The sequence below is a fragment of the Zoogloea sp. LCSB751 genome (assembly GCF_002028455.1).
Classification (GTDB): domain Bacteria; phylum Pseudomonadota; class Gammaproteobacteria; order Burkholderiales; family Rhodocyclaceae; genus Zoogloea.
In genome coordinates, this window is the sequence record NZ_MWUM01000001.1 from 1 (window position 1) to 110,009 (window position 110,009).

Annotated in this window: 109 protein-coding genes and 5 tRNA genes (1 of these 114 running past the window's edge); 73 read left to right on the plus strand and 41 right to left on the minus strand. The window is 66.2% G+C overall.

The annotated features are described in order from the left end of the window. Positions 1-218 precede the first annotated feature (218 nt). Positions 219-1,328, plus strand: a complete 1,110-nt coding sequence (gene wecB / locus B4920_RS00005; RefSeq protein WP_079432557.1) for a non-hydrolyzing UDP-N-acetylglucosamine 2-epimerase — start codon at positions 219-221, stop codon at positions 1,326-1,328. Between the two features lie 50 nt (positions 1,329-1,378). On the opposite strand, the gene B4920_RS00010 is transcribed toward wecB, so the two are convergent. From B4920_RS00010 to ftsY, 25 genes are all read right to left on the minus strand, one after another. Continuing rightward, a complete protein-coding gene (locus B4920_RS00010) occupies positions 1,379-2,152 on the minus strand; it encodes a hypothetical protein (RefSeq protein ID WP_079432558.1) in 774 nt (257 codons plus the stop codon). A gap of 10 nt (positions 2,153-2,162) precedes the next feature. Continuing rightward, positions 2,163-3,443, minus strand: coding sequence for a hypothetical protein (locus B4920_RS00015; protein ID WP_139379385.1), 1,281 nt, complete (start codon positions 3,441-3,443; stop codon positions 2,163-2,165). A 25-nt stretch (positions 3,444-3,468) separates the two neighbouring features. Further along, a complete protein-coding gene (locus B4920_RS00020; RefSeq protein ID WP_079432560.1) occupies positions 3,469-3,684 on the minus strand; it encodes a hypothetical protein in 216 nt (71 codons plus the stop codon). Between the two features lie 33 nt (positions 3,685-3,717). Continuing rightward, positions 3,718-5,115, minus strand: a complete 1,398-nt coding sequence (locus tag B4920_RS00025; RefSeq protein WP_079432561.1) for a hypothetical protein — start codon at positions 5,113-5,115, stop codon at positions 3,718-3,720. 11 nt (positions 5,116-5,126) lie between these two features. Next, positions 5,127-6,518, minus strand: coding sequence for a tail fiber domain-containing protein (locus B4920_RS28580; RefSeq protein ID WP_139379386.1), 1,392 nt, complete (start codon positions 6,516-6,518; stop codon positions 5,127-5,129). Beyond that, a complete protein-coding gene (locus B4920_RS28585) occupies positions 6,518-6,994 on the minus strand; it encodes a hypothetical protein (RefSeq protein ID WP_139379387.1) in 477 nt (158 codons plus the stop codon). The genes B4920_RS28580 and B4920_RS28585 overlap by 1 nt, the downstream gene beginning before the upstream one ends. Before the next feature lie 23 nt (positions 6,995-7,017). Further along, complete coding sequence (locus B4920_RS28590; RefSeq protein ID WP_139379388.1) at positions 7,018-8,892, minus strand: hypothetical protein; 1,875 nt, start codon at positions 8,890-8,892, stop codon at positions 7,018-7,020. Beyond that, the gene (locus B4920_RS00035) at positions 8,885-10,405 is read right to left on the minus strand and encodes a baseplate J/gp47 family protein (RefSeq protein ID WP_161493210.1); all 1,521 of its coding nucleotides are present in this window, start codon (positions 10,403-10,405) and stop codon (positions 8,885-8,887) included. Before B4920_RS00035 ends, B4920_RS28590 begins: the two co-directional genes overlap by 8 nt. Next, a complete protein-coding gene (locus B4920_RS00040) occupies positions 10,395-10,814 on the minus strand; it encodes a DUF2634 domain-containing protein (RefSeq protein ID WP_079432563.1) in 420 nt (139 codons plus the stop codon). Before B4920_RS00040 ends, B4920_RS00035 begins: the two co-directional genes overlap by 11 nt. A 14-nt stretch (positions 10,815-10,828) precedes the next feature. Then, positions 10,829-11,476: a hypothetical protein gene (locus B4920_RS00045; protein ID WP_079432564.1), complete on the minus strand. Its 648-nt coding sequence runs from the start codon at positions 11,474-11,476 to the stop codon at positions 10,829-10,831. A gap of 17 nt (positions 11,477-11,493) precedes the next feature. Next, on the minus strand, positions 11,494-12,132 hold the full coding sequence (locus B4920_RS00050; protein WP_079432565.1) for a phage baseplate assembly protein V: 639 nt from the start codon (positions 12,130-12,132) through the stop codon (positions 11,494-11,496). Between the two features lie 25 nt (positions 12,133-12,157). Then, positions 12,158-13,222: a peptidoglycan-binding domain-containing protein gene (locus tag B4920_RS00055; RefSeq protein WP_139379389.1), complete on the minus strand. Its 1,065-nt coding sequence runs from the start codon at positions 13,220-13,222 to the stop codon at positions 12,158-12,160. A gap of 5 nt (positions 13,223-13,227) precedes the next feature. Further along, positions 13,228-13,782: a hypothetical protein gene (locus B4920_RS28595; protein WP_139379390.1), complete on the minus strand. Its 555-nt coding sequence runs from the start codon at positions 13,780-13,782 to the stop codon at positions 13,228-13,230. Then, the gene (locus tag B4920_RS00060) at positions 13,779-14,660 is read right to left on the minus strand and encodes a DNA circularization N-terminal domain-containing protein (protein ID WP_079432567.1); all 882 of its coding nucleotides are present in this window, start codon (positions 14,658-14,660) and stop codon (positions 13,779-13,781) included. The genes B4920_RS28595 and B4920_RS00060 overlap by 4 nt, the downstream gene beginning before the upstream one ends. A gap of 2 nt (positions 14,661-14,662) precedes the next feature. Beyond that, positions 14,663-15,703 carry a hypothetical protein gene (locus B4920_RS00065; RefSeq protein ID WP_079432568.1) on the minus strand — a complete coding sequence of 347 codons (1,041 nt, stop codon included), beginning with the start codon at positions 15,701-15,703 and terminating at the stop codon, positions 14,663-14,665. Further along, positions 15,700-15,939 (minus strand): hypothetical protein, encoded by a 240-nt coding sequence (locus B4920_RS00070; protein WP_079432569.1) that lies wholly within the window; start codon positions 15,937-15,939, stop codon positions 15,700-15,702. The genes B4920_RS00065 and B4920_RS00070 overlap by 4 nt, the downstream gene beginning before the upstream one ends. A 965-nt stretch (positions 15,940-16,904) precedes the next feature. Further along, positions 16,905-17,744 (minus strand): hypothetical protein, encoded by an 840-nt coding sequence (locus B4920_RS00075; RefSeq protein ID WP_079432570.1) that lies wholly within the window; start codon positions 17,742-17,744, stop codon positions 16,905-16,907. Between the two features lie 4 nt (positions 17,745-17,748). Further along, on the minus strand, positions 17,749-18,141 hold the full coding sequence (locus B4920_RS00080) for a hypothetical protein (RefSeq protein ID WP_079432571.1): 393 nt from the start codon (positions 18,139-18,141) through the stop codon (positions 17,749-17,751). A 61-nt stretch (positions 18,142-18,202) separates the two neighbouring features. Continuing rightward, positions 18,203-19,633: a phage tail sheath subtilisin-like domain-containing protein gene (locus B4920_RS00085; protein ID WP_079432572.1), complete on the minus strand. Its 1,431-nt coding sequence runs from the start codon at positions 19,631-19,633 to the stop codon at positions 18,203-18,205. Between the two features lie 132 nt (positions 19,634-19,765). Continuing rightward, the gene (locus tag B4920_RS00090; protein WP_079432573.1) at positions 19,766-22,996 is read right to left on the minus strand and encodes a WD40 repeat domain-containing protein; all 3,231 of its coding nucleotides are present in this window, start codon (positions 22,994-22,996) and stop codon (positions 19,766-19,768) included. Beyond that, entirely contained in the window at positions 22,993-24,483 is a 1,491-nt protein-coding gene (locus tag B4920_RS00095; RefSeq protein ID WP_161493211.1) for a TIR domain-containing protein, read from the minus strand. The genes B4920_RS00090 and B4920_RS00095 overlap by 4 nt, the downstream gene beginning before the upstream one ends. Then, positions 24,480-25,325 (minus strand): formyltransferase family protein, encoded by an 846-nt coding sequence (locus B4920_RS00100; protein WP_161493212.1) that lies wholly within the window; start codon positions 25,323-25,325, stop codon positions 24,480-24,482. The genes B4920_RS00095 and B4920_RS00100 overlap by 4 nt, the downstream gene beginning before the upstream one ends. Position 25,326: 1 nt before the next feature. Then, entirely contained in the window at positions 25,327-26,364 is a 1,038-nt protein-coding gene (locus B4920_RS29395; protein ID WP_161493213.1) for an ABC transporter substrate-binding protein, read from the minus strand. Further along, positions 26,361-28,688 carry an MFS transporter gene (locus B4920_RS00110; RefSeq protein WP_079432576.1) on the minus strand — a complete coding sequence of 776 codons (2,328 nt, stop codon included), beginning with the start codon at positions 28,686-28,688 and terminating at the stop codon, positions 26,361-26,363. The genes B4920_RS29395 and B4920_RS00110 overlap by 4 nt, the downstream gene beginning before the upstream one ends. Before the next feature lie 122 nt (positions 28,689-28,810). Next, positions 28,811-29,926: a signal recognition particle-docking protein FtsY gene (gene ftsY, locus B4920_RS00115; protein ID WP_079432577.1), complete on the minus strand. Its 1,116-nt coding sequence runs from the start codon at positions 29,924-29,926 to the stop codon at positions 28,811-28,813. A gap of 159 nt (positions 29,927-30,085) precedes the next feature. Here ftsY and B4920_RS00120 point away from each other — a divergent pair, with 159 nt between their 5' ends. From B4920_RS00120 to B4920_RS00140, 5 genes are read left to right on the plus strand one after another with little or no spacing between them, the layout of a single operon-like run. Then, entirely contained in the window at positions 30,086-31,459 is a 1,374-nt protein-coding gene (locus B4920_RS00120; protein ID WP_254050800.1) for a pitrilysin family protein, read from the plus strand. Between the two features lie 28 nt (positions 31,460-31,487). Continuing rightward, positions 31,488-32,828 (plus strand): pitrilysin family protein, encoded by a 1,341-nt coding sequence (locus B4920_RS00125; RefSeq protein WP_079432578.1) that lies wholly within the window; start codon positions 31,488-31,490, stop codon positions 32,826-32,828. Beyond that, the gene (gene rsmD / locus B4920_RS00130) at positions 32,825-33,361 is read left to right on the plus strand and encodes a 16S rRNA (guanine(966)-N(2))-methyltransferase RsmD (protein ID WP_079432579.1); all 537 of its coding nucleotides are present in this window, start codon (positions 32,825-32,827) and stop codon (positions 33,359-33,361) included. The genes B4920_RS00125 and rsmD overlap by 4 nt, the downstream gene beginning before the upstream one ends. Before the next feature lie 38 nt (positions 33,362-33,399). Then, positions 33,400-33,888 carry a pantetheine-phosphate adenylyltransferase gene (coaD, locus tag B4920_RS00135; protein WP_079432580.1) on the plus strand — a complete coding sequence of 163 codons (489 nt, stop codon included), beginning with the start codon at positions 33,400-33,402 and terminating at the stop codon, positions 33,886-33,888. Between the two features lie 17 nt (positions 33,889-33,905). Then, a complete protein-coding gene (locus B4920_RS00140; protein WP_079432581.1) occupies positions 33,906-34,157 on the plus strand; it encodes a YfhL family 4Fe-4S dicluster ferredoxin in 252 nt (83 codons plus the stop codon). A 153-nt stretch (positions 34,158-34,310) separates the two neighbouring features. Here the strand turns inward: B4920_RS00140 and B4920_RS00145 are convergent, their stop codons facing one another. Together B4920_RS00145 and mutM are read right to left on the minus strand one after the other, a co-directional pair. Beyond that, the gene (locus B4920_RS00145) at positions 34,311-36,263 is read right to left on the minus strand and encodes a dynamin family protein (protein WP_079433097.1); all 1,953 of its coding nucleotides are present in this window, start codon (positions 36,261-36,263) and stop codon (positions 34,311-34,313) included. Between the two features lie 104 nt (positions 36,264-36,367). Next, a complete protein-coding gene (gene mutM, locus B4920_RS00150; RefSeq protein ID WP_079432582.1) occupies positions 36,368-37,177 on the minus strand; it encodes a bifunctional DNA-formamidopyrimidine glycosylase/DNA-(apurinic or apyrimidinic site) lyase in 810 nt (269 codons plus the stop codon). 172 nt (positions 37,178-37,349) lie between these two features. On the opposite strand from mutM, the gene B4920_RS00155 reads away from it, so the two are divergent. The 8 genes from B4920_RS00155 to B4920_RS00190 all read left to right on the plus strand — a co-directional run bounded on the left by B4920_RS00155 (position 37,350) and on the right by B4920_RS00190 (position 44,675). Further along, entirely contained in the window at positions 37,350-39,074 is a 1,725-nt protein-coding gene (locus B4920_RS00155) for a tetratricopeptide repeat protein (RefSeq protein ID WP_079432583.1), read from the plus strand. After that, positions 39,071-39,649 carry an outer membrane lipoprotein LolB gene (locus B4920_RS00160; RefSeq protein WP_079432584.1) on the plus strand — a complete coding sequence of 193 codons (579 nt, stop codon included), beginning with the start codon at positions 39,071-39,073 and terminating at the stop codon, positions 39,647-39,649. The genes B4920_RS00155 and B4920_RS00160 overlap by 4 nt, the downstream gene beginning before the upstream one ends. A gap of 1 nt (position 39,650) precedes the next feature. Continuing rightward, positions 39,651-40,511 carry a 4-(cytidine 5'-diphospho)-2-C-methyl-D-erythritol kinase gene (gene ispE, locus B4920_RS00165; protein WP_079432585.1) on the plus strand — a complete coding sequence of 287 codons (861 nt, stop codon included), beginning with the start codon at positions 39,651-39,653 and terminating at the stop codon, positions 40,509-40,511. A gap of 18 nt (positions 40,512-40,529) precedes the next feature. After that, positions 40,530-40,606, plus strand: a tRNA-Gln gene (locus B4920_RS00170). Positions 40,607-40,679: 73 nt separating this feature from the next. After that, on the plus strand, positions 40,680-41,630 hold the full coding sequence (locus B4920_RS00175; protein WP_079432586.1) for a ribose-phosphate pyrophosphokinase: 951 nt from the start codon (positions 40,680-40,682) through the stop codon (positions 41,628-41,630). 89 nt (positions 41,631-41,719) lie between these two features. Next, complete coding sequence (locus tag B4920_RS00180) at positions 41,720-42,319, plus strand: 50S ribosomal protein L25/general stress protein Ctc (RefSeq protein ID WP_079432587.1); 600 nt, start codon at positions 41,720-41,722, stop codon at positions 42,317-42,319. A 31-nt stretch (positions 42,320-42,350) separates the two neighbouring features. Beyond that, positions 42,351-42,950, plus strand: coding sequence for an aminoacyl-tRNA hydrolase (gene pth / locus B4920_RS00185; protein ID WP_079432588.1), 600 nt, complete (start codon positions 42,351-42,353; stop codon positions 42,948-42,950). Positions 42,951-43,052: 102 nt separating this feature from the next. Beyond that, the gene (locus tag B4920_RS00190) at positions 43,053-44,675 is read left to right on the plus strand and encodes a methyl-accepting chemotaxis protein (protein WP_079432589.1); all 1,623 of its coding nucleotides are present in this window, start codon (positions 43,053-43,055) and stop codon (positions 44,673-44,675) included. A 126-nt stretch (positions 44,676-44,801) separates the two neighbouring features. On the opposite strand, the gene B4920_RS00195 is transcribed toward B4920_RS00190, so the two are convergent. The 6 genes from B4920_RS00195 to B4920_RS30715 all read right to left on the minus strand — a co-directional run bounded on the left by B4920_RS00195 (position 44,802) and on the right by B4920_RS30715 (position 49,687). Continuing rightward, positions 44,802-45,758 carry a branched-chain amino acid ABC transporter permease gene (locus tag B4920_RS00195; RefSeq protein WP_254050801.1) on the minus strand — a complete coding sequence of 319 codons (957 nt, stop codon included), beginning with the start codon at positions 45,756-45,758 and terminating at the stop codon, positions 44,802-44,804. A gap of 22 nt (positions 45,759-45,780) precedes the next feature. Then, complete coding sequence (locus tag B4920_RS00200; protein WP_079432590.1) at positions 45,781-46,662, minus strand: branched-chain amino acid ABC transporter permease; 882 nt, start codon at positions 46,660-46,662, stop codon at positions 45,781-45,783. A 114-nt stretch (positions 46,663-46,776) separates the two neighbouring features. Next, positions 46,777-47,991 carry an ABC transporter substrate-binding protein gene (locus B4920_RS00205; protein ID WP_079432591.1) on the minus strand — a complete coding sequence of 405 codons (1,215 nt, stop codon included), beginning with the start codon at positions 47,989-47,991 and terminating at the stop codon, positions 46,777-46,779. Positions 47,992-48,026: 35 nt separating this feature from the next. Continuing rightward, entirely contained in the window at positions 48,027-48,749 is a 723-nt protein-coding gene (locus tag B4920_RS00210; protein ID WP_079432592.1) for an ABC transporter ATP-binding protein, read from the minus strand. A 15-nt stretch (positions 48,750-48,764) separates the two neighbouring features. Then, on the minus strand, positions 48,765-49,532 hold the full coding sequence (locus B4920_RS00215) for an ABC transporter ATP-binding protein (protein WP_079432593.1): 768 nt from the start codon (positions 49,530-49,532) through the stop codon (positions 48,765-48,767). 23 nt (positions 49,533-49,555) lie between these two features. Further along, positions 49,556-49,687: a hypothetical protein gene (locus B4920_RS30715; RefSeq protein WP_256376076.1), complete on the minus strand. Its 132-nt coding sequence runs from the start codon at positions 49,685-49,687 to the stop codon at positions 49,556-49,558. Between the two features lie 286 nt (positions 49,688-49,973). Between B4920_RS30715 and ilvD the strand changes: the two genes are divergently transcribed. After that, positions 49,974-51,815, plus strand: coding sequence for a dihydroxy-acid dehydratase (gene ilvD, locus B4920_RS00220; protein WP_079432594.1), 1,842 nt, complete (start codon positions 49,974-49,976; stop codon positions 51,813-51,815). Between the two features lie 136 nt (positions 51,816-51,951). On the opposite strand, the gene B4920_RS00225 is transcribed toward ilvD, so the two are convergent. Continuing rightward, positions 51,952-52,218 carry a hypothetical protein gene (locus B4920_RS00225; RefSeq protein ID WP_079432595.1) on the minus strand — a complete coding sequence of 89 codons (267 nt, stop codon included), beginning with the start codon at positions 52,216-52,218 and terminating at the stop codon, positions 51,952-51,954. 23 nt (positions 52,219-52,241) lie between these two features. Next, on the minus strand, positions 52,242-52,988 hold the full coding sequence (locus B4920_RS00230; protein WP_079432596.1) for a dinitrogenase iron-molybdenum cofactor biosynthesis protein: 747 nt from the start codon (positions 52,986-52,988) through the stop codon (positions 52,242-52,244). A 356-nt stretch (positions 52,989-53,344) separates the two neighbouring features. Between B4920_RS00230 and B4920_RS00235 the strand changes: the two genes are divergently transcribed. After that, complete coding sequence (locus B4920_RS00235; protein ID WP_079432597.1) at positions 53,345-53,620, plus strand: hypothetical protein; 276 nt, start codon at positions 53,345-53,347, stop codon at positions 53,618-53,620. A 21-nt stretch (positions 53,621-53,641) separates the two neighbouring features. On the opposite strand, the gene B4920_RS00240 is transcribed toward B4920_RS00235, so the two are convergent. Then, entirely contained in the window at positions 53,642-54,139 is a 498-nt protein-coding gene (locus B4920_RS00240) for a GNAT family N-acetyltransferase (protein ID WP_079432598.1), read from the minus strand. 284 nt (positions 54,140-54,423) lie between these two features. Here B4920_RS00240 and B4920_RS00245 point away from each other — a divergent pair, with 284 nt between their 5' ends. The 4 genes from B4920_RS00245 to B4920_RS00260 are packed head-to-tail and all read left to right on the plus strand — an operon-like array spanning position 54,424 to position 58,412. Then, the gene (locus B4920_RS00245) at positions 54,424-55,515 is read left to right on the plus strand and encodes a hydrogenase small subunit (RefSeq protein ID WP_079432599.1); all 1,092 of its coding nucleotides are present in this window, start codon (positions 54,424-54,426) and stop codon (positions 55,513-55,515) included. Then, positions 55,515-57,305: a nickel-dependent hydrogenase large subunit gene (locus B4920_RS00250; protein ID WP_079432600.1), complete on the plus strand. Its 1,791-nt coding sequence runs from the start codon at positions 55,515-55,517 to the stop codon at positions 57,303-57,305. Before B4920_RS00245 ends, B4920_RS00250 begins: the two co-directional genes overlap by 1 nt. A gap of 10 nt (positions 57,306-57,315) precedes the next feature. Further along, on the plus strand, positions 57,316-58,020 hold the full coding sequence (gene cybH / locus B4920_RS00255) for a Ni/Fe-hydrogenase, b-type cytochrome subunit (protein ID WP_079432601.1): 705 nt from the start codon (positions 57,316-57,318) through the stop codon (positions 58,018-58,020). A gap of 20 nt (positions 58,021-58,040) precedes the next feature. Beyond that, positions 58,041-58,412, plus strand: coding sequence for a HigA family addiction module antitoxin (locus B4920_RS00260; RefSeq protein ID WP_079432602.1), 372 nt, complete (start codon positions 58,041-58,043; stop codon positions 58,410-58,412). Here the strand turns inward: B4920_RS00260 and B4920_RS00265 are convergent. Beyond that, positions 58,384-59,751 carry a hypothetical protein gene (locus tag B4920_RS00265; RefSeq protein ID WP_139379392.1) on the minus strand — a complete coding sequence of 456 codons (1,368 nt, stop codon included), beginning with the start codon at positions 59,749-59,751 and terminating at the stop codon, positions 58,384-58,386. The two genes, B4920_RS00260 and B4920_RS00265, sit on opposite strands and share 29 nt — an antisense overlap. 77 nt (positions 59,752-59,828) lie before the next feature. Here B4920_RS00265 and B4920_RS00270 point away from each other — a divergent pair, with 77 nt between their 5' ends. The 19 genes from B4920_RS00270 (at position 59,829) to B4920_RS00360 (ending at position 77,034) form a co-directional block, all read left to right on the plus strand. Continuing rightward, positions 59,829-60,440 carry a HyaD/HybD family hydrogenase maturation endopeptidase gene (locus B4920_RS00270; RefSeq protein ID WP_079432604.1) on the plus strand — a complete coding sequence of 204 codons (612 nt, stop codon included), beginning with the start codon at positions 59,829-59,831 and terminating at the stop codon, positions 60,438-60,440. Positions 60,441-60,443: 3 nt separating this feature from the next. After that, positions 60,444-60,749, plus strand: coding sequence for a HypC/HybG/HupF family hydrogenase formation chaperone (locus tag B4920_RS00275; RefSeq protein ID WP_079432605.1), 306 nt, complete (start codon positions 60,444-60,446; stop codon positions 60,747-60,749). Beyond that, positions 60,746-61,198: a hypothetical protein gene (locus B4920_RS00280; RefSeq protein WP_079432606.1), complete on the plus strand. Its 453-nt coding sequence runs from the start codon at positions 60,746-60,748 to the stop codon at positions 61,196-61,198. The genes B4920_RS00275 and B4920_RS00280 overlap by 4 nt, the downstream gene beginning before the upstream one ends. Further along, the gene (locus B4920_RS00285) at positions 61,195-62,046 is read left to right on the plus strand and encodes a hydrogenase expression/formation protein (protein ID WP_079432607.1); all 852 of its coding nucleotides are present in this window, start codon (positions 61,195-61,197) and stop codon (positions 62,044-62,046) included. Before B4920_RS00280 ends, B4920_RS00285 begins: the two co-directional genes overlap by 4 nt. A 2-nt stretch (positions 62,047-62,048) precedes the next feature. Beyond that, positions 62,049-62,261 (plus strand): rubredoxin, encoded by a 213-nt coding sequence (locus B4920_RS00290; protein WP_079432608.1) that lies wholly within the window; start codon positions 62,049-62,051, stop codon positions 62,259-62,261. Continuing rightward, positions 62,254-62,745, plus strand: a complete 492-nt coding sequence (gene hybE / locus B4920_RS00295) for a [NiFe]-hydrogenase assembly chaperone HybE (protein WP_079432609.1) — start codon at positions 62,254-62,256, stop codon at positions 62,743-62,745. The genes B4920_RS00290 and hybE overlap by 8 nt, the downstream gene beginning before the upstream one ends. A gap of 16 nt (positions 62,746-62,761) precedes the next feature. After that, the gene (locus B4920_RS00300; RefSeq protein ID WP_079432610.1) at positions 62,762-63,601 is read left to right on the plus strand and encodes a hypothetical protein; all 840 of its coding nucleotides are present in this window, start codon (positions 62,762-62,764) and stop codon (positions 63,599-63,601) included. After that, positions 63,594-63,935: a hydrogenase maturation nickel metallochaperone HypA gene (gene hypA / locus B4920_RS00305; protein ID WP_079432611.1), complete on the plus strand. Its 342-nt coding sequence runs from the start codon at positions 63,594-63,596 to the stop codon at positions 63,933-63,935. The genes B4920_RS00300 and hypA overlap by 8 nt, the downstream gene beginning before the upstream one ends. 14 nt (positions 63,936-63,949) lie before the next feature. After that, on the plus strand, positions 63,950-65,002 hold the full coding sequence (gene hypB, locus B4920_RS00310; protein WP_079432612.1) for a hydrogenase nickel incorporation protein HypB: 1,053 nt from the start codon (positions 63,950-63,952) through the stop codon (positions 65,000-65,002). Positions 65,003-65,009: 7 nt separating this feature from the next. After that, entirely contained in the window at positions 65,010-67,385 is a 2,376-nt protein-coding gene (hypF, locus tag B4920_RS00315) for a carbamoyltransferase HypF (RefSeq protein ID WP_079432613.1), read from the plus strand. A 36-nt stretch (positions 67,386-67,421) separates the two neighbouring features. Beyond that, positions 67,422-67,664 carry a HypC/HybG/HupF family hydrogenase formation chaperone gene (locus tag B4920_RS00320; RefSeq protein WP_079432614.1) on the plus strand — a complete coding sequence of 81 codons (243 nt, stop codon included), beginning with the start codon at positions 67,422-67,424 and terminating at the stop codon, positions 67,662-67,664. Continuing rightward, entirely contained in the window at positions 67,661-68,800 is a 1,140-nt protein-coding gene (gene hypD / locus B4920_RS00325) for a hydrogenase formation protein HypD (protein ID WP_079432615.1), read from the plus strand. Before B4920_RS00320 ends, hypD begins: the two co-directional genes overlap by 4 nt. 160 nt (positions 68,801-68,960) lie before the next feature. Further along, complete coding sequence (locus B4920_RS00330) at positions 68,961-70,991, plus strand: methyl-accepting chemotaxis protein (protein WP_079432616.1); 2,031 nt, start codon at positions 68,961-68,963, stop codon at positions 70,989-70,991. Between the two features lie 97 nt (positions 70,992-71,088). Continuing rightward, complete coding sequence (locus tag B4920_RS00335; protein WP_079432617.1) at positions 71,089-71,445, plus strand: hypothetical protein; 357 nt, start codon at positions 71,089-71,091, stop codon at positions 71,443-71,445. Position 71,446: 1 nt separating this feature from the next. Beyond that, a complete protein-coding gene (gene hypE / locus B4920_RS00340) occupies positions 71,447-72,493 on the plus strand; it encodes a hydrogenase expression/formation protein HypE (protein ID WP_079432618.1) in 1,047 nt (348 codons plus the stop codon). 19 nt (positions 72,494-72,512) lie between these two features. Next, positions 72,513-72,815 carry an antibiotic biosynthesis monooxygenase gene (locus B4920_RS00345; RefSeq protein WP_079432619.1) on the plus strand — a complete coding sequence of 101 codons (303 nt, stop codon included), beginning with the start codon at positions 72,513-72,515 and terminating at the stop codon, positions 72,813-72,815. 3 nt (positions 72,816-72,818) lie between these two features. After that, entirely contained in the window at positions 72,819-74,549 is a 1,731-nt protein-coding gene (locus tag B4920_RS00350; RefSeq protein WP_079432620.1) for a hydrogenase maturation protein, read from the plus strand. After that, positions 74,546-76,042 (plus strand): sigma-54 dependent transcriptional regulator, encoded by a 1,497-nt coding sequence (locus B4920_RS00355; RefSeq protein ID WP_079432621.1) that lies wholly within the window; start codon positions 74,546-74,548, stop codon positions 76,040-76,042. The genes B4920_RS00350 and B4920_RS00355 overlap by 4 nt, the downstream gene beginning before the upstream one ends. Further along, entirely contained in the window at positions 76,039-77,034 is a 996-nt protein-coding gene (locus tag B4920_RS00360; RefSeq protein WP_079432622.1) for a HupU protein, read from the plus strand. Before B4920_RS00355 ends, B4920_RS00360 begins: the two co-directional genes overlap by 4 nt. A 12-nt stretch (positions 77,035-77,046) precedes the next feature. Here B4920_RS00360 and B4920_RS00365 read toward each other — a convergent pair whose 3' ends face one another. After that, on the minus strand, positions 77,047-77,511 hold the full coding sequence (locus B4920_RS00365; protein WP_079432623.1) for a DUF6249 domain-containing protein: 465 nt from the start codon (positions 77,509-77,511) through the stop codon (positions 77,047-77,049). Positions 77,512-77,649: 138 nt separating this feature from the next. Between B4920_RS00365 and B4920_RS00370 the strand changes: the two genes are divergently transcribed. The 3 genes from B4920_RS00370 (at position 77,650) to B4920_RS00380 (ending at position 80,249) form a co-directional block, all read left to right on the plus strand. Then, positions 77,650-78,255 carry an RNA polymerase sigma factor gene (locus tag B4920_RS00370; protein WP_161493214.1) on the plus strand — a complete coding sequence of 202 codons (606 nt, stop codon included), beginning with the start codon at positions 77,650-77,652 and terminating at the stop codon, positions 78,253-78,255. Positions 78,256-78,267: 12 nt separating this feature from the next. Then, the gene (locus B4920_RS00375) at positions 78,268-78,687 is read left to right on the plus strand and encodes a hypothetical protein (protein ID WP_079432625.1); all 420 of its coding nucleotides are present in this window, start codon (positions 78,268-78,270) and stop codon (positions 78,685-78,687) included. Positions 78,688-78,806: 119 nt separating this feature from the next. Further along, positions 78,807-80,249 carry a nickel-dependent hydrogenase large subunit gene (locus B4920_RS00380; RefSeq protein ID WP_079432626.1) on the plus strand — a complete coding sequence of 481 codons (1,443 nt, stop codon included), beginning with the start codon at positions 78,807-78,809 and terminating at the stop codon, positions 80,247-80,249. A 19-nt stretch (positions 80,250-80,268) separates the two neighbouring features. Here B4920_RS00380 and B4920_RS00385 read toward each other — a convergent pair whose 3' ends face one another. Beyond that, a complete protein-coding gene (locus tag B4920_RS00385) occupies positions 80,269-81,129 on the minus strand; it encodes an SH3 domain-containing protein (RefSeq protein ID WP_079432627.1) in 861 nt (286 codons plus the stop codon). A 216-nt stretch (positions 81,130-81,345) separates the two neighbouring features. On the opposite strand from B4920_RS00385, the gene B4920_RS00390 reads away from it, so the two are divergent. Continuing rightward, the gene (locus B4920_RS00390) at positions 81,346-82,380 is read left to right on the plus strand and encodes a hypothetical protein (protein ID WP_079432628.1); all 1,035 of its coding nucleotides are present in this window, start codon (positions 81,346-81,348) and stop codon (positions 82,378-82,380) included. A 9-nt stretch (positions 82,381-82,389) separates the two neighbouring features. Here the strand turns inward: B4920_RS00390 and B4920_RS00395 are convergent, their stop codons facing one another. Next, complete coding sequence (locus B4920_RS00395; RefSeq protein WP_079432629.1) at positions 82,390-82,827, minus strand: thioesterase family protein; 438 nt, start codon at positions 82,825-82,827, stop codon at positions 82,390-82,392. A gap of 129 nt (positions 82,828-82,956) precedes the next feature. Here B4920_RS00395 and nikR point away from each other — a divergent pair, with 129 nt between their 5' ends. The 5 genes from nikR (at position 82,957) to rhtB (ending at position 87,405) form a co-directional block, all read left to right on the plus strand. Continuing rightward, positions 82,957-83,445 carry a nickel-responsive transcriptional regulator NikR gene (gene nikR / locus B4920_RS00400; RefSeq protein ID WP_079432630.1) on the plus strand — a complete coding sequence of 163 codons (489 nt, stop codon included), beginning with the start codon at positions 82,957-82,959 and terminating at the stop codon, positions 83,443-83,445. Between the two features lie 2 nt (positions 83,446-83,447). Continuing rightward, complete coding sequence (locus B4920_RS00405) at positions 83,448-84,812, plus strand: sensor histidine kinase (protein WP_079432631.1); 1,365 nt, start codon at positions 83,448-83,450, stop codon at positions 84,810-84,812. 156 nt (positions 84,813-84,968) lie between these two features. Beyond that, a complete protein-coding gene (locus tag B4920_RS00410; RefSeq protein ID WP_079432632.1) occupies positions 84,969-85,793 on the plus strand; it encodes a nickel transporter in 825 nt (274 codons plus the stop codon). 271 nt (positions 85,794-86,064) lie between these two features. Beyond that, positions 86,065-86,781, plus strand: a complete 717-nt coding sequence (locus B4920_RS00415) for an energy transducer TonB (RefSeq protein WP_139379393.1) — start codon at positions 86,065-86,067, stop codon at positions 86,779-86,781. Positions 86,782-86,793: 12 nt separating this feature from the next. Next, positions 86,794-87,405, plus strand: coding sequence for a homoserine/homoserine lactone efflux protein (rhtB, locus tag B4920_RS00420; protein ID WP_079432634.1), 612 nt, complete (start codon positions 86,794-86,796; stop codon positions 87,403-87,405). A 7-nt stretch (positions 87,406-87,412) separates the two neighbouring features. Here rhtB and B4920_RS00425 read toward each other — a convergent pair whose 3' ends face one another. Beyond that, complete coding sequence (locus tag B4920_RS00425) at positions 87,413-88,228, minus strand: HDOD domain-containing protein (protein ID WP_079432635.1); 816 nt, start codon at positions 88,226-88,228, stop codon at positions 87,413-87,415. A gap of 114 nt (positions 88,229-88,342) precedes the next feature. Here B4920_RS00425 and B4920_RS00430 point away from each other — a divergent pair. The 25 genes from B4920_RS00430 to rpsC all read left to right on the plus strand — a co-directional run. Further along, a tRNA-Tyr gene (locus tag B4920_RS00430) sits at positions 88,343-88,427 on the plus strand. Positions 88,428-88,498: 71 nt separating this feature from the next. Then, positions 88,499-88,572 (plus strand) — tRNA-Gly (locus B4920_RS00435). Between the two features lie 15 nt (positions 88,573-88,587). Beyond that, a tRNA-Thr gene (locus B4920_RS00440) sits at positions 88,588-88,662 on the plus strand. 63 nt (positions 88,663-88,725) lie between these two features. Beyond that, a complete protein-coding gene (gene tuf / locus B4920_RS00445) occupies positions 88,726-89,916 on the plus strand; it encodes an elongation factor Tu (RefSeq protein WP_079432636.1) in 1,191 nt (396 codons plus the stop codon). 61 nt (positions 89,917-89,977) lie between these two features. Further along, positions 89,978-90,053: transfer RNA gene (locus B4920_RS00450), tRNA-Trp, on the plus strand. Positions 90,054-90,077: 24 nt separating this feature from the next. Next, entirely contained in the window at positions 90,078-90,431 is a 354-nt protein-coding gene (gene secE / locus B4920_RS00455; RefSeq protein WP_079432637.1) for a preprotein translocase subunit SecE, read from the plus strand. Continuing rightward, complete coding sequence (gene nusG / locus B4920_RS00460; protein ID WP_079432638.1) at positions 90,428-90,961, plus strand: transcription termination/antitermination protein NusG; 534 nt, start codon at positions 90,428-90,430, stop codon at positions 90,959-90,961. The genes secE and nusG overlap by 4 nt, the downstream gene beginning before the upstream one ends. 93 nt (positions 90,962-91,054) lie before the next feature. Next, the gene (gene rplK, locus B4920_RS00465; RefSeq protein ID WP_079432639.1) at positions 91,055-91,486 is read left to right on the plus strand and encodes a 50S ribosomal protein L11; all 432 of its coding nucleotides are present in this window, start codon (positions 91,055-91,057) and stop codon (positions 91,484-91,486) included. A 2-nt stretch (positions 91,487-91,488) separates the two neighbouring features. Beyond that, positions 91,489-92,190: a 50S ribosomal protein L1 gene (gene rplA, locus B4920_RS00470; protein ID WP_079432640.1), complete on the plus strand. Its 702-nt coding sequence runs from the start codon at positions 91,489-91,491 to the stop codon at positions 92,188-92,190. A 227-nt stretch (positions 92,191-92,417) separates the two neighbouring features. Beyond that, a complete protein-coding gene (rplJ, locus tag B4920_RS00475; RefSeq protein ID WP_079432641.1) occupies positions 92,418-92,918 on the plus strand; it encodes a 50S ribosomal protein L10 in 501 nt (166 codons plus the stop codon). Between the two features lie 50 nt (positions 92,919-92,968). Then, positions 92,969-93,346 (plus strand): 50S ribosomal protein L7/L12, encoded by a 378-nt coding sequence (gene rplL, locus B4920_RS00480; RefSeq protein ID WP_079432642.1) that lies wholly within the window; start codon positions 92,969-92,971, stop codon positions 93,344-93,346. Between the two features lie 195 nt (positions 93,347-93,541). After that, complete coding sequence (rpoB, locus tag B4920_RS00485; protein ID WP_079432643.1) at positions 93,542-97,672, plus strand: DNA-directed RNA polymerase subunit beta; 4,131 nt, start codon at positions 93,542-93,544, stop codon at positions 97,670-97,672. Between the two features lie 45 nt (positions 97,673-97,717). After that, the gene (rpoC, locus tag B4920_RS00490; protein WP_079432644.1) at positions 97,718-101,929 is read left to right on the plus strand and encodes a DNA-directed RNA polymerase subunit beta'; all 4,212 of its coding nucleotides are present in this window, start codon (positions 97,718-97,720) and stop codon (positions 101,927-101,929) included. 131 nt (positions 101,930-102,060) lie between these two features. Beyond that, on the plus strand, positions 102,061-102,438 hold the full coding sequence (gene rpsL, locus B4920_RS00495) for a 30S ribosomal protein S12 (RefSeq protein WP_079432645.1): 378 nt from the start codon (positions 102,061-102,063) through the stop codon (positions 102,436-102,438). A 33-nt stretch (positions 102,439-102,471) separates the two neighbouring features. Then, entirely contained in the window at positions 102,472-102,945 is a 474-nt protein-coding gene (gene rpsG, locus B4920_RS00500) for a 30S ribosomal protein S7 (RefSeq protein WP_079432646.1), read from the plus strand. 110 nt (positions 102,946-103,055) lie between these two features. After that, positions 103,056-105,152, plus strand: a complete 2,097-nt coding sequence (gene fusA, locus B4920_RS00505; protein ID WP_079432647.1) for an elongation factor G — start codon at positions 103,056-103,058, stop codon at positions 105,150-105,152. A gap of 28 nt (positions 105,153-105,180) precedes the next feature. Continuing rightward, positions 105,181-106,371, plus strand: a complete 1,191-nt coding sequence (tuf, locus tag B4920_RS00510; protein WP_079432636.1) for an elongation factor Tu — start codon at positions 105,181-105,183, stop codon at positions 106,369-106,371. Between the two features lie 56 nt (positions 106,372-106,427). Further along, complete coding sequence (gene rpsJ, locus B4920_RS00515; protein ID WP_079432648.1) at positions 106,428-106,739, plus strand: 30S ribosomal protein S10; 312 nt, start codon at positions 106,428-106,430, stop codon at positions 106,737-106,739. A gap of 116 nt (positions 106,740-106,855) precedes the next feature. Further along, entirely contained in the window at positions 106,856-107,500 is a 645-nt protein-coding gene (rplC, locus tag B4920_RS00520; RefSeq protein ID WP_079432649.1) for a 50S ribosomal protein L3, read from the plus strand. Between the two features lie 11 nt (positions 107,501-107,511). After that, on the plus strand, positions 107,512-108,132 hold the full coding sequence (gene rplD, locus B4920_RS00525) for a 50S ribosomal protein L4 (protein ID WP_079433099.1): 621 nt from the start codon (positions 107,512-107,514) through the stop codon (positions 108,130-108,132). Continuing rightward, positions 108,129-108,434 carry a 50S ribosomal protein L23 gene (gene rplW, locus B4920_RS00530; RefSeq protein ID WP_079432650.1) on the plus strand — a complete coding sequence of 102 codons (306 nt, stop codon included), beginning with the start codon at positions 108,129-108,131 and terminating at the stop codon, positions 108,432-108,434. The genes rplD and rplW overlap by 4 nt, the downstream gene beginning before the upstream one ends. A gap of 5 nt (positions 108,435-108,439) precedes the next feature. Then, entirely contained in the window at positions 108,440-109,267 is an 828-nt protein-coding gene (gene rplB / locus B4920_RS00535) for a 50S ribosomal protein L2 (RefSeq protein ID WP_079432651.1), read from the plus strand. A 10-nt stretch (positions 109,268-109,277) separates the two neighbouring features. Next, positions 109,278-109,553 (plus strand): 30S ribosomal protein S19, encoded by a 276-nt coding sequence (rpsS, locus tag B4920_RS00540; RefSeq protein ID WP_011767136.1) that lies wholly within the window; start codon positions 109,278-109,280, stop codon positions 109,551-109,553. A gap of 12 nt (positions 109,554-109,565) precedes the next feature. Further along, positions 109,566-109,895 carry a 50S ribosomal protein L22 gene (gene rplV / locus B4920_RS00545; RefSeq protein ID WP_079432652.1) on the plus strand — a complete coding sequence of 110 codons (330 nt, stop codon included), beginning with the start codon at positions 109,566-109,568 and terminating at the stop codon, positions 109,893-109,895. Positions 109,896-109,904: 9 nt separating this feature from the next. Beyond that, on the plus strand, positions 109,905-110,009 hold the 5' portion of the coding sequence (rpsC, locus tag B4920_RS00550; RefSeq protein ID WP_079432653.1) for a 30S ribosomal protein S3. It continues 720 nt past the right edge of the window; only the first 105 of its 825 coding nucleotides appear in the window; it begins with the start codon at positions 109,905-109,907; the stop codon falls past the right edge of the window.

Here is a 110,009-nt window from a genome sequence, read left to right on the forward strand (position 1 = left end):
GTCGCGTGGCCGCTGCACGAGCTGGACGGCCCGCCGCTGCTGTCGGCCAAGGATCAGGCCGGCAAGGCGCTGGCGGAATGCGAGACCTTCGACTGAGACTCGCCGCCGCCTTGGCGCATCGGGCGGACCCGCTGTCCGCCTGACAACTATTTCTTTGTTAGCCCCGCCGGGCGCGGGCGATAATGTGCCCTTGTCATCTTATGTCCGTGGAGTCCCGTATGTCCCGTTCGCTGATCTACCTCGTCGCCGGCGCGCGTCCCAACTTCATGAAGATCGCGCCGATCGTGCGGGCCCTGCAGGCCCGGGCTGACCGCTTCGAGTTCAAGATCGTCCACACCGGTCAGCACTACGACCGGGAGATGAGCGACGTGTTCTTCGACGAGCTGGGGATTCCCAAGCCCGACTATCACCTGGAAGCCGGCGGCGGCAGCCATGCCACCCAGACCGCCAAGATCATGGTGGCCTTCGAGGAGATCTGCCAGCAGGCGCGTCCCGATTGCGTGCTGGTGGTCGGCGACGTCAATTCCACGCTGGCCTGCTCCATCGACGCCAAGAAGCTCGACATCCCGGTGGCTCACGTGGAGGCCGGCCTGCGCAGCGGCGACATGCGCATGCCGGAGGAGATCAACCGCCTCGTCACCGACAGCATTTCCGACTGGTTCTTCTGTACCGAGCCGGCGGGTGTCGACAACCTGTTGAGGGAAGGCAAGGACCCGGCGGCAGTCTTCCATGTCGGCCATGTGATGGTGGACAACCTGCTGTTCCAGCGCGATAAGCTCGATGCGTCCGACAAGAGCGGCCTCGAAACCCAGGCGCTGAAGGCCCAGTACCCCCGCTATGGCGTGGTGACCCTGCACCGCCCGTCCAACGTGGATGACGAGGCCAACCTGCGCGGCATCGCCGGTGCGCTGAAGCAGATCGCCGTCGATCTGCCGCTGATCTTTCCGGTACATCCGCGGACCCGTGGCAACCTGGAAAAGTTCGGTCTCGACCTGGGGCCCAACGTGGTGCTCACCAAGCCCCAGTCCTACATGGAGTTCCTCAACCTGTGGAAGGACGCGGCGCTGATCATGACCGACAGCGGCGGCCTGCAGGAGGAAACCACCGCGCTGGGCGTGCCCTGCCTGACCCTGCGCGAGAACACAGAGCGCCCGGTGACCATCGATGAAGGCAGCAACGTGCTGGTCGGTACGGATCCGGTGCGCATCCTGGAAGAAGCGGCCAGGGTGCTGGCCGGCCACGGCAAGCAGGGGCGCCGTCCGCTGCTGTGGGACGGCAAGGCCGCCGAGCGCATCGTCGCTGAGCTCGATCGCCTGCTGCTGTCCTGAGCACCGTTCCATGGCGGCTCCGCACCGGGGGCCGCTGCCTGTACCCGCCCTCAGCCTGATTTCGAGGGCGTGTGCAGCTGGATCGCCACCTCGGCGATCCGTCCTTCTTCTTCCGGCGCACCCAGCGCCAGTTCCAGTTCCAGTTCCCCGCGCAGTCTGCAGCGGGCCACGCCCAGCAACCAGCCCGGCGCGGCCGGGTCGAAGCGGCGCTCGATGGCCGCCAGGCCGAGGCGGGGGCGGGTCAGGCGCAAGCCGAAGCTCGGCGGCACGCCCGTCAGGTCGATCACGTTGAGCGCTTCGAAGGTGGCCAGCACCGCCTGCAGACCTTTCGCCAGCAGGGTATCGATGACTTCTGCGTCCTTCGCCCACACCTGCAGCTCCAGATCGATGCGTCCTTCGCTGCGCTCCCGGTAACCGGCACTGCGTGTGCCGCGGGTGCGGGCGATGAGCTTGCCCGGCGGGGCGCGGAAGAAGCGCAGCGTGCGGCCGTCCAGCAGGTAGGCGTCGCCGGCGGCCAGGATCCGGCCCGGCGGGCTCTGTACCTCCATCAGTTCGCCGATGGCCTCGGCCGGCAGCGGGAAATCCAGCGGGTGCGCGGCATGGCTCGTCAGCGTTCCCTGCCAGCCCAGGCTGGCCGGGTCGCGGGTCGGCAGCGATCCGTCGTCGTCCGGTGCGCTGCGGGCCCGGCGCAGCCGGGTGGCGTGGATGGCGACGCGGCTGTCGCCCTGGGCAGGGGCGACGGCCGGGCCACCCTGCAGGTCCTGGGCGGCGCCCAAGGCTTCCCGCAACGCGGGCAGAAGAAGGTTTTCCAAGGCTCCCAGCATCGGATCGTCCTCAGGCGGCGGGGGTGTCGAGCACCCCGACCCGCAGTTGCAGCCAGGGGGAATCGCCCGGCGCCTCGAGCGGCAGCCAGGGGCCGCCTGCGCTCTGATGACGGCTGTCCGTCACCCGCGGCGGGCGGTCGGGATCGGCGTACCACAGCACTGCGCCTTCGCTCATCCGGCACACCAGCCACCACGTCCGGCCGGCGAGGGGCTGCGGCGTGGGGAGGCGCGCAGTCAGCCAGACAGGGGCGGCCGCCGCCGGTTCGGTCGTGACCAGCTCAAAATCCATGCTCAGCAAGGCCGTGTCCTGGGGGTGGGCGCCGTTTGCCAGGTGGATGCTCAATTGCCCCCGGTTGCGTGGGCCGAGGGCGCGCAGGCGGAGGGCAACGCTGGACAGTTCTCCGCTATCCACGGGGGCCAGCACGACGGCCGCGGTATGGCGCCCATCGCACAGACGGGCCAGGCCCGTGCTGGCCGCCCCCTCGGGCAGCCAGGCCAGCTCTCCGGGGCGCGGCGCATCCGGCGGGCCGACCGGCGGACCGGGCGGTGTCGGTGGCGGCGGCAGGGCTTCAAGTTCGGCTTCGAAATCGGACACGATGAATGCCTGCTGGCCGGCGCAACGGATTCGCAGCGGCAGGCTGGAGGCCTGAGGGTGGTCGTTGCGGTAGCGGTTGAGGGCCCGGACCAGGCCGCTCACTTCGGTAGGGGTGAGCGGCAGGGGGCCGTCGGGTGTGAAGAAGGGGGCTTCGTCGGCAATGGCCGCTGTCAGGCCGCAGGGCTGCTGGCTCAGGTGGATGCTGAACTGCTTGATCGCCAGTGGGCCGGGGACGAGGACGCCGGTGGCGGTGTCGCCGACTTTGCCTTCAACCAGCATCTCGGCATTCAGGCGGCTGGCGCTCTGGGGTGGAAAGCGCTGCTGGCTGCCGGTGGGCAGGGTGTCGAGGGGCATGACCGGCAACCAGCTGCCGCGGTTGAACAGCCGTGCCCGCAGGCCATTCCGGGGTGGGGGGCCATCGGCGACGACGGTGAGGCCGACGATGGCCCGCTCCTCGCCCCAGTCCGCCGTGGCCCAGCGCAAGGTGACGGTGGCGTTGCCATCCGGTGTCTTGTCGCCGGCGTCGCTCTGCAAGGCGGGCTGAACGGTCTGGACACTGCCGTCGGCCGCGGCCAGCCGCAGGCGTGCACTGGTCAGGCGGCGGCCGGGAGGCACGCCGACAGACAGCTCGATACCGTTGGCGGCCGTGAATTGCCGTCCCTTGGCCGGCTGGCCGTCGGGGCCGAGGAGCGTCACCGATGCGTCCATCGACGGCCGGCGTTCAGTTGGCGACCAGGCGTGGGCCGCTGGCATCGCTGCCCGGATCGGCGGCGACTTCGGCGGCAAGTACTTCTTCCAGCACCTGGATGGCGCCGCTGATGCGCAGCAGGGTGCTGCGCAGTTCGTCCTGCTTCTTCTGCAGGTCGCTCAAGACCTGCGTGCCGGCCTCGTATTCGTCACGGAGTTCGTGCAGGCGGGCTTCGAGATGGTTTTTCATGATGGTCTGCGGTGGTGAGTTGGCAGTAGTAAGTCAGCGGAGGAAGACGAAGATGTCGATGAGGCCCTGTTCGCCGTCGAAGGCGTCGAGGGCCTTGCCGATGGTGGTGCCGACGGGGGCCGCGTCGGCGCGCATGGCGTGGCCGGGCAGGCTGGCGCTGGTCAGCAGGTCGCCGCGACGGATCGGTCCGTTCTCGCCGCTGACCTTGCAGGGCACTCGGCCGGACAGGGCGACCGGGTATTCGCCGGGGCGCGGAATGCGGCGGGCCGGGTCGGCTCCCAGTAGCAGGCCGGGCTGCGACGACACTACGCCGAGGACCAGCGGGTCCTGGCCGCGGCGGCAGCGCAGCATGCCGCTGCCATCCGGATCGAGGCTGACCACGTCGCCGGCCTCCAGTTCTTCGGCGGTATCGAAGTTCTCGGCGAGGTCGCGGTTGCCGGTCTGCACGTTGTTGCGCGCCCAGATGGTGGCCTCGGCCTCGATGTCGTAGGTGTGGATGCCGCCGCCCCAGCCCGGCGTCTTGGGGGTCGGCGAGAAGCCGTGGGTGCCCAGGTTGCCGGCGATGAACACGTTGTCCCAGATCTTCACGACCCGCCCGAGCGGCCCGCCGGTGGACCGGCCGAGGATCATCAGTGCGTTGTAGTCGCCGCCGTCGTTCTCGAGTGCAGCGTAGCCGACATTGTTGCCGAAGCCGGTGTGGCGGTGCTTGGTTTCGGTGAAGTAGAGGTCGGAGCCGCCGGCGTGGATGGCGCCCCGAACGTCCAGGCGGGCGGCCGGCGCGCCGGTGCCGATCCCGACGCTGGCCTCGGTGATGGCGCACACCTTGCTGCCGAGGGTGGCGATGTTGCGCAGGTTGTTGCCATCGGCCTCGACGCGCAGAAAGCGGAATTCCTGTCCGTCGGCGTCCGGGTTCATGTGCAGGTTGACGCCGGCCTTGGCCGTGTCGATGCGCTTCCAGGCGCCGTCGTAGTAGGCGTTGGAGCCCAGGTTGGACCACGCTTCGCTGCGCCCGCCGGCATCGATGGCAGTCAGGTTGCCCAGTTGCAGGCGGCTGCTCGGCGGGCGCTCGCTGCCTATCGTCAGGCGATCGCTGATGGACAGGCTGCCCTTGATGGCGCCACCGCTGCGGCCGAGCGTGTTGCCGATGCTGGTGAGGATGTCGTTGATCTGGGTTGCCAGGTCGTGGGTGCTCAGCTTGAGGCTGCCGCGCACTTCCAGAGTCTGGACGGTGACGCTGGCGGCCGGGTCGATGCGGCTGCCGTCGATGGCCTTTTCGCGGATGCCTTCCCGCGGGATGGGGGCGCCGTTGCCGGTGCCATGATCGTGCTCGGCCAGGGCCTCGCGGGCGAGTACCTGGGCTTCGTTCCAGTCGTCGGCGCGGATGATGTCGCCGGCGCTGCGCTTGACGTAAGGATCGGGGCGTTCGGCCATGGGGGACTCCGTCAGTGGCGCTGCGGCAGGGCGTTGCGCAGGGCCTCGATCATGGCCTGCTGTTCCTTGACGGCCTGCACCAGCAGGGCCACCACCGCCGAGGTGTCGATACCCTTCCAGCCCTCGGGACCTTCGCTGACCGCCTGAGGTAGAACCGCTTCGACGTCCTGGGCGAGCAGGCCGAGCACCTCCCGCGAGGTGTCGCTCTTCCAGTTGAAACTGACGCCGCGCAGCTGGCTCAGTCGCGGCAGGGCCTCAGCGATCTCGTGGATGTTGCATTTCAGGCGTTGGTCAGACTGCTGGTACTGGCCCTGCATGGTCCACATCTTGGATGCTGCGAAACCACCCCAGTAGGCATTGTTGGCCACGTTCTTGAGTCGCAGCCAGTCGTCGTTGGCCTCATGGTCGCCGGTGCCGGACAGGCGCCACTTGTCGCCGAGGCGCAGCACGTCGGTCGTGAACACGCCATTGATGGTGTCGAAGTGCATGCGGATGCCGCGGGTGCTGTCGCGGACGTACAGGTTGTCGTCCACGTTGAGGTACACCTGCCCCTGCCAGCGGTAGAAGGTGCCGTCGTTATTCATGTGCTGGGCCACCTGATTGCTGACGTCGAGGCCGCAGGAGAAGGTGTTGCCATTGACGTCCAGCCGGTCCCACACGGAGACGCGGCGGCCGAGGCCGGCGCTGCTGTTGCCGACCAGCATCAGGGTCTTGTTGACCACGGTGTCGTTGCAGATCTCGGCGCCGTTCGTCGTGCTGTCGTACTTGCCGGTCCAGGATGACGACAAGCGCAGCGGATTGTTTGCCGGAAAGAAGTCCACGACCGGTGTCTCGGAGCCGTCGCCAGCCTTCGCCGAGTGCACCTGCAGGCGCAGCGCGCCGGCAGACACCAGGCTGACGGGGTGGGCGCTCCTGGTGCCGACGATCATGCCGGGCTCGGCGCCGAAAAAGCCGCCGGTGTGGCTCATCAGCCGGCTGTCGATGTCGCCGGCGCGGACCGACAGCTTGGCGTGCTGGGCGCCGACCACGTCAGCGACGCGGTTCCAGCCTTCGGCGTTTTCGGGGCTGTCGGTGCCGATGCCGAGGTCGCCGGCGGTGGTCAGGCGGGCGCCGGAGAAGCTGGCCAGGGCAGCACGGATGTCGGCGAGCTGGCTGGTGCCGGTCACCTTCAGAGGGCCGCTGACGGTGAGCTCCTTCAGGTTGAGTCTGATGTCCGGATCGATCTTGCTGGCGTCGATGGCCTTGTCCTGGATGCCGTCGCGGGGAATCTGGCGGGCAGCGTTGCCGGTGTGGTCGTGGGCGCGCAGTTCGGTGCGGGCCCGCACCTGCATCTCGTTCCAGTCGGCGGCGAGCATGATGTCGCCGGGATCCTTGCGGAGATAGGGGTCGGGTGTGTCGGCCATCAGAAGATCACCTCCCAGGTCAGCGTCATTTCGAGGTTGCCTGCCCGGTTGATGAGCGGGAAGGTCACGCGGTTGTAGAGCACCGGCTCGGCCCCTGGCAGGCTGATCAGGATGCCGGCTTCCTGCAGGGCCTGCGGGTCGGCGCTGCCGGAGGCCGGCAGCGTGGCGGTGACCCGGGCGGTGATGCGCGGCTGCCCGTCGTGGTCGGCCGGCGCGATGCTCGGGATGCTGGCCGGGGCGGAGTCGAGCGGGTCGCCGAGGGCGGTGTCGTCGAGGCTCACTTCGCCGCCCTGGCCGCCGACGGCGATGCGCAGTTCGGGCCCCTGGGCGGCGCCGGCAAACAGGCGGGCGAGCAGATTGCGGCCGGCGTTGGTGATCAGGTTGTCCACCCGGCGCCGCTCTACGACGCGGCCGCTGGCGTCGCGCAGTTCGATCGAGAGGCGGCCGGCGAGGCCGTGGCATTCCTTCATGGGCATCTTCTTCAACTCCTCGGGGCGATTTATCCCGCGTGGCTCCAGTCCAGGCGGGTAGTGTCGAATACCACCCGCATCGAAAAGCGTCCTTCGCCGGGCTCGTGCCGCTCCTGTGAGCCCAGGTCCAGGCCGGTGTGTAGTCCGCCGTCGGCGGGGGCGGCGTCTTCGGTCCATTGCTGGCCGGTGGTGATGGCAGCCAGCGCATCGCCGGGCTGCACGGCTTCGCGGCGGGGCGGCTCAGGAAAATCCACCATCGCCCGCACGCCGGCGGCGGTGGCGCGGGTGACGTCGCTGCGCAGCAGCTTGAGGACGCCGCGGGCTGCGGCTGCGGCGACCCAGTCCGTCTTGGGAATCCGCAGGCGGTAGCTGGCCGGTGGCCGCGACATCCAGTCGAGGCGAAGGGACAGGCGCGGCGCGTTGGCGGTGGTCTCCTCGCTGATGCTGCCGGTGTCGGTCTTGCTGAAGGATTCGAACAGGACGGACGCGTAGCGGGAATCGCTGTGGCTGATGGAACCGTCGAGCAGCGCGAAGCTGGTGCCGCCCACATCGTCGTGCCCGGCGAAGCGCGAGGTATGGACGGTGGTGCTGGCGTCGGCGAATTCGGCGTCGGGCTGGGCGAAGGTCAGCAGCATCCACTGGTTGCTGCCGTGCTGCAGCCGGGGGGTGAGCACCCGCTGGTCGAGCACGCCGCAACGCATGGCGCCGAGGGCCGACTGGGGATCGTCGAAGCGGTTGCCCCACAGGTAGAAGATGGAATTGCTGACGTCTTTTTCGGAGCCGTCCGGCCCGATCAGCAGTGCCTGCCCGGCCGGGTGGGCGCTCAGCCAGGCGTGGTGGCCGGGGGCGTCGAAGCCGTCGAAGGGGGCGGCCTCGGCGGGCGTGACGGCAGGAAAGAGCACCAGGGTTTCGTCCGGTTTGACGGTGCCTGCGTAGAGGGTGATCTCGCCGCTGTCGACGCTGCGGATGGCCGGGTAGGCGGCTGGTTGCCCGGTGATCTTGAGGCTCACCACCGGACGGTCCGGGTGCAGGCTCGTATTGTCGATGGCAAACGGACGGCGCAGGCGCGGCGCGCTTTCCGTGTGGCTGGCCGGCAGGCTGGGGTTCTCGGTGAGCCAGGCTTCGACGACGGCTCTGGCCTGGTTGGGGCAAGGGGTTCGAGCTTTGCCGTCGCAAGCACTGCAGCGCTTGCGGGTGCCCGGCGGCATGCCGAAGGCCAGGGTGCTGTCCTGCCGGCGTTGCAGGCGTGGGCAGGGCTCGGCACCCAGGTCGGCGATCGCCAGGGACAGCAGCGCCCGTGGGGTGGCCAGGCCGCCGGTGCGCACGCGGGCGGTGACCAGCAGGCGCTGGCGGTAGGTCTCGCCCGGCTCGGGATCGAGCACCGCCTGGAAGCGTGCCAGGTCTTCCGGCGCTGCGGGGGTGCTGGCGATGACGCTCAGGCTGTGATCGTCGCCGCCCAGGGTGAAGCTCAGGCCTGGGAAGAGGGCGCCGAGGGCTTCTGCCGGGTCGAGAGGCGGACGTCCGTTGCGCGTGCGCCGCCAGCCTTCGCCGATGAGCTCGGTCAGGGCCTCGTCCAGCGGTGCGCTATGGTCGAAGCGGATGTCCAGCCGGTCGGGGGCGGGCCTGTCGTAGCCGGCATGGTTGAGACGGGGAGGCAGGCGGCCGACCTGCAGTAGTTGACCGAGTTGCTCCACCGCGCTGGTGTCGTCCGCATCGCGCCGCTGGGCACTGGCCAGGCCGACCCAGCGGTCGTACTGGACGCGGGTCAGGGCATCGTCGAGGTGGGCCAGGCTGGCGGCCAGACCGCCGATGACGGCGCCCACCGCACTGTTGCCGGGCTGCGCCGCGTAGATGCGCGGCAGCAACTGCTGCAGGCGTTCGCGGCGCCGGCGCGGGTCAGACATCGCCCGTCTCCGCGCGCAGGGTGATGGTCCGCGGCATGGGCTGTTCCCGTGCGGCCACATGGGCTCGTCCGCTGGCGTCGTCGAGTTCTTCGGCGAGTCCGTCGCGTTCGTGGATGACGGTGATGCGCAGGCGCGCGATGGCGCTCTCGCCGGTAACCGCGGCGACCGCGTCGTGCAGGGCGGCGTAGGCGATCTCGGCTGGCGCATCTTCACCCGCCTGATGGGCGGCCTTGTCGAAGGTGTCCTTGAGGGCGTTGGTGACGCGCGCCTGCAGTCCGTTGACCGGCGTGCCGGCAACGAGGGTCAGGTTTGCATCCACCCATAGATTGAGCTTGGGCGGCTCGATGCTCAGGCGCAGCGGCAGCGCTTCGGGGTACAGGCCGATGCGTTCTCCGGGGCTGGCCAGCACGTCGCCATTGCCGAGCAGGGCGCGGTAGGCCACCGACTGGAGACCATTGCCGTCTTGCCACACGAAGGGTTCCAGCAGCGGGCGCTGGCCGGTCCGGCCGCAGCCGACCACCGCGTCGTGGCCGAGCAGCAGGGAGCGGACCTTGGCTTCGCGCACCGCCTCGCCAACCTTCAGCCTGCTGAAGTAGTCGGTGAGGGTGGTGACGAGCCGCTTCTCGATGTCCTTCTGTTCTTTTTCGGGAAGTTCGGCGTTGAGGGTCAGCGTTGCCGTGATCTGCACGAACACCGGGGTGGCTGGCCCACAGCGCAGCACGATGCCGGCCGGGCGCACGTCTTCCAGGCGGTTGCGCACCTCTTCGAGCAGATCGGCGGGAATGTCTTTGTCGCCGAGGATCACTTCCACCTCGCCGGGGCGGCCACCGGGATTTTCCATGACCTGCACTTCCTGGATGCCCAGGCTGCGGGCGGCCTGCTCCAGTGCCGAGACGGTGCCGGTGTTGGAGGATTGCACCAGCCGGCGGGCGCGGGCCCGCAGCTCCTCGTCGGTTTCTTCCCGCTGGCGGAGGACCAGATCGCCGGGATTGCCGACCGTGTCGATGCCGGCGATCGGCCGCGGCAGCGTGGCGAGGGTGTTGGCTTTGACTGTGTTGCCGCCGGGCTCGACCGCGCGGACACCGACCATCAGCTGGCGTTCGCCTTTGCCGAGCACCGCGTTGGCGGTGGTTGCAAAGAGGGGCACGTCGCGTCCGGCGACCAGGGTGCCGAGGGGGATATGGATGTCCTCCGGGGCCGGCTGGCCGCGGCCGAATAGGGCCGTGCCCTCCAGGTGGCCGCCGCACTGACGTTCGATGCCGAGCAGGGCGACGACGTTGTCGAGGGCCGGTCCGGCGGCGCTCTCCAGGTAGGCGTTGCGGTACACCGCGTCGAGCTGTTCGTAGCAGACCGCGAGCTCGCGGGCGAAGGCCTCGGCGAGGGTGCGCACCACGCTGCCTTCGTTGGCGTCGGTGAGGGCCACGCGGCCGCCCATGCCCGAGCCGATGTCGGCCAGCAGGGCGTCCACCACGCCGGCGAAGTCCTTCTTGATGAAGACCCGGTCAAGCGGCATCGATGCGTACCTCCACGCCGGCTTCCTGGCCGCCGATGGCACGCACCCGGGCGACCACGTCGACGCCATCGCGGCGGGCGTCATGGGGGGTGACGGCGACCTGCAGCACTTCCTCGACGCGCGGGTCGCGCAGCAGTTCCTGGCGCACGTAGCGGCGCAGCAGTTCGAGGTTGGGGCGGTCGAGGGGCTCGCCGATCAGGTCGCGGATGCGGCTGCCGTAGCGCGGGTGGGCGAGGCCGGCCAGCTCGCCGCGATCTACCAGCAGGCGCAGGGTCAGGGCCTGGACCAGGTTCTCGAGGCCGCTGACGGTTTCCAGGTCCTGCAGGCCGAGGGCCAGGTCGACGCCGGCTTCTCCACGGGAGAAGACCAGGCGCAGATCGGTGCCGAACAGGTCGGGGGCGGTCGCCATCGTCGTGGCCTCCTTTACATCAGTCGCCCGGGGCCGGCGCTGGTGCCGGGCGGGCAGGGAATCCCGGGCGAGACCAGGACCTGGGACGCGAACAGGGTGAGGGCCAGGTCCACGCTCTGGGCGAGGGCCTGGGCCAGCTTGGGGGCGTCTTCGCCGCGCAGGCCGTTCTGGCTGAGCAGGCCGTTGGCGAAGCCTTCCAGCGGGGACTGCAGCGGCACCGGCTGGAGCATGCCTGGCGCGGCGCTGACGAAACCGGCCACGGCGATGCCGGGCATCGCCATGCTCTGGGTGCAGAAAAGGTTGATGGCCTGGGCGACGGTGCCGGCGATGGTCTTGGCCAGTCCGTCCGCGTCCTCGCCACGCAGTCCTTGCCCTTGGCATTGGGCGCTGGCCAGTCCTTCCAGCTGAGATGCGCCGGGTCCGCCGGCCGGCGGTGGCATCAGCTTGCCCGGGCCGGCGGTGGCGCCGCTGCCGGTGATCGGGTCGGCCGCCACCGGGATGCCGGGCATCACCATGGCCTGGGCCAGGAACATCGTCAGCGCCTGGCCGGTGGTGTTGGCGATGGCGGTGGCGAGGCCGGGGATGTCTTCCCCCAGCAGGCCGGCGGCCTTGAGGAAGCCGTTGGCCGGGGATTCGATCTGGGCGGGCGTCGGGGCAGGCATGGTCGGGTCTCCTCGCTTCAGCCCTTGGCCTTGACAGTGCCGGAGGGCACCAGGGCCTTGCCGGTGTAGTAGCACTTGTGGGATTGCTCGGTGATCACGCCGGCGCCGTTCTTGCCCAGGTCCACGTTGCCGGATGCGTCGAGGGTGAAGTCGGTACATTTGATGGTGACCTTGCCCTTCACCTCGATGACCAGGTCGGCTTCGCCCTCCACTTCGATGTTGCCGTCCTTCTTCACCGTCACGACGGTCTTGCCGGCCGTGACGATGCAGGATTCGTCGGCATCGATCGCGAAGCTGCTGACGCCGTCGGCGGTGGCGAAGGCGTGCCATTCCTTCTCTTTGTGCAGCGGTGGATTGATCTTCTCGGAATACAGACGGCCGATGACGACGGCCCGGTTCGGGTCGCCGCCGACGTAGCTGAGCAGCACCAGGTCGCCGACCTGCGGCGGGCTGACCATGCCGACGTGGGGCGTGGCGATGGGGACCTTGCGCAGTTCGAGGCCGCCTTCGCGCAGCTGGACCGTGCATTCGTGGTTGTTGCCGTCGTCCTCCCCCGTGTGGGGGAAGACGCTGGTCACCACCGCCAGCTCGCCGAGGCGCAGGCTGCGCAGCTCGTCGCGGACCACCGCACGGATGATGTCGATCGGATCGCTCATGGCCGGATGTGCAGCGTTTGCCGGATCAGGCCGGGGCCTTCAGCGGATCGAAGCCTTTGGGCAGCGCATCGGCCTTGAAGCGCTTGGCCCGCTTGAGGTTCTTCGCGTCGTAGTCCAGGTGCAGCAGGCGGTTGAGGGTCGCATTGTCGAGTTTGCCTGTGACTGGCAGTTCGTTGAGCTGCTGGAAGCTGCGCAGGCGGCCGGCAAATTCGGGGCTGAAGAGCTTGCGGTCGGCTACGTTGGGCGTGGTGTAGCCGAGGGCCTCGAGGATCGCGTTGGCGTCCTGCACGTCACTGCCACTCTTGTCGGTGGAGAAGTCGAGCTCCCACACGGTTTCCACGTCGGGGGCCTCGCCGAACTTGCCGAGCGACTTGAGCGGCAGCTTGTCGGCGCTGGCTTCCCACAGGCGGCGGGCGCCGAGGCGGTTGATGTCGAGGGAGGACACGCTGGCGCCCTTGCCGAAATTCTGCAGCTTGAAGTTCTGGTCGAAGCCGAACTGCAGCAGGCGCAGCGTGCCGGTGTGGGCGAGGACCACGTGGCTCTCGGTGGCGGCGCCGAGCTTGACTTCGTCGAGCGGGGCCTGCTCGATGCCGAGCAGCTTGTAGAGGGAGGCGCCGATGACCTTCAGGTCGTCCGGCTCGGGCACCTTGTCGGCGATCTGGACGATCTTGTCGATGATGTTGGCCACGTCGGGGATCGGCGAGTCGGGGCTCGGGTCCTGGCCGACGGCCAGTTCGAGGGAGTTGATGAACTCCTTGCTGGTGGCGGTCTTGATGAATTCGGCGGAGACCTCGACGAGGGCCTTGGCGGCGTCGCCCTGGATCAGCAGGTCGTTGGCGTCGAGGGTGAAGCGCTGCAGGTAGGCCACCGCCAGCGTGAGCACGTCGAGGGCTTTCATGACGCCCTTGGCGATGGTGTCGTCGCGGAATTCGCGTACGCGCACGATGCGCACCCAGCGTGGGGCCTGCTCCTGGCGTTTGCTGTTCTCGAGGGCGACGCGTACCCCGTCGAGCAGGATGGCGACGGCGCGGAAGGGGTTGTCGGCGCGGCCGTCGGAGGCGGGCGCGGGAACGGGCGTGTTGTCGGGCATGGTGCTTATCCTCCAGAAAGAGCGGCGCCGGGTGTGGCGCTGGCGGGGGTGGTCGGGGGAGCAGGCGTCTTGAGGGCCTTGAGGGACTCGGAAAGATGGTCGAGGGCGGTGATCAGTCCGCGCCATTCCGCGGGGGCGAGCAGGGACACCGCGCCTTCGGCGATGTCCACGCCCATGTCGAGCACGCCGGATACCTGGCGTATCGGCCCCGATACCTGCCGCGCGGCGCCGGAGGCGTCGCCCAGGCCGATGCCGAGGCGGGCCAGCCAGTCGCCGGAGGCGTCGGCCGCGTCGCCGATTCCGCCGACAAAGGTCGGCACGCAACCGAGCAGGGCGGCCAGGGCGTCGGCGTCGAGGGCGGTGCGGCGCAGTGGTACGGCACCCGCGCGGATCTCGCCGAGCACCCGGCCGAGCGCGTCGACGCCCTGGACCAGTTGCGGTTGGGCGCCGAGATCGCGGGCGATGTTGGGAATCTCCCGGGCGGTCTTGGTCTCCAGCAGGGCGGCCAGCGCATGAACCAGGGCGGCGAGGTCGCGCACGATGTCGGCCGCGCTGCTCATTTCAGCCCACCCTTGACGATGCGGTCGAGCTCGGGCGGCAGCTTGAGGTCCTTGATGTCGCCGGCCAGGCGGCCAGCGGCGTCGAGGACCTTCTTGAGCTGGGTGAGGAATTCGAGGCCGCCGGAGAAGGCCTTCATCAGCGAACTGAATTTGGACGGGTCGAGCTGCTTCAGGAAGGCTGCGCCTTCCTGGACGTATTTGGACAGCATCGGTCCGAGGGCTCCGGCCTTGCCCAGCGCATCGAAGAAGCCGCTGGCCTTGCTCGGGTCGGCGGCGGCCAGGGTGTCGAGCACGCCGTTGAGCTGGCCCGCGTCCAGGCTGTCGAGTTTGCTGGCGACGGCATCGCCGAGGGCGTCCATGTCGAGGTTGTCGAGCAGGGCCGGCTGGGCGGCCAGGGCCGCCGACAGGGAGGCCGGGTCCTGCAGTACGCTGGCCGCCGCCAGGCTGCCGTCGCTCCACGCCGCGGCATCCGTGGCAACACCGCTGTTTACGTCGGCGAGGGCGGCGTCCCCGGCCTGGGGCGCTTCGATGTGCTCGCGCAGGCGCAGGCTGAAGCGGAAGCGGTCCCGGTAGCCGGCCACCTGGCGGACCTTGAAGTCCTCGATGACGACCTCGGTGAGGTCGGTGCCGACCACCAGGTCGGCGGCAAAGGACTGGGGTTCGGCCTTGGCATGGGCCTGGCGCAGGGTCTCGAGGGACGACAGGGCCTCTTCGCCGAGGAGCAGGCCGTCGATGAGGATGGTGACCGGCTCCCGCCCCAGGTCCTGGAACACGCTGCCCTGCTGTTCGGGTACCCGCTGTTCGACGAGGGTGCGCGCCTCCTCGGTGTGCAGGTCCTGCACGCCGGTGAGTTCGATCTTGCCGATGCGCACGCTCATGTTCAGAAACCCAGCCGGGTGATGGCACCGCGCTGGCGGTCCAGCAGGTGGCGGACGTGGCGGACGCGCAGCGTGCCGCCCTGGCCGAGCAGGCTGGCGGCGGCATGGTCGGCAGGCAGGCCGTCGATGGAAACGAGGTCGCCGGGCTGGACCTTGGGGGCGGCGAACACTTCCAGGCTACCGCTCAGCAGGCGGGCCGCCAGACTGGTGGCCCAGGCCTTGGCAACCGCTTCGACGGACTCGCCGGAGCGCAGTGCGCCTTCGCGCAGCCTGAAGGGGCGGGTGCCCAGCTTGCCGGCCTGGACCTGCCCGTCGCTGCCGACGGCAGCCTTGGCGCTGACGCCGGCCAGGTCGGTGCTGAGCCAGTGGGCCTTGTCGGCCCCCTTGGCGCTGGCGGCGCCTTCCCCCCACACCTCGATGCTGTCGAAGGCCGGGCTGTGCTTCTGGATCGCCAGCCGGATCACGGTCTCGCCGAACTTGAAACGATGATCGGCACCACCGGCCTTGGGCGCCGCGGAGTGGATCCTGCCGTTTCCGTCAGCGAACAGGTCGGCTCCGCACAAGAGGGCCAGCCGGCGCAGATGGCCGAGGGCCGTGGGGCCGCGGTGCAGGGCCCAGCCGGACAGGTCCGGCCCCTTGCTGATGGTGCCTGCCGTCGCGCCGACCTTGCCGATCAGGTCCTTGATGATGAAGTCGGCGGAGACGCTGTCGTAGGTGCCCTCCACTTCGTGGCGCCCGAGTTCGGCGATGGCGCCATGGGCGATGATGGCCTGGCCGGTGGCCCGGGCCTCGCTATCCGCGACCTTGCCGGTGAACACCGTCTGTGCACCGTCGCCTGCATCCAGCTTGACGCTGACCGGATCGCCGGCGGCCGGTGGTGCCACCGTGCTGTCCGCCAGTTCGACGGTGCATGCGGCGCCGGGGCCATCCATGTTCAGATCGACGCACAGCTGCAGCAGCTGGCGGTGGGACTCGCTGGCGCTGCTGCTGGCCAGTGCGCTGCCGATCTGCACCTGGTAGGCGTTCCGGCCGGTGGATTTCATACATCCAGTCCTTGGCGGCGTGCCGCGTCGCGAAGCAGGGCGACGAGGGCCGTTTCGAGCTCCTGGGCATCGCGGGGGGTCGAGCCGTCGCTGGCCAGTGCCACGCTGACATGGAAGTGGTTGTTGACGCGGGGGCCGGCTGACAAGGGGGCGGGCTGAGCGTCGTCGGCGTCGCGCAGGCTGGCATCGGTGAGCAGCCAGGCCTTGTCGAGCACGGGGCCCATGGCGTCGGCCACGCGCCCGACCGGAGCGCCGCGCGGAATCGACGGTGCGGGCTGAGAAAGCAGGGCCTTGGCCGGCGGTGGGCTGGCCGTCTGCGGCGCGCCGTCGATCGGCGGAGAGGGCGTGGAGAAGGCTTCGGCGACCTGCCTTCGCAGTCGCCAGTGCTTGGGTGCCGTGTCGGAGGGTGCCGGTGAAACTGCGGCCGTACCTGTGGCTGGAGCGGGCGGCGATTCAGCCGTGTCCTGCCATGCAGCAAGGTCCGGTGGCCTGGTGGCGGGGGCGGAGCCTGAACGTACGGGGCTTGCCGCAGCGCCTGTCGACGGAGCGGTATCCGCGGTGAAGCCGGGCTGCGGCGGGATGGTACGCAGCAGCGACGGCGCCTTGCCCGGTCGTTCCGTCCTGTCCGTGGCGTCCCCCGCGACAGTCGCCGGGGCGGGTATCGGTTCTCCCGACGACCACGCGTGTGGCGCCTCGCGAAGCGGGACTGTCGGATGTCCGGCCAGGCCGGAGACCGGGCGGAGGAAAGGGGGGGCGCGGAATGACGGCGCGGTGGGTGGCGATGCCGGCGCTGTCTGCGGTGGGGGGCTGCGCAGCGGAAGGGGGGCCACGCTGGCACGCGGTGAGCTGGAGGCGGGCGGGGGGGCTTCGTTGCCGGTCGGCCGGTGGAGGACTGTGTCGCCAGGCCCGGTTGCGCTCCGGGGGGACGGAGGCGGTGTTTGAGCGGCGGCTGGGAGGGCGACGGGGACGTCGATGGCAGGATGTGTTTGCTGCCTGGGGCGCTGCGTGTCGCGGGGTACATCGTAGGGCGGTGCCACGCCTGCGGAGGTTGAGGCGGGCATGCTGGAGACGGCGGAGACTCTGTTTCCTTCTTCGTCGTCCGGAGAGGCGTCTACTTCCAGGGCGAGATTCCGCCGCGCCTCTTCCAGGCTGCGGGCGAGGGGCTGGAGGATACGGGCGACGAGAAGCTCGGTGCCGGTCGTCACCGGGCCCTCCTTTCCTGCTCGTCGCCGTCGTCGTCGATGCGAATCACCGTGGCGTCGGGATGGTCGGCCAGGCTGCGCCGCCGGGGCGTCTGCTGGCTGGGCTGCAGCAGGTCGAGCATACGCAGCAGGCGGTCGACCTCGGCGGCGGGCGTTGCCCACACCTTGGCCGGCGTCCAGCCCAGCACCTGGCACAGCCGCAGGGTGCGGGCAGCGCATTGGCGGGCGGCCTCTCCGCCCTGCAGCAGGTGATCGGCCTCCTCGTCGATGACGTTGAGGGCCACGGTGGCATGGAGCAGCAGGGCCGTGGCGCGGGCGTCGAGATCGTCCAGTCCGCCTGGGGCGTCGAAGGTGGCGACGGTGGCATCGACCATGCGTTCCAGGTAACGCACCGGGTCGAACCAGCTGTCGTCGTCGCGATCGCCGGACAGGCTGGCGTCGAGGGCGGCGAGGCGCTGGTGCTCGGTCCATGGGCGCAGGCGCACGCGGGCCGGGTTGTCGTAGCTGCCCAGGTCGAGCCATTCACCTTCGGCCGGCGGCTGGGCCAGCGGGGCGTCGCCGCCGGCCGCCCACCACAGGGCGACGGGTGCGAGCTGGCGGCGGGCGGCGGTGTCCGCCTCCAGTCCGCTCAGCACGGCGTCGCACAGGGTCTGGCTGTCGAGGCGCAGGCCGGTGGCGGAGGGCGCGGTGCACCGGCGCAGGGTGTCCATGTGACGGCGATAGGTCCAGGGCGGGAGGGTGACGGCCAGCCTGTCGGTGGCGACACCGAGGGGACGGTGGAAGCCCGCGAAGTCGAGCCTGTAGGCCCTGCCGGCGAGGTTCAGCTCCAGCGGACCCAAGGGCTCATTCCTCGCGGACCCGCGTGGCGCTGAAGGTATAGGCGGTGACGACGGTGCCGCCGGCGCCGAGGCTGAAGGCCTTGTCCTCGATGTAGCAATCGTCGAAGGAGACTGTGCGCTTCGGCGAGTCGGCGGCGTCGTCTTTCTTGAGGTTGGCGACGAGCTGGAAGCGGGCCTGCTTGTCCAGGTGCCCGTCGAGCTTGAAGCTGGCCGAACGGACGGTGATCTCGCCTTGCACGGTGCGCAGGCCGAAGCTCACCGCAACGCGCTCGTCGCTGCCTACGGCGCGGATGTCCTCGCGTTCGGTGACAACGCGGTAGGCCAGGGACTGCAGGCCTTCAATGGCTTCGCCATCGACCAGCACGCTGGAGCGATTGGCGGAAAAAACGGTCGGCATGACGGGCTTCTCCGAAGGAACTGGGGGCTACGGGGAAAACAGTGGCTCGGGCAGTGTGGGCTCAGACCTGGACCAGGACCGTGGCGTAGATGTAGTCGATGGCCCGCACCGGACGGACGGCCAGGTCCACGCGGACGATGCCTTGGGCGAAGTCCTGCTGGCTGGAATAGACGTTGAGCTTGAAGGCCGGATCGGTGCCGTCGGTGGAGGGGACGATGGCGCCTTCCTTTTGCATCTGGACCAGGAACTCGACCAGCTTCTGCTTCAGGGCGCCGCGGCCTTCCTCGTTGTTGAGGCGGCCGATGAAGAGCTCGCCGATGGTCTTGACGCCACGTACCGCGTGGTCGGCGACCCGGCGCACGCTGATCTGGTCTCCGTCGGTGGTGAGCCCGCGGATGACGATGATGCCGCGCCCGCGCTGGGCGACGATGGGTACCACGTTCTTGCGCAGGAGCTCCTGCTGGGCTTCCACGCCCAGGGCCGGGGCGGGTTCGCCGAGGCCGGACAGGCGCTTGAAGGTGGGGGACTGGAAGTAGTCGAGGCTGCCGGTGGTGCCGGCCACCGCGCCGACGACGCCGGCCGGGGCAACCAGCACAAAGCGGTCGGAGACCAGTGTGCCGGTGAGCTTGTCGGCCGCGCTGGCGATCTCCGCTGGCGTGGCGCCGGGGACCTCGCCGAAACCGATGCGGCCCTGGCTGCGGGCGCTCATGCGGTCGCAATGGCTGATTACGTCAGCGTAGATGCGGCCAACCCGGGTGGCATCCCGGGTGTCCTGGACCGATACCAGCACCATGTCCACGTCGGCTTCGTTCTCGAGCTGGGCGAGGGCCTGGCGGTAGGCATCGGGGTCCGCGTCGCTGGCACCGGCCAGGGCGTAGGGGGCGGCACTGGCGTCCTTGCTGTCGGGGCTGTCCTTGGGAGGCTTGAGCTTGTCGCGGTCCTCGCCGATGCGGAGTAGCTGGGACTGGGCGGCCAGCACGTCGCGGGCATTGCGGATCTGGTCGGCCGGGTCGGCGGACAGGTTGCGGTGCACTTCCTTGTAATCGCTGCCGGCGTAGCGGGCGATGAGGTCGAAGACGGTGCGGGTCTCGTCCTCTCCGCTTTCGAGCTTCTTGCCGGTTGGGATCTGGCGGGACTGAATGCTGACCGAGATGGCGTTGCCCCACGGCCCCGGAGCGCGGGCGGCGAGGGTGAAGGCTGTGGCGTTGCCGGTGGCGGCCGGGACCTTGACGCTTGCCGTGCTGCTGCAGGCGACCGGGCAGACCACCAGTTCGAACACCCCGTTGCCGAGGGCCTGGGCCGCTTCTGGCAGGCTGAAGGCACTGGCTGCGCCGAAGCCGTCGATGAAGCTGCGCCAGCTTGCCGCCCGGCCGACCGCGGCGCTGGGGTTTTCGACGATGCCGACCAGCCCGAGCACGCCCGACGGGGCGAGCTGCGGGGCGAGGACTTCCTTGACGACCTTGACTTCGACGCCGGGGATGATCAGTGCCATGGGATGTCTCCTCCCGATCCTGTCTGTTGGAAAGCGGCGCCGATTATATAACGGTTTATTACTTTGTCATTATTTTTCGAAGCGTCGCGATTCGCAATCTGATTACTCAGGTTAGATGGTGTCTTGCTTATGTCAAGGACGAGGTGCGCGGGCGGGCGTGCAGGCGGGGAGGGATTGCCCGGCGTCCGGTGGTGTGATCCGGGCAATCAGCGCGCACGCCAGGCTGACCCACTCGGACGGCGTGCCGCTGGAGAGGGTGATGCCACCCTGCCAGTCCGCCGACGCGAGACCGACGCCGTTCGGCAGCCAGGCCAGCGCCAGGATGGGGCTGCCGTGGTGGAGCAGGGGGGCGTGCAGGGCTTGACCGGAGCCCGTGTCCCACAGGCGCAGCCGGCCCTGCCGGTCGAAGCCGGCCAGGGTTTGACCGTCCGGCGCGAGGGCCAGGCCGAGCAGCGTGCCGCCCGCGTTGCCGAGCGGTGTGGCGGGGGTGGCGTCGCCCTTCCAGCGCAGCAGCCCTTGCTGCTGGCTGGCCATGAGCAGCTGTCTGCCTGCGGGCAGCCAGGCCGCGCCGTACAGGGCGCCGGTGCCGGCCGTGGCCTGGGTGGCGAGCAGTTGCCCGTCGGTGCTGTCCCACAGCCGGGCCCGGCCGTCGTAGCCGACGCTGACGATGCGGCGTCCGTCCGGGGCAAAGGCCAGGTTGGCGATCGGGCCGCCGTGTTCCAGCGTCAGCTGCCGCGGTGTGGCGGCCGGCATGTTCCACAGGTGGAGGCGGCCGTCCCGCCCCCCGGCGGCGAGGCCCAGCCCGTCGGGGCTGAAGGCCACACGCTGCAGCGCCGGGCCTTCGTCCAGCAGGGCGCGCGGGGGCTGGTCGCCGCCGGCGTTCCACAGCAGCAGACGTCCATCCTGGCCGGCGCTGGCGAGGGTCTGGCCGTCGGGGCTGAAGGCCAGGCTGCCCACCAGCGCGGTGTGGCCCTCTCGGGGCGGGCCCAGCAGGGCACCGCTAGGCCCGTCGTGCCATTGCAGGCGGGCCTTGGCGTCGGCGCTGACGAGGTGGCGTCCGTCGGGGCTGAAGGCCAGGGCCCACACGGTTTCCCTGGTTGGTGTCAAAGGCCGGCTCAAGGGGCCGTGGCCGCTGGTGTCGTGACGGATCAGCAGATCGTCGTCGCCGCCGCTGAGAAAACTGCCGTCCGGCAGGAAGACGGCGGCCAGCGCGTTGCCCATGTGGCCTGGCCGCTCGATGGCGGCGCGGCCGGGCTGGGCAAGCTCATGGACGCGCACCTGCCGCTGTTCGCCCACCGCCACGAGGCGGCGCCCGTCCGGGCTGAAGGCCAGCTTGCGAACCCCGGCCTCGTAGCCGCCGAGCGGGTCGCCGAGCTGGACGAGGCGGGGGGCCTGCCACAGCAGTACGTGCCGGTCCGCACTGGCGGTGGCGAGGGTTCTGCCGTCCGGTGCGAAGGCCACATCGTGCAGCACGGCGGGGTGACTGGCGCGGGCAAGCGGTGCGCTGCTGCCGTCGAGACGCCACAGGAACAGGTTGCCGTCGTAGCCGACCGAGGCCAGGGATTCGCCGTCCGGGCTGAAGGCCAGGGCCTGCACGCCTTTCTGGCCGGCCTGCCACCAGTCGAGGGGCGACTGGGCGAGCGCGGCGAGCAGGCTGTCGCGGGCCTCGAACGTCGGTTCCCGGGCATAGCTGGCGGTAGCCAGTTGCAGGGCGCCGGCCAGGTTGCCGCTGGCCAGTTCGCTGGACGATTCGGCGGCCAGCTGGCGGGACAGCGCAATTTCACTGGCCTGCTCGGCCCTTTGCCACAGGAAGCCGGTGACGCCCGCCACCAGCGTGGCGGCGACGATGGCGACGACGGTGACGCGCCACACCCGCTGGTTGCGGCGTCGTTCGGCCTCGGCCTGCCTTTCGGCCGCGGTCCGTGCCTGTTCGGCGGCGGCGGCCTCGTCGCGGGCTCGACGGCTGGCGTCGAGGAAGGCCAGCGCGGGTTCGAGGGCGCGGCCGTATTGCTGGGCCCAGGCCGGGGTCGGTTGCGCGCGGGCCTGCCAGTCGAGGGCGAACTGCAGTTCTGGGTCGCGCCACAGGCTGGCTTCGCCGGCGGCGTGGAGTTCGGCGGCATCGGCCAGGCGACGCAGCATGCGGGCCGAGTCGGCCTCCCGTGCGCCCCAGTCGCGCAGGCGATCCCAGATGCGCATCAGGCTTTCGTGGGCCAGGTCCACAATGCTGGCGGCTTGCAGCGGGACGTCGGCAGGGGGCATCAGGAAGGCGGCGCCGGGTGCCCGGAATGGCGCCAGCGTGGCATCCAGCTCGGCGGCGTCGGCTCCGCTGATGGCGGCCAGATCGCCAAAGCGGGTCGGACGGCGGATGCCGCGGCTGTCGGTACTGGTGTCGGTCAGGGCGCGGAAGGCGCGGGCGCACAGGGCCTGCCGTGCCGCCGGCAGGCTGGCGTGGATCTCCTCGGCATGCTGGTTGAGGGCCTGGCCGAGGGTCCCGATGGCGTCGTAGTGGCGGCCGTCGATGGGGCTTGGCTCGCCGCTGGCCAGCCAGTGGGCCCAGCTGCGCGCCAGGGCATGCTGGAGCAGCGAGAGCTGGTCCGGGTCGTCGCCGACGTCGTTGACCAGGCGGGTCAGCAGGGTCGGGGCAATGTCGGCGCCGAAGACCCGGACCGGCCCGACGATGGCGGCCCGCCGCTCGTCGCGGCTCATCCGCGGGACCAGGTACTGGCCGCCGTTGATGGCCTCCGGCAGGCCGGCGAAACGCGCGCAGTCGCCGAGGAAATCGGAGCGCATCGTCATTACCACGTGGATCGGGGCGTCGGCGCAGCGGGCTTCGAGCAGCAAGTTGACGAAGGCGGTGGCCTGGTCTTCCTGTGGGGCGGCCAGGCTGCGGTAGCGGAACAGTTCCTCGAACTGGTCTACCACTACGAGCAGTTGCGTGCCGGCGGGCAGCCCGGCCTGCCGGCAGGCTTCGACGAGGCCGCGGCGGCTCATGGCGAGAGTGGCTTCGATGAGCTCCGCAGCGCTGAAGGGGCCCGGCGGGGCCGCCCGGTACAGGGCGCCGGGCTGGGCGAGGGCTTCGGCCAGCGCGCGCAGGGGCTGGCCGCCGGGCCGGCAGCTGGCCATCCGCCAGGCGCTGCCGGCGCTGGCCAGCAGGCCCCGGTGCAGGGCCGGGCGCAGGCCGCAATTGACGAGGGAGGACTTGCCGCAGCCGGAACTGCCGATGACGGCCAGGAAGCGCTGGCGGGCGAGGGTGTCCACCATGGCGTCCACCTGGGCTTCGCGGCCGAAGAACAGGTATTCCTCGTCCTCCCGGAAGGGACGGATGCCCGGGTAGGGGCAGGTCGGCGTGGCCGCGTTGCTCATGGCGCCGGCTCCAGGCCGAGGGCGGTGGCGAGGGGGGCCAGCGTTTGCGGGTCGAGGCCGCCCAGGCCGTCGAGGGTGTCCGCGTCGGCGAGGGCCTGCAGCACTTCCTTGTCGTCGCTGAGGGGCGGCGCGAGCAGGGTGAAGCGGGCACGCAGCGGGCGTTGGCGGTCCTGCCCCTGCAGTTTGCGCAGCTCGTTTTCCTGATGGTACTTCCAGGTCTCGTCGCCGGCCCCGTAGTAGAGGATCAGCGCGTCGCAGTCGAGCACGCGCTGCCGGTTGGCCTCGCGGACTTCGGCGGCGTCGCCGGCAAACAGCGGCAGCGTGACGTCGAGGCCGCGTCCGCGCAGCAGCTTGATGAGGGGGACGCTGTCCTTGCGGTCGCGGGCGTCGCACAGCAGGTGGACCCGTAGCGCGCCGGCGGTGCCGCTTTCGTCCGGCGTGTCGGGGGCCGCTTCGGGCTTCTTCAGCGCGGCGTGGATGGCTGCCTTGAGGGCTTCCAGGTCGCCATTCACCAGATCGGCGCCCAGTTGCAGGGCCGCATCCTGTTGTAGTGCGTCGATGAAGGTCTGCTGGGCAGGCTGCGTGGCGGTGGTGTCGGCCGGGAGCCAGATCACCCGGCGCAGGCCGGCCTGGCGGCTGCGTTCGGCAGCCAGCCGGTTCTGCAGCACGACGACCGATTCGCTGCTGTCGCCGTCCGGCACGCGCCCGTAGCCCGCGCCGATCAGGTGGACCGACAGCGCGCAGCGCTCCAGCAGCTCAGCGACCGCAGCCCGGTGGTCGTCCTCGTCGTCCGGCAGGCGCCGGTCGGGCAGCACGGTGTAGCCGCAACAGGCCAGTTCCGCCTCGATGCATTCGCGGGCGTCGCGGCGGTCGCGGCTGCATTCGGCGAGGAAGACCGCGGGCTTGCTGGTGTCCGTGGCATCGTTGGCGGCGGGCTGCTGCTGGAGTTGTTCGAGCTGGGCGGCCAGGTCCCAGGCGAGCTTGTTGGCCTTGCGCAGGAAGGCCTGGCGGGGCTGGTCGCCGTAGGCGGGGTCGAGCTCGCGGGGCGTGCGGTCCTCGTCGAACTCATAGAACTCGTAGCCGAGCAGCTGGCCGACCGCCTCGGGCAACGCGCCGCTGCCGTCGATCGGCAGCTTGAGCACCTTGATGACGCGGGCTTTGTTGCCGACCACCAGGCGGTGTTCGGTTTCGGCCCGCTGGCAGAAGTTGGTGATCTCGCGGGTGCACCATTCGGACTTCAGGTAGCGCGGTGTGAGTACCGACACGAACAGCGCGGTGCGCGCCAGCTGGTCGAGGATCTCGTCGGAGAACACGTCGTTGCCGCGCAGCTTGTCGTCCCGCCAGATGTCGGCGGGGGCGCCCAGGCGCTGGCTGAGGAGGGTCTGCAGGGTGCTGTGGAACAGGCTCACCCAGCCCAGCTGGTCGGCCGTCAGGGGCTGGTTGTCCAGGTGGGCGTAGCTGATGAAGACCTGTCGTTCGAAGCTCATCGGACGAAGGCCGGCGACAGGGGGATGGACTGGCCCGGCGGGACGAAGCGCTGCAGCCAGTCGGCGTAGGTGGTCGGGCACCACAACTGCAGGCCGAGGCTTTCGAGGTGGGCGAATTCGTCGGCGCTGGGCATCGAGCGGTAACGGCGCTGCCGGCGGTCCTGGGGATGGCCGGCGGGGCGGCGCCCGGCGGCGCATTCGTCGATGACGGCGCGCAGGGTCGGGATGGCCAGCGGATACAGCTCGCGGACCTGGCTGAGCAGGCAGCGCCGCGTCTCGATGGGGTGGCGGTGGACGCCCAGCAGCGGGCCGTCGTCAATGCCCGGGGTGATCCAGTGGACGCTGCAGGCGAAGGCGTCGGCACCATCCAGTACCGCGCGCAGCGGGGCGTGCAGGCCGGCATAGGCCGGCAGTTCGCCGGGATGGACGTTGAGCATGCCGAAGCGCGGGATGGCGATGGTGTCGGCGTCGAAGAGCAGGCTGAAGCGGGCGACGATGACCAGGTCCGGCTCGAGCGCGGCCATCCGCTCGCGGGCGGAGGAACTGTTCACGTCGCCGACCACCTGGATGGGGAGTCTGTAGCGCTCGGCCAGGCCGGCGAAGGTGGCTTCGGCGGGGTCCGGGCTCGGCGGCAGTGCATCGACCAGCGGGAAGACCAGTTCTTCCGGCAGGGTTCGCTCGAGGAAGCGCAGGGCGACCAGGCCCGGCACCGCATTTTCGGCTTCGCGGGTCTTGTCCGACAGCCAGACTTCCTGCACCCGGTGGCCGGCCAGGGCCGGCAGCAGGCGGTTGAGGAAATGCAGGCCGTGGAGATCCCGCTTCGAGCAGACCAGAATGCGCATGTCAGTGTTCTCCACCGTCGATGCCGACGATTTCGGCGACATCGAGCAGCTTGAGGGGCGGATAGCGGCCGAGCTGGAGGGCGACCGGCAGGTTGATCAGGTAGGAGAAGTTGCGCGGCAGCGTCACCGGGATGTCCGCCGGTGAGGTCTTGTCGCGCAGGATGCGCAGGGCCTGGGCGGCGGTGAAACGGCCGACATCCTCGTACTTGTTGACCACGCCGAACAGCGCGCGGGATTGCTGCACCGGCGCCTCGGCGGCGGCGAAGACGGGCAGGCCGCGGGCCAGGGCGCCGTCGGTGAGGGTGTCACGGCGGCTGTTGAGGAAGCTGTCGGGTCCCTGGTAGAGCAGGTCCACCTTGTCGCGCGCGAGCTCGTCCAGCAGGCCGGGCAGCGCGTTGCCGTCCGGCGTGCCGGACGGGGAGACCGGCAGCCGCCGCTCGACCAGCGTGAAGCCGTGGCTGGCGGCGAGGCCGCGGAGTTCGTCGCGGGTGCTGACCGAGTTGGATTCGGTCTCGTTGAGGATGTAGCCGATCCGCTTGAAATCCAGGTAGCTGCGGGCCGCCTTGATCTGCGTTTCCACCGGCAGCAGGTAGAGGGTGCCGCTGACGTTGCTGCGCGGGCGGGCGAGGTCGGGCACGACGCCGGCCGCGACGGGGTCGGAGACGATCATGAACAGCACCGGCCGGTCGGTGATGTGGCGCTGTGGATCGACGTGCCGCCAGTCGCCCACTGCTTCCTGGGTGACCGTTGTGCCCCAGGTGACCACCAGGTCGGGCTTGCTGCGGCGGATTTCGTCCACGAAGCCGGCGACGCGGCGTTTGTCCTGGGCAGCATCGCGCAGCGTGAATTCGGCGGCGATGCCGCGCTGGCGGAAATAGGCCTGAAAACCGTGGCAGGCCTCCTCGCAACCGCGGAACAGCAGCAGCGTGATGCGGTAGGGGGCGACTTCGGTTGCCGGTTTGATGGCGGCCGCTAGCGGGGCCTGCAGGCCGAGGGCGCAGGCGGCGACAGCGAGCAGCGGGCGGAACGGGAACTTCACGCGGCTTTCCTTTCCAGGGCCTGGAGCAGGGCGAATCCAAGGGTGGCGCCAATGACCAGTGCGCCTATCGTGGCCATCACGCCGCCATAGGCGGCGATCGTCAGCAGGCTGCCGGCCAGCAGTGGCCCGATCACCGCACCCAGGCGCTCGACGGTGCGCAGCAGCACCACGGCCGCCGGGCCATGGTGGCCAAGCATCGCCTGCAGGGCGGCGGCCGACAGGCCGGTACCGACGCCGAGCGCGGCGATACCGGCGAACAGCGCCGGGGCGCCGCCGAGCAGCCCGGCCAGGCCGCCAATGCCGATCACCAGCCCGCCGAGCAACACCAGGCCCCGTTCCCAGCCGTAGCGGTCGGCCAGCCAGGATGCCAACGGGTTGCTTGCGGCAACCAGCAGAAAATACAGCATCATGGCTCTGCCGGTCGACCCGCTGCCGAAGCCTTCCTGTTGCAGCGCCAGCGGAACCAGGTAGAACAGGAAGCCGGCGAGGGCTAGTTTGGCCGGCAGGGCGGCGGTGAGCAGCGGGGCCAGCACCCGGCGCTGAAACAGCAGCTCGAGCAGGGGCGGGGACGAACTCGGCAGCGCTGCCGGCGGTGGCAGGCGATCCAGGCGCTGCACGAGCAGCGCCAGCACGCTCATGCCGACGGCTCCGGCAAAGACGGCGGCCGCGCCGAACTGCTCGGCCAGCAGGCCGCCGATCGGGGCGCCGCAGATTGCCGCGGTCTGTACCGCACCGACGAACAGGGCGAGGGCGCGGGCCCGCTCGCCGTCGGCGGCGGCGCGCAGGAAGTACTGCTGCATGGCCATCGTGCCGATGGCGTAGCCCGCCGCGCACAGGCAACGGGCGGCGACGAAGGCCGCATAGCCGCCGCCGGCCAGCGCCCAGCCGAAGCCGGTGGCGGACAGCGCGGAGCCGAGGGCAAAGGTGCGGGCGGTGCCGAAGCGTTCCGCCCAGCGGCCGGCAAAGGGGGTGAGGAGGGCGAAGCTCGCCATGTAAGCGGAGATCGGCAGACCGATCGCCGTGGCGCCGTGTTCGCCGGCGGCCTGGGCGAGGCCGGCGATGTGCAGCGGCAGGAAAGCGCGGGTCAGCTCTTCCGACAGGATCAGCAGGAACACTGCCAGCCGCGCCAGGCCGAGGCGCCCGCGACCGGCGGAGGCGGGATCGAGGCGGTCGCCGGCCAGAATGGCGCCGAGAGTTTCGTTGAAGAGTACGACCGCGACCAGGAACACGATGGCCAGGTCGATCGCCTGACTGCGCATTTCCCGATGGACCACATGGCTGTCGGTGCTCGCCGTCAGCTGGGCCAGGGGGTGGCCGTCCCGGCCGGTGACGGTGGCTTCGACACTGTGGCCGGGTTCGCCGGGATGTTCGCGCAGATAGCTGAGCACCGGGCCTTGCAGGCGCAGGGAGAGGATCTCGGGATGGTGGGCGAGGGCGTCGTCGAAATAGGCCTCGACGCCGTTCAGGCGTTCGAACGGAATCCCCAGGCTCAGCGCCGTGGAGATGCGCCCGGCCAGCGTTGCGGCCAGGGTGCGGGCCTTGGCGTCGAGGGCCGGGGCCAGGCGCTCCGAGAAGCTCGGCAGCGTCTGCAGGCTGAGGGCCAGGCTGCTGCTCAGGGCGAGCAGCAGGGCCGCGACGAGGATACGCAGGCGCAGCTTCGCCCGGTGGCCGCCCCAGCGCCCCGCTGCGGCCAGCAGCAGCGGCAGCGCGGCCGCCACTCCCGCCAGGGTGGCGAGCAGGCGCGGCCAGGCGGCGTGGCGGGCAGCCTGCAGCGTATCCGACAGCGCGCCCGCGTCGACCTCGAACAGCACGCCGCCGACGACTTCGCCATCGTTGTCGGCCAGACGCAGTCCGACCCGCAGCGGCCCGTGTGCAGGCAGTTGCGACCACGCGCCTTTGCTCTTGAGAACGAGGTCGAGCTCGTCCCGCCCAGGCGTCTGCGTCGAGGGGCCGCTGTCGAACAGGATGCTTCCGTCCGCGGCAAGGACGCGGATCGCCCTGATGTCCGGGTCTTCCGCCTGCAGGCGGGGCAGCAGGCGGCGGATGCCGGCCGATTCGGCGAGGAGCAGGCCGTTGGCGGAGCTGCGCTGGAAGGTGGCCTGCACCTGGTCCGCGGCGATGGCGATGCGGGAGACGGTGATGCCGACCAGCAGGTCGTGCTCCTTGTGGAGCAGCAGCAAGGCCTGCAGTCCCAGCGCCAGGGCCTGGGCGGTGAACAGCAGCAGGCCGATGCGCAGCCAGCCGCTCAGCGGAAAGGGGGAGGCCGGCGTGTCGGCAAGGTACTCCGCCCGGCAGGCCGGGCGGGAGTCGGGGGCTGGCTGCATCCGCGTCTCTCCGCTGGAAGGAGGGGCGTGGATCGCCGCGCGTCAGGCGCCCCTCGTCATTCCGGAAGAATAGGCGAGAACGCCGGCCGGTGCACGCTGGATATGACGTGCGGCAGGTCGGGTCAGTCCGCCTGCTCGGCGGTGCCGCCGACCGGGGTGAACAACGCGTCGACGAATTCCTTGGCACGGAAGGTCTGCAGGTCGTCGATCTGCTCGCCGACGCCGATGAAGCGCAGGGGCTTCGGGCTCTGGCGGGCAATGGCGGCGACTACGCCACCCTTGGCGGTGCCGTCGAGCTTGGTGAGGACCAGTCCGGTGACGCCGATGGCGGCATCGAAAGCCTTGACCTGCTGCAGCGCGTTCTGCCCGATGTTGGCGTCGAGAACCAGCAGCACTTCATGGGGGCCGGAGGGCTCGGCCTTCTGGATGACCCGGCGGACCTTGGCGATCTCTTCCATCAGGTGCAGCTGGGTGGGCAGGCGGCCGGCGGTGTCGGCCAGCACGATGTCGATGTTGCGGGCGCGGGCGGCGCTGATCGCATCGAACACCACGGCGGCCGGGTCGCCGGACTCCTGCGCGATGACGGCCACGCCGTTGCGCTCGCCCCAGGTCATCAGCTGCTCGCGGGCGGCGGCGCGGAAGGTGTCGCCGGCGGCCAGCAGCACGCTCTTGCCCTGGTTCTGGAAGTGCTTGGCCAGCTTGCCGATGGAGGTGGTTTTACCGGAACCATTCACCCCAGCGATCATGATGATGTACGGTTTGTGGCTGCTGATCTCGAGGGGTTGCTCGAGGGGGGCGAGGATGGACAACAGGCCCTCGGCCAGCGCGCCTTGCAACTGGTCGGCGGTTTCTAGCTTGTCGCGCTTCCAGCGCAGGCGCAACTCATTCAGCAGGTGCTGGGTGGCCTCGACGCCGCAGTCGGCCATCAACAGCGTGGTTTCGAGTTCTTCGAGGAGTTCCTCGTCGATCTTGCGACGGGAGAACAGGCTGGTCAGGTTGCCGAGGCCGCCGCCGATCTGCTCGCGGGTGCGGGACAGGCCGGCGCGCAGGCGGTCCATCCACGAGCGTTTCTTCTCGGGCTCGGGCGCCGGGGCCGCCGCGACGGGGGCCGGAGTCGGCACCGGCGCTTGCGGCGCGGGCATGGCGGGGAGGTCCGCCTGGGGGGCTGCGGCCGGCGCTTCGGGGGCCGGTGCCGGAGCGTCGCCGGGCTTGAGGGCTTTCTTGAGGAAACCAAACATGGGGTGCTGAGTCTGAAGGTGGGTCGATCGGACCGGTGCATGGGGCGAAAAGGCCTGTCATGTCCGGTTGGCCGGGTCGTCGGAATGCCGCTATGATGCCGCGCCACTCGCCGGCCAGTGGCCATCGTCCTTCAATTTTACCAGATGCTTCAACAGCCTATGATGAAACGCAGTTTGCGGATCGCCTCGTCCGCTGTCGTCCTTTCCGTGGCGCTGGCCGCCCCGGCCTGGGCTAATCCTTACGAGAGCGTGCTTCCGAATGGAATGAAGTTGATCGTCAAGGAAGACAAGCGGGCGCCGTCGGTGGTGCATATGGTGTGGTACCGGGTGGGCGCGATGGACGAGGTGGATGGCACCTCTGGCGTGGCCCATCTGCTCGAGCACATGATGTTCAAGGGCACGAAGAAGGTCGGGCCCGGAGAGTTCAACAAGCTCGTCGCCGCGGCAGGCGGGCGCGACAACGCTTTCACGAGCCACGATTACACGGCCTATTTCCAGCAGGTGCCGAAGGAGGCGCTGGGCCGCATGATGGCTCTGGAGGCCGACCGCATGGCCAACCTGCAGGTGACCGAGGCCGGTTTCAGCAAGGAGATCGAGGTCGTCAAGGAAGAGCGTCGCCTGCGCACCGACGACAAGCCCCGCTCGCTGGTCATCGAGCAACTGATGGCGACCGCCTTCCAGGCCCATCCCTATCGCCGGCCGATCATCGGCTGGATGAGCGATCTGGACAACATGACCGCCCGCGATGCCCGCGAGTGGTACCAGCGCTGGTACGTGCCCAACAATGCGACCCTGGTGGTGGTCGGCGACGTGGATCACAAGGCGGTCTTCAAGGAGGCTGTGCGCACTTACGGCCAGGTGAAGAGCCGTCCGTTGCCGCCGCGCAAGCCGCTCGTCGAGCCCGAGCAGACCGGGCCGCGGCGCACCGTCGTGAAGGCGCCGGCCGAGCTGCCCTACGTGGCGCTGGCTTGGCGCGCGCCGACGCTGCACAACGTGAAGGGCGACGACGACTACTATGCGCTGCAGGTGCTGGCCGCCGTGCTGGATGGCTATGAAGGCGCCCGCCTGGCGAAGAACATCGTGCGCGGCAGCCGCGTGGCGGTGACTGCTGGCGCTGGCTACGACGGTTCGGCTCGCGGCGAGTCCCTGTTCATCCTCGACGGGGCGCCGGCCGCCGGCAAGACGGTTGCCGACGTGGAGGCCGCGCTGCGTGCCGAGATCACCCGCATCCAGAACGAAGGCGTGTCGGACGAGGAGCTGCGCCGCGTGAAGGTCCAGGCGGTGGCAGGCCAGGTCTTCAAGCGCGATTCGCTGATGGGCCAGGCGATGGAGATCGGCATGGACGAGATGGTCGGTCTGTCGTGGAAGGACGACGACCTGGTGCTGCAGCGCATCCGTGGCGTCACCGCGGCCCAGGTACAGGCGGTGGCCAGGAAGTATTTCCGTGACGAGACCCTGACCGTCGCCGAGCTCGAACCGCTGCCGGTCGATCCCCAGGCCCGCGCCAAGGCTACTGCACCGCATCAACATTGAGCGCCCCCGTTTTCGAGGTGATTTTCCGATGATTTCCCATTCCCTACGTCTCGGGGCTGCCGTGGCGCTGACCCTGGCGACCCTGTCGGCCCATGCCGGGCTGAACATCCAGACCTGGACCGCCGCCAGCGGCGCCAAGGTGTTCTTCGTCGAAAGCCATGCCCTGCCCATCGTCGATGTGCAGGTGGATTTCCGTGCCGGTGGCGCCGAGGTGCCGGCCGGCAAGGCCGGCATCGCCGGGCTGACCCGCGGCCTGCTCGATGCCGGTGCCGGAAGCCTGGATGAGGAGGCCATCGCCAACCGCGTCGCTGACCTGGGCGTGCAGCTCGGCGGCGATGCCGACATGGACCGGGCGTCCCTGTCCCTGCGCACCCTCAGCAACCCGGAGGAGCGCAACGGCGCGGTGGATCTGCTGGCCACGCTGATCCAGCAACCGACCTTCCCGGCGGCCATCGTCGAGCGGGAAAAGGCCCGCAGCATCGCGGGCCTGAAGGAGGCCGACACCCAGCCCGACGCGATCCTGGCCCGCCGCTTTGCCGCTGCGGTGTTTCCCAGCCATCCCTACGGCCGCCTGCCGAGCGTGGAAACGGTGTCGTCCATTACGCGTGAAGAACTGGTGGATTTCCACAAACGCAACTACACCGCGGCGCGGGCCGTGGTGAGCATCGTCGGCGACGTGTCGCGGGCCGAGGCGGAGGGTATCGCCAGCCGTCTCACGAGCGGTCTGCCGGCCGGCGAGGCGCCCAGCGCCACTGCCAACACCGCGCTGCCGCAAGCCCAGATCATTCGCGTGCCCAATCCGTCGGCCCAGGCCCATATCTCCGTCGGTCAGCCCGGCATCCGGCGGGGTGACCCGGATTTCTTCCCGCTGGTGGTCGGCAACTACATTCTCGGCGGTGGCGGCTTCGTCTCGCGCTTGACCAATGAGGTGCGCGAAAAGCGTGGCTACGCCTACAGCGTGTACAGCTATTTCATGCCCCAGCGCGACGTGGGGCCCTTCGAGATCGGCCTGCAGACCAAGGGCAGTCAGGCCGACGATGCCCTGCGTGTCGTCTCCGCAACCCTCGACGAGTTTCTCGCCAAGGGGCCGACGGCGGCGGAGCTGCAGGCCGCCAAGGACAACCTGATCAACGGCTTTGCGTTGCGCCTCGACTCCAACCGCAAGATGCTGGAGCAGGTGGCGGTCATCGGCGGCTTCGGCCTGCCGCTGGATTACCTGGATACCTACCGGGACAAGGTCAAGGCGGTGACTGTCGCTCAGGTGCGCGATGCTTTCCGGCGCCATGTGTCGAAGGACCACCTGGTGACGGTGGTGGTCGGTGGCGATGGGGACAAGAGTGCGCCGGTAAAGACGGGGGCCAAGCCTTGAGCCGTGTCCGTATCGTCGGTGGGGAGTGGCGCTCACGCCTGATCGACGTCAGCACCGTCAAGGGTTTGCGTCCCACGCCGGATCGGGTGCGTGAAACCCTGTTCAACTGGCTGGGGCAGGAGCTGGATGGCCGGCGTTGCCTGGACCTGTTCGCCGGCAGTGGCGCACTGGGTTTCGAGGCGGCGTCGCGCGGTGCGGAGAGCGTGACGATGGTCGAGCAGGATCCGGTTGCTTTCGCCGCGCTGCGCGACAACGCAAAAGCCCTGCAGGCGACGCGTGTACAGCTTGTGCGGGGCGATGCGTTAAAATTCGCGCGCTCCGTACCCCAGCCCTTCGATGTGGTGTTTCTCGATCCGCCGTACCGGGCGGGCTGGATTGAGCGGATCGCGTCGCTGCTGCCTGGCCTTCTGACCGAGGATGGTGTGGTGTATGTGGAGGCGGAGTACGGTATCGAGAGCATCGAAGGATTGACGCGAATCAAGCACGGAACGGCCGGGCAGGTGTATTACCACCTCTTTGCCGCCTGCGCCTGACGGCCGCGTAGTTTTTGCCAACAGGGGAGGGCTGCAGGATGAGGGACGGTATCGCGGTATATCCGGGGACTTTCGATCCATTTACGCGTGGACACGAGGATCTGGTGCGACGCGCATCGCGCCTGTTCGAGCGGGTCATCGTCGGTGTCGCCACCAGTGGCGGAAAGGGGCCGATCTTCTCCGTCGAGGAGCGGGTCGAGATTGCCAAGGAAGTGCTGGCGGCCTACCCGAACGTGGAGGTGAAGGGTTTCTCGTGCCTGCTGATGGATTTCCTCCATCAGAACGGGGCACGCGTCATTCTCCGCGGCCTGCGTGCGGTGTCGGATTTCGAGTACGAGTTTCAGATGGCCGGCATGAACCGCAAGCTCTATCCGGACGTGGAAACGGTCTTTTTGACCCCCTCCGACGAGTTCATGTTCGTGTCTGCCACCATGGTGCGCGAGATCGCGCGGCTCGGTGGCGATGTGAGCAAGTTTGTGCAGCCCGGTGTGCTCGAGCGGCTGCGTTTGAAGATCAACAGTAAGTAACGAGGAAGTAAAGCAAAATGGCTTTGATGATTACCGACGAGTGCATCAACTGCGACGTCTGCGAGCCGGAATGCCCGAATGGTGCCATTTCCCAGGGTGAAGAGATCTACGTGATCGACCCGAACAAGTGTACCGAGTGTGTCGGCCACTTCGACGAACCCCAGTGCCAGCAGGTCTGTCCGGTGGACTGCATTCCCTTCAATCCGGAGCACCCGGAGAGCAAGGAAGACCTGTTGGAAAAGTTCCACAAGCTGACCGCCGAAAAGTAAGACCCGGCTTCAGTCCTGAAGAAGCAAGGCCGGCCGCTCCGACAGGAGCGTCCGGCCTTGTCTTTTTTGGGGGGCTGCTGGTGTGGGGGCGAATGAATTCGCCCCCACGTCCTCCTTGCTCCACCTTGAATCGCCGGGGCGCCGCTCCGACGTTCAGGCCGCCAGCGCGGCGGCGGCGCCAGTGTCGGCCGGCATGTCAAGGGCCTGCTCGATGCGTTCGGATAGCGTGTTGAGCTGGCGGAGCTGCTGGACCAGCAGATCTTCGGCTTGCTGCAGTTCGCCGACCCGGTCTTCCAGCGTGTCGGTGGCCTGGTGAATGCGCTTGACGCTTTCGAGGCGGCGCTTGAGTTGCAGCTGGTATTCGCGGACCTGGGTTTCCAGTGGCGCCATGACGGCGCGCAGCCACTGCTCGGCATCCCGGTTGGCCACTTCGAAGGTTCGTCGCGCCTGCACGGCGACGGTTTCGAAGAACTTCTGGGTCAGGGTGTGCTTCTCGGTGGTGACGATGGTCAGTACCGTGTTGAACTGGCTGTTGAAGGCGTCTTCCAGGCGCTCGATCTCCTTCTCGTAGCGCAGCGTCGAGAAGGCCGTCGGGGCGGCCAGCTTGAGGCCGTGCTCGACGGTGAAGCGTTTGTACATCGCGTCGAGCATCTTGGAGATCTCGCCGATCTCGTCGGTGGATTTCCGGAGGTTGCCGCGCAGGTGCTCGAAGAAGCCCTTCATCGCTTCGCGCAGGCCACGGGAGAAGGCCGCGTCGAGCATGGCCTCGCGGGTGCGCCGGGTTTCGTCGCGCAGGGCGTCCAGGCCCAGGTGGCCGAAAAGGTTGTTGGACAGGTTGGAGAAGACGCTGCGCACCGCGTAGTACTTCTGCAGGCCCTGTTCGAACTCGTCCTTTTCGGAGCGCACCTTGCGCATCATGTATTCGATGACGTTCTGGTTCTTGCCGCGCAGGTCGGTGAGTTCCTGTAGCTGCTCGCGCAGGCCGGTGAGGCGGGCGTTGAGGAGTTCGCGGCTGCGGCTGACGATGTCGTTCACGTCGCCGTAGGTGTTGTCGCGCACGATGTCGCGCTTGGTCGGCAGCAGCTCGGTGGACAGGGCTTCCTCGAGTTCGACGATGCGGCTGCGAGCGAGCAGGTCGTCGTCGTCATTGACCTTGGCGACCAGGCCTTTCTGGGCGGATACCGGATAGACCTGGCTCGGGTCGACTTCCAGCGTGGCGGCCACGCTGGCTACCTGCCCGGCGATCTCCCGTTCGATGTCAGCCTCGCTGCGCAGGCCGTCCCACAGGCCGTCGATCTTGTTGAGGGCCACCAGGCGGCCGCGCTGGCGGCGGCCGGCGTTGACGTGTTCGCGCCAGACGGCCAGGTCGCTCTGGGTCACGCCGGTGTCGGCGGCCAGGATGAACAGTACCGCGTGGGCGTTGGGCAGCAGGTTGAGGGTCAGCTCCGGCTCGGCGCCGATCGCATTGAGGCCGGGTGTGTCGAGGATGACCAGCCCCTGCTCGAGCAGCGGGTGGGGAAACTGGATGATGGCGTGGCGCCAGCGTGGAATCTCGATCGCGCCGTCGGCGTCGGGGCGCAGGCCGGTGTCGCCGCTGTCATCGACCGGGAAGCCCAGCTCGTCGGCCTCGCTCCGGCTCACCAGACGGGTTTCGCCGACCTGGGCGAGGGCCTGCTGGAGGCTTTCGGCCGAGCTGGTGTCGAGGGGGCGGACCCGCCACTCCTCGGGATAGCGCTTGAGCTCGGTGATGCTGGCGTTGGTCTTGCGGCTCTCGATCGGCAGCAGACGGATCTCGGGCTTGTCGCCCTGCTTCCATTGCAGTTCGGTCGGGCACATGGTGGTACGCCCGGCGCTGGACGGCAGGATGCGATTGCCGTAGCCGGCGAAGAACACGGCGTTGATCAGCTCCGACTTGCCGCGGGAGAACTCGGCCACGAAGGCGACGATCAGCTTGTCTTCGCGAAGGCGGTCGAGCAGGTACTGCAGGCGCAGGTCGGACTGGGCATCACCAATCTCGTTGAGGTGCAGCCATTTGCGTAACTCCTCGATCCCGGTCGCGACGTCGCCGCGCCATTGGGTGTAGGCGGAGAAGTGTTCAGCAAGCATGTGGGCGTCTTTCACGGGCTTCATTCCTGGCTGGGCGCCGCTGCGTCGGCACGAATGTCCAATATCCTAAGCATAAACGTGAACGCGGCCGGCAGGAACCGGTTTTAATGCTGACAGCGTGGGCAAAAGAAGGTGGCGCGCTGTCCCATGATGCGTTTGCGGATCGTTGTGCCGCAGTTGCGGCAGGCTTCGCCGTCGCGTCCATAGACGAAGTATTGCTGCTGGAAGTAGCCCGGCGAGCCGTTGCTGCCGACGAAGTCGCGCAGGGTGCTGCCGCCGGCGGCCAGTGCGTCGAGCAGGGTCTCGCGGATGCAGCCGGCGAGGCGGGCGCAGCGGCGCGGGCCGAGTTCGCCCACCGGCGTGGTCGGATCGATGCCGGCGCGGAACAGGCTCTCGGACGCGTAGATGTTGCCGATGCCGACCACATGGGCGGCGTCCATCAGGAACAGCTTGACCGGTGTCCGGCGATCGCGGCTGGCCGCATGGAGCCAGGCGCCGTTGAAAGCGTCGCCGAGGGGCTCGATGCCCAGGCCGGCAAGCAGTGAATGGTCCTCGTCACCGGCCTGCCACAGGACCAGGCCGAAGCGACGCGGGTCGCGCAGGCGCAGTGCCCGGCTGCCGAAGACGATGTCCAGGTGGTCGTGCTTTTCGGGGGGATGCCCGGTCGGTACGATGCGCAGGCTTCCCGACATACCCAGGTGTACGAGCAGGCTGCCGGCCGGGAAGCGGAACAGCAGGTACTTGGCGCGACGCTCGACCGCCAACAGGGTCTGGCCCGCAAGGATCTCGCCGAGATCGGCGGGAATCGGGTGGCGCAGGCGGCCATTGCGGATGGTGACGGCGCTGACGTCGGCGCCGGCGAGTTCGGGGGCGATGCCCCGGCGGGTGGTCTCGACTTCGGGTAGCTCTGGCATGGGGCTGAATGGAGTTGGCTTGCTGGGGGTGGGGAAACCGCCTAACATCCGGCGAACCCCGAACCCTATTGTAATAGCGCGATCCAACCGGTGTCCGGGGGCCGTCGATGCAACAATCGTCCGCCTGGGCTGGCGGCTGCGGCCTTCTCCAACATCTTGTCAGAGCCCTTCGATGAAGCCTTTAATTCGCCTCGTGCGCCCGGCCCGCCTGCTGGCCGTTTTGTTGATAGCGGGGGGGCAGACAGCGACGGTAGAAGCCCAGGAGTCCGCCGTCGAGGAGCCGGCTGGCGCTGTTACGACCTATCCCGCACAGCCATTGACGCCACAGATCCTGCAGCAGTTGATGCTGGCGGAAATTGCCGGCGCGCGTGGACAACTGGTCGTATCGGCACGCTCTTATCTGGATCTGGCCCGGCGCACGCGGGATCCGCGCATTGCCCGGCGGGCCGCCGAGATCGCCGTGGTCTCGCGCCAGGCCGAGTTGGCCAGCGAAGCCTCGCGTCTATGGCTGGAGCTCGACCCCCGGTCGCTGCAGGCTCAGCAGCTGGCCAGCGGTGCGTTCGCCAACGAGGCGCGCATCGAGGAGTTGAGTGCCCAGCTGGCCCGGGCGCTGGCCCAGCAGGGGCAGAACATCGGCGCCGCGCTGATGGGGCTCAATCGCGGGCTGGCACAGATTCCCGACAAGGTGCTGATCCGGCGCCTGGTGAATGAGCTGACCGAGCCCTATCTGGACCGGGCGGAGGCGCATTTTGCGCGGGCCAATGCGGCGTTCGTCGCCGGTGATGCGGTGGCGGCCTCCCAGGCCCTGGATGGTGCGCTGGCGATCCGGCCGGACTGGGAGCAGGCGGTCGTGCTGAAGGCCCAGTTCGAACAGGAGGCATCGCCGGGCGCGGGGGTGAAAATCCTGCGCGACTACCTGGGCGTCCATCCCGAATCCCGCGAGGTCCGTATCGTGCTCGCCCGCATGCTGGTGGCCAGCCGGGAGTACGCCGGCGCGCGGGAGCAGTTCGAGATCCAGCTCAAGCGCGAGCCCGACGACCGCGACGTGGTCCACGCCGCAGGCCTGCTGGCCATGCAGCAGGGCGACCGTGATGCTGCCGAGGCCCATTTCCGTCACTTGCTGACGCTCGGCTTTGGCGATCCGGACACCGTCCGCATGTATCTCGGCCAGATCGCCGAGGACGCCAGGCGCTACGACGATGCCCTCAACTGGTACAAGGCGGTGGCGCCGGGCCCACAGTTCATTGGCGCCCAGGTGCGCGTCGCCCAGGTGCTGGTCGGGCGCGGCAAGCTGGCCGAGGCGCGCCTGCATCTGCAGACCGTGGCCCGCGACGCATCCCAGGACAAGGTTCAGTATGTACTCGCCGAGGCGCAGCTGTTGCGCGATGCCAACCGGGCCGACGAGGCCTTCCTGGTGCTCGACGAGGCGTTGCGCCGCGATCCCGAAAACATCGACCTCCTGTACGAATCCGCGCTGGCGGCCGAGCGGCTTGGCCGCGTGGAGGCGATGGAGGGGCGCCTGCGCAAGGTCATCGCCCTCAAGCCCGACCAGGCCCACGCCTACAACGCACTCGGCTATTCCCTCGTCGATCGCAATCAGCGCCTTGCCGAGGCGGAAAAGCTGATCCGCAAGGCCCTCAGCCTGATGCCCGGCGACCCCTTCATCATCGACAGCCTGGGCTGGGCCCTGTATCGCAAGGGCGATCTCAAGGGGGCGCTGGAGCAGTTGCAGAAAGCCTTCGAGCTGCGTGCCGATCCGGAGATCGCCGCCCATTTGGGTGAAGTACTGTGGGTGCTGGGGCGGCGCGAGGAGGCGACCAAGACCTGGCGCGAGGCCGCCAAGGCCAACCCTGACAACACCGTGCTGGCCGACGTGATCAAGAAGTTCAAACCGTGAGGGGCACTGTCGTTGCAAGTCTGTTGCCGCTGCTGCTCGGCGCCTGCGCATCGCAGCCTCCTGCGCCGGCCGCCGCCGTGAGGATCGTCGAGCCGCCCGCCGTGGCGCTCCTGTCCCGCTTCGAGATCGATGGTCGCCTGCAGGTCCGGGATGGTGACAAGACCGCCGCGGTCGGGGTCGAATGGATGCACGCGGAGGAGGGGGACGAGTGGCTGTTCTCCGGCCCGCTCGGACAGGGGCTGGCGCGCATCCAGTCCGGCCCCGAAGGCGCGCGGATGACCCTCGCCGATGGACGGCGCATCGAAGCCCCGTCGGCGGCGGAGCTGGCCGAGCGCCTGTTCGAGGTGCACGCCCCCTTCGCCCAGTTGCCGCGCTGGGTGACGGCCCGCTTGCCGGGCGGTGCCGAGGTTCGCGAACTGGACGCCATCGGCCGCCCGTTGCGGGTGGTGGACCAGGGTTGGACCATCGAATATCTCGAATACGCCGGCGATGCCCTGGCCGACCTGCCGCGCAAGATCGACATTCACCGCGGCGAAACGCGGCTGCGCCTGATCATCGATACCTGGAATCCCTGACGTGACGACTGCCCAATTCGATCCGGCTGCCACCATCCGCGTGGCTGCGCCGGCCAAGATCAATCTGTTCCTGCACATCGTTGGGCGCCGCCCGGATGGCTATCATCTGCTGCAGACCGCCTTCCGCATGCTCGACTGGGGGGATGAGATCACCCTGCGCCGTCGGGACGACGGCGCGATCCTGCGCACTACCGACATTCCCGGGGTGCCGGCCGAGTCCGACCTGGTGATAAGGGCTGCCCGGGCCCTGCAGGCCGCAACGGGGACGTCCTTCGGTGCCGAGATCGGTGTCAGCAAGAAGATCCCAATGGGTGGTGGCTTGGGCGGCGGAAGCTCCGATGCGGCATCGGTGCTGCTCGCCCTCAACAGGATCTGGGGCTGCAGGCTGCCCCGCCGGCACCTGCAGGAAATCGGCCTGAGGCTGGGCGCTGACGTACCTTTCTTCATCTTCGGTGAGACCGCCTTTGCCGAGGGTGTGGGGGAGGATCTGAGCCCCCTGAGCGTGCCGCCGGCCTGGTATGTGATGGCGGCGCCGAGCGTTTCCGTGCCAACTGCTGAAATTTTTTCTGATCCACTGTTGACACGCGATAGCGAAATCCTAATAATGCGGGCCTTCGCAACGCACACAACGCGAAACGACATGCAGGGAACAGTCTGCAGGAAGTTTCCGGAAGTGGCTGAAGCGCTGGTCTGGTTGTCGCAGTACGGGGCAGCGAGAATGAGCGGTTCAGGAGCTTGTATCTTCGCTCCCTTCGATTCGAAGGACGCGGCAGAGCAGGTTATGGCCAAAGCCCCGCAGGGTTTGAAGGTCTGGGTAGCCGAAGGGCTCGACAGGCACCCTCTGCAGAGCTGGGTTGTGTAAGTAGCGAGAACGATTTCTTGGGGAGTCGCCAAGTTGGTCAAGGCACCGGATTTTGATTCCGGCATTCGAAGGTTCGAATCCTTCTTCCCCAGCCAAATTATGCGGGCAGGCCAAAAACCTGCCCGTTTTGTTTTAAGCTGTTCTACATCGCAGTAACGAGAGGTGATCATGGCTTCGGGCAGCCTGATGGTTTTCACCGGCAACGCCAACCCCAAACTGGCCGCAGATGTTGTGCGCCGCTTGGGCAAGTCTCTGGGTTCCGCCACTGTAGGGCGTTTCTCTGACGGCGAAGTCAATGTCGAACTGCTGGAGAACGTGCGTGGTAAGGACATCTTCGTCCTCCAGCCGACCTGCGTTCCCACCAACGACAACATCATGGAACTGCTGATCATGGTCGACGCGCTGAAGCGTGCGTCTGCCGGCCGGATCACCGCAGCCATTCCCTATTTCGGTTACGCCCGTCAGGATCGCCGTCCGCGTTCTGCGCGTGTGCCCATCACCGCCAAGGTGGTGGCCAACATGCTGCAAGCGGCGGGTGTGCAGCGCGTCCTGACCGTCGATCTTCACGCCGACCAGATCCAGGGCTTCTTCGACATTCCGGTGGACAACATCTACGCAACCCCGGTGTTGCTGGATTACCTGGAAAAGCAGAAGTACGACGACCTGATGGTCGTGTCGCCGGACGTCGGCGGCGTGGTTCGTGCCCGTGCCTTCGCCAAGCGCCTGGAATGCGATCTGGCGATCATCGACAAGCGTCGTCCCAAGGCCAATGTTTCCGAGGTGATGAACATCATCGGCGAGGTCGAAGGTCGCACCTGCGTGATCATGGACGATATCGTCGATACCGCCGGCACCCTCTGCAAGGCCGCGCAGGCCCTCAAAGAGAACGGCGCCAAGCGCGTGCTGGCCTACTGTACGCATGCGGTGCTGTCCGGCCCGGCGATCAGCCGTATCAACGAATCCGATCTCGACGAACTGGTCGTCACCGACACGATTCCGTTGTCGGACGAAGCCAAAGCCTGTAGCAAGATCGGATCGGTCTCGATCGCCGATCTGCTGGCCGACACGATCCTGCGGATCAGTAACGAAGAGTCGGTCAGCTCGCTCTTCACCGAGTAAATCGTCAAGTTTTGAGCCGGTGGGTGCAAGCCCGCCGGCTTTTTTCAGCCTGTCTGGTCGCGGACAGGCTTTTTACTGGAGTAGTACTGATGACCATTCAATTCAATGCCAAGTCGCGCGTTCAGCAGGGTTCGAGTGCGAGCCGCCGCCTGCGTCGTGCCGGCAGCGTGCCCGCCATCGTCTTCGGTGGCTCCGCCGCTCCGCAGCAGATCGAAGTCGATCACAACGAGATCTACCACGCTCTGCGTAACGAAGCCTTCCACTCCTCCGTGCTGAGCCTGCTGCTCGACGGCGCTGCCCAGGCCGTGATCCTGAAGGATGCCCAGTGGCACCCGTACAAGCAGCAAGTGCTGCACCTGGACTTCCAGCGCGTTGACGCTACCCACAAGATCCACGTCAAGGTGCCCCTGCACTTCGTGAACGCCGAAATCGCCCCGGGCGTGAAGCTCGACGGTGGCATCGTGTCCCACGTGCAGACCGAAGTCGAACTCGAGTGCCTGCCCGGCGACCTGCCCGAGTTCATCCTGGTTGACCTGAAGGATCTGGCTACCGGCCACTCCCTGCACGTTTCCAACCTCGTCCTGCCGGCTGGCGTAAAGGCGCTGACCCATGGCGAAGACCCCGTCGTGGCGACCATCCTGGCCGTTCGCGGTGGTGGTGACGAAGCTGCCGAAACCCCGGCTGCCTGATCGTCAGAGGGATTGCGAGGCCACTGAAGCGATGAGCCAGCTTGCACCCAAGCTCGTCGTCGGCCTCGGCAATCCCGGTGCGGAATACGCTGAAACCCGGCATAACGCCGGGTTTTGGTTTTGTGAGCGCCTGGCCCGCGAGCTGGGTGTGGGCTTCAGCAAGGAAGCCCGTTTCCACGGCCTCGCCGCCAATGCCCGCAACGAGGGTGTGTGGTTGCTGATGCCACAGACTTTCATGAACCGCTCCGGCCAGTCGGTGGCCGCGCTGGCGCGTTTCTATCGCATCGCACCCGCCGAGATCCTGGTGGTGCATGACGAACTCGATATTCCTCCCGGCCAGTTACGCGTCAAGTTCGGCGGTGGTCTGGGGGGGCATAATGGCCTGAAAGACATCACCGCTCACCTGGGGACCCAGGATTTCTGGCGCCTGCGCATTGGCATCGGCCATCCGGGTGACCGCAACGAAGTGGTGAATTTCGTCCTCAAGCCGCCCCGGCGCGAGGAGTCGGCCCTCATCGACGAGTCCATCGATCGTGCCTTGTTGGCCTGGCCCCTGATGGCCCGGGCCGACTGGAGCGGCGCAACCCAACGTCTTAATACCCGCCCCGCAGCCCCTAAGGCGCCCCGCTGATTTCGGCGCGGGCTTAAAGCCCGTCCTGCCTTTGCCGTATACCTTCCATAGACAACAATGGATCGGCCTTTCGACGGCCGACATGAATCTGGGGTGGTAAGCATGCGCAAGCTATCGGATACGCCTATCTGGCTACGTCTGACGGGGGCGATCTGGCTGATGCTGGTGATCGCATGGGGGGGCATGATCGCGTGGGAGTCCCGCGTCAATCGGGATATCGCGATTGCCCAGGCGGAGGATTTTGCGCACAGCATCCACGAGATGACCATGGCTGGCCTGACCGGCATGATGATCACCGGTACGGTGGGGCAACGGGAGGTCTTCCTCGACCAGATCAAGCAGTTGTCGGTGATCCGCGATCTCGAAGTGATCCGCGCCGACGCGGTGAGCAAGCAGTTCGGGCCCGGCAACCGCAAGATGCCGGCGCTCGACGAAGACGAAAAGCAGGCGCTGAGCAGCGGCCAGGCCATCGTGCGGGTCGAGCACGGCAACGCTAGCGGCGAATACCTGCGGGTCGTCAAGCCGGCGCTGGCGTCCACCAACTACCTTGGCAAGAACTGTACGGCCTGTCACCAGGTGGCACCGGGCACCCCGCTGGGCCTGGTGAGCATGAAGATCTCCCTGGACCGGGTGAACGAAGCGGTCGACACTTTCCTGTGGAAGAGCATCGTCAGCGCCCTGGTCGTGTCCTTGCCGCTGATCGCCTTTGTGATGTTCTTCATCCGGCGCTTCGTCGTGAATCCCCTCACCGAGATGAACAACAGCCTGGCCGAGATCGCCAAGGGTGAGGGCGACCTGACCCGGCGCCTGGCGGTGGCCGGTCAGGACGAGATCGGCAAGACTGCGACGACCTTCAACGAGATGCTCGGCACGATTGCCCAGCTGGTGCGGCATGTGTCCGAATCGGCGGCGCGGGTGACCAGTTCGGCCCATCAATTGTCGGCCAGCGCGAGCCGGGTCGCTGATGGCTCGCGCCGCCAGAATGACCAGTCGATGAATGCCGCTGCGTCGGTGGAGCACATGGCGGCCAACATCGCCAATGTGGCGGCCAGCGCCGAGCGGGTGCATCAGCGTTCCCAGGAGAGTCTGAAGCAGGCCAACGAAGGCAGCCGGACCCTCGATTCCCTGGTCTCCGAAGTCAGCCATGCGGAGAGCGCCGTACGTGAAATGGCCTCGTCGGTGGAACAGTTCGTCGAGTCCACCACCGCGATCACCGCGATGACCCAGGAAGTGCGGGACATCGCGGAGCAGACCAACCTGCTGGCGCTCAACGCAGCCATCGAGGCGGCCCGTGCCGGCGAGCAGGGGCGCGGCTTTGCCGTGGTGGCGGACGAGGTGCGCAAGCTGGCCGAGAAGTCGGCCCGTTCGGCCGGTGAGATCGACGCGGTCACCTCGCGCCTCAGCAAGCAGTCGGTGGCGGTGCGCGAATCGATCCAGCAGGGGCTGGAGCATCTGGCGTCCAGCCGCGAGGCGGTGTCCACCGTGTCCAGTGCGATCACTGCCGGCAACGAGTCGGTGGTGGCGGTCGGGCATGGTCTCGACGAGATTGCCGAGGCAACCGAGCAGCAGCGCTCGGCTAGTGCCGCCGTGGCCGAAAGCATCGAGTCGATTGCCGCGATGGCGCGGGACAACAACGAGTCCGTCGAGTCTACGGCCCGCGCGGCCCAGGACATGGAAAACCTCGCCAGCCAGCTGCAGCAGACGGTGTCGCGCTTCCGGGTGTAATCCTGCGCGAATACCCCGCCCGAGACTGGGCCGGTGGCGACTTACGCGGACTTACACCGCTGAGCGCAAGAAAAAGGCGGCCATCGTGGCCGCCTGATGCTTCTGTCGTCGATCCGGCTGGCCGCCTCAGCGGATGCCGGCCCGCTGGATCAGGGCCTGGATCTCGCCGACGATGCCGCGCCGGAAGGCCAGCACGCAGGCGACGAAGATCGCTCCCATGATCACCGTCACCCACGAGCCGACCTTGTCGGCCAGCTCGTTCTGCAGTGTCACGATGGTCGCCGAGCCGACCGCCGGGCCGAGGATGGTGCCGAGGCCGCCGAGCAGGGTCATCAGTACCACTTCGCCGGAGGTGTGCCAATGCACGTCCGACAGGGAGGCGAGCTGGAAGACCAGGGTCTTGGTGGCGCCGGCGAGGCCGGCCAGGGAGGCCGAGATCACGAAGGCCAGCAGCTTGAACCTGGCCACGTCGTAGCCAAGGGAGATGGCCCGTGGCTCGTTCTCGCGGATGGCCTTGAGGATCTGTCCGAAGGGCGAGTGGATCGTCCGGTAGATGAGGAAGAAGCCGAGGCTGAACACTGCGTACACCAGGTAGTACATGGCGATGTTGTCCGACAGGTCGATGAAGCCGAACAGGTGGCCGCGGGGTACGCCCTGCAGGCCGTCTTCCCCACCGGTGGCCGGCACCTGCAGGACCAGGAAGTACACCATCTGCGCGAGGGCCAGGGTGATCATCGCGAAGTAGATGCCGGTACGGCGGATCGCCAGGATGCCGAATAGCCAGCCGAGCAGACCGGCGCTGACCGTGCCGGCCAGAATGCCGACCTCGGGCGAGACGCCGGAGTCGCGCACCAGCAGGCCGCACACATAGCCCGCCGTGCCGAGAAAGGCCGCATGGCCGAAGGACAGCAGGCCGGCGAAACCGAGCAGCAGGTTGAAGGCGCTGGCGAACAACGCGAAGCAGAACAGTTTCATCAGGAAGGTCGGGTACACCGCGAAGGGGGCGAGCAGGCCGACGACGAACAGGCCGGTGTACAAGACCTCGGTCTTGATCAGGGCGCTGGGCTGGGCGGGAGAGTTCACGCTGACTCCTGGTTTCCGTGGATCAGGCCTTGCCGAACAGGCCCGCAGGCCGCACTAGCAGGACGATGACCATGATGACGAAGACAACGACGGCGGAGGCTTCCGGGTAGAAGACCTTGGTCAGGCCCTCGACGAGGCCCAGCCCGATGCCGGTGACGATGGAACCGAGGATGGAGCCCATGCCGCCGATCACCACCACGGCGAAGACGACGATGATCAGGTTGGAGCCCATCAGCGGATTGACCTGGAACACCGGCGCTGCGAGCACGCCGGCGAAGGCCGCCAGCGCCACGCCGTAGCCGTAGGTGAAGGTGATCAACAGCGGCACGTTGATGCCCAGCGCCTGGACGATCTGCGGGTTCTCGGTGCCGGCGCGCAGGTAGGCGCCGAGACGGGTCTTCTCGATCATGAACCAGGTGCCGAAGCACACCGTCAGCGACACGACGACGACCCACGCGCGGTATAGCGGCAGGAACATGAAGCCCAGGTGGATGCCGCCGGAGAGGGCTTCCGGCACCTCGTAGGACTCGCCGGAGATGCCGAACTGGTCGCGGAAGATGCCCTCGATGATCAGCGCCAGCCCGAAGGTGAGCAGCAGGCCGTAGAGGTGGTCGAGCTTGTAGAGCTTGCGCAGCATGGTGCGTTCGAGGATCACGCCGAGCAGGCCGACCAGCAGCGGTGCGGCGATCAGCGCCACCCAGTAGTTGATCTGGAACTTGGTCAGGGCCACCCAGGCGATGAAGGCGCCCATCATGTACTGCGCGCCATGGGCGAAGTTGATGATGTTGAGCAGGCCGAAGATGATCGCCAGCCCGAGGCTGAGGATCGCGTAGAAGGAGCCGTTGATCAGCCCAACCAGCAACTGGCTGCCAAGCAGGGCCGTCGGGACGCCGAAGATTTCCATGGGGCACTCCAGTCCTGGTATCGCGTCGGTCTACCAGACGATGTTGAGGAGACTTCTTCTCCTGCGGGGGCGAATGTCTCGCTTTGGATGACGCCCCCGCAAGGTCTCGCGCGGTTACTTCTTGACCAGCGCGCAGCGCGATTGGGACAGGGGCTGGAAGGCCTCTGCCGCCGGGATGGTCTGGCGCACGGTGTAGTAGTCCCACGGGTACTTCGATTCGGACGGCTTCTTCACCTGCATCAGGTACATGTCGTGCACCATGCGGCCGTCCTCGCGGATCTGGCCGTTCTTGGCGAAGAAGTCGTTGATCGGCGTCTTCTTCATCTGCGCCATGACCTTCTTGGTGTCGTCGGTGCCGGCTGCCTTGACCGCCTTCAGGTAGTGGTAGATCGATGAGTACTGGCCGGCCTGGACCATCGTCGGCATCTTCTTCTGCACGCTGAAGAAGCGCTTCGACCAGGCGCGGGTCTCGTCATTGAGGTCCCAGTAGAAGCCTTCGGTCAGGTACATGCCCTGGGTGGACTTGAGGCCCAGCGCGTGCACGTCGGTGATGAACATCAGCAGGCCCGCGAGGGACTGGGTCGGCGTGATGCCAAACTCGGCGGCCTGTTTGATGGAGTTGGTGGTGTCGGCGCCGGCATTGGCCAGGCCGATGACCTGCGCGCCGGAGGCCTGGGCCTTGAGCAGGAAGGACGAGAAGTCTGAGCCGGGGAAGGGGTGGCGTACCGAGCCGAGCACCTTGCCGCCGTTGGCGGTGACCACCGCCGAGGCGTCTTTCTCAAGCGCCTGGCCGAAGGCGTAGTCGGAGGTGATGAAGAACCAGCTCTTGCCGCCCTGCTTGGTCACCGCCTTGGCAGTGCCGTTGGCGAGGGCGTAGGTATCGTAGGTGTAATGCACCGACACGTCGTTGCACTGCTCGTTGGTGATCGGCGTGGAGCCCGGGCCGTTCATGATCGCGATGCGGTCCTTCTCCTTGGCCACCTTCATCACCGCCAGCGCGGTGGAGGTGGTGACCAGTTCGGTGGCGGTATCCACGCCTTCGCGCTCGAACCACTCGCGGGCCTTGTTGGAGGCGATGTCGGCCTTGTTCTGATGGTCGGCGGTGACCACCTCGATCTTGAAGTTCGGCTTTTCCTTGGCGATGAAGTCCTCTACGGCCATCTTGGTGGCCAGGACTGCACCAGAGCCGGCCAGGTCGGAATAGGTGCCGGACAGGTCGGTGAGCACGCCGATCTTCACCACGCCGCCGGAGATCTGCGCGTGGGCGCCCGCGGACAGGGTGGCGAGGGCTGCGGCACAGGCCAGGCTCATCGTCTTCTTCATGCTCATGTGTCTCACTCCTTTTGTTTATCGTGTGTCGGGGTTCAGACGCCCAGCGTGTGGTGCAGCCAGTCCATGCGGCCGGGCAGTTCTTCTTTGCTGATCGTGGCGAGGATCTCGCCGTGCTCCAGCACGTAGTGGCGGTCGGCCAGCGGCGCGGCGAAGCGGAAGTTCTGCTCCACCAGGACGATCGTGAAACCGCGTGCCTTGAGCTCGGTGATGACCTCGCCGAGCTTCTTGACGATGACCGGCGCCAGCCCTTCGGTGATCTCGTCGAGCAGCAGCAACTTGGCGCCGGTGCGCAGCACGCGGGCCATCGCCAGCATCTGCTGTTCGCCGCCGGACAGCTTGGTGCCCGGGCTGTGGCGGCGCTCCAGCAGGTTGGGGAACATGGCGTAGAGCTCGTCCACCGACATGCCGCCGCTGGCCACCTGGGGCGGCAGCAACAGGTTCTCTTCGGTGGAAAGGGACGCGAAGATGGCGCGTTCCTCGGGTACGTAGCCGATCCCGTAGCGGGCCATGCGGTGGGTTGGTTCGGCGATGACTTCCTTGCCGTTCACCATGATCGAGCCGCTGCGCCGGCCCACCAGACCGAGGATGGACTTGAGGGTGGTCGACCGGCCGGCGCCGTTGCGGCCCAGCAGCGTGATGCACTCGCCGCGCCCGACGTGCAGGTCGATGCCGTGCAGGATGTGGGATTCGCCGTAGAACGCGTGCAGGTCGCGGATGCGCAGCATCTCGGGCTTGGGGTCGAAGGCGCTGGTCATGGGGCGGGATTCCGGTCAGTGGTGGGCGTCGTGCATGTCGGCTGAGCCCACGTAGGCTTCGAGCACCTGCGGATTCTTCGAAACCTCCTCGTAAGAGCCCTCGGCGAGGATGCTGCCGCGCTGCAGCACGGTGATGCGGTCGCACAGGTTGGCGACTACCGATAGGTTGTGCTCCACCATCAGGATCGTGCGGTCGACGGATACCTTGCGGATCAGCGCGACGACGCGGGCGATGTCCTCGTGGCCCATGCCCTGGGTCGGCTCGTCGAGGAGCATCATCGTCGGCTCCAGCGCCAGCGTCGTGGCGATCTCCAGCGCGCGCTTGCGGCCGTAGGGCATTTCCGCGGTGACGGTGTCGGCGAAGCCGGCCAGGTCCACCGACTCCAGCAGCTCCATCGCGCGGCCGTTGAGCACGTCCAGGCTCTTCTTCGAGCGCCAGAAGTGGAACTCGGTGCCGAGCTTCTTCTGCAGGCCGATACGCACGTTCTCCATCACCGTCAGGTGCGGGAAGGTCGCCGAGATCTGAAAGGAGCGCACCAGCCCGCGCCGGGCGGTGGCGGCCGGCGCCTCGCGGGTGATGTCCTGTCCGTCGAAGCTGATCGTGCCGTGGGTCGGCGGCAGGAACTTGGTGAGCAGGTTGAAGACCGTGGTCTTGCCGGCGCCGTTGGGGCCGATCAGCGCGTGGATGTGTCCGCGCCGGATTTTCAGATCCACGTTGGAAACCGCCGTGAAGCCCTTGAACTCCTTGGTCAGGCCGGCGGTTTCGAGGATGTACTCGCTCATAGGACCTCCCGCAGTGTGGCCGATCAGTGTTTCGTCGGGAGGGTTCGGCGGACGGGAATGGGAATTGGGCGCCGCTGCGTCTCGATGAAGCGGCGGGCGAGCCGCACGGCGAGGACGAGCGTGATGATCGTTGCCAGGATCGGCAAGGGGCTCATGGCGGTGTCTCCGTATCGTTATGGCAGCTAGCCTAGGGCCGGACCTTGTCCACACCGTTGCTCAAATGTAACGAATGGTGCGATGTGCCGGTCGGGCTGCCCCGGCGTGCTGCGCCTTTGCTGGTGCCGCAAGGGCGTGGGGGCCGGGACGCGGCGAAGGCGAGGGAATACCCGAACGGCGTGTGGCGCACTGGCGGACTTCAGACATCCGCTGCAGCACGGGCCGCTGCAAGCGCTAGAATGCAAGATTGCAACAAACCATTCGTTGAAGACGGAGTCCCCCGAGATGCCCCAGTACCGTTCCCGCACCTCCACCGCCGGTCGCAACATGGCCGGCGCCCGCGCCCTGTGGCGCGCCACCGGCATGAAGGACGGCGATTTCGAAAAGCCGATCATCGCCGTGGTCAACAGCTTCACCCAGTTCGTGCCGGGCCACGTGCACCTGAAGGACCTGGGCCAGCTGGTCGCGCGCGAGATCGAGGCTGCCGGCGGCGTCGCCAAGGAATTCAACACCATCGCTATCGACGACGGCATCGCCATGGGCCACGGCGGCATGCTCTACAGTCTGCCGTCCCGCGACCTGATTGCCGACAGCGTGGAGTACATGGTCAATGCCCACACCGCCGACGCGATGGTGTGCATCTCCAACTGCGACAAGATCACCCCGGGCATGCTGATGGCCGCGCTGCGCCTCAACATCCCGGCGATCTTCGTGTCCGGCGGCCCGATGGAAGCCGGCAAGGTCAAGTGGGAAGCCAAGGTGATCTCCCTCGACCTGGTCGATGCGATGGTCAAGGCCGCCGACAGCAGCTGCTCCGACGAGGAAGTGGACGCCGTCGAGCGTTCCGCCTGTCCGACCTGTGGCTCCTGTTCCGGCATGTTCACCGCCAATTCCATGAACTGCCTGACCGAGGCGCTGGGCTTGTCCCTGCCAGGCAACGGCACCGTGGTCGCCACTCACGCCGACCGCGAGCAGCTGTTCCTGCGCGCCGGCCGCACCATCGTCGGCATGGCCCGCCGCTACTACGAGCAGGACGACGAGTCCGTGCTGCCGCGCTCCATCGCCAGCTTCAAGGCCTTCGAGAACGCCATCAGCCTCGACGTGGCGATGGGGGGTTCCACCAACACCGTGCTGCACCTGCTGGCCGCGGCCAAGGAAGCCGGTGTGGACTTCACGATGAAGGACATCGACCGCATCTCCCGCCACGTGCCCTGCCTGTGCAAGGTGGCGCCGGCGGTGGCTGACGTGCACATCGAGGACGTGCACCGTGCTGGTGGCATCATGGGTATCCTCGGCGAATTGAACCGCGCCGGCCTGCTGCATACCGACCTGCCCACCGTCCACGCCAAGACCCTCGGCGAGGCGCTGGCCACTTGGGACGTGATGAAGGCCCATGACGGTGGTGTGTTCAACTTCTACAAGGCGGCTCCGGGTGGCGTGCCGACTCAGGTCGCCTTCAGCCAGGATCGCCGCTGGAACGAACTGGATCTGGATCGTAGCCACGGGGTTATCCGTGACAAGGCGCATGCCTTCAGCCAGGACGGCGGCCTCGCCGTGCTGTACGGCAACATCGCCGAGAAGGGCTGCATCGTGAAGACCGCCGGCGTCGACGAGTCTATCTGGCAATTCACCGGCCGCGCCCGTGTGTTCGAGAGCCAGGAAGACGCCGTGGCCGGCATCCTCGCCGACCAGATCGTCGCTGGCGACGTGGTGGTGATCCGCTACGAAGGCCCGAAGGGCGGCCCCGGCATGCAGGAAATGCTCTACCCGACCAGTTACCTGAAGTCCAAGGGGCTCGGCAAGAGCTGCGCGCTGCTCACCGACGGGCGCTTCTCCGGTGGTACCTCCGGCCTGTCCATCGGCCACGCCTCGCCGGAAGCGGCCTGCGGCGGCGCAATCGGCCTGGTGGAAGAGGGCGACATCATCGAGATCGACATCCCCAACCGCCGCATCAACCTGGCGGTGTCCGACGAGGTGCTGGCTGCCCGCCGCGCAGCCCAGGATGCCCGTGGCTGGAAGCCGGCCAACCGCGTCCGCCACGTGTCGGCCGCGCTGCAGGCTTACGCGGCCCTGACCACCAGTGCCGATACCGGCGCGGTGCGTGACGTGACGCAGATCCAGCGCTGAGTCAGATTTCGGCGCGATAGAGCAAAGCCCGGCGAAAGCCGGGCTTTGTTTTTTGTGGTGGCTCGCGGCTGGAACGTCCCGCTCTTGTAGGAGTGAATTCATTCGCCCCCACGGAGATCAGGGGCGCGCCGCCTTCTCAGCGGCCCAGCTCCTCCAGCGAGGCATGCAACTTCGGCACGAACAGCGCGTCCTGCTCGCTGATCTGGGCGAGGGCGTAGCTGATCAGCTGGGTGCCGGCGGCGATGGCGTCCGGCGCGTTGTCCAGCTCTGCGGCGAAGCGGCCGATGCTGCTGGCCACCAGCCGCGTGATGCGCGGGTTCTCGCCAAAGACGCGGGCCGTACCGATCGCGTTGCTGATCAGCGCGGCAGTGGCCTCGAAGTGATCGGGTTTCGGCTTGGTCATGGCGTGTCCTCCAGGAACGGTTTTCAGTCCGCGTGTACGTCGTCGACGGCCCGGTTGGCGCCGTAGTTGCGCAGCCGGTTCTCGGCGGCAACACCGAGGATCTTCAAGAGCCAGGGGGGCGGCGAGTTTTCCATCGCCTCCTGGAACTTGGCGATCACTTCGTCCGCCGTGCCGCCTTCCGCCAGCTTGATCGGATAGATGTCGGCACGGATGATCTTGGCTGCCGCTGGGCCGCCGACGGACACCACGTACACCACGTGGCAGTCGCCGATGAGCTGGGCGCGGAACAGGTTCTTGTCCGGCGCGAAATCGGCCTCGGCCGTGTGGCGCACATCGATCAGGCGGCTCTCGGTGGGCGACACCTGGTAGACCAGGAAGCGCAGACAGGAGCCGAAGTGGCCGTTGAGGGCCAGGCCGAAGTCGGAGGCGATGGCTACGCGCACCGAGCCCGGCATGTCGCCTTCGTTATAGGGTTCGAGCGGCGGCAGGCCCTCGTCGTCGTCGGCGTCGCCCCACAGGATGCGCACGGCCAGCTTCATGGCTTCCAGGCCGATGCCGATGTCCTCGCCGTCCTCTTCGCCGTCGAGGCTGCCGAAGCCGGTCTTCAGGTGGGTGACGGTGATGTTGCGCAGGGTCTCGGTGTCGATGCTGTCGCCGAGGCATTCCTGCAGCACTTCGATGAGACGGGTCAGGCCGATGTTGGGCATGGCCCGGGAGGCAAGGGCAACCCGGAGGGCGGCCTCGCGGGTGATCTTTTCGGGTTTTTCCATGGGGGACTCCGCTCGCTTGTGATGTTTCCCCAGCTATCAGCAGATACAGTGCCAGCTCCCGGCGTGTCGTTCGGTGTGCCGTTCAAGTGCTTGTCGGCAAAGCGGAAGTTGCCGGATGCCGGGGCCCGCCCGGCGGTTGGCGATGTGTCGTTTCAACGACAAAACCCGCGTCCGGCGTGGCGGGGTTGCGGCGACGGGATGTCGCCTTCCCGACAAGCCGGGGGCGTCAAGGGGGCCAGGATGCCGCGCCGGAGGCGTTATCCAGGGCGGAGGAGGCGTGGTTCGAAGCTTGCTAATACCTGTTCGACACCGCCGGATTGCGGCGGTCTTGGACAATGCGACAGCGGGAGACCCACATGGATGCAAGAGTGAGTGTGAAGGACAGGAACGGCCGGGCGGTCGCCGTGGGCGAACATGTACGGATCCTGTCCGTGTCGCCGGATCCGGACATGGACGAGGATGAACTGGACATGATCATGTTCATGGTCGGGGCGATCTCCGAGGTGGAGAAGATCGACGAGGAGGGCCGCGCCTGGGTGACCATGTGGTGGAACTGCGTGGAGACGACGGCGGTGAGCAGCGTCGGCCTGTTCCCCCACGAAATGGAGTGGGTGCCGCCGGAACTGGGCTGAGCGCCGGCAGCGTCTTGAGCCCTAGAGTTTCTTTTCCATGAACAGGGCCTGGCCCATGGCCGGGTCGAGCTGGTAGCCCGCGAAGCCGCAGTTCAGATAGGCCTGGCGGGCGCCGGCATTGCCCTCGAGCACCTCGAGGGTCAGCTTGCAGCAGTCCCGTTGCCGCGCCACCTGTTCGGCGTGGGCCAGCAGCGCCGAGGCGATGCCGCGACGGCGGAAGTCCTCATGCACGATGATGTCGTGCACATTCAGTAGTGGCCGGCCGGCGAAGGTGGAGAAGCCCTCCACGCAGTTGATCAGCCCGGCGGCCTGCCGCTCCCCTTTCTTGTTCCAGTAGGCGATGAAGCTCAGCACGGTCGGGCGGCGGCGCAGCTCGTCCGGCAGGCGCGCACGCAAGTCGTCGCTCATGGCCTGGCCGCTGCCGGTGGGGCCGCGCATGTAGTGGTCGAGCAGGTCGAGGAAATCGTCGCGCTGGGCTTCGTCGTCGAAGTCGACGGGCTGGATGGAGAGGTCGCTCATCGTGGGTGTCCGCAAAATCAGGTTTATGCCGTGTGCTTGCTGTTGAGGTGGATGTCTGGTTTCCATTTGACCGGTCAGCCGATTACCAGTCTCTCGGCGTTGTCGCTGCCATGGTCTGCGGAAAATTACTAAAGCCTTGTGCTGAAAGGGTTTTAGAAGACTGCCGGAATTGGGCACGCTTTTTGTTAAACCCCCTGTCGACATGTGCGACGGTGCCGGCCCGCTTGCGTCGCGACAGATCAGAACATATCCGGGCCCGATGTTCCACCAGGGGGTTGCTATCCATGACTGAAACGTTCTACGAAGTGCTGCGGCGGCAAGGCATCACGCGCCGCAGCTTCATGAAATTCTGCAGCCTGACGGCCACCTCGCTGGGCCTCGGCAGCGCTTTCGTGCCGAAGATTGCCCACGCGCTGGAAAACAAGCCGCGCACGCCGGTGATCTGGCTGCACGGTCTGGAGTGCACCTGCTGCTCGGAGTCCTTCATCCGCTCGGCCCACCCGCTGACCAAGGACGTGGTGTTGTCGATGCTGTCCCTCGACTATGACGACACGCTGATGGCCGCAGCCGGCCACCAGGCCGAGGCGATCATCGAAGAGGTCAAGAAGAAGTACAAGGGCAACTACATCGTCGCCGTCGAGGGCAATCCGCCGCTCAACGAGGACGGCATGTTCTGCATCCACGGCGGCCGTCCCTTCGTGGAAGTGCTGAAGGAAACCTGCGCCGACGCGAAGGCCATCATCAGCTGGGGCGCTTGCGCGTCCTACGGCTGCGTGCAGGCCGCCAAGCCAAACCCGACCCGTGCGACGCCGGTGCACAAGGTGATCACCGACAAGCCCATCGTGCGCGTGCCCGGCTGCCCGCCGATCGCCGAAGTGATGACCGGCGTGGTCACCTACATGCTGACCTTCGACAAGATCCCCGAACTCGACCGCCAGGGTCGCCCGAAGATGTTCTACGGCCAGCGCATCCACGACAAGTGCTACCGCCGCCCGCACTTCGACGCCGGCCAGTTCGTCGAGAACTGGGACGACGACGCGGCGCGCAAGGGCTATTGCCTCTACAAGATGGGCTGCAAGGGCCCGACCACCTACAACGCCTGCTCGTCGATGCGCTGGAACGGCGGCGTGAGCTGGCCGGTGCAGTCCGGCCACGGCTGCATCGGCTGCTCGGAAGACGGCTTCTGGGACAAGGGCAGCTTCTACGACCGCGTCACCGACATCAAGCAATTCGCCATCGAAGGCAATGCCGACAAGGTCGGCGGCACGGCGGCCGGCGTGGTCGGTGCGGCGGTCGCCGCCCATGCCGCGGTGACGGCGCTGGCGCGGGCCCGCGGCGACAAGCAGGGCGACAATCAGAATTCGGGAGATAAATAATGACTGTGCTTGAAACCCAGGGCTTCAAGCTCGATAACTCCGGCAAGCGCGTGGTGGTCGATCCGGTGTGCCGGATCGAGGGCCACATGCGCGTCGAGGTGAACATCGACGACAAGAACGTGATCCGCAACGCGGTGTCCACCGGCACCATGTGGCGCGGGCTGGAGGTGATCCTGAAGGGCCGCGACCCGCGCGATGCGTGGGCCTTCACCGAGCGGATCTGCGGAGTGTGCACCGGCACCCATGCGCTGACGTCCGTGCGCGCGGTGGAAGATGCCTTGGCGATCCAGATCCCTGAGAACGCCAACATCATCCGCAACCTGATGCAGCTCAACCTGTACATCCACGACCACCTGGTGCACTTCTACCACCTGCATGCGCTGGACTGGGTGGACGTGGTGTCGGCGCTGAAGGCCGATCCGAAGAAGACTTCCGAGCTGGCCCAGAGCATTTCCAGCTGGCCGCTGTCCTCGCCGGGCTATTTCCGTGACGTGCAGAACCGCCTGAAGAAGTTCGTCGAATCCGGCCAGCTCGGCCCCTTCATGAACGGCTACTGGGGCAACCCGGCCTACAAGCTGCCGCCGGAAGCCAACCTGATGGCGGTCACCCACTATCTGGAAGCGCTGGATTTCCAGAAGGACATCGTCAAGGTTCATACCATCTTCGGCGGCAAGAACCCGCACCCGAACTGGCTGGTTGGCGGCGTGCCCTGCGCCATCAATCTGGAAGGCACTGGCGCGGTCGGGGCGATCAACATGGAGCGCCTGAACCTGGTCAGTTCCATCATCGACCGCTGCATCGACTTCATCGACAACGTCTACATCCCCGACCTGAAGGCCATCGCCAGCTTCTACAAGGACTGGACCTACGGCGGCGGCATCTCGTCCCAGGCGCTGCTGTCCTACGGTGACATCCCGGACAAGGCCAACGATTACTCTGCGTCCAGCCTGTTGCTGCCGCGCGGCGCGATCATCGGCGGCGACCTCACCAAGATCCACGAGGTGGACCTGAAGGACCCGGAGCAGATCCAGGAATTCGTCGCCCATAGCTGGTACAAGTACGCCGACGAGTCCAAGGGCCTGCATCCCTTCGACGGCGTCACCGAGCCGCACTTCGAGCTCGGCAAGAACACCAAGGGCACCAAGACCCGGATCGAGAGCCTCGACGAAGCCGGCAAGTACTCGTGGATCAAGGCGCCGCGCTGGCGCGGCAACGCGATGGAAGTGGGCCCGCTGGCCCGCTACGTGATCGGCTACGTGCAGAAGAACCCGGAGTTCAAGGAACCCGTCGACAAGCTGCTGTCCGATCTCGGCCTGCCGCTGCAGGCGATCTTCTCGACTCTCGGCCGTACCGCCGCGCGGGGCCTTGAAGCGTCATGGGCGGCCCACAAGTCGCGCTACTTCTTCGACAAGCTGATCGCCAACCTGAAGGCCGGCGACCTCAACACCGCCAACATCGACAAGTGGGAGCCGAGCAAGTGGCCGGCCGAAACCAAGGGTGCCGGCTTCACCGAGGCGCCGCGCGGCGCGTTGGGGCACTGGATCAAGATCAAGGACGGCCGCATCGACAACTACCAGGCCGTGGTACCGACCACCTGGAACGGCGGTCCGCGCGACGACAAGGGGCAGATCGGCGCCTTCGAGGCCTCGCTGATGAACACCCCGGTGGCCAAGCCCGACGAGCCGCTGGAGATCCTGCGCACGCTGCATTCCTTCGATCCCTGCCTGGCCTGCTCCACTCACGTGATGGCGCCGGACGGACAGGAAATGGCGTCAGTCAAGGTCCGTTAAGGAGCTGATCATGCTGTCACAACAGGACATGCTGGAGGCCGAAAGGCACGGCCGGCAGGTACGCTCGATCTACGTCTATGAAGCCCCGGTGCGTCTGTGGCACTGGATCAACGCGCTGGCGATGGTGGTGCTGGCGGTCAGCGGCTACTTCATCGGCAAGCCGCTGCCGACGCTGCCGGGCGAGGCGTCCGACAACTTCCTGATGGGCTACATCCGTTTTGCCCATTTTGCGGCGGCCTACATCTTCGCGGTGGGGCTGGCCGGGCGGGTGTACTGGGCCTTCGTCGGCAACCACCACTCGCGCCAGATCTTCAAGCTGCCGATCTTCAACAGCCACTGGTGGAGCGAAGTGTTCTTCGAGCTGCGCTGGTATCTGTTCCTCGAGAAGCAGCCGAAGAAATACGTCGGCCACAACCCGATGGCCCAGCTGATGATGTTCTTCTTCTTCACCGTGCTGGCCTTCGGCATGCTCTGCACCGGTTTCGCGCTGTATGGCGAGGGGCTGGGGCTCGGCTCCTGGGCCGATCGTCTGTTCGGCTGGGTGATTCCCCTGCTCGGCGGCTCGATGCAGACCCACAGCCTGCACCGACTGGGCATGTGGATCATGATGAGCTTCGTCGTCGTGCACGTGTATGCGGCGATCCGCGAGGACATCATGAGCCGCCAGAGCCTGATCTCGACGATGATCTCCGGCTGGCGGATGTTCAAGGATTGAGTGTTGCGCAGCTGCGCGCAATGAGCCGCAAGGTCTCCCTCCCCGGGCCGGACCGTCCCTGGCAACAGGGCGTTCCGGCCTTTCTGCGTTTGCGCGCGGGGCGGCGTCCGCCGCATCCGGGGCATTTCCTGGAGAGTCGCTTCCTGGTGCCGCTGGGCATCACCCAGGATGCGCTGGCGAGGGCGCTGGGGATCTCGCGGCGCAGGGTCAATGAGCTGGTGCGCGGTAAACGCGCCGTGACGCCGGATACGGCAGTACGGCTGGCGTTGCTGTTTCAGCTGGAGCCGGCCTTCTGGCTGGGGTTGCAACTGCAGTGGGATCTGTACCGGGAGTGTCGGGCCGTGGGATGCGGCCCGAGCAGCATTACGGGATTTGCGACATCAGGTGGATGAGACCGGCGGTGCTGAAGGTCAGCACCAGCACCAGGCCCACGCCGGTCGCCACCAGCGGAGCGTAGCTCACGTTGGAGAAATGGCGGCCACAGTTGCGACAGCGGAAATACTCGCTGAACGTGATGCCGGCGATCCTGCGTGGATTGATCCGCGAGATGCGTACGTTGGTGCTGTTGCAATGTACGCAGGTTGGGGTTGTGGGGGTCCAGAATGTGGTCCGCCGGGCCGGGCGATGGCGATCCTCGATCTTGACGGCCGGCTGCGCCGTCTTTTTGACTTTCTTCTTTGGTGCCGGGGCGAGCTCTGGATCGGTGTCGGGTGTCGTGCTGTCGGGTTCGTTGTCCTTGCTTGCCGTCGCATTCGATCTACGGATCCGCAGCAGATAGACATTCAGTCCAGCTGACACCAGGACCAGTGCAATGATCAGGCCCGTCTTCAGGTGTGGGCGGATTGCCTGCCACAGATTTTCCAGGTCGTCCCGTGTCCAGGAGGAAGAAGAAGCGCTCGACGTCGAGGTGTCCGTCTTGGCCACATCGGCGGAGCCCTTCAACTCCTTCAGCTTCTCGTGGCCGTGCCAGGCCGCATCGGCCGGGGACATGCCGGCACGGGTCAGGGTGACTGCGTCTTCGAAGGCAAAGCCGGCCTCCCACCAGGCCAGGCGATCCCGTGGCGTGAAGCCTTCGCGTTTCCACTGGGCGGGATCGGACTGATCGAGCTCCGCCATCAGCGTGCGGTTGTTCTTGGTCGAGTCGCGCCATTCGGCCGCCTCATCCGGATCGAAACCTTTGTCGGACCAGGTGCGTGCCACCACGGGCGCGAAGCCGGCGTTCTTCCACTCGCGCGCATCGTGGGGCTTGAACGAATAGCCCTCCCATTCACGGGCTTCCGCCGGCTTCATGCCGGTGTCCTCCCAACGGGTGATCTTGCGGGGTGTGGCAGACGCGTCGGTCTGGGCCTCAGCCGCAGGCTTCGGCGAGTCGTCTTCGGCTGGCCGGGCCAGTGGTGCCGCCGTCAGGAGGGCGAGAGCGGTAAGGGCAGGCAGGATCTTTTTCATGGGCTCAAGACAATAAACCACTCCGTCCTGGAGTGCAGCGCAAATTCCGTTGCAATGCGAAAAAATTCCTGCTGCGCAGTCCGGAGTATGTTCATGAAATATTTCGACGGCAGGGGGCCGGCGGAGTGTGCGCCGGTGGCCGGCCGGGATATGCAATTGCCGTTTCAGCCCTGGTGAGTGGCCGAAAACAATGGTTTCGATTTGGTTTTCATGTGGAAGTCCGGTGATCGCTTTCTCTAAAGACGGATGCCCCGGCGCTGTGGAGAGGCCTGCCAGACCTGCCATTTGCCCGCGTATGGCCCTACAAGCGAAGACGGCACGGATCTTGATTGTGTAACTCGTCCCGTTACAAAGGCGTGTTCATGACTTCCGTGCCGCGAATTCTCGTTTTGGGTATCGGCAATCTCCTGTGGGCCGACGAAGGCTTTGGCGTGCGTTGCGTGGAGGCGCTGGCCGAGCGTTATGCGCTGCCCGACAACGTCACCGCGATGGATGGCGGCACCCAGGGCCTGTACCTGTTGCCCTATGTGGAGGAGGCGCAGCGCCTGCTGGTCTTCGACGCGGTCGATTACGGCGATGCGCCGGGCACGCTGCGCATCGTCACCGGCAGCGAGGTGCCGCGCTTCATGGGCGCCAAGAAGATGAGCCTGCACCAGACCGGCTTCCAGGAAGTGCTGGCGTCCGCCGAACTGCTCGGCCGCCTGCCCGAGGAGCTGGTGCTGATCGGTTGCCAGCCGGTCGAGCTGGAAGACTTTGGCGGTAGCCTGCGCGATGCGGTGAAGGCGCAGATCGAGCCGGCGCTGGCGGTGGCCGGCGAATGGCTGGCCCGCTGGGGCGCGCCGCTGGCCCCGCGCGAAGGCGCCGGGCCGCGCCTCAACGAAGGCAGCCTGGAAATGGCCAATTACGAGGCCGGCCGACCCAGCGAGCAGGAGGCTTGCCGCTTCGGCGATGCGCGCTTCCTGCAGGAGGGCTGAGCCGTGTGTCTCGGCGTACCGTACCGCGTCATCGAATCCGCCGGCTGGATGGCCCGCTGCGACGGGCCGGATGGCGAGCAGCACATCGATCTGTCGCTGGTCGGCGAACAGCCGCCCGGTACCTGGCTGCTGACTTTTCTCGGCGCCGCGCGGGAGGTGATCGACGCCGACCGGGCCGCCGCCATCAACAACGCGCTGGCTGCGCTCGATGCGGCAATGGCCGGCGACCATGCGCGCATCGACGCGCTGTTCGCCGACCTGGTCGACCGCGAACCGAGCCTGCCCGATCACTTGAAGGATCTTTCATGAGCGTTCAATTCGCGCCGCCCCAGTCGTCCCTCGACAAGCTGGACGCGGCCCTCAAGCGCCTGGCCGAGCGCCACGGCTTCGAGCGCGTCGCCGACGCGGCCGCCTTCGAGGCCGGCGCAGGGCTGGCCGTGCTGCTGCTGACCGACGATCCCCAGCGCAGCCCCGAATCCCTCGACGTCATCGTCGTACTGCCCGAGGCGCTGCAGGCCCTCGGCCTGCCGGCGCGGCGCTTCGCCGCCGATGCGCAGGTAAGCCCGCTGCTGGCCAAGCGCTTCGGTGCCAGCCGTTTCCCGACCGTCGTCGTGCTGCGCGACGGCGCCTACCTGGGCGCCTTCAGCGGCATCCTCGACTGGGGCCCCTTCGTCGGCGAGTTGCAGGCCCTGGCCGCCGCCGCCCCCAGCCGCCCCCCGATTTCCGTTGCCGTCCAGGACGCCAGGAGCTGTTCATGAAACCCTTCCCGATTCCCGTCGTGCCCGTCGGCCCCGGCTCGCAGACCGACGAGGCGCCCGACTACCTGGCCATGCCGAGCGGCATGAATACCTTCCAGGCGCCGCGCCTGCCGGAGGCTGCCAGCGCCGCCGATATCGCGCGCGCAGCGGAGGTGCTCGAAGGCCTGCTGGCGACGATGCGTAGCCAGCCCATCGATGCCGCGCAACCGGCGACGGCACTGCTCGACGGCGAGTCGGCCGGTGTCCGCGAAGTGCTGACCCAGTCCCTCGGCTTCGGCGAGGTGTCGGCCTTCACGCTGGCACCGACCCGCGTGCGCGTGCAGGAAACCGCCTTCGCCGCGCTGTGGCGCGTGCTGGAGGAGGGCGTCGCTGGGCAAATCGTCGCCGACCGCCTCGTCGCCGGTCCGGTGCCGGTCGAGCTGTACGCGGCGATGCGCGCCACCACGCTGCCCGAGCTGAGCCTGCCGCCGTTGCTGCCCAACATGATGAACGGCGAGGCGCTGCTCGCCGAAGTCCAGCAGCAGGCGGCCCGCCACCAGGCCGGCAAGCCGGCCCATGTGATCAACCTGACCCTGCTGCCGGTCACCGACACGGACCTGGACTACCTGTACGGCGCCCTTGGCCACCGGGAGGTGTCGATCCTGTCGCGGGGCTATGGCAACTGCCGGGTCACCAGCACCCGGCTCGCCAACGTGTGGTGGGTGCAGTACTTCAACAGCATGGACAGCCTGATCCTGAATACCATAGAGGTGGTGGATATGCCCGAGGTGGTGCTGGCCGCCGCCGAGGACTACGCCGATTCCATCGAGCGCCTCGGCGAATACATCCAGATGCTGAAGGAGGGCTGAGCATGTTCGAAGGCTCCTTTCTCGGCGACGGCGCCAGGCTGGCCGACACCGACAAGCTGGAATGCGGCATCTGCTGGTCGGTCTACGATCCGGCCGAAGGCGACGCGCACTGGGGCATCCCGCCCGGCACGCCGTTCTCGCAGCTACCGGAGCACTGGCGCTGCCCCACTTGCGATGCGCCCCAACACAAGTTCATGGTGTTGAAGGATGACTGAGCTGCGTCCAGCCGCCGAACTGGTGACCCACATCGAGACCCATTACCGCTGCGTGGCGGCCGGGCCGATGGCCGCTGTGCCTTTGTGCAACCCCAGCCTGTCCGTACGCCTGCTCGGGCTGGCTGACTGGGAAGGCGTCCGCGTGGGGGCTCTGGTGATGCCCTGGGCGATCAACCTGTTGCTTTTGCCGGGCAGCGCCCCGTGGCAGGCGGCGCCGGCGCTGTCCAAGCAGTGTTGGCGTTTCCCGAGCGGGGAGTACGAGTTCATCCACGCCGAGGACGTCGGCTTCGGTCCCTTTCAGATGTGTTCGCTGTTCTCGCCGGTACTTGAGTTCGATTCGATGGACGCCGCTTGTGCGACGGCCCAGGCGGCGCTGCTGGCGCTGTTGCGCCCGCCGCTGGAGGCCTTCGTAGACGCACCGGCGGCCGAACCCATGTCGCGCCGGCGCTGGCTGTTCGGGCGCGGCGGCGCGTCGGCCGCGTGAGGCGAGGGCGCCAGCGGTGACGAGTGCTTCCCTTGCTGGTGGGCTGCATGTCAGCGCGCGCTGGGCGGACGGCTGTCTGAACGACTGGCGGGTCACGCTCCATCGGCCGCCGGTTGCGAAGGCCCTGGTTGGACTGACGCCGGACGAGGCTCTGAGCCGTGTGCCGCTGTACTACAGCCTGTGCGCCCATGCCCAGCGCGAAGCCGGACGCCTGGCCCTGCTGGCGGCGGGGCAGGCGACGGAAGAGCCGGCCGCATCGTGGCAGTTATGGGCGGAATGCCTGCACGAACACCTGTGGCGCCTGTTGCTCGACTGGCCGCGGCGTTTCGGTGCGGCGCCGCAGACAGCGACCTTCGCGGCCTGGCGCGGTGTGCGTGGGCAGGGGCGTTCGGCGCTGGTGGCGGCCACCGTGCGGGTGCTGGACGAGACCCTGGGCGGTGGTGGGCAAGGCGGGTTGCTGGAAGCGGGTTTGACGCGCCTGGATGCCGAAGGGGCGTCGGCCGTTCGCGTGGGGCTCGAAGCCCGTGTGGCGGCGCTGCACGCGGCGCAGGAATCCCTCGCCGCGGACGACGTCTATCCCCATGGCAGCAACGGTCAGCCGGGCGTCGGGCACGGCAAGGCATGGATCCACACGGCCCGCGGTGCGCTGCGCCACGAGTTGCGCCTGGAGGGCGAGCGCGTCGCCGCCTGGCGTGTGGAGGCGCCGACGGATCGCAATTTTGCCGGTGAAACGGGTATCGTGAAGCTGCTGCCCGCCGATTTGCCGACACGGGCCGCGGCGCAGGAGGCGGTGGAGCGGGCGGTGCTGCTGCTCGACCCCTGCGTGGCGTATGAAGTGGAGATTGCGGATGCATGAAATGTCGCTGGCGGAAGGGATCCGCCAGATCGTCGAGGACGCCGGGCGCAGCCAGGGCTTTCACAAGGTCAAGACGGTGGTGCTGGAAATCGGCCAGTTGTCGTCGGTGGAGCCGGACAGCCTGCGCTTCTGCTTCGACGTGGTGATGCGGGACAGCATCGCCGCCGGCGCCGCGTTGCAGATCGACAGCGTGCCGGGCAGCGGCTGGTGCATGCAGTGCGCCGAGACGGTGCCCGTCGCGGCACTGTACGATCCGTGCCCGAAATGTGGCAGCTACCAGGTGCAGGCCACCGGCGGCACCGAGATGCGGGTCAAGGAACTGGAAATCGAATGAAGGTGGTTTGAGACATGTGCAATGTGTGCGGTTGCGGAACCGGAGAAACCCGCCTGGAGGGCGAAGCCCTCGATCACGAGCATGAACACGAGCACGTGCACGCCGACGGCACCGTGCACCGCCATGCTCATCACCACGCGGACGAGCATGCGCACGGCCACGCCCCGTACCAGTGGGTGCCAGCCGCCGTCCACGGGCATGCCCATCGCCATGCCGACGGTTCCGTACACAGCCACGATCACGCCCATGAGGGCGAGCACATCCACGACCATGGCGACGGCAGTGTGCATTACGGCCACGGCCCGGCCGGCGCCCACGCGCCGGGCATGAGTCAGGCGCAGATGGTCAAGATCGAGCAGAACATTCTCGCCAAGAACGACGGCTACGCCGAGCGCAACCGCAGCTGGCTGGCCGACCGGGGCATCCTGGCGCTGAACCTGGTGTCCAGCCCGGGCTCCGGCAAGACCACGCTGCTGGTGCGTACCATTGAAGAATTGAAGAGCAAGGTGCCCGTCGCCGTCGTCGAGGGCGACCAGCAGACCAGCTTCGACGCCGAGCGCATCCGCGCCACCGGCGCCCCGGCGCTGCAGATCAACACCGGCAAGGGCTGCCATCTGGACGCCCACATGGTCGGCCGTGCGTTGGAGAAACTGACCCCGCCGGAAGACAGCGTGCTGCTCGTCGAGAACGTCGGCAACCTGGTCTGTCCGGCTGCCTTCGACTTGGGCGAGGCCGCCAAGGTGGTGGTGCTGTCGGTCACTGAAGGGGAGGACAAGCCCCTCAAGTATCCGGACATGTTCGCCGCCGCGCGCCTCATGCTGGTGAACAAGATCGACCTGCTGCCCTACCTGAGCTTCGACGTGCACAAGGCCATCGATTTTGCGCGGCGGGTCAATCCCAGGCTCGAGGTGATCCAGGTGTCCGCTACCACCGGCGCCGGCTTTGCCGACTGGCTGGGCTGGATCGACGCCCGCCTCGGTGAGGCCTGCGCCGGGCGCCAGCAGACCGTCGAGCAACTGCGCGCACGCATCGCCGAGCTGGAAGCCCGGCTCGCCGCCAAGGGGTGACGCGCCGATGCTGATGATCGTCGACCCGACCTGTGTCGCCCGCCGCCTGCGCGTGCGTGGCGTCGTGCAAGGAGTGGGCTTCCGGCCCTTCGTGTACCGCTTCGCCCGGAAGCTCGGCCTCACCGGCTGGGTGCGCAACGATGGCGCCGGCGTGGAGATCGAGATCCAGGGCGGTGAAGCCATCCTGGATGCCTTCACCCTGTGCCTCGCCAGCGAGGCGCCGCCGCTGGCGCGAGTGGATTCCGTCGAACCGGAGGTAATTGCACCGGACCTGGCACGCACCGAGTTCCTGATCCTGCCCAGCGCCGATGGCGCGGTGGCCACTGCCATCGGTCCCGACACGGCGATCTGCCCGTCCTGCCTTGGCGAACTGTTCGACCCGGACGACCGCCGCTGGCGCTATGCCTTCATCAACTGCACCAACTGCGGTCCGCGCTACACGATCACCCGCCGCCTGCCCTACGACCGCGCCAACACCAGTATGGCGGCCTTTCCGCAATGCCCGCACTGCGAGGCCGAGTACGCTTTCCCGGGCGACCGGCGCTTCCATGCCGAGCCCAACGCCTGCCCGGTCTGCGGCCCGCAGCTGAGCCTCTACGAACCCCACGGCGTGCAGGCCCTGGCCCGCGATCCGGTGGCCGAGACCCTGCGCCGCCTGCAACTCGGCGAGATCGTCGCACTGAAGGGCCTGGGCGGTTTCCATCTGGCCTGCGATGCGGCGGACGGTGACGCGGTGCTGCGCCTGCGGGTACGCAAGCGCCGCCCGCACAAGCCGCTGGCACTGATGTTCGCCAACCTGGCCAGCGTGAAGCGCTGGGCGCGGGTGTCGGAGGCGGAAGCCGCGGCGCTGGAAAGCCCCGAGCGGCCCATCGTGCTGCTGGAAAAGGGGCTGGAGTTCGATCAGGCCTTTCCGGGCATTGCGCCGGGTCTCGACGAAGTCGGCGTGATGCTGCCCTACACGCCGCTGCAATACCTGCTTTTCCACGAGGCCGCTGGCCGGCCCACCGGCACTGCATGGCTCGCCGACGTGCAGCCGCTGGGCCTTGTGATGACCAGCGCCAACCCCCACGGGGAGCCGCTGGTGAAGGACAACGACGAAGCCTTCGAGCGCCTCGCCGACATCGCCGACGTGCTGCTGATGCACGACCGGGACATCGTCGTGCGCTGCGACGACTCGGTGCTGCGCCTGCGTCCGGACCTGCCGGCCGGGCCGCACGAGGCCGCCGGCGCCGGCATCCAGTTCATGCGCCGCGCGCGGGGCTTCACGCCGCTGTCCCTGCCGCTGCCCGACGACGGCCCGGCGGTGCTGGCCTTCGGTGCCCACCTCAAGGCGACCCTGTGCCTGGCCCGCGGGCGCGAGGCCTTCCTGTCCCAGCACATCGGCGGCCTCGACAACCCGGCCGCCTGCGCGGCGCTGGACGAAGTGGCCGAGCACCTGCAGTCCATCCTGTCGGTACAGCCAGCGGCGGTGGCCCACGACGCCCATCCCGATTACTACTCGACGCAGGCCGCCTTGGCCCTGGCCGAGCGCCTCGACATCCCGGCGATTGCGGTCCAGCATCATCACGCTCACCTGGCCGCGGTGTGCGCCGAGCATCGCCTCGAAGGGCCGGTACTTGGTTTGGCCGCGGACGGCGTCGGCCTCGGCACCGACGGCATGCCGTGGGGCGGCGAGCTGCTCTACGTGGACGGCGCCGAGTTCCGCCGCCTCGGCCACCTCAGCCCGTTGCCGCTGCCCGGCGGCGACCGCGCGGCGCGGGAGCCGTGGCGCATGGCCTGCGGTGTGCTGCACGCGCTGGGGCGCAGCGATGAGGCAGCTCGGCGTTTCCCCGATCAGGCCGTGGAGCCGGTGCTCGCGATGCTGCAGAAAGGCACCCGCTGCCCGCCGACCACCAGCCTCGGCCGTTGGTTCGACGCGGCGGTCGGCCTGCTCGGCATCTGCGACACGATGACCTTCGAAGGCCAGGCGGCGATGCTGCTCGAAACCCTGGCGCGGGCTTTCGGCGACTGCCTGGCGCTGCCCGGCAGCTATTACATCGACGAGCGCCCGGAGGCAGGCCTGTCGGTGCTCAATCTCTATCCGCTGCTCAATCAACTGGCCGACGAGGGCGACGCGGCCCGTGGCGCGGCCCACTTCCACGCCGGCCTCGTCGATGGCCTGACCCAGTGGCTTGGCGATGCCGCCCTCGCCACCGGCATCCGCCAGGTCGCGCTGTCCGGCGGTTGCCTGCACAACCGCCTGCTCGCCGCGGGCCTGCGGGTGCGCCTGCAGGCCCGCGGGCTGAAGGTTTTCGAAGCCCAGCACGCGCCTCCCGGCGACGGCGGCGTGGCCCTCGGTCAGGCCTGGGTGGCCCGCGCGCAGCTGGCGCGGGGCGTGTGGTGAAGGCGGGGCAGCCCGGTAACCGGAAGGACTGATTTCATGTGTCTCGCAATTCCGACCCGCGTGGTCGAACTCCTGCCCGACGGCCAGGCCCTGGTGGACCTGGGCGGTGTGCGCAAGACGATTTCCCTTGAACTGGTGGACGACGTGCAGCCCGGCGACTACGTGATTGTCCACGTGGGCTACGCGCTGACCCGCCTCGACCCGGAGGAGGCCGAGCGCACCTTGGCGCTGATGAAGGAAGCCGGCATCGACGTGGCCGGCGAGGCGGCCTCCGCATGAAGTACGTGGACGAATTCCGCGACGGGGAGGTCGCCCGTGGCCTTGCCGAGGCCATCGCCCGCGAAGCGCGGCCGGACCGGCGCTACGCCTTCATGGAGTTCTGCGGCGGGCATACCCACGCGATCTCCCGCTACGGCGTGGCTGATCTGCTGCCGCCCCAGGTGCGCATGATCCACGGCCCCGGCTGTCCGGTGTGCGTGCTGCCCATCGGCCGCATCGACCAGGCCATCGGACTGGCGCTGGAGCGTGGCGTCACCGTGTGCACGTACGGCGACACGCTGCGCGTGCCGGCCTCCGGTGGCTTGTCGATGCTGCGCGCGCGGGCCCGGGGCGCCGACATCCGCATGATCTATTCGGCAGCCGATGCGCTGGCGCTGGCGCAGAAGGAGCCCGAGCGGCAGGTGGTGTTCTTCGCGATCGGCTTCGAGACCACCACCCCGCCCACCGCGCTGGTGATCCGCCAGGCCGCGCAGCTGGGCCTGAAGAACTTCAGCGTGCTGTGCTGCCACGTGCTGACGCCGTCGGCGATCACCGCGATCCTCGAGTCGCCGGAGGTGCGCGAACTGGGCACGGTGCCGCTGGACGGCTTCATCGGGCCGGCCCACGTCAGCACGGTGATCGGCAGCCGCCCGTATGCGCACTTTGCCGAGGAGTATCGCAAGCCGGTGGTGATCGCCGGCTTCGAGCCTCTCGACGTGATGCAGGCAATCCGCATGCTGGTGCGCCAGGTGAACGAAGGCCGGGCCGAGGTGGAGAACGAGTTCTCCCGCGCCGTCAGCGAGGATGGCAACCTGAAGGCCCAGGCGCTGGTGTCGGAAATCTTCGAGCTGCGCCGCGACTTCGAATGGCGCGGCCTTGGCACGGTGCCCTATTCGGCCCTGCGCATCCGCGAGCGCTTCGCCGCCTTCGACGCGGAGGCGCGTTTCGGCCTGCACTACCAGGGCGTGCCGGATCACAAGTCCTGCGAATGCGGGGCCATCCTGCGCGGCGTCAAGACGCCCCTCGACTGCAAGCTGTTCGGCACGGTGTGCACGCCGGAGACGCCGATGGGCTCGTGCATGGTGTCCTCCGAAGGGGCTTGTGCGGCCCATTACACCTACGGCCGCTTCCGCGACATTCCGGTGGTTGCTGCATGATGGAGCGCTTTCGCCAAGTCCTTGTGCCGAAAGGGAACAGTGGCTTGAATCCGCCGCTTTTGGTCAGTGATTTATTACCGAAAACAGGGTTAAATCTCGTCTCGTTGCGGCCGATAAGCCGCCATACGGTCTGTTCGAGGCCGTGCAAGGAGACAAGAAAATGAACCTGTTCAAAAGTCTGCGGGGGGCGTCGGCCCCGGGTGTCGTGACCCTGCAATGCCGTGCGTCCGAGGTCGCCCAACGCCTCGCGTCCGCATCCATCGCACCGACCTTCGTCGGCGGCTATGTGTCGCCGCACGTGGATATCGACCAGGTTGCCCGCGCCGTGACCGCCCGTTTCCCGGGCGTGCCGGTGATGCTGTGTTCCACCGCCGGCGAGCTGTGCGGCGACAGCGACAATCTGTACTGCCGCACCGGCGAACAGTGGGACCGGGTGGTCCTGCAGTGCTTCGACGCGTCGTTGATTGCCCGCGCCCAGCTGGTGGCCGTGCCGCTGGCCTGCGAGGACCTGCGCCGCGGCAAGTCCGAGGTGCCGGTGAAGGAGCGCCTGGCGCGCATCGCCCGCAATATCGAGGCGGTGCGCCTCGACATGGACATCGACTACCGGGACACACTGGCCTACGTGCTGTTCGATGGCCTGTCGGCATCGGAGTCCTTCTTCATGGAGGCGCTCTATGATTCCGGGCGCTTCCCCTGCCTGTTCGTCGGCGGTTCGGCCGGCGGCAAGTTCGACTTCAAGAACACCTGGATCCACGATGGCACGCGCCGCCTGGAGAACCACGCGCTGATCGCCTTCCTGAAGGTGGCCAAGGGCACCCGTTTCGGCGTGCTGAAGAGCCAGAACTTCGTGCCGGACGGCCCACGTTTCCCGGTCATCGGCGCCTCGCTGGAGCAGCGCTACGTCAGCCAGGTGATCGCCGCGGACGGCCGCATCGTGCCCTTCATCGACGCGCTGTGCAGCCACTTCCGCTGCGAGCCGGCCCAGCTGGAAGGCAAGCTGGCCGATTACTCCTTCGCGATCCAGGTCGGCAAGGAGATCTTCGTCCGCTCGGTGGTGAACGTGGACGTGGGCGCCGGCCGCGTCAATTTCTACTGCGACATCTCGCCGGGCGAGGAGCTGATGCTGGTCCGCCGGACCGGCCTGGTGCAGAGCACCGAGCAGGATTTCCGCAACTTCATGGCCGGCAAGCCCGGCGCGCCGGTGGCCGGCATCCTCAACGACTGCATCCTGCGTCGCCTGTACAACGACAAGGAGTTGTCCCGCGTTGGCAGTGCGCTGCCATGCAAGCAGATGGCCGGCTTCTCGACCTTCGGCGAGATCCTGGGCCTCAACCTGAACCAGACTCTCACCGCGGTATTCTTCTTCCGCGTGCCGGAAGGCACGCCCTTCCGCGACGACTACGTGGACAACTTCGTCGCCCACTACGGCGAGTTCAAGGCCTTCTTCCTGCGTCGCCAGAGCGCCAAGCTGACCGGCCTGTCGCGGGTCATCGTTAAGCAGATCGCCGATTACCAGGCCGAAGCCTTCGACAGCCAGCTTGACCCGTCGAACTTCGACGACAACATCGCGCTGGTTGTGCATGGCCTCAACAGCCTCGGCCAGACGCTGCAGTCCTCCCATTCCCTGCGCGACCAGATGGCGCATCAGCTGGAGAGCTGCGCCGGCGACCTGTATTCGTCGGTGGGCGATTTGTCCGCGCACATCGACGAGCAGGAGCGGGTGGTGAACGCCGCCGGCGGTACGGTCAGCGAGCTGACTCACCAGGCCGCCGACAGTGCCGACAGCGCGCGCAAGCTGGCCCAGGCCAGCGGCCGCATCCAGGGCGTCGTGGAGGTCATCCAGCAGATCGCCGACCAGACCAACCTGCTGGCCCTCAACGCGGCGATTGAGGCCGCGCGTGCCGGCGAGGCCGGGCGCGGCTTCGCGGTGGTCGCCGACGAGGTGCGCAAGCTGGCCGAGAAGTCCCGTGCCAGTGCCGGCGAGATCGGCAACGATATTTCCACGCTGGCCAGCGAGATCGGCCGCGTCGCCCAGGAGATCGAGCGCCAGGCCGGCGACGTGTCCAACCTGTCCGGCATGCTGACCGACATCCAGGCCTTCAGCGGCAAGACCTCCGAGACGGCCGGCCACACCAAGGCGGTGGCCGATACCCTCAAACACCTGACCGAGAGCCAACTGACCCGGGGCTGACCCGGCGGGCACGCCTGCGCGTGCCGTGCCGCTCGGCCCCCGAACGACACGACACGCCCATGCTGCCCTGTGACATCCCCACGCGCGGGGCCCGGCCATGTTGACCGGCGCCCTGCTCGGCATCGTCGAGGATGCCGCCCACGCGATCCTGACCCTCACCGACGGGGTGGAGGACGCGACCCTGTTCTCCCTGCGCCTGACCCGCGACGAGGCGATCCGCCAGCTGATCGTCATCGCCGACTCCCTCGCCAACCTGCCCGCCGACGCGGCGACCGCGCTGTCCGCCATCGACCGGGACGGCTGGGCGCTGACCGCCCGCAGCCTGCACAGCGTCCAGCGCGCCACGGTGGATGAGGCGCTGGCTTTCGGCGTGCGTTCGCTGGTGCCGGCGCTGATCCTCAACCTGCGCCGTTATCGCCGCAGCCATCCGGACCTGTTCGTGTTCAAGCCCTGATATGAAAAAAGCCTATGTCCGCCCCCTCGACCTGCGCCACGGCAGCGTGGACCTCTCCCATGGCGGCGGTGGCCGCGCGATGGTCCAGCTGATCAGCGACATCTTCGCCCGCGCCTTCGACAACGAATGGCTGCGCCGCGGCGACGACGGCGCCGTGCTGCCGGCGCCGGCCCCCGGCGAGCGCCTGGTGGTGGCCACCGACGCCCATGTGGTGTCGCCGCTGTTCTTCCCCGGCGGCGACATCGGCTGCCTGTGCGTGCACGGCACCATCAACGACGTGGCGGTGATGGGCGCCCGCCCGCTGTACCTGGCCGCCAGCTTCGTGCTCGAAGAAGGCTTCCCGCTGGCCGAGCTGCAGCGCGTGGTGCTGAGCATGGCGGCGGCGGCCAGGGAGGCCGGCGTGCCGGTGGTCACCGGCGACACCAAAGTGGTCGAGAAAGGGAAGGGCGACGGCATCTTCATCACCACCACCGGCATCGGCGCGCTGCCGGCCGGGCGCGAGCTGTCCGGCGCCAACGCGCGGCCGGGCGATGCGGTGATCGTCTCCGGTACCCTCGGCGACCACGGCATGGCGATCATGGCCCAGCGCGAGAACCTGGCCTTCGATTCGGAAATCCGTTCCGACACCGCCGCATTGCACGGCCTTGCCGCCGTGGCGATGGACGCCGCGCCGGAGCTGCGCCTGCTGCGCGACCCGACCCGCGGCGGGCTGGCGGCCACCCTCAACGAGATCGCCCAGCAGTCGGGCGTCGGTATCGTCCTCGACGAAGCGGCCATCCCGGTGGACCCGCAGGTCGCTGCCGCCTGCGAGTTCCTCGGCCTCGACCCGCTCAACATCGCCAACGAAGGCAAGCTGATCGCCGTCTGCCCCGCTGAGCAGGCCGACACGCTGCTCGCCGCGCTGCGCGCCCATCCCCTCGGCGCGCGGGCGGCGAAGGTTGGCGAGGTGATCGCCGACGAGCACCGCTTCGTGCAGATGAAAACCGCCTTCGGCGGCCGCCGTATGGTGGACTGGCTGGCCGGCGAACAGCTGCCGCGGATTTGTTAACTCCCAGGAGAGACCGACCATGTACATCGCCATGAACCGTTTCCGCATCGCCCCGGGCCGCGAGGCCGAGTTCATCGACATCTGGAAGCAGCGCGAATCGCACCTGGACGAGGTGCCGGGCTTCAAGGAGTTCCACCTGCTGCAGGGGCCGACGACGCCGGAGTTCACGCTGTTCGCATCCCACTCGGTGTGGGAGTCGGCGGCGGCCTTCGAGGCCTGGACCCGCTCCGAGGCCTTCCGCAAGGCCCACGCCGGTGCCGGCACGAGCCGCGACATCTACCTGGGGCCGCCGCAGTTCGAGGGCTTCGAGGCCGTGCTGTAAATCGTGCGCATCCTGCTGCTGACCCACAGCTTCAACAGCCTGACCCAGCGCCTCTTCGAGGCGCTGGCGGTGCGCGGCCACGCACTGTCGGTGGAGTTCGACATCGCCGACTCGGTCACCGAGGAGGCGGTCGCGCTGTTCCAGCCGGACGTGCTGCTGGCGCCCTTCCTCAAGCGCACCATTCCCGAATCCCTGTGGTCGCGCCAGCTGTGCCTGATCGTCCATCCCGGCATCGTCGGCGACCGCGGCCCGTCGGCGCTGGACTGGGCGATCCAGTCCGGAGCGGCGGCGTGGGGCGTCACCGTGCTGCAGGCCGAGGCGGAGATGGACGCCGGCCCGGTGTGGGCCAGCTCGACCTTTCCGATGCGGGCGGCCAGGAAGTCCAGCCTGTACCGCAACGAGGTGACCGACGCGGCACTGGCTGCCGTGCTGGAAGCCCTCGACCGCGTGGACGACTGGCGTGCCGGCCGCTGGCAGCCGCGCCGCGTGCAGCCCGGCGACGGCGATGTGCGGGGCGGCCTGCAGCCGCTGATGCGCCAGGCCGACCGCACCATCGACTGGCTGCGCGACAGCAGCGCGCAGATCCTCGCCCGCCTGCGCGCGGCGGACGGTTTTCCCGGCGTGGCGGACAGCTTGTTCGGCGTGCCTTGCCATCTGTTCGACGCCCATCCGGCGCCCCTTGAGCCCGGCGCCACGCCCGGCGCACTGCTGGCCCGGCGGGACGGTGCGGTGCTGCGTGCCACGGTGGATGGGGCTGTGTGGATCGGCCACGTGAAACGCGGCGACCGGCCGGATGCGATCAAGCTGCCGGCTACGATCGCCTTTGCCGCCGAGGCCACCGGCCTGCCCGAGCGACCGGCCGAACTGTGGCGTGACGCCGCCGACGACGGCGCCGAACTGCGCTACCGGGAGGAGGCGGGTGGGGCAGTCGGCGTGCTGTCCTTCGATTTCTACAACGGGGCTATGGCCACCGACCAGTGCCGGCGCCTGATCGCCGCCATCGACTTCGCCCGCAGCCGGCCGACCCGCGTGCTGGTGCTGGAAGGCGGGGCGGATTTCTGGTCCAACGGCATCCACCTCAACCGCATCGAGGCCGTGCAGCTGGACGGCGGTTCGGCGGCCGATGCGTCGTGGGACAACATCAACGCGATGGACGACGTGTGCCTCGCCATCCTGCAGCTCACCGACCGCCTGACGGTGGCGGCCCTGCGCGGCAATGCCGGCGCCGGCGGCTGCTTCCTGGCGCTGGCCGCCGACCAGGTGTGGGCGCGGGGCGGGGTGATCCTCAACCCGCACTACAAGAACATGGGCAACCTGTACGGCTCGGAATACTGGACCTACCTGCTGCCGCGGCGGGTGGGGGCGGACGGCGCCCGCGCGATCATGGCCGCGCGCCTGCCCCTCGGTGCGCCACGGGCGGTGGAGGGCGGCCTCATCGACGCCTGCTTCGGCGCCGACCGGCCGGCCTTCGAGGCCGAGGTGCTGGCCCGCGCCACCGCTTTGGCCGTTGCGCCGGACTACGCCGAGCGCCTCGCCGCCAAGCAGGCCCGCCGGGCCGCCGACGAGGCCGCCAAACCGCTGGCCACCTACCGCGATGAAGAACTTGCCCACATGCGCCGCAACTTCTATGGCTTCGACCCCAGCTACCACGGCGCACGCTACCATTTCGTGATGAAGAGCCCCCAGTCCTGGACCCCCCGCCACCTCGCCCGTCACCGGGAGGTTGGCCGATGAATACCCCTTTCAAACCCGCCGCCCGCCTGCCGGCGGTGCTGGTGGTGGATGACGAAGTCCGTTCCCAGGAAGCCCTGCGCCGCACCCTCGACGAGGAGTTCGAGGTGTTTACCGCCTCGTCGGCGGAGGAGGCCGGCACCATCCTCGAACGGGAAGTGATCCAGGTGCTGCTGTGCGACCAGCGCATGCCCGGCGAGTCCGGGGTGGCTTTCCTCAAGCGCGTGCGCGAGCAGTGGCCGGACGTGGTGCGCATCATCATCTCCGGCTACACGGACTCGGAAGACATCATTGCCGGCATCAACGACGCAGGCATCTACCAGTATCTGCTCAAGCCCTGGCAGCCGGATCACCTGCTGATGGCGATCCGCAACGCCGCCGAGCTGCACCGCCTGCAGGCCGAGAACCAGCGCCTCAGCTTGGAGCTGCGTACCGCCGGGCCGGTGCTCAAAAAGCGCGTCGAGATGAAGTACGAACGGGTCAAGCGCGAGTTCGGCCTCGACGGGCTGACCCGCGCGCCGGGCAGTCCGCTCAACCCGGTTTGCGAGCTGATTGCCCAGGTCGCGCCCTTCGACCTGTCTGTGCTGATCTCCGGCGAGTCCGGCACCGGCAAGGAGATGATTGCGCGGGCGCTCCACTATCAGAGCAGCCGTGCCGACAAGGCCTTTGTCATCGAGAACTGCGGGGCGCTGCCCGACCAGCTGCTGGAGGCCGAGCTGTTCGGCTACAAGCGCGGCGCCTTCACCGGCGCCTACGAAGACCGCATCGGCCTGTTCCAGCAGGCGGACGGCGGCACCCTGTTCCTCGACGAGATCGGCGAGACCTCGCCGGCCTTCCAGGTCAAGCTGCTGCGAGTGCTGCAGGAGGGCGAGTTCCGCCCGCTCGGCAGCACGCGTCCGGTGACGGTGGATGTGCGGGTCATCGCCGCCACCAACCGGGATCTGGAAACCGAGGTGAGGGAAGGGCGCTTCCGTGAAGATCTGTACTACCGGTTGGCCATCGTGCCGTTGCACGTGCCGCCATTGCGCGAACGGCCGATGGACATCCCGCTGCTCGCCGAGCGCCTGCTGGAGGCCAGCCGCAACGCCCTCGGCAAGGACAGCGAGGGCTTCACGCAAGAGGCCCTGAACTGCATGGCCGCCTACCGCTGGCCGGGCAATGTGCGGGAGCTGCAGAACGCCATCCTGCGCATGCTGGCCCTGTCTTCCGAGCCGCGTTTGGGTGCCCACCTGCTGGCGCCGCGGGTGCTGCAGGCCGGCGCCGACGGCCGCGACGAGAGCCCCTATGACGGCGATCTGGAGGCAGTTGGCTTCAGCGGCACGCTGCAGGAGCGCGTCGATGCCCTCGAAGCCCGCGTGCTGAAGGAGACCCTGATCCGCCTGCGCTGGAACAAGACCCGCGCCGCCAACGAGCTGGGCCTGTCCCGCGTCGGCCTGCGCGCCAAGCTGGCCCGCTTCGGGCTGGACGGCGGCGACAAGGCGGGGGACGCGGAGTGAAGCTGTTGTGGCTGCAGTCCGGCGGTTGCGGCGGCTGCACGATGTCGCTGCTGTGCTCCGGCGCGCGGGATCTGCCCGGCCTGCTGGCGTCGGCGGGCATCGAGCTGGCCTGGCATCCGTCCCTGTCGGAAGCCACCGGTGACGAGGTGCGCGCGCTGCTCGCCGATTTCGAGTCCGGCCGCGAGCCCCTCGACCTGTTGTGCATCGAGGGCTCCCTGCTCACTGGCCCCAACGGCAGCGGCCGCTTCCACATGCTGGCGGGTACCGGCCGGCCGATGATCGCCTGGGTGCGTGCGCTGGCGGCCCGCGCCCGCTACACGCTGGGCATCGGCACCTGCGCGGCCTATGGCGGGATCACCGCCGCCGGCAACAACCCGGCGGGGGCGATCGGCCTGCAGTACGACGGCCAGCATCCGGGCGGGCTGCTGGGCGTGGATTACCGCTCGGCTGCCTGCCTGCCGGTGATCAACGTGGCGGGCTGCCCGACCCATCCGGACTGGGTGGTGGATACGCTGCTGGCGCTGGCCCTCGGCCAGTTCGCCGCAAGCGACCTGGACGCCCTCGGGCGGCCGCGCTTCTACGCGGATCAGCTGGTGCACCACGGCTGCACGCGCAACGAGTTCTACGAGTTCAAGGCCAGCGCCGAGAAACCCGGCGACCTCGGCTGCATGATGGAGCACATGGGCTGCAAGGGCACCCAGGCCCATGCCGACTGCAACATCCGTCCGTGGAACGGCGTCGGTTCATGCACCAACGGCGGCTACCCGTGCATCAGCTGCACCGAGCCCGGCTTCGAAGCGCCGGGCCACGCCTTTGCGCGCACGCCGAAGGTGGCGGGCATTCCGATCGGCCTGCCGTCGGACATGCCCAAGGCCTGGTTCGTCGCGCTGGCGGCGCTCTCAAAGTCGGCCACGCCGGCGCGGGTGCGCCATAACGCGGTGGCCGAGACGCCAGTCGTGGCGCCGGCCATCCGCAAGACCGGCTTGAAGTAAGGCGTGCCGGCGTCAGCCGGGGGACCGTCCGTCGTGGTGCTGGGGGGCGGGAGCCAGACTGCTGCCGGACTGCTGCCGCCGGGCATCCAGCCTGTACATGAGCAGATAGGCGGCGCCTGCTGCGGCCGGTACCAGGCCCCACACTGCGCGCTCGGGATGGCGGCTGCTGACCAGCAGCGCGATGGCGACCGCAATGCCGATGAAGAGCAGCAGCAGGCCACGCCGCAGGTAATCGGCCGGCGTCATTGCGGCGCGGCGCCCCCCTCCATTGAGCAGTTCCGGCGGTAGCGGTGACGGTTCGATGCCTCGCTCTATGGCGGCCATGCGCTCCGTGTGGATCAGTTCGGCGATGCGGGTGCGTCGCCGGTAGTGGAGCATGGTGCCCAGCATGGCGATGCCGATGCTCAGCACAATGGTGGCGAGGGGCACCGAGGCGCGCAGGATGGAGACCAGTTCGCTGGAGTCGTCGATGGACATGTGTGCATTTCCGTGTGATGGGTGATGTCCTTGATACCCGGCCGGCCGGTGACAGGTTTCGTGGCGGCGGCAAAATTTTTTTGCGTTCGGGTGAAACCGGATGGCATCGGGAGGGTATCAAGTGGCATGGACCTGAATGTGCCCCCTTTCCTGAACGCCGAGGATTCCGACGCCGCCCGCCGCGATGCGGACATCGTTGCGTTGCTGGAGCAGGGGGATGGGGGCGGCGCGTTCGAGCGCCTGGTGGCCCGCTACGAAGGGAAGGTCCATCGCCTGTGCATGGCTTTGCTGCGCGACGAGGCGCAGGCGCGGGATGCCGTCCAGGATGTGTTCCTGCGCGTGTGGCGGGCGCTGGGGACTTACGATCGCCGCAGTGCCGCGCCGTCCACCTGGCTGTACGCCATCGCCCGCAACCGCTGCCTGTCCCTGCTGGCGCGGCGCGACCCGGAGCATGCCTCCCTCAGCGTGCCAGAGGTGTGGGCGGAGGCCGAGGCACTGGCCGGGCTGCCGGATGTGTCCGGCGAGACGCCGGCGGCCCTGCTCGGACGCCTGGTGGACGACTTGCCGGTGGCTTACCGCAGCTGCCTGACGCTGTTCTACTACGAGGACCGCTCGGTGGCCGAGGTAGCGCAGATGCTGGGCTTGCCCGACGGCACCGTGAAGACCCACCTGCACCGGGCGCGCAAGCTGCTGCTCGCCGAATTCCAGCGCCGCGGGCTGGATGAACCGGGGCTGTGGCTGTAGGAAGGAGAGAGCATGGACAAGACGAATCCCGATACCGCCGAAGCCCGCGCGCTGCAGGTGCTGGACTGCGCTCTGGGCAAGGTGCTGACGCCGCCGGCGCTGCCTGACGGCTTCCGCCAGCAGCTGATGGCCGCCATGCTGCAGGATGCGGCGGCCGACCTGGCGGCCCGGCAGGCCACGCTGGAGGCGGAGCACGCCCGCTTGCTGGCCGGCCTGAAGGCAGATCACGTGAGGCTGCGCCGCGATACGCTGGCGATCGTGGTCGGCTCGGCCTTTGCGGCCGGCGCCGCGTCCATGCTGCTGGCGCCGTGGCTGGTGGAGGCGTGGACGCTGGATACCGCCTGGGTCGGCCCGGTGCTGACCAGTGTCCTCGGGCTGGGGCTGGCCGGCTGGGCCGGTCTGCGCCGCTTCGGTGTGCGGATCGGGAGCTAGCCGGGGCGGCGTTGTATCCTTCGGTCGAGACCACATTCTGTTCCGGCCGCCATGCTCCGTTGTTGCCCGCCTTTGCCGCTCCATTCCGAAACCGTCAAGGGCGTTGCCGGAGCGCGTCCGTGAGCCGGGTGACGGTGGGGCCTTTCAACCGTGTCGAGGGTGACCTGGAGGTCAGCCTGGAGATGGAGAACGGGCGGGTGGCCGCGGCTTACGTCAATTCGCCGCTGTTCCGCGGCTTCGAGCAGATCCTGGTCGGCCGCGAGGCGCTGGACGCGCTGGTGATCGTGCCGCGCATCTGCGGCATCTGTTCGGTATCCCAGTCGGCCGCGGCCGCCGCCGCGCTGGCCGATCTGGCCGGCGTGCAGCCGACGCCCAACGGCCGCCGGATGAGCAATTTGATCCTCGCCGCCGAGAACCTGGCCGACCATTTCACCCATTTCTACCTGTTCTTCATGCCGGATTTCGCCCGCGAGGCCTACCGGGCGCGGGCCTGGTTCCCGGCTGCCGAGGCGCGCTTCAAGGCGGTCAGCGGCACGGCGACGCGCGATGCATTGCCGGCGCGGGCGGGCTTCCTGCAGATCATGGGCCTGCTGGCCGGCAAGTGGCCCCACTCGCTGACCTTGCAGCCCGGCGGCGTGGCGCGGGCGCCTCAGGCGGCCGAGCGCCTGCGGGTTCTTGCGGCGCTGCGGGAGTTTCGCGGCTGGCTGGAGCGGCAGCTGTTCGGCGAGAAGCTGGAGGCCATCGCGGCCCTCGACTCCCAGGTCGCGCTGCATCGCTGGATGGACAGCCGGCCGGCGGAGGCCAGCGATTTCCGCCTGTTCCTGGAGATTGCCGAAGATCTGCAGCTGGCGCGCTACGGACGGGGTACGGACCGCTTCCTGAGCCATGGCGCCTATCCGAAAGTCGGCGGCGGCTGGTTGTTCCCGCGCGGTGTGCTCGACCTGCCGGCGGGGGCGCTGCAGCCTTTCCTGCCCGGCGACGTGCTGGAGGACGTCAGCCACGCCTGGCTGGAGGACGAGCCGCCGCGCCATCCGTCGGAAGGCGAAACGCGGCCGGTGGAGGATAAGCCCGGCGCCTACACGTGGTGCAAGGCGCCGCGCTGGCAGCAGCAGGTGGTGGAGTGCGGGGCACTGGCCCGCCAGGCTGTCGCCGGCCATCCGCTGGTCCGCGAGCTGGTGGCCCACGGCGGCGGCAATGTGTTCAGCCGGGTGGTAGCCCGCCTTCTGGAACTGGCCATCGTGGTGCCGGCGATGGAAGGCTGGCTGCGCGACGTGGACGACAGCCCGTTCTGTGCCCAGGTGGCGCTGCCCGGCGACGGGCGGGGTGTGGGCCTGGTGGAGGCAGCCCGAGGCGCGCTGGGGCACTGGATCACCCTGCGCGGTGGGCACATCAGCCGTTATCAGATCATCGCCCCGACGACCTGGAACTTCTCGCCACGGGACGCTGCGGACATTCCCGGTGCGCTGGAGCAGGCCCTGGTCGGCCTGCCGGAAGACCAGCCCCTGCTGGTGCAGCACGTGGTGCGCAGTTTCGATCCGTGCATGGTGTGCACGGTGCACTGAGCGCTGCGGCTGGGCCCGTTCAGCGGTTGCCGGGGCGTTCTTCCCGCGGCCCTTCCGGACGTGGGCCGCGGTCGTGGCCGGTGCCGCGCTCCTGGCGCGGCGGTGGGCCGGCGTCGCGCGGTGGTTCGGGCCGGGCCGGCATCGGTGAGAAGGCTCGCGGCGGCTCCTGGCGCGGTGCGGTGTGTTGTTCGGGGCGGGGCTGTGCGTTCGGCATGCTGCCGCCACTCCAGCCGGGGTTCGGGGCCGGCATGGCGTTGCGCGGCGGAACCTGCTGCGGCATGACCTCCTGGTGGGGCGGCGGATTGCGGTCCCGAGGACGCTCTCGTTCCCCTGCGTCTTCCTGCCGGCGTTGTTCGCGTCCCCAATCCCGCTCCCGGCCCCGTTCGATACGCTGGGGTGGATAAGGCTGGCTCCAGCCGGCGGGAGGCGGCATGGTCCGTGGCGGGTACATGGGCGCGACCGGCGGCGGCCGCTCGCGCCAGCGTTCCTGCCACCGCTCCCGCTCGCCATACCAGGGCTGGCGACGGTAATGGGCGCCCCAGTAGTCGCCGATGATGAAGCTGATCAGCGGGATGCCGAGGGTCGGTCCGTACTGCAGGATGGGTACGCTGTCGCCCATCCATGGGTAGTACAGGCCGCCAGCGAAGACCCAGCCGCGGGCGCCGAAGGAAAGCCGCACGTCGCACCACTGGTAGTCCGGCAGGCACCCGAAAAGGCGTGCTTCCATGCCGGGCGACAGGGTCATCAGAATGGGGTAGTCGGGCGCCGGGCCGGCGTACAGCTGGATCGGTTCCGCAATGAAGACGGTCTGGGCGTGGGCGGCGGCCGGCAGCAGGGCCGCTAAAAGGGCAAGGGGGCGGAGCAGGGGGGCGACAGGCATGATGGACTCCCGGAATGGGCCGGGTCAGGGCGAAAGGCGAAGGATCCTGCTTTCATCTTAGAGCCCCTTCGTAAGGTCTTGGGCGGGACTCTGTAAGCGCAGATTACCACCGGCAGCCCTTGCCCATGAAAGCCTGTCGGCCCCTCATCGGGCGGTAAAGTTGTGGGGCGGAGCGCCGTAGAGCAGGGCATCTTCACGCCTGTACCGAGGTTCGCCATGAAAATCGCCGCATCCAGCATGGACATGCTTGCCAGCAACCGCAGCCAGGCTACGCGCACGGTGGAAGAGCGTCTGGCGGCGTGGGTCGGGCGCCGGCCCGATGCGCCCGGGGAGGGCCGTTCGCCGCGCGGAGTGGTGGTCTCTGAGGCCGGCCGTCAGGTTCTCAGCCAGGAGCAGGCCCAGGCCGCGGCTGCGGTGGGGAAGCCGGACGATGACGACGGGACGAAGAACGATCCCAAGCTGGCGCTGCTCAAGTCCATCATCGAGCAGCTGACCGGTCAGCGCATCCACCTGATGTCGGCCGATGAACTGGGCGCCGCGCCGGTGAGTACGGCCGCCCCCGCAGCGCAGGACCAGGCGCCAGCACCCGAATTCGGCATTGCCTACGACCGGACGGAAACCCGCACGGAGTCGGAGGAAAGTCATTTTTCGGCGAGCGGCACGATTCAGACTGCCGATGGCAAGCGCATCGATTTCAGCGTCGCGCTGTCGATGAGCCGCAGCGAGACGACAACCAGCAGCCTGAGCCTGCGGGCCGGCAATGCGGTGAGCAAGGATCCGCTGGTGATCAACTTCGATGGCGAGGCGGCCAGCCTCAGCAGCCAGCGCTTCGGTTTCGACCTGATGGGCGACGGCCAGCAGGTGGACATGCCGCTGCTCGGCCAGGGCAGTGGCTTCCTGGTTCTGGATGCGGTGGATAGTGGCCAGGTGACGTCTGGCCGCCAGCTGTTCGGGCCGGCCAGTGGCGACGGCTTTGCCGATCTGGCCAAGTACGACGGCGATGCCAGCGGCTGGATCGACGAGGCCGACGCGGTGTTCGACCGCCTCGGGGTGTGGACGCCCGACGCCAGCGGCGGTGGCAGCGTACGTTCCCTGCGCGATGCCGGCGTCGGGGCGCTCTACCTCGGCCGCACGGCGACCCCGTTCACCCTGAAGGAGAGCAGCGAGCTGGGGGCCATCCGCAGCACCGGGGTGTATGTCGCCGAGGACGGCCGCGTCGGGACGATGCAGCAGGTGGACGTGAACGTCTGAGGGCTGCCCTTACGCGGCCTCCGGGGTGCTGATCTTGGCCCTGAAGGCCGGCGGGATGAGGGCGGCGCGTCTGGCCGCGTAGTCGAAGAACAGGATGCCTATCTTGCCGCGGGCCACCTCGCGGCCGCTGGCCTTGTCGGCAACCGTCCACATCAGGTCGAAGCCGTACTTGTTGAAGTCGGCGGGCGCCATCGAGAACGCCAGGGTCTCGCCGTGGAAGGCTTCCGACTTGTACTGCAGTGCCGCGTCGGCGACCACGATGCCGACCCCTTCCACGTCCAGCTCGTCGTAGCCGAAGGAGCGGAAGAAGCGTACCCGCGCCTCCGACAGCAGCGCGATGAGGGCGGCGTTGTCGAGGTGCTGGGCCTTGTTGATGTGGGTGATGTAGATCGGGATGTCGGTCGAGAAGAGGAACTGCTCGGGCAGTTCGATCTGGATGCGGGCCATGGGCGTCCTTCGTGGAGGGCTATGTCATTGGCTCGATTATCGCAGTGCAGCGAAGGGCGTGGGGGCGTCGATTGCGGCGGACGGGAGCGCGGGGCAGAATGCTTCGCCTGACCTTGCCTGGAGCGCCCCGTGGAACGTTTCACCATCTCCCTCGACGAAGATCTGGCCCGCGAGTTCGATGCGCTGATCGCTGCGCGCGGCTACTCGAACCGTTCCGAGGCGGTGCGCGACATTCTGCGCGCCCAGCTGGAGAGCAACCGGCTGGCGCGGGAGGAAGCGGGGCACTGCATCGCCAACCTGTCCTATGTTTACAACCATCACGAGCGCGAGCTGGCGGAGCGTGTCACCCATGACCAGCACGAGCACCACGACCTGTGCGTGGCGACGCTGCATGCGCACCTGGATCACGACAACTGCATGGAAAGCGTGATCCTGCGCGGGCCGACGGCAGAGGTGCGGGCCTTTGCCGATGCGCTGATCGCCAAGCCGGGCATCCGCCACGGCGCACTGAACCTGGTGACGGCGGAGTTTGGCGCGCAGAGCCACACCCATGGGCATAGCCATCCGCATGCCGATGGGCACGCCCCTCCCCATGGCCATTACCGGCCGCGGAGCTGAGTATGGCGGACGGTGAGCGTCGCCTGCCCGATTCCTCGGCCCTGCTGGCCGCGGCGCCGGAAGGGGTGGGGGAGGGTGCCTGGATCGACGTGATCCAGAAGATGGACGAGGTGTATTCCGACCTGCTGCAGTACGAGGTCGCGCTCGAGGAGAAGAACGCCAAACTGGAGGAAAGCCAGGGCTTCATCCTGTCGGTGCTGACCTCGATCTCCGACATCCTGGTGGTGTGCGACCGGCGCGGGCGCATCGAGGAAGTGAACCGTTCGCTGGAGGCCTTCACCGGGCGGGCCTCCGAAGTGCTGCGTGGCAGTCCGTTCTTCGATCTGCTGGCCGATCCGGCGGCCATCGAGCTGGCCCGTGGCTGGTTCGCGCTGCGTGGCGATGCGCCCATCCATGATTGCGAACTGTCCCTGCGGGCTGCCGATGGCAGTGCAGTGCCGGTGTCCCTCAACTGCACGCCGCGCTATTCGTCGGTGGGCAAGTCACTGGGGATGGTGATCACCGGGCGGCCGGTGGGGGAACTGCGCAAGGCCTATTCGGCGCTGCGCCAGGCCCATGACGATCTCAAACGGACCCAGCAGCAGCTGCTGCACTCGGAGAAGATGGCCTCCCTCGGCCGCCTGGTGGCCGGGGTGGCCCATGAACTCAACAACCCGATCAGCTTCATTCTCGGCAACACCCATGCGCTCAAGCGTTATGCGGGGCGCCTGGCGGAGTACCTGGCGGCGGTGCATGCCTGCGAGCAGCCGGAGGTCTTGAGCGAGCTGCGCCAGCGCCTGCGCATCGACCGCATCCTGGGCGATCTGGATCCGCTCATCGAGGGCACCATCGAAGGGGCTGAGCGGACCCGCGACATCGTCGATGGCCTCAAGCGCTTCTCGGCGCTGGACCGGGAGGAGAGCAGCCGTTTCGACCTGGTGGCGGTGATCGGCCGCTCGGTGACCTGGGTGTGCAAGGCGGCGCCGGAACGCTTTACGGTGGATGTCCGCCTGCCCGCCGAATTGCCGGTGAGCGGCTCCTCGGGGCAGATGCAGCAGGTGGTGATGAACCTGGTCCAGAACGCCAGCGATGCCACCGCCGGCCAGGGTGCCGCGCGGCTGCAGATAGACGGGACGGTCGAGGACGGCGCGGTGGTCGTGCGCTTCCACGACAACGGGCCCGGCATTGACGCGCGCCATCTGCCGCATATCTTCGACCCCTTTTTCACCACCAAGCCGGTGGGTAGTGGAACCGGCCTGGGTTTGTCGATCAGTTACGGCATCGTCGAACGCCACGGCGGTGCGCTGACGGCCGGCAATCATCCCGACGGTGGCGCGGAGTTCGTGTTGCGGCTGCCGCGAGCGGGAGATGGGCAGGGACGGTCGTGATGGTCTGGAAGCGTCCTTTTCCCTGTAACGACTGTTTTGGCAGCGTGCTTGTCGTCGTCTGTAGATCGGGCCCTGTCGGGACGTGATGTGGCGCTTTGGCACGATTGTTGTATGAACTAAGATAGTTTCTTCATACGGATCGTCCGGGATCGCGCCATGACTGCCTTGCCTTCCGACCACCTCGCGCTCGTGCTGCTGGTTTTCGTTCTGGGGCTTAAGCACGGCTTCGATGCCGACCACCTCGCCACCATCGATGGTCTGACCCGCTTCAATGCCCGCGCCAATCCGGGCTGGGCGCGTTACTGCGGAACCCTGTTCTCCGTTGGCCACGGTGTGGTGGTGGTGGCCATTGCGCTGGCGGTGAGCCTGCTGTCCGGCGCGTGGTCGGCGCCTGAGTGGCTGGAGTTGTCGGGGGCGTGGATCTCGATCGCCTTCCTGGTCCTGCTCGGCGTGCTCAATTTGCGTGCGGTCTTCGCCGCCGAAGCGCACGAAGTGGTGCATCCGGTGGGCCTCAAGGGGCGCTGGCTGGGGCGCCTCGGACAGGCTGCCCATCCGGGGGGGGTGGCCCTGGTGGGGGCGCTGTTCGCGCTGTCTTTCGACACGGTGAGCCAGGCGGCACTGTTCGCGATGGCCGGCGTGCAGGTCGGGGGCTGGCTGCCGGCGGCCGGGCTGGGCCTGGTCTTCATGCTCGGTATGCTGATCGCCGATGGGGCCAACGGCTGGTGGATTGCCCGCCTGATTGCCCGCGCCGATGACACCGCGCGGATCGCGTCGCGGGTGATGGCGCTGGCGGTGGCCGGTATGAGCCTGCTGGTGGCCGCTTACGGACTGGCCCGGATGGTGTCGCCCGATCTGGAGGCCTGGGGGGAAGGCAAGGAACTGGCGCTGGGCCTTGCGGTGGTCGGGGTGATCTTTGGCAGTTTCGTGCTGGGGCTGCGGCTGGCCCGGGCGCGCGAGGTGGCTTCCCAACCGGTGGCCTGAGGGCCGCGTCATGTTGGGGTTCGTCCACTGATCGGGGACAATTCGGTAGGATCCGTCCCCTCGACCTTGATCGATCTTAAGGTCGCCCAGCGGCCGGCGCGGCAGATTACGCACTCTGCCGGGGCTCTGGATACGGATCGAGCACAGTGCCGGCCATACCGACTTACTACGACGAGCACCCTTTGAAGACCGATACCCCTCCTACCGGCAAGCTTTCTGCGCGGGCGTCCGGAGCGCTTTACCTGCGCGTGACCGCCGGTATTGTCCTGTGATGACGGATCGCGGCGTGCTCGTTGCGCTGGCCGCGTCGATGGCCCTGCATGGCGCGGCGCTGGGGCTCGGCGGCTTCGCGCCGGCTGCAGTCACGATGCCCCCGCGCCTTCTCGAGGCGCGCCTGGTGCAGGAGGAGGTGCTGCCCGAAAAACCCAAGGCGCCGCCGCGCCAGGAGGCGCCTCCGCGGCCGGCCAGACCGGAGGCTGCCAGGTCCGAGACGCGTCATCCGCCAGCCGCGGCTCCGATTGCGTCGGCGCCGGCCCGTCTGGTCAGCGAGCAGCCCGCCGAGCGACCGGCAGCAACAGTGGTCAGCGGGCCGTCCGCTGTATCCCCGTTTGTCGTTGCCCAGGGAACGGGGGCCCCGGCCGGTGTTGCCAGTTCGCCGTCGGTGGGGGCCGGGATCGCGGCTGCGGCACCAGCCTATTCGCCAGCCAGTTTCAACGCCGGCTACCTGCACAATCCCAAGCCCGCCTACCCGATGATGGCCCGTCGGCGTGGTCTGGAAGGTATCGTACGCCTTGATGTGCGGGTGTCCGTGGACGGCATTCCGACAGCGGTCAAGATCCGGGAGAGCTCCGGGCATGAAAGCCTCGACGAGGCGGCGGCGACGGCGGTGTGGCACTGGAAATTCGTGCCGGCCAAGCGCGGCGGCGAGCCGATCGAGGACACGGTGGTGGTGCCGGTGCGTTTTCGTCTCGGCGACGACGCCGGTTGATTGGAGATTCGTATGGCCTTGCATCTATGGTTGGGTTTCTTTCTGACGACGCTGGTGGTGGCCCTGTCCCCCGGGCCAGGGGCGGTGCTGAGCATGAGCGTCGGGCTGCGCCATGGCTATCGTCATGCGCTGAAGGCCATCTGCGGGCTGCAGACGGCCCTGCTGCTGCAACTGACCTTGGTCGCGCTGGGATTGGGGGCCTTGCTGGCGGCCTCTGAGCTGGCGTTTCTGGTCGTCAAGCTGGCCGGCGCGGCCTATCTGGTGTGGCTGGGAATCCAGCGCTGGCGGGAGCCGATGGCGCTCGGTGAGCCAGGCCCGGAAGTGAATCGGGGTTTCTATCGCCAGGGCATCCTGGTCAATCTGGGCAATCCGAAGGCGATCGTTTTCATCGCTGCACTGGTGCCTCAGTTCATCGATCCGCTGGCTCCCCAGTTGCCGCAGTTCGCGGTGATCGCGTTGACCATGTGCAGCCTCGATACGGCGGTTATGTCGTGCTATGCACTGCTGGCGAGCCGTTTTCGAGGTGTGCTGGCCAGCCCGCGCCGCGGCCTGCTCGCCAACCGGGTCTTCGGCGGCATCTTTGTGGCTGCCGGGGCGCTGCTGGCAGGCACCTCCCGCCAGTGAGCGGGCTTCAGCTGCGCCCGGTGAATTCGGTGAACAAGCGGTCCAGCTCGTCTTCGTCGACTCCGAACGCCTCCTGAACGGGAGCCGCCCAGTCGGTCCAGTCGGGTGACGGCCCGTCGCGCAGGCGGCGGCCAATGGCCAGCAGAAGCGCGATCCGGCGTGGATTGTCGGCCAGCCGCCCGGCCAGCTGGGGGTCGTGGTGGCAGCGGATCGCGTCGCAGACCACCTCCGGAAGTCGCCAGTTGCGGGCGACCAGGAAACCGGCGGCCGCGTGGTCGCAGCCTGTCAGTGCGTTGACCGCGCGGGTGCCGGCTTCCAGTGCCGGACCGCTTTGGCGCAGCAAGCGGGCGTGTTCGGGAGCGCGGCGCAGCAGGACGGCGACACCCGCATCCTGCATCAGGGCCGCGAGATAGGCCGTGTCGGCCCAGGCCCGATGCTCCGTGCCGCGGCAGAACAGATAGCTGAGATCCGCTGCGCGGGCACTCGCCTGCCACAGGGCTTCAATGGCTGCCGCATCCAGGCCGACACACTGGCCGCGCATCGCGGTGCTGGCTGCGGTGGCGAGGGTTCGCACCCGGCCCAGCATGGTGATCGCCTCATGGACAGAGCGGGGGGCACTGCGTGGCCGGAATACCGGGGAGTTTGCCACGCGCAGCAAAGCCCCGGTCAGCGCGGGATCGTGGGCGATGGCCGCAGTGAACTCCCGCGGTCCCGCATCTTCGTCGGTTGCCGCTGCCTGTAGGCGCAGAAAGCCGGCGCCGGGGCTCGGCAGGACTACGCCGCTGGAGAGGATTGCGGCAACGAGTACATCCTGGTCAGTCATGGGCAGAGAGATATCCTGTGAGAAGTCATTTCACTACAGCCGGGACAATCCCACAAAAAAACAAAATAGTGTTTGACAGCTTTTTTATGCCTACCTATAATGCGCGTCTCGTTTGGAGGGGTTCCCGAGCGGTCAAAGGGATCAGACTGTAAATCTGACGGCACTGCCTTCGAAGGTTCGAATCCTTCCCCCTCCACCAGCGGTTTTGCTGTTAGCTCCGCCCGCAGGTCGCGGTGTTGTGAGTGGTGAATGTGAGTCGTACGTTGTAAAGCGGGTGTAGCTCAATGGTAGAGCAGAAGCCTTCCAAGCTTATGACGAGGGTTCGATTCCCTTCACCCGCTCCAGGTTGAGTGTGTGAGGCCCATGTAGCTCAGTGGCAGAGCACTCCCTTGGTAAGGGAGAGGTCGGCAGTTCAATCCTGCCCATGGGCACCACGGTTTGGTGCGGCAGCTCAGGGTGAGTACCCGGTTTTCTGATTTTTTTGCGGAGTTGATGACATGGCAAAGGAAAAGTTCGAGCGGAAAAAGCCGCACGTGAACGTTGGCACGATTGGTCACGTTGACCATGGCAAGACGACGCTGACGGCTGCAATCACGACCGTTCTGTCGCGCAAGTTCGGCGGCGAGGCGAAGGCCTACGACCAGATCGATGCGGCGCCGGAAGAAAAGGCTCGTGGTATCACCATTAACACCGCGCACGTCGAATACGAAACCGAGACCCGTCACTATGCTCACGTTGACTGTCCGGGTCACGCTGACTACGTGAAGAACATGATCACCGGTGCCGCCCAGATGGACGGCGCCATCCTGGTGTGTTCCGCCGCTGACGGCCCGATGCCGCAGACCCGCGAGCACATCCTGCTGGCCCGTCAGGTTGGTGTGCCCTTCATCATCGTCTATCTGAACAAGTGCGACATGGTTGACGACGAAGAGCTGCTCGAGCTGGTTGAAATGGAAGTGCGCGAGCTGTTGTCCAAGTACGACTTCCCGGGCGACGACGTGCCCATCATCAAGGGTTCCGCCCTGAAGGCGCTGGAAGGCGATCAGTCCGATATCGGCGAGCCGTCCATCTTCCGTCTGGCTGATGCGCTGGATTCCTACATTCCGACCCCGGAGCGCGCGATCGATCTGCCGTTCCTGCTGCCGATCGAAGACGTGTTCTCCATCTCCGGTCGTGGTACCGTGGTGACCGGTCGTGTCGAGCGCGGCATCGTCAAGGTCGGTGAAGAAATTGAAATCGTCGGCATCAAGCCGACCGTCAAGACCATCTGCACCGGCGTGGAAATGTTCCGCAAGCTGCTGGATCAGGGTCAGGCTGGCGATAACGTGGGCGTGCTGCTGCGCGGCACCAAGCGTGAAGACGTCGAGCGCGGCCAGGTGCTGTGCAAGCCGGGCTCCATCAAGCCGCATACCCACTTCACCGGTGAAGTGTATGTGCTGTCGAAGGAAGAAGGCGGTCGTCACACCCCGTTCTTCAACAACTACCGTCCGCAGTTCTACTTCCGTACTACGGACGTGACGGGCTCCATCTCCCTGCCGGAAGGCACCGAGATGGTGATGCCGGGCGACAACATTTCCATGACCGTCAAGCTGATTGCTCCGATCGCCATGGAAGAAGGTCTGCGTTTCGCCATCCGTGAAGGCGGTCGTACCGTCGGCGCCGGTGTGGTTGCCAAGGTTATCGAGTAATACTCGATAGTCGTACTCGAAGAGCCCTGCTTCCCGTGGGGTTCTTCGTAGTCTCTGCTGCAGGGGTATAGCTCAACTGGCAGAGCGTCGGTCTCCAAAACCGAAGGTTGGGGGTTCGATTCCCTCTGCCCCTGCCATAGTTAATTCGGACGCAAGTTTCAATGGCCGACAAAATCAAGTTTGCGCTGGCACTGGTCTTACTGGTGGCCGGCGTTGTGGGCTTCTATCTGCTCTCCGAGCAGGCGATGGTTCTGCGCGTCCTTTCGGTGCTCGCGGGTGTTGCGCTGTGCGCTGCTGTGGCTTGGAAAACCGAGCCTGGGCAGCGTTTTGCCGTTTTCGCCAACGAAACGGTAGCGGAAACCAAGAAGGTCGCCTGGCCTTCCCGCAAGGAAACGTTTCAGACCACCGGGATCGTTTTTGCTTTCGTGGTGATCATGGCGGTTTTCCTGTGGGTGACCGACAAGACCCTCGAGTGGACCCTTTATGACCTGATCCTGGGCTGGAAAAAATCATGAGCAAGCGTTGGTACGTGGTACACGCCTATTCCGGCTTTGAAAAGTCGGTGCAGCGGGCGCTCGTCGAGCGTATTGCTCGAGCAGGCATGCAGGATTTCTTTGGCCAGATTCTCGTTCCCGTCGAAGAAGTCGTGGAAATGCGGAACGGTCAGAAGAGCATCTCCGAGCGCAAGTTTTTCCCCGGCTACGTGCTGGTGGAAATGGAGATGAACGACGATAGCTGGCATTTGATCAAGTCGACGCCCAAGGTTACCGGCTTTGTTGGCGGCACGGCCAACAAGCCAACGCCGATTTCCGAAAAGGAAGTCGAGAAGATCATGCAGCAGATGCGGGATGGTGTCGACAAACCGCGTCCGAAGGTGCTGTTTGAAGTGGGTGAAATGGTGCGCGTGAAGGAGGGCCCGTTTACCGATTTCAATGGTTCCGTCGAAGAAGTCAATTACGACAAGAGCAAGATCCGTGTGTCGGTGACCATCTTTGGTCGTGCGACGCCGGTTGAGCTGGATTTTGGTCAGGTCGAAAAGACCTGACCCCGCCAGGGCGCTGCGGCGCCCTGTTTTGAGCCCGCAAGGGCGGAGGAGCGCGGACATTCCGCGCGCTAGCACTCAATAAGGAGTTGCCGAATGGCAAAGAAGATTATTGGCTACATCAAGCTGCAGGTCCCTGCAGGTAAAGCCAACCCCAGTCCCCCGATCGGTCCGGCCCTCGGCCAGCGCGGCCTCAACATCATGGAGTTCTGCAAGGCGTTCAACGCCCAGACCCAAGGTCTTGAGCCCGGCCTGCCGATCCCCGTGGTGATCACCGCCTTCGCCGATAAGAGCTTCACCTTCGTGATGAAGTCTCCCCCGGCCACGATTCTGATCAAGAAGGCTGCCGGTATCCAGAAGGGTTCCCCCAAGCCCCATACCGACAAGGTTGGCAAGATCACCAAAGCCCAGTGCGAAGAAATCGCCAAGGTCAAGGTCAAGGATCTCACCGCTGCCGACGTCGAAGCCGCTATCCGTACCATTGCTGGTTCCGCCCGCAGCATGGGCATCACCGTAGAGGGTCTGTAATCATGGCGAAGCTTTCCAAGCGCGGTCAGGCCCTGCGTGCCAAGGTCGACCGTAACAAGACCTACCCGCTGACCGAAGCCCTGGCCCTGGTCAAGGATTGTGCCACTGCCAAGTTTGACGAGTCCGTCGATATCGCGGTGAACCTCGGCGTTGATGCCAAGAAGTCCGACCAGCTGGTTCGTGGCTCCGTGGTGCTGCCTGCCGGTACTGGCAAGAGCGTCCGCGTTGCCGTGTTTGCCCAGGGTGACAAGGCTGAAGCTGCCCGTGCGGCGGGTGCCGATGTGGTTGGTTTCGACGATCTCGCCGAGCAGGTGAAGGGCGGCACGATCGACTTCGATCTGTGCATCGCCACCCCGGACGCAATGCGTGTCGTCGGCGCCCTTGGCCAGATCCTCGGCCCCCGCGGTCTGATGCCGAATCCGAAGGTTGGCACCGTGACCATGGATGTGACCACCGCTGTCAAGAATGCCAAGGCTGGCCAGGTTCAGTACCGCACCGACAAGGCTGGTCTGATCCACGCTACCGTGGGCCGCGCCTCCTTCTCTGTGGAAGCGCTGCAGCAGAACGTGAACGCCCTGATCGACGCGCTGGTCAAGGCCAAGCCCGCCGCTTCCAAGGGTGTGTATCTCCGCAAGGTTGCCGTGTCGTCCACCATGGGCGCCGGTGTCCGTGTGGAACCCGCAACTGTCACTGCACAGCAGTAACTAGAACTTTGGGACGGCCAGTCGTCGCAAGATGACTGGCCGGATCGTCAAAGACCGCAGGTGCAGTCCGGCTCCGGCAGGGCTGCTTAATCACCGAAAGCCTGCGTAGACGGTGCCCCAGACAGGATTTCCGCTTTTCGTGCCAACGAAAGGCAAAGCTCCTGATCCAGGTCGCCGTAGGTGCGATGAAGCTTTCATCGCGTGTTGACTTGATAGGAGGAAAGACTTTGAGTCTGAATCTCGACGACAAAAAGGCCGTAGTGGCCGAGGTGTCGGCGCAAGTAGCGAACGCCCAGACCATCATCGTGGCTGAGTACGCAGGTATTGCGGTGGGTAATCTCACCACGCTGCGTGCCAAGGCTCGCGAGTCCGGCGTTTATCTGCGCGTGCTGAAGAACACCCTGGCCCGTCGTGCCGTGGCGGATACGTCCTTCGCCGGGCTGTCCGATCAAATGATCGGCCCGCTGATCTACAGCATTTCCGCTGATCCCGTGGCTGCCGCCAAGGTCCTCGCCGATTTCGCGAAGACCAACGACAAGCTGGTGCTGAAGGCTGGTTCCTACGCTGGCAAGGTGCTCGATAAGGCTGGCGTGCAAGCCCTGGCCTCGATCCCCGGCCGCGAAGAACTGCTCGCCAGGCTCGTCGGCGTCATGCAGGCCCCGGTTTCCGGCTTTGCCGTTGTGCTGGGCGCCCTCGCCAAGAAGCGTGAAGAAGAAGCCGCGGCCTGATTGGTCGATCCCCGGCAAAACGTACGAAATTAGATCTGGAGTATTTTGAGATGGCAATTACCAAAGAAGACATCCTCGAAGCCGTTGGCGCGCTGACCGTTATCGAACTGAACGACCTGGTCAAGGCGTTCGAAGAGAAGTTTGGCGTTTCCGCCGCTGCCCTGGCTGTCGCCGCTCCTGGCGCTGCTGGTGGGGCTGCTGCTGCTGTCGAAGAGCAGACCGAGTTCAACGTCGTGCTGCTGGCCGCCGGCGACAAGAAGGTTGAAGTGATTAAGGTTGTCCGCGCCGTGACCGGCCTGGGCCTGAAGGAAGCCAAGGACCTCGTCGATGGCGCTCCGAAGCCCGTGAAGGAAGGCATCGCCAAGGCCGACGCCGAAGCGCTGAAGAAGCAGCTCGAAGACGCGGGCGCGAAGGTCGAAATCAAGTAATTTTGATCTCCCGCAAGGGGCTGATGCCGTTTTGGCATCGGCCCTTTTGCGCTTTCTGTTTTCTGTTTCAACCGTCCATGCCAGACGACAAAAAAGAGCGTTCGACGCAGATTAAAGCGCGCCATGCGTTGAATCAAGTGTCCGAAATGCTGTCTTTTGTCTTCTGACGTCCGACTTCTCAGACCCGGAGCATCTATGGCGTACTCCTACACCGAGAAAAAGCGCATTCGTAAAAGCTTCGCCAAGCGCGCAGCTGTCAAGAATGTGCCTTATCTGCTGGCCACTCAGCTTGAATCCTATGCGTCTTTCCTGCAGGCAGATACTCTGCCTGCAGCGCGGGCAAATCAAGGTCTTCAGGCTGCCTTCAATTCCATTTTTCCGATTACCAGCCACAGCGGCAACGCTCGGCTGGAATTCGTGCAATTCAATCTCGGTGAGCCCGCCTTCGATGTGAAGGAGTGTCAGCAACGCGGCCTTACGTATGCATCGCCGCTGCGGGCACGGGTCCGTCTGGTCATCCTGGACAAGGAAGCGGCCAAGGAGACCATCAAGGAAGTCAAGGAGCAGGAAGTGTACATGGGCGAAATTCCGCTCATGACCAACAACGGCTCCTTCGTCGTGAACGGTACCGAGCGGGTCATCGTGTCCCAGCTGCACCGTTCCCCCGGCGTGTTCTTCGAGCATGACCGCGGCAAGACCCACTCTTCGGGCAAGCTGCTGTTCTCCGCGCGGATCATCCCCTACCGCGGCTCCTGGCTTGACTTCGAGTTCGATCCGAAGGACTACCTGTACTTCCGCGTGGACCGTCGCCGCAAGATGCCGGTGACCATCCTGCTGAAGGCGATCGGCATGTCGCCGGAAGAGATCCTGGCCACTTTCCACGACTTTGAGAAATTCACGCTGCTGGGCGAGGGCGCACAGTTCGGATTGGTTCCCGACCGCCTGCGTGGCGAAATGGCGAAATTCGATGTCGTGGACGCGTCTGGCAAGGTCATCGTGACCAAGGACAAGCGGATTACCGCCAAGCACATCCGCGAACTGGCGACTGCCGGTATCGACGTGGTCACCGTGCCGGATGACTTCCTGCTGGGGCGTGTGCTGGCCACCAACATCGTCAGCCCCGATGGCGAGCTGGTTGCGCGCGCCAACGAAGAGATCACCGAAGACGTCCTTGACAAGCTGCGGGATGCCGGTGTCACCGATTTCAACACGCTGTACCTGAACGACCTGGACCGCGGTTCGCACATTTCCCAGACCCTGCGGACGGACGAAACGGCCGACCAGTGGGCTGCCCGCGTGGCAATCTACCGCATGATGCGTCCGGGCGAGCCGCCCACGGAAGATGCCGTCGAAGCGCTGTTCCAGGGCCTGTTCTACCTGCCCGAGCGTTACGACCTGTCGGTTGTCGGCCGCATGAAGTTCAATCGCCGTGCCTACCCAGAGAAGCTGGACGACAAGGCGCCCGATTGGCAGAAGCGTCTCTACGAGACCGTCGGTCGCAAGGATGGTGAAGGTCCGGGCACCCTGTCCAACGAGGACATCCTGGCGGTTGTCGGCGTGCTTGTCGAACTGCGTAACGGCCGCGGCGAGATCGACGATATCGACCACCTTGGCAACCGTCGCGTGCGTTCCGTCGGCGAACTGGCCGAGAACCAGTTCCGTGCCGGTCTGGTGCGTGTCGAGCGGGCGGTAAAGGAGCGTCTTGGCCAGGCCGAGAGCGACAATCTGATGCCGCACGACCTGATCAATGCGAAGCCGATCAGCGCCGCCATCAAGGAGTTCTTCGGTTCCAGTCAGTTGTCCCAGTTCATGGACCAGACCAATCCGCTGGCCGAGATCACCCACAAGCGCCGCGTGTCGGCCCTTGGCCCGGGCGGTCTGACCCGCGAGCGCGCCGGCTTCGAAGTGCGAGATGTGCACCCGACCCACTACGGCCGCGTGTGTCCGATCGAAACGCCGGAAGGTCCGAACATCGGCCTGATCAACTCGCTGGCGCTGTTTGCCCGCACCAATCAGTACGGCTTCCTCGAGACCCCGTACCGCAAGGTGGTGGACAGCAAGATCACCGACCAGATCGACTACCTGTCGGCTATTGAGGAAGGTCAGTACGTGATCGCCCAGGCGAACGCGGAAATCGACGCCGAAGGCAAGCTGATCGACGAGCTGGTGTCCTGCCGTATCCGCGGCGAATCGATGCTGGTGACCGCCGACCAGATCCAGTACATGGACGTGGCGCCAGGTCAGATCGTGTCTGTGGCGGCCTCACTGATTCCGTTCCTGGAACACGACGACGCGAACCGCGCACTGATGGGCGCCAACATGCAGCGTCAGGCGGTGCCCTGCCTGCGTCCGGAGAAGCCTTTCGTCGGTACCGGTATCGAGCGCACCGTGGCGGTGGACTCGGGTACTGCCGAACAGGCGCGGCGCGGCGGTATCGTCGACTACGTGGATGCCAACCGTATCGTGATCCGCGTGAACGACGATGAAACCGTGGCTGGTGAAGTCGGTGTCGATATCTACAACTTGATCAAGTACACCCGCTCCAACCAGAACACCAACATCAACCAGCGTCCGGTGGTGAAAGTGGGCGACGTGGTGGCGCGCGGCGACGTGATCGCCGACGGTGCTTCCACCGACATGGGCGAACTGGCGCTTGGCCAGAACATGTTGATCGCCTACATGACCTGGAACGGCTACAACTTCGAAGATTCGATCCTGATCTCCGAACGCGTGGTGGCGGATGACCGCTTCACCTCGATCCACATCGAGGAACTGACCGTCGTTGCCCGTGACACCAAACTGGGCCCCGAAGAAATCACCCGTGATATCGCATCCCTCGGCGAAGCACAGCTGTCCCGCCTCGACGAGTCCGGCATCGTTTACATCGGCGCGGAAGTCGAAGCCGGTGACGTGCTGGTCGGCAAGGTGACGCCGAAGGGCGAAACCCAGCTGACGCCGGAAGAAAAGCTGCTGCGCGCGATCTTCGGCGAGAAGGCTTCCGATGTGAAGGATACTTCGCTGCGCGTGCCGTCCGGCATGAACGGCGTGGTCATTGACGTGCAGGTGTTCACCCGCGAAGGTATCGAGCGCGACAAGCGTGCCCAGTCGATCATCGACGACATGCTGCGCGGCTTCAAGACTGATCTGGCCGACCAGATGCGTATCGTGGAGCGCGATGCCTTCGAGCGTATCGAGCGGATGATCATCGGTCAGCCGGCTAACGGTGGTCCGAAGCGTCTGGCCAAGGGGGCCGCGATCACCAAGGAATATCTGGAAGGTCTCGAGCACTACACCTGGTTCGACATCCGCATGGCCGACGAGGCCATCGCGGCGCAGATGGAGTCCGTGCGCGAAGCCCTCGAGAAGACCCGCAAGGACTTCGATCTGGCCTTCGAAGCCAAGAAGAAGAAGCTCACCCAGGGCGACGAACTGCCGCCGGGCGTGCAGAAGATGGTCAAGGTGTACCTCGCCGTGAAGCGTCGTCTGCAGCCTGGTGACAAGATGGCCGGCCGTCACGGTAACAAGGGTGTGGTCTCCAAGATCGTTCCGGTTGAAGACATGCCGTACATGGAAGACGGTACGCCGATGGACATCGTGCTGAACCCGTTGGGCGTGCCGTCGCGGATGAACATCGGTCAGGTGCTGGAAACCCATCTGGGCTGGGCTGCCAAGGGCCTCGGCAACAAGATCGACAGCATGCTGCGTGCCAAGGCCACTGCCGCCGAGGTTCGCGGTTTCCTGGAAGAGATCTATAACGATAGTGGCAAGCCTGAGGAAATCAGCGACTTCAGCGAAACCGAAGTGTTCGAACTGGCGCATAACCTGCGCAAGGGCGTGCCTTTCGCAACCCCCGTCTTCGACGGCGCGGAAGAAGATGAAATTCAGGGCATGCTCGAGCTGGCAGGTCTGCCGTCCAGTGGTCAGGTCAACCTGTTCGATGGCCGCACCGGCGAGCCCTTCGAGCGTCAGGTGACCGTCGGCTACAAGCACATGCTGAAGCTGCACCACTTGGTCGACGACAAGATGCATGCCCGTTCCACCGGTCCGTACTCCCTGGTTACTCAGCAGCCGCTGGGTGGTAAGGCTCAGTTCGGTGGTCAGCGTTTCGGGGAAATGGAAGTGTGGGCACTCGAGGCCTACGGTGCCGCCTACACGCTGCAGGAAATGCTTACCGTCAAGTCGGACGACGTTACCGGCCGGACCAAGGTGTACGAAAACATCGTCAAGGGCGAGCACAAGATCGATGCCGGTATGCCGGAATCCTTCAACGTGCTGGTCAAGGAAATTCGCTCTCTGGCCATCGATATCGATCTGGACCGCTACTAAGCGGCCGGTTTCGACGATGCGTGCTCACCCTGGATGGAGTGATTGATGAAAAGTTTGCTCGCTGATCTGTTCAAGCAAAGCCTGCCGAACGAGGAAGAGTTCGATGCCATTACCATCAGCCTGGCGTCTCCCGAGACGATCCGGTCCTGGTCGTATGGCGAAGTGAAGAAGCCTGAGACCATCAACTACCGGACTTTCAAGCCGGAACGTGATGGCCTCTTCTGTGCCAAGATCTTTGGCCCGGTGAAGGACTACGAGTGTCTGTGCGGCAAGTACAAGCGCCTCAAGCACCGCGGTGTGATCTGCGAGAAGTGCGGCGTCGAAGTGACGCTGTCGAAGGTCCGCCGTGAACGCATGGCGCACATCGAGCTGGCCTCGGTGGTTGCCCATATCTGGTTCCTGAAGAGCCTGCCGAGCCGTCTCGGCATGGTGCTCGACATGACCCTGCGCGACATTGAACGCGTGCTGTACTTTGAAGCCTACGTGGTCACCGATCCCGGCATGACCCCGCTGAACCGTGCCCAGATCCTGTCGGAAGACGATTATCTGGCCAAGGTTGAAGAGTACGGTGACGACTTCATCGCGCTGATGGGCGCCGAAGGTATCCGCGAGATGCTGCGCAGCCTCGATCTGCCCCACGAGATCGAGAAGCTCCGCTCCGAGCTGGAAACCACCGGTTCCGAAGCCAAGATCAAGAAGATCTCCAAGCGCCTGAAAGTGCTGGAGGCCTTCCAGCAGTCCGGCATCAAGCCGGACTGGATGATCCTCGAAGTGCTGCCCGTGCTGCCGCCGGACCTGCGTCCGCTGGTTCCGCTGGACGGCGGCCGCTTTGCGACTTCCGACCTGAACGACCTCTACCGTCGCGTCATCAACCGGAACAACCGTCTGAAGCGTCTGCTCGAGCTGAAGGCGCCGGAAATCATCGTCCGCAACGAAAAGCGGATGCTGCAGGAGTCCGTCGACTCCCTGCTCGACAACGGTCGTCGCGGCAAGGCCATGACCGGTGCCAACAAGCGTCCGCTCAAGTCCCTGGCCGACATGATCAAGGGTAAGGGCGGTCGCTTCCGTCAGAACCTGCTGGGTAAGCGCGTTGACTACTCCGGCCGTTCGGTGATTACCGTGGGCCCGCAGCTCAAGCTGCACCAGTGCGGCCTGCCCAAGCTGATGGCGCTCGAGCTGTTCAAGCCTTTCATCTTCAACAAGCTCGAACTGATGGGGCTTGCGACCACCATCAAGCAGGCCAAGAAGATGGTGGAAGGCCAGGAGCCGGTGGTGTGGGACATCCTCGAAGAGGTGATCCGCGAACATCCGGTCATGCTGAACCGTGCGCCGACGCTGCACCGTCTGGGTATCCAGGCCTTCGAGCCGACCCTGATCGAAGGCAAGGCACTGCAACTGCACCCGCTGGTCTGCGTGGCGTTCAACGCCGACTTCGACGGTGACCAGATGGCCGTCCACGTGCCGCTGTCGCTGGAAGCGCAGATGGAAGCCCGCACGCTGATGCTGGCGTCCAACAACGTCCTGTCCCCTGCCAACGGTGAGCCGATCATCGTGCCGTCCCAGGATATCGTGCTGGGTCTGTACTATGCGACGCGCGCCGGTGTAAATGCCAAGGGCGAGGGCATGGCGTTTGCCGATGTGGGCGAAGTGAAGCGCGCCTACGAGTCGGGTCAGGTGTCCCTGCACGCCAAGGTCATCGTCCGCCTGAAGGAATGGGATCTGGGGCCGGAAGGCGAGACGATCGAAAAGATCACCCGCCACGAGACCACCGTTGGTCGCGCCATCCTGTCGGAAATCCTGCCGGCGGGTCTTCCCTTCAGCGTGCTGCAGAAGCCGATGAAAAAGAAGGAGATCTCCAAGCTGATCAACGCCTCCTTCCGGCGTTGCGGCCTGAAGGCCACCGTGATCTTTGCCGACAAGTTGATGCAGGCCGGCTTCGGTCTCGCAACCCGCGCCGGTATCTCGATCGCCGTGAAGGACATGCTGGTGCCCGAACTGAAGCACCCGCTGATCCAGGCTGCCGAGCAGGAAGTCAAGGAAATCGCCCAGCAGTACACCTCCGGTCTGGTGACCGATGGTGAGCGCTACAACAAGGTGGTGGATATCTGGGGCCGCGCCGGTGACCAGGTCGCCAAGGCGATGATGGACCAGCTTGGCCAGGAGGATGTCGTCGATCGCAACGGCAAGACGGTCAAACAGGAGTCCTTCAACTCCATCTACATGATGGCCGACTCCGGCGCACGGGGTTCCGCTGCGCAGATCCGTCAGCTGGCCGGTATGCGCGGTCTGATGGCGAAGCCGGACGGCTCCATTATCGAGACTCCGATTACGACCAACTTCCGCGAAGGTCTGAACGTTCTGCAGTACTTCATCTCCACCCACGGTGCCCGTAAGGGTCTGGCGGATACGGCGCTGAAGACCGCGAACTCCGGTTACCTGACCCGTCGTCTGGTGGACGTGACGCAGGATCTGGTGGTCATCGAGGATGACTGCGGCACGAAGAGCGGCTTCCTGATGAAGGCCCTGATCGAAGGCGGTGAGGTTGTGGAGCCGCTGCGCGACCGGATTCTCGGCCGCGTTACGACCGATGACCTGGTTAATCCGGATACGCAGGAAACCGTTATCGACGCTGGCACGATGCTGGACGAAGATGCGGTGGAGCTCATCGAGAGCCTCGGCATCGACGAAGTCCGCGTGCGCACTCCGCTGTCCTGCGAGACTCGCTATGGTCTGTGCGCCAAGTGCTATGGCCGCGATCTCGGCCGCGGCTCCCTGGTAAATGCCGGTGAGGCTGTCGGCGTGATCGCTGCCCAGTCGATCGGTGAGCCGGGTACCCAGCTGACGATGCGTACCTTCCACGTGGGTGGTGCCGCATCCCGGGCCGCCGCCGCCAGTTCGGTCGAGGCCAAGTCTGCCGGCGTGATCCGCTTCACGCAGAACATGCGTTATGTGGCCAACGCCAAGGGTGAGAAGATCGTGATTTCCCGGTCGGCCGAAGTCGTCGTGACCGACGAAATGGGCCGCGAGCGTGAGCGCCACAAGATTCCTTACGGCGCCACCCTGGCTGTCGACGAGGGCGTGGCGATCAAGGCGGGCACCCAGCTTGCCACGTGGGATCCCCACACTCGTCCGATCATTACGGAATACGCCGGCTTCGTTAAGTTCGAGAATGTCGAAGAGGGCGTCACCGTTGCGAAGCAGATCGACGAAGTGACGGGTCTGTCCACGCTGGTGGTCATCGATGCCAAGCGGCGCGGCGCCAGCTCGGCGAAGGGTGTGCGTCCGCAGGTCAAGCTGCTGACCGAGACCGGCGAGGAAGTGAGGATCGCCGGTACCGAGCACGCCGTGTCGATCACCTTCCAGGTCGGTTCGCTGATCACCGTGAAGGATGGTCAGGAAGTCTCCGTGGGTGACGTGCTTGCACGTATCCCGCAGGAATCCGCGAAGACTCGCGACATTACCGGTGGTTTGCCGCGAGTGGCAGAACTCTTCGAGGCTCGCGCCCCGAAGGATGCGGGCGTTCTGGCCGAGGTGACGGGTACCGTCTCCTTCGGCAAGGATACCAAGGGCAAGCAGCGTCTCGTGATCACCGAGCCGGACGGCACGGTCCACGAGTTCCTGATCCCGAAGGACAAGCACGTCATGGTGCACGATGGCCAAGTCGTGAACAAGGGCGAGCTGATCGTCGACGGTCCGGCGGATCCGCACGACATCCTGCGTCTGCAGGGTGTCGAGGCTCTGGCCCGCTATATCATCGACGAGGTGCAGGACGTGTATCGACTGCAGGGCGTGAAGATCAACGACAAGCACATCGAGGTGATCGTTCGCCAGATGCTGCGTCGCGTGGTTATCACCGACCCGGGCGATACCGGTTTCATCCGCGAAGAGCAGGTCGAGCGTGCGGAAGTACTGGACGAGAACGACAAGATCGTTGCCGAAGGCAAGCTGCCGGCCAACTACAGCTACCTGTTGCTGGGTATCACGAAGGCGTCGCTGTCTACCGACTCGTTCATCTCCGCGGCTTCCTTCCAGGAAACGACCCGCGTGCTCACCGAGGCCGCAATTCTCGGCAAGCGTGACGAGCTTCGTGGCCTCAAGGAAAACGTCATTGTCGGTCGTCTCATTCCGGCGGGTACCGGTCTGGCCTATCACCGCAATCGCAAAGCCCAGACACTGGGTGAGGATCTAGGTGAAGGGCATGCCTGGGAGCCGCGGGTCGAGGCCTCGGAAGCCGAAAATGCCCCGCATGCTGGTTGACGAAAACTTGACGAAGGCGATATACTCCGGCCTCTTTTTGCGGACTGGCCAATCGTAGTCAGTCGCAGCCGGAATAACCATCCGAGGCGGTCCCTGGCGGGCTGCCTCGGTGTTTTGGGAAATTCTTAGCTATGCCAACAATTAATCAACTCGTTCGTAAGGGCCGGCAGGCGCCCGTTTCCAAGAGCAAGGTTCCCGCGCTCGAGGCTTGCCCGCAAAAGCGGGGCGTTTGCACCCGTGTTTACACCACTACTCCGAAGAAGCCGAACTCCGCACTGCGTAAGGTGGCCAAGGTTCGTCTGACCAACGGCTTCGAAGTGATCTCCTATATCGGTGGTGAAGGTCACAACCTGCAGGAGCACTCGGTTGTGCTGATCCGCGGTGGCCGGGTTAAGGATTTGCCTGGTGTGCGTTACCACATCGTTCGTGGCTCCCTTGATCTGCAAGGCGTCAAGGATCGTAAGCAGTCCCGTTCGAAGTACGGTGCTAAGCGCCCGAAAAAGTCTTAATTGTCGGCATTCAAAGAATAGCGAGAGTCAATCATGCCCCGTCGTCGTGACGTACCCAAGCGTGAAGTCCTGCCCGATCCGAAGTTCGGTAGTCAGGATGTTTCCAAGTTCATCAACGCCATCATGCAAAGCGGCAAGAAGTCCGTCGCTGAGCGCATTGTTTATGGCGCCTTTGATGCCATCGTTGCCAAGGCTGCCGGCAAGGACCCCCTTGAGGTGTTCTCCGCTGCGTTGAGCAACGTTCGTCCGGTCGTGGAAGTCAAGAGCCGCCGCGTTGGTGGTGCTAACTACCAAGTGCCCGTGGAAGTGCGTCCTGCTCGTCGTATGGCCTTGTCCATGCGCTGGCTGCGTGAAGCTGCTCGCAAGCGTTCCGAGAAGTCCATGGCCCAGCGCCTGGCTGGCGAGTTGCTTGAGGCCGCTGAGGGCCGTGGCGCCGCTATGAAGAAGCGTGAAGAAGTGCATCGCATGGCAGAAGCCAACAAGGCCTTCTCCCACTACCGCTTCTGATTTTTGGCGAAGTCCACGTCGGGCCCTGAAAGGGGCTCGACTTGTTTGTAAGTATCTGTACGAACTCCATTTTGCGGGGTTCGCAAATTCAGGAAGGCAAGGTTAGCACTGTGGCACGGAAGACCCCGATCGAGCGCTACCGTAATATCGGTATCTCGGCTCACATTGACGCCGGCAAAACCACCACGACGGAACGCATCCTTTTCTATACGGGTGTGAACCACAAGATCGGTGAAGTTCACGATGGCGCCGCCACCATGGACTGGATGGAGCAAGAGCAGGAGCGGGGTATCACGATTACCTCCGCTGCGACCACTTGTTTCTGGAAGGGCATGGAAATGAACCTCCCGGAACATCGTTTCAACATCATCGACACCCCGGGGCACGTGGACTTCACTATTGAAGTCGAGCGTTCCATGCGTGTGCTTGATGGTGCGTGCATGGTGTACTGTGCTGTGGGTGGCGTTCAGCCCCAGTCTGAAACGGTGTGGCGTCAGGCTACCAAGTACAAGGTGCCTCGCCTTGCCTTCGTGAATAAGATGGACCGTTCGGGTGCCAACTTCTTCAAGGTCGTCGACCAGATGAAGACCCGTCTGAAGGCCAATCCGGTTCCGGTTGTGATCCCCATTGGTGCTGAAGATACCTTCACCGGTGTGGTCGATCTGATCAAGATGAAGGCTATCCTGTGGGACGAGGCGTCCCAGGGTATGAAGTTTGACTACGTCGAGATTCCCGCTGATCTGCAGGACGAAGCTCAGTCCTGGCGCGAGCAGATGGTTGAGGCGGCAGCGGAGGCTTCCGAGGAACTCATGAACGAGTACCTTGAGAACGGTGATCTGTCCGAAGAGAAGATCAAGCTCGGTCTGCGTACCCGTACCATCGCCTGTGAAATCCAGCCGATGCTGTGTGGTACTGCCTTCAAGAACAAAGGTGTACAGCGCATGCTTGACGCCGTGATCGAATTCCTCCCGTCTCCGGTCGATATTCCGCCAGTTCAGGGTGAAGACGAGGATGGTAAGGCTGTTGAACGCAAGGCGTCCGATAGCGAAAAGTTTGCTGCACTGGCTTTCAAGCTGATGACCGATCCGTTCGTTGGTCAGCTGACCTTCGTTCGTGTGTATTCTGGCGTGCTGAACTCCGGTGCTACCGTCCTGAACTCCGTTAAGGACAAGAAAGAGCGCATCGGCCGTATTCTGCAGATGCACGCCAACGAGCGTGAAGAGATCAAGGAAGTTCTGGCAGGCGACATCGCTGCTTGTGTGGGCTTGAAGGAAGTGACGACAGGTGAAACCCTCTGCGATCCGGATGCGCCGATCATTCTCGAGCGCATGGAATTCCCTGATCCCGTGATTCACGTTGCTGTCGAGCCGAAGACCAAGGGCGACCAGGAAAAGATGGGTATCGCGCTGGGTCGTCTGGCTGCCGAGGATCCGTCCTTCCGTGTGCGTACGGACGAAGAGTCTGGCCAGACCATCATCTCCGGCATGGGCGAGTTGCACCTCGAAATCATCGTTGATCGCATGAAGCGCGAATTCAACGTTGAGGCCAACGTCGGCGCTCCGCAGGTTGCTTACCGCGAGGCTATTCGCAAGGCTGTCGAGCAAGAAGGTAAGTTCGTCAAGCAGTCGGGTGGTCGTGGTCAGTTTGGTCACGTCTGGATCAAGCTTGAGCCGAACGAAACCGGCAAGGGCTACGAATTCGTCGATGCGATCAAGGGTGGTGTGGTTCCCCGCGAGTACATCCCTGCGGTCGACAAGGGCCTGCAGGAAACGCTGCCGAATGGCGTGCTGGCCGGCTTCCCGGTGGTTGACGTTAAAGTGACCCTGTTCGATGGTTCTTACCACGACGTGGACTCCAACGAAAACGCTTTCAAGATGGCTGCGTCCATGGCATTCAAGGATGCAATGCGCAAGGCCAATCCGGTTCTGCTTGAGCCGATGATGGCTGTTGTTGTAGAGACCCCGGAAGACTACATGGGCAACGTGATGGGCGATCTGTCCTCCCGTCGCGGTATCGTTCAGGGTATGGACGATATTCCTGGCGGCATGAAGGAAGTCAAGGCTGAGGTGCCGCTGGCCGAGATGTTCGGTTATGCGACCCAGCTCCGTTCTCTGACGCAGGGTCGTGCGACTTACTCGATGGAGTTCAAGCACTACTCTGAGGCACCGAAGAGCGTCGCGGAAGCCGTTATCAGCAATCGCAAGTAATTAATCGAAACCAGATAAGGATTAAGCAATGGCAAAGGAAAAGTTCGAGCGGAAAAAGCCGCACGTGAACGTTGGCACGATTGGTCACGTTGACCATGGCAAGACGACGCTGACGGCTGCAATCACGACCGTTCTGTCGCGCAAGTTCGGCGGCGAGGCGAAGGCCTACGACCAGATCGATGCGGCGCCGGAAGAAAAGGCTCGTGGTATCACCATTAACACCGCGCACGTCGAATACGAAACCGAGACCCGTCACTATGCTCACGTTGACTGTCCGGGTCACGCTGACTACGTGAAGAACATGATCACCGGTGCCGCCCAGATGGACGGCGCCATCCTGGTGTGTTCCGCCGCTGACGGCCCGATGCCGCAGACCCGCGAGCACATCCTGCTGGCCCGTCAGGTTGGTGTGCCCTTCATCATCGTCTATCTGAACAAGTGCGACATGGTTGACGACGAAGAGCTGCTCGAGCTGGTTGAAATGGAAGTGCGCGAGCTGTTGTCCAAGTACGACTTCCCGGGCGACGACGTGCCCATCATCAAGGGTTCCGCCCTGAAGGCGCTGGAAGGCGATCAGTCCGATATCGGCGAGCCGTCCATCTTCCGTCTGGCTGATGCGCTGGATTCCTACATTCCGACCCCGGAGCGCGCGATCGATCTGCCGTTCCTGCTGCCGATCGAAGACGTGTTCTCCATCTCCGGTCGTGGTACCGTGGTGACCGGTCGTGTCGAGCGCGGCATCGTCAAGGTCGGTGAAGAAATTGAAATCGTCGGCATCAAGCCGACCGTCAAGACCATCTGCACCGGCGTGGAAATGTTCCGCAAGCTGCTGGATCAGGGTCAGGCTGGCGATAACGTGGGCGTGCTGCTGCGCGGCACCAAGCGTGAAGACGTCGAGCGCGGCCAGGTGCTGTGCAAGCCGGGCTCCATCAAGCCGCATACCCACTTCACCGGTGAAGTGTATGTGCTGTCGAAGGAAGAAGGCGGTCGTCACACCCCGTTCTTCAACAACTACCGTCCGCAGTTCTACTTCCGTACTACGGACGTGACGGGCTCCATCTCCCTGCCGGAAGGCACCGAGATGGTGATGCCGGGCGACAACATTTCCATGACCGTCAAGCTGATTGCTCCGATCGCCATGGAAGAAGGTCTGCGTTTCGCCATCCGTGAAGGCGGTCGTACCGTCGGCGCCGGTGTGGTTGCCAAGGTTATCGAGTAATACTATCCGGGCACGGCGCATGGTGCGTCGTGCCGTCTTGCTCTTTGGGAAATAGCATGCAAAACCAAAAGATCCGTATCCGCCTCAAGGCTTTTGACTATAAGCTGATCGACCAGTCCGCCCTTGAGATCGTGGATACCGCGAAGCGTACCGGTGCTGTCGTTCGTGGTCCTGTGCCGCTGCCGACTCGCATTGAGCGCTTCGACCTTCTGCGCTCCCCGCACGTTAACAAGACTTCCCGCGACCAGTTTGAGATCCGCACTCATCTGCGTCTGATGGATATCGTTGATCCTACCGACAAAACGGTTGACGCGCTGATGAAGCTTGATCTGCCGGCCGGTGTTGACGTCGAAATCAAGCTGCAGTAATCGAATCTATTGCGCTAATTGCGCAAGGGCCGGTATAATCCGGCCCTTGCGCTTTTTGGCGCAGTTTGTGATGACAATCGGTCCTGGTCAATCGCAACCAGGGTAAGGAGAATAAAATGAGTCTAGGCCTTGTCGGGCGCAAGGTGGGCATGACTCGCATTTTTGCTGAGGATGGTCAGTCCATTCCGGTAACTGTGCTGGATGTGTCCAATAACCGTGTGACCCAGATCAAAACGGCTGAAACGGACGGTTATTCCGCCGTTCAAGTGACGTTCGGTGTTCGGCGTGCCAGTCGTGTTAATAAGGCTGCTGCCGGTCATCTCGCCAAGGCGGGTGTCGAGGCGGGTCATGTGTTCAAGGAATTTCGCGTTGATGCAGATCGTCTCGCCGCCCTGAAGGCTGGTGATGTGGTTGGTGTCGATATCTTTGCCGTCGGTCAGAAGGTTGATGTAAGTGGGGTTTCGATTGGTAAGGGCTATGCCGGCACCATCAAGCGTCACAACTTCGCTTCCGGTCGTGCTACCCACGGCAACTCCCGTAGCCATAATGTTCCGGGCTCCATCGGTATGGCGCAGGATCCGGGGCGTGTTTTCCCTGGTAAGCGCATGACTGGCCACCTCGGTGCGGCCAATACCACGGTGCAGAATCTCGAAGTGGTTCGCGTAGATCTTGAGCGCGGTCTGCTGCTGATCAAGGGTGGTGTGCCTGGTCATGATGGTGGCGACGTGGTTGTTCGTCCGGCTGTCAAGGCTGGCAACTGAGGGGGAGCATGATGGAACTGAAGCTGTTGAATGAACAGGGTCAGCCGTCTGCAACCCTGCAGGCGTCCGACTCACTGTTCGGCCGTGAGTACAACGAAGCCTTGATTCATCAGGTTGTCGTTGCTTATATGGCCAATGCCCGTTCTGGCAATCGTGCCCAGAAGGGTCGTGATGAAGTTGCTCATACTACCCACAAACCGTGGCGTCAGAAAGGTACGGGTCGTGCCCGTTCCGGTATGAGCTCCAGTCCGATTTGGCGTGGAGGCGGTCGTGCCTTCCCGAACAAGCCGGACGAAAACTTCTCTCACAAGGTGAACCGCAAGATGTACCGCGCTGGCGTGGCTGCGATTCTGTCGCAGCTGGCCCGTGATGGTCGCTTGTCTGTTGTTGAGGGTTTTGCCGTCGAGGCTCCGAAGACCAAGCTTCTGGCTCAGAAGCTGAAGAATCTCGGTCTGGAATCCGTGCTCGTGATTACCGATTCCTTTGACGAGAATCTTTACCTGTCGTCCCGGAATCTGCCGAACGTTCTCGTGCTCGAAGTCAGCGAGACCGATCCGGTATCCCTGGTGCGCTTCCCGAACGTGCTGGTCACTAAGGGTGCCGTCGCCAAGATGGAGGAAATTTGGCAATGAGCGCATTCAAGGAAGAGCGTCTGCTGCAGGTGTTGCTCGCCCCGCAGATCTCTGAGAAGGCGACGCTGATCGCCGACAAGAACGAGCAGGTTGTTTTTCGCGTTGCCAGTGACGCTACCAAGCCGGAAGTGAAGGCTGCAGTCGAACTTCTGTTTAAGGTGGAAGTGAAGGCTGTTCAAGTGGCAAACGTCAAGGGCAAGCAAAAGCGTTTCGGCAAGGTTTTCGGTCGTCGTAAGGACTGGAAGAAGGCTTATGTCAGCCTCAAGCCGGGCCAAGAAATCAACTTCGCGGCCGGGGAGTAAGCAAGATGGCACTCGTTAAAGTCAAACCGACTTCCGCTGGCCGCCGTGCCGTGGTCAAGGTGGTTAACGCCGGTCTTCACAAAGGGGCGCCTGTTGCCTCCTTGCTGGAGAAGCAGTCGAAGACTGCCGGTCGTAACAACAATGGCCATATCACCACTCGTCACAAGGGTGGCGGTCACAAGCAGCACTATCGCGTCATCGATTTCCGTCGCAACAAGGATGGGATCGTGGCCAAGGTCGAGCGTATCGAGTATGACCCGAACCGCTCCGCCAATATCGCTCTGCTGTGCTACGTCGATGGTGAGCGTCGTTACATCATCGCTCCCAAGGGGCTGGTTGTCGGTCAAGCCGTGGTGAGCGGTTCCGAGGCTCCGATCAAGGCAGGTAATACCTTGCCGATCCGGAATATCCCGGTTGGTACGACGCTGCACTGCGTTGAAATGATCCCGGGTAAGGGCGCTCAGCTTGCGCGCGCTGCTGGTACTTCCGTCCAGTTGCTGGCTCGCGAGGGTATCTACGCTCAGGTTCGTCTGCGTTCCGGTGAAATCCGCCGCGTGCACATCGAGTGCCGCGCGACCATCGGTGAGGTGGGTAACGAAGAGCATAGCCTGCGCAAAATCGGCAAGGCCGGTGCGAATCGTTGGCGTGGTATCCGCCCGACCGTTCGCGGTACGGCTATGAACCCGGTTGATCACCCGCATGGTGGTGGTGAAGGCCGTACCGGCGAAGGCCGCGTGCCTGTCAGCCCGTGGGGTCAGCCGACCAAGGGTTATCGTACCCGTAGCGTCAAGCGTACCGACTCGATGATTGTTCAGCGTCGGCACAAGCGATAAGAGGTAAGACATGGCACGTTCTATTAAGAAGGGCCCCTTTATCGACGCACACCTCCTGAAGAAGGTGGACGCCGCCCGGGCCTCGAATGACAAGCGCCCGATCAAGACTTGGTCGCGCCGCTCCACTGTGCTGCCGGACTTTGTTGGTCTGACGATTGCCGTTCATAACGGTCGCCAACATATCCCGGTGTACGTTTCCGAAAACATGGTTGGTCACAAGCTCGGCGAATTTGCGCTGACCCGTACTTTCAAGGGTCACGCAGCGAGCAAGAAGGCCAAGCGCTAAGGGGTAATGACAATGGAAACCAAAGCCATTCTCCGCGGCGTTCGTCTGTCGGAACAAAAGGGTCGCCTGGTGGCCGATCTGGTGCGCGGCAAGACTGTTGAGCAAGCGCTGAATATTCTGACCTTCTCGCCCAAAAAAGGCGCGAAGATCATTAAAAAGGTTGTCGAGTCCGCTATCGCCAACGCCGAGCATAATGACGGCGCCGATATTGACTCGCTGCGCGTCAAGACGATCTACGTCGAGCAAGGCATGACGTTAAAGCGTTTTACTGCGCGTGCGAAGGGTCGTGGCAACCGGATCAGCAAGCCGACCTGCCATATTTATGTGACGGTCGGAGAGTAAGGAGAACCCATGGGACAGAAAATCCATCCGACTGGCTTTCGCCTGGCGGTAACGCGTAATTGGGGCTCTCGTTGGTTTGCTGCTGGTAGCGACTTCTCCACGATGCTCAACGAG

Coding starts and splice junctions, on each gene's coding strand:
- wecB (WP_079432557.1), top strand. CDS start 219: ATGTCCCGTTCGCTGATCTACCTCGTCGCCGGCGCGCGTCCCAACTTC.
- B4920_RS00010 (WP_079432558.1), bottom strand. CDS start 2,152: ATGCTGGGAGCCTTGGAAAACCTTCTTCTGCCCGCGTTGCGGGAAGCC.
- B4920_RS00020 (WP_079432560.1), bottom strand. CDS start 3,684: ATGAAAAACCATCTCGAAGCCCGCCTGCACGAACTCCGTGACGAATAC.
- B4920_RS00025 (WP_079432561.1), bottom strand. CDS start 5,115: ATGGCCGAACGCCCCGATCCTTACGTCAAGCGCAGCGCCGGCGACATC.
- B4920_RS28580 (WP_139379386.1), bottom strand. CDS start 6,518: ATGGCCGACACACCCGACCCCTATCTCCGCAAGGATCCCGGCGACATC.
- B4920_RS28585 (WP_139379387.1), bottom strand. CDS start 6,994: ATGCCCATGAAGGAATGCCACGGCCTCGCCGGCCGCCTCTCGATCGAA.
- B4920_RS28590 (WP_139379388.1), bottom strand. CDS start 8,892: ATGTCTGACCCGCGCCGGCGCCGCGAACGCCTGCAGCAGTTGCTGCCG.
- B4920_RS00035 (WP_161493210.1), bottom strand. CDS start 10,405: ATGCCGCTTGACCGGGTCTTCATCAAGAAGGACTTCGCCGGCGTGGTG.
- B4920_RS00040 (WP_079432563.1), bottom strand. CDS start 10,814: ATGGCGACCGCCCCCGACCTGTTCGGCACCGATCTGCGCCTGGTCTTC.
- B4920_RS00045 (WP_079432564.1), bottom strand. CDS start 11,476: ATGCCTGCCCCGACGCCCGCCCAGATCGAATCCCCGGCCAACGGCTTC.
- B4920_RS00050 (WP_079432565.1), bottom strand. CDS start 12,132: ATGAGCGATCCGATCGACATCATCCGTGCGGTGGTCCGCGACGAGCTG.
- B4920_RS00055 (WP_139379389.1), bottom strand. CDS start 13,222: ATGCCCGACAACACGCCCGTTCCCGCGCCCGCCTCCGACGGCCGCGCC.
- B4920_RS28595 (WP_139379390.1), bottom strand. CDS start 13,782: ATGAGCAGCGCGGCCGACATCGTGCGCGACCTCGCCGCCCTGGTTCAT.
- B4920_RS00060 (WP_079432567.1), bottom strand. CDS start 14,660: ATGAGCGTGCGCATCGGCAAGATCGAACTCACCGGCGTGCAGGACCTG.
- B4920_RS00065 (WP_079432568.1), bottom strand. CDS start 15,703: ATGAAATCCACCGGCCGGAACGCCTACCAGGTGCAGATCGGCAGCGCA.
- B4920_RS00080 (WP_079432571.1), bottom strand. CDS start 18,141: ATGCCGACCGTTTTTTCCGCCAATCGCTCCAGCGTGCTGGTCGATGGC.
- B4920_RS00085 (WP_079432572.1), bottom strand. CDS start 19,633: ATGGCACTGATCATCCCCGGCGTCGAAGTCAAGGTCGTCAAGGAAGTC.
- B4920_RS00090 (WP_079432573.1), bottom strand. CDS start 22,996: ATGAGCAACGCGGCCACGCCGACCTGCCCCTACCCGGGCATCCGTCCC.
- B4920_RS00095 (WP_161493211.1), bottom strand. CDS start 24,483: ATGAGCTTCGAACGACAGGTCTTCATCAGCTACGCCCACCTGGACAAC.
- B4920_RS00100 (WP_161493212.1), bottom strand. CDS start 25,325: ATGCGCATTCTGGTCTGCTCGAAGCGGGATCTCCACGGCCTGCATTTC.
- B4920_RS00110 (WP_079432576.1), bottom strand. CDS start 28,688: ATGCAGCCAGCCCCCGACTCCCGCCCGGCCTGCCGGGCGGAGTACCTT.
- ftsY (WP_079432577.1), bottom strand. CDS start 29,926: ATGTTTGGTTTCCTCAAGAAAGCCCTCAAGCCCGGCGACGCTCCGGCA.
- B4920_RS00120 (WP_254050800.1), top strand. CDS start 30,086: ATGATGAAACGCAGTTTGCGGATCGCCTCGTCCGCTGTCGTCCTTTCC.
- B4920_RS00125 (WP_079432578.1), top strand. CDS start 31,488: ATGATTTCCCATTCCCTACGTCTCGGGGCTGCCGTGGCGCTGACCCTG.
- coaD (WP_079432580.1), top strand. CDS start 33,400: ATGAGGGACGGTATCGCGGTATATCCGGGGACTTTCGATCCATTTACG.
- B4920_RS00140 (WP_079432581.1), top strand. CDS start 33,906: ATGGCTTTGATGATTACCGACGAGTGCATCAACTGCGACGTCTGCGAG.
- B4920_RS00145 (WP_079433097.1), bottom strand. CDS start 36,263: ATGCTTGCTGAACACTTCTCCGCCTACACCCAATGGCGCGGCGACGTC.
- mutM (WP_079432582.1), bottom strand. CDS start 37,177: ATGCCAGAGCTACCCGAAGTCGAGACCACCCGCCGGGGCATCGCCCCC.
- B4920_RS00155 (WP_079432583.1), top strand. CDS start 37,350: ATGAAGCCTTTAATTCGCCTCGTGCGCCCGGCCCGCCTGCTGGCCGTT.
- B4920_RS00175 (WP_079432586.1), top strand. CDS start 40,680: ATGGCTTCGGGCAGCCTGATGGTTTTCACCGGCAACGCCAACCCCAAA.
- B4920_RS00180 (WP_079432587.1), top strand. CDS start 41,720: ATGACCATTCAATTCAATGCCAAGTCGCGCGTTCAGCAGGGTTCGAGT.
- pth (WP_079432588.1), top strand. CDS start 42,351: ATGAGCCAGCTTGCACCCAAGCTCGTCGTCGGCCTCGGCAATCCCGGT.
- B4920_RS00190 (WP_079432589.1), top strand. CDS start 43,053: ATGCGCAAGCTATCGGATACGCCTATCTGGCTACGTCTGACGGGGGCG.
- B4920_RS00200 (WP_079432590.1), bottom strand. CDS start 46,662: ATGGAAATCTTCGGCGTCCCGACGGCCCTGCTTGGCAGCCAGTTGCTG.
- B4920_RS00205 (WP_079432591.1), bottom strand. CDS start 47,991: ATGAGCATGAAGAAGACGATGAGCCTGGCCTGTGCCGCAGCCCTCGCC.
- B4920_RS00210 (WP_079432592.1), bottom strand. CDS start 48,749: ATGACCAGCGCCTTCGACCCCAAGCCCGAGATGCTGCGCATCCGCGAC.
- B4920_RS00215 (WP_079432593.1), bottom strand. CDS start 49,532: ATGAGCGAGTACATCCTCGAAACCGCCGGCCTGACCAAGGAGTTCAAG.
- B4920_RS30715 (WP_256376076.1), bottom strand. CDS start 49,687: ATGAGCCCCTTGCCGATCCTGGCAACGATCATCACGCTCGTCCTCGCC.
- ilvD (WP_079432594.1), top strand. CDS start 49,974: ATGCCCCAGTACCGTTCCCGCACCTCCACCGCCGGTCGCAACATGGCC.
- B4920_RS00225 (WP_079432595.1), bottom strand. CDS start 52,218: ATGACCAAGCCGAAACCCGATCACTTCGAGGCCACTGCCGCGCTGATC.
- B4920_RS00230 (WP_079432596.1), bottom strand. CDS start 52,988: ATGGAAAAACCCGAAAAGATCACCCGCGAGGCCGCCCTCCGGGTTGCC.
- B4920_RS00235 (WP_079432597.1), top strand. CDS start 53,345: ATGGATGCAAGAGTGAGTGTGAAGGACAGGAACGGCCGGGCGGTCGCC.
- B4920_RS00240 (WP_079432598.1), bottom strand. CDS start 54,139: ATGAGCGACCTCTCCATCCAGCCCGTCGACTTCGACGACGAAGCCCAG.
- B4920_RS00245 (WP_079432599.1), top strand. CDS start 54,424: ATGACTGAAACGTTCTACGAAGTGCTGCGGCGGCAAGGCATCACGCGC.
- B4920_RS00250 (WP_079432600.1), top strand. CDS start 55,515: ATGACTGTGCTTGAAACCCAGGGCTTCAAGCTCGATAACTCCGGCAAG.
- cybH (WP_079432601.1), top strand. CDS start 57,316: ATGCTGTCACAACAGGACATGCTGGAGGCCGAAAGGCACGGCCGGCAG.
- B4920_RS00260 (WP_079432602.1), top strand. CDS start 58,041: ATGAGCCGCAAGGTCTCCCTCCCCGGGCCGGACCGTCCCTGGCAACAG.
- B4920_RS00265 (WP_139379392.1), bottom strand. CDS start 59,751: ATGGCAGGTCTGGCAGGCCTCTCCACAGCGCCGGGGCATCCGTCTTTA.
- B4920_RS00270 (WP_079432604.1), top strand. CDS start 59,829: ATGACTTCCGTGCCGCGAATTCTCGTTTTGGGTATCGGCAATCTCCTG.
- B4920_RS00280 (WP_079432606.1), top strand. CDS start 60,746: ATGAGCGTTCAATTCGCGCCGCCCCAGTCGTCCCTCGACAAGCTGGAC.
- B4920_RS00285 (WP_079432607.1), top strand. CDS start 61,195: ATGAAACCCTTCCCGATTCCCGTCGTGCCCGTCGGCCCCGGCTCGCAG.
- B4920_RS00290 (WP_079432608.1), top strand. CDS start 62,049: ATGTTCGAAGGCTCCTTTCTCGGCGACGGCGCCAGGCTGGCCGACACC.
- hybE (WP_079432609.1), top strand. CDS start 62,254: ATGACTGAGCTGCGTCCAGCCGCCGAACTGGTGACCCACATCGAGACC.
- hypA (WP_079432611.1), top strand. CDS start 63,594: ATGCATGAAATGTCGCTGGCGGAAGGGATCCGCCAGATCGTCGAGGAC.
- hypB (WP_079432612.1), top strand. CDS start 63,950: ATGTGCAATGTGTGCGGTTGCGGAACCGGAGAAACCCGCCTGGAGGGC.
- hypF (WP_079432613.1), top strand. CDS start 65,010: ATGCTGATGATCGTCGACCCGACCTGTGTCGCCCGCCGCCTGCGCGTG.
- B4920_RS00320 (WP_079432614.1), top strand. CDS start 67,422: ATGTGTCTCGCAATTCCGACCCGCGTGGTCGAACTCCTGCCCGACGGC.
- hypD (WP_079432615.1), top strand. CDS start 67,661: ATGAAGTACGTGGACGAATTCCGCGACGGGGAGGTCGCCCGTGGCCTT.
- B4920_RS00330 (WP_079432616.1), top strand. CDS start 68,961: ATGAACCTGTTCAAAAGTCTGCGGGGGGCGTCGGCCCCGGGTGTCGTG.
- B4920_RS00335 (WP_079432617.1), top strand. CDS start 71,089: ATGTTGACCGGCGCCCTGCTCGGCATCGTCGAGGATGCCGCCCACGCG.
- hypE (WP_079432618.1), top strand. CDS start 71,447: ATGAAAAAAGCCTATGTCCGCCCCCTCGACCTGCGCCACGGCAGCGTG.
- B4920_RS00345 (WP_079432619.1), top strand. CDS start 72,513: ATGTACATCGCCATGAACCGTTTCCGCATCGCCCCGGGCCGCGAGGCC.
- B4920_RS00355 (WP_079432621.1), top strand. CDS start 74,546: ATGAATACCCCTTTCAAACCCGCCGCCCGCCTGCCGGCGGTGCTGGTG.
- B4920_RS00365 (WP_079432623.1), bottom strand. CDS start 77,511: ATGTCCATCGACGACTCCAGCGAACTGGTCTCCATCCTGCGCGCCTCG.
- B4920_RS00375 (WP_079432625.1), top strand. CDS start 78,268: ATGGACAAGACGAATCCCGATACCGCCGAAGCCCGCGCGCTGCAGGTG.
- B4920_RS00385 (WP_079432627.1), bottom strand. CDS start 81,129: ATGCCTGTCGCCCCCCTGCTCCGCCCCCTTGCCCTTTTAGCGGCCCTG.
- B4920_RS00390 (WP_079432628.1), top strand. CDS start 81,346: ATGAAAATCGCCGCATCCAGCATGGACATGCTTGCCAGCAACCGCAGC.
- B4920_RS00395 (WP_079432629.1), bottom strand. CDS start 82,827: ATGGCCCGCATCCAGATCGAACTGCCCGAGCAGTTCCTCTTCTCGACC.
- B4920_RS00405 (WP_079432631.1), top strand. CDS start 83,448: ATGGCGGACGGTGAGCGTCGCCTGCCCGATTCCTCGGCCCTGCTGGCC.
- B4920_RS00410 (WP_079432632.1), top strand. CDS start 84,969: ATGACTGCCTTGCCTTCCGACCACCTCGCGCTCGTGCTGCTGGTTTTC.
- B4920_RS00415 (WP_139379393.1), top strand. CDS start 86,065: ATGACGGATCGCGGCGTGCTCGTTGCGCTGGCCGCGTCGATGGCCCTG.
- rhtB (WP_079432634.1), top strand. CDS start 86,794: ATGGCCTTGCATCTATGGTTGGGTTTCTTTCTGACGACGCTGGTGGTG.
- B4920_RS00425 (WP_079432635.1), bottom strand. CDS start 88,228: ATGACTGACCAGGATGTACTCGTTGCCGCAATCCTCTCCAGCGGCGTA.
- tuf (WP_079432636.1), top strand. CDS start 88,726: ATGGCAAAGGAAAAGTTCGAGCGGAAAAAGCCGCACGTGAACGTTGGC.
- secE (WP_079432637.1), top strand. CDS start 90,078: ATGGCCGACAAAATCAAGTTTGCGCTGGCACTGGTCTTACTGGTGGCC.
- nusG (WP_079432638.1), top strand. CDS start 90,428: ATGAGCAAGCGTTGGTACGTGGTACACGCCTATTCCGGCTTTGAAAAG.
- rplK (WP_079432639.1), top strand. CDS start 91,055: ATGGCAAAGAAGATTATTGGCTACATCAAGCTGCAGGTCCCTGCAGGT.
- rplA (WP_079432640.1), top strand. CDS start 91,489: ATGGCGAAGCTTTCCAAGCGCGGTCAGGCCCTGCGTGCCAAGGTCGAC.
- rplL (WP_079432642.1), top strand. CDS start 92,969: ATGGCAATTACCAAAGAAGACATCCTCGAAGCCGTTGGCGCGCTGACC.
- rpoB (WP_079432643.1), top strand. CDS start 93,542: ATGGCGTACTCCTACACCGAGAAAAAGCGCATTCGTAAAAGCTTCGCC.
- rpoC (WP_079432644.1), top strand. CDS start 97,718: ATGAAAAGTTTGCTCGCTGATCTGTTCAAGCAAAGCCTGCCGAACGAG.
- rpsL (WP_079432645.1), top strand. CDS start 102,061: ATGCCAACAATTAATCAACTCGTTCGTAAGGGCCGGCAGGCGCCCGTT.
- rpsG (WP_079432646.1), top strand. CDS start 102,472: ATGCCCCGTCGTCGTGACGTACCCAAGCGTGAAGTCCTGCCCGATCCG.
- tuf (WP_079432636.1), top strand. CDS start 105,181: ATGGCAAAGGAAAAGTTCGAGCGGAAAAAGCCGCACGTGAACGTTGGC.
- rpsJ (WP_079432648.1), top strand. CDS start 106,428: ATGCAAAACCAAAAGATCCGTATCCGCCTCAAGGCTTTTGACTATAAG.
- rplC (WP_079432649.1), top strand. CDS start 106,856: ATGAGTCTAGGCCTTGTCGGGCGCAAGGTGGGCATGACTCGCATTTTT.
- rplD (WP_079433099.1), top strand. CDS start 107,512: ATGGAACTGAAGCTGTTGAATGAACAGGGTCAGCCGTCTGCAACCCTG.
- rplW (WP_079432650.1), top strand. CDS start 108,129: ATGAGCGCATTCAAGGAAGAGCGTCTGCTGCAGGTGTTGCTCGCCCCG.
- rplB (WP_079432651.1), top strand. CDS start 108,440: ATGGCACTCGTTAAAGTCAAACCGACTTCCGCTGGCCGCCGTGCCGTG.
- rpsS (WP_011767136.1), top strand. CDS start 109,278: ATGGCACGTTCTATTAAGAAGGGCCCCTTTATCGACGCACACCTCCTG.
- rplV (WP_079432652.1), top strand. CDS start 109,566: ATGGAAACCAAAGCCATTCTCCGCGGCGTTCGTCTGTCGGAACAAAAG.